Consider the following 115,343-nt stretch of genomic DNA (forward strand, 5'->3'; position numbering starts at 1 on the left):
TTCCCTTTTGGCGTTTGAACTCATAATGCAGTCCCTTTCTATGCATGTTTTTTCGGTAACATGCATTATGAGTCAACGATGTCTCCCTAGTCTTTACTTCGGTAACATTTTTTGTGATGCAATTCGCAGCTTCGAATTACCTTGACTAACCTGCAAGCACATGCTACTGTATAGACAAGATTTTAGAAGTTTTTGCGTTCAAAAAAGGCCTCAAAGACTTTTAGCTTTGTGGCCTTTTTTATTGAGTTCTTCTGAGATTTTAGTTCATGGATAAGGAGGTAACCACAATGACACAAGGAACTGTGAAATGGTTCAATGACAGTAAGGGGTTTGGCTTCATCACTGCGGAAGACAATACTGAATTTTTTGTCCACCATACATCTATCCAAGGCAGCGGCTTCAAAAGCCTTGCTGAGGGTGACTTGGTCAGTTTTGATACTGAAAAGGGCCCCAAAGGTCCCAAGGCAATTAATGTAGTGAAACGCTAAAAAAGGGGGAGAGGCTCCCTCATGAAAAGGGAGCCCTTTCCTTTGAAATGAATAAGGAACATGAATAATAACAGGCATGCAACGATGATGGAGAAAAAGCAGGAGTTGATGCAGCAAAAACGTGAAGCAGGCTCCATAGCGGTAAACTTCCCTGAGGTTTCGCGCATCGACATGAATATGACCTACAATCAGAAGGGGACGAAGTCGATTCACCGGACCTTTCATTTCTCTCCCAGCAGTTATGCTTTTTTCGTGATAAACTGCTTAAGAAAAGACTGTGTTGACGGCGGGTTTGATCTTACTCAGGTAATAACCGCGATGATCAGAAACCGGAGAGAAGATGCGAAAGGGGTTCTTAGCTGCAGAGGCACTGATTCCTCCTCCAACCACTCGGATATTGCGTATGAAGTTGCCATACAATACACATAAGCACTGTCCTTCAGTCATACGGTATTTTGAGATAACGGCATCTCACATGCCGTATCACCTCCCTGATGGGTTTTGAACGCATTTATTTCAATGTAGCCAGCGACGCCCTCCAAATGGGCACACTTTGCCAAGGCATCCAGGAAGTCTGACAGGATCACAGGTTTTTTACACGAAAAAGGAGATTAAAAATGAGAAAAATGTATGTGGGAAATATTCCCTACAACGCAACTGAAGACGATTTAAGGGAACTGTTTTCAGAATATGGTGAGATTGAATCATTAAAAATAATGAAGGACCAATTCACAGACCGCTCCAAAGGATTTGGTTTCATTGAGATGGTCAATGAAGAAGATGCAAAGAAGGCGATGGCAACCCTTAACGGAAAAAATTTCAAGGGGAAATCACTTACTGTTGCTGAAGCGAGACCTCAACAGAAACGGCAGGATTTCAATAAGAGAAGTAGTGGCTATGGTGGTGGTGCAGGGAGAGGCTGGAGATAGTTTGGAGATAAAGGTCAGTGAGAATAATGTCGAAGGCGCGCTGAAAGTCCTTAAGCGTAAATTGCAAAAAGAAGGGCTTTTTCGGGAAATAAAACGAAGAAAAGCACATGAGAAACCCTCTGAAAAGGCAAAACGCAAACAGCGAGATGCAAAAAAGCGGAGGATGAAGGCTCTGAGATATAAGAAACATGTGTAACAAGAACTCTTTACAACAATCAGGCTTGATAAAGCATCCCCAATGTTTATGGAGGTTGAGATGAAAACACTGGTTGAACTCATTGCGAGGTCTCTGGTAGACAGACCGGAAGATGTTGTGGTAACCGAGATAGTCGGAGAAAAAACCGCTCTCTTTGAATTGCGTGTGGCTTCAAGTGACATAGGTAAGATTGTCGGAAAGCAGGGCAATACAGCGCGAGCAATCAGAACAATACTGAGCGCTGCAGGTGCCAAACTTAAAAAGCGTTGTGTACTGGAAATACTGGATTAAAACAGCATACTACTTAAAAAAGGATTTAGAGAATTTATGAAATTTCACACTTTTAATTTTTACCCGGAAGTGGCAGCCGGTATAATGTCGGCGGGTTTTATGTCCCCCACACCGATTCAGCTGCAGGCAATCCCTCCGGTCATGGAGGGTCGTGACGTCATCGGCCTGGCACAGACCGGCACCGGCAAGACCGCCGCATTCGTACTGCCAATGCTACATCGCCTGATGCATGGAAGTCGCAGAGGCATTCAAGCCCTCATCCTCGCGCCTACCCGTGAGCTTGCCGAACAGATTCACGAAGCAATCGGCATTCTGGGAAAACAGACCCATCTCCGGAGCGTAAGCATTTACGGTGGCGTGGACATGAACCAGCAGATAAGGAAGCTGCGAAGTAGCGTTGAGATTATTGTTGCCTGCCCCGGGCGTCTGCTCGATCATATGGATCGCGGAGTGATAAGCCTGTCACATCTGAAAGTACTCGTTTTGGATGAAGCTGACCGCATGTTTGATATGGGATTTCTGCCCGATATCAGGAAAATTATCAAGCAAGTGCCGGCGAAACGCCAGACTCTACTGTTTTCTGCGACCATGCCGGATGATATCAGACATTTGGTCAGGGAAGTCCTGAGTCATCCGATAACGGTGCAGATAAATCCCTCCGCACCGGTAAATACAGTAACACATGCGCTCTACCCCGTTGATCAGCACCTCAAGACCACACTCCTCCTTGAACTCTTGTACCGCACAGATACCGAGTCAGTTTTGGTGTTTACACGTACCAAGCATCGGGCCAAGCGTGTGGGACAACTTCTTGCAAAGAAAGGTTACCGGGCCGCATCGCTGCAGGGGAACCTGTCTCAGAACAGGCGTCAGGCGGCGCTCGACGGGTTTCGTAACGGATCATATAAGGTTCTTGTTGCGACAGATATTGCTGCACGCGGTATCGATGTTACACGCATATCCCACGTCATTAATTACGACATGCCAGATACCGTTGATGCATACACTCACCGCATAGGCCGTACTGGCCGAGCTGAAAAGACCGGGGATGCCTTTACCTTCATTACCCATGAGGATGAGTATATCGTGCGCAGCATCGAGCGCGTTCTCGGTGAAAAGGTTGAGCGTCGCATAATAAAAGGATTCGATTATAAGAAGAAAACAGCATTGCCTGAAATGCAATATAAAGGCAAACAAAATAATACGAAACCATTCAGTTCCAATAATCCCTATGCTTCACTGCCAAAGGGTTTGCCGGCAAAGAAGGGCGGAAGAGCAGAAACTGACGAGTAGAAATTGCCATCACACGTTGGAACAGGTTATCGTTCCCAGGACTGCCTCTATCTTATCTGCATGCAGATATCGACTGAATACCCGCATATCCGGTCGCTGAACATACTGCTTTTCCGTTCATGGCAAGCCCGCGGGGTACGGTTATTTCAATTGTATCCTGATATTCCAGTACAGCCAGAGGAGGTGCGATTTGAGGAAATAATATGCCTCGCGTGGAATGCTGTCGCTCCTGATGCTTCTGATCGCTGCCGGGATATCGATCGAAAGCGGGCAGTGCTTTTTGCATTTTCCGCAGGTCAGGCAGAATTCGAGCTTTCTGTTCACCTCGTCTTCCGAGATGCTTTTATATGCCAGCCCTTTTCCGCCGAGGTATTTGTCTTCGGCGAACTCGTTGCCGATGGTGTTGTACATGGGACAGTGCAGCAGGCAGTTCCCGCAGTCGATGCAGTAGAGCAATTCCCTGAACCCCTGTCCGATCATGTCGGTTCTCCTGTTGTCGAGAAGGACAAGCGTTATTTCCTTCGGCGAATGGACACCCCTGAAGAATTTTTTCTCAACATCAGCCGTCTTGCTGACTCCGCTGATAATCTCGACAAACGACGGGATCAGCACACCGGTGGCATTAAAGCAGATCACCTTCAGCATGTTCAGTGCGTCTTCCACGGTCGGGTAAATTTTGTCGATTGCCGTCACCACGATATGCCGCTTCCTGCGCATCACCTCGAATATGTTTCCCTCATTGTGGGCTATCACGATCGATCCTTCCTCGGCAGTAATGGCATTGGCCCCGGTGATGCCGATACGGGATTTTTCGATATATCCCGAGATCTCATCCCGCATAAAACTCACGATTTCTTCGGGGTCCCCGCATATCTCCCTTCCGTAGAACTTTGAAAGCCCCTCGGCGATCTTCTTTGCGGAAAGATGCGCTACCGGACCAGTGGGGTGAGAAGGCTTGCCCTGCAGCACCTGCAATATCCGGTCGCCGATATCCGTCTCTATCGCTTCAACCCCGTGCGACCGCAATACAGACGTGAGGCCGATCTCCTTAGTCACGTTTGATTTCGATTTCACGACAAGCTTTTCGGTGCCGATTTTTTCGAGTATGAACCTCAGTGCTTCGTCTTTTTCCTTCGCGGTATATACTTCGATATTATTCTTTTCTATCTTCTGTATTGCTCGCCTGAGAAGGTCGCTGTCTCCAACGGAGGCATGCCGGACAGTACGGAGCTTTTGTATTTTTTCATCAAAATCAGGAGGGACATTCCGTTTCTGCCTGTCCTTAACAGACACGAACGCCTTTCGCAGCGCTGCGATTTCATCGAAATGCATATGGTATTGTGACTCTTTTCGGCCGAAAATTCAAACTCTTCCCGGGTCCTGCTTCCGGGTTTGCCCCAAATCATATACAATTAAGGAAAGACATGGAAATACGGCAATTCCTGACAAATACATTTCTCTTTAATTCCTTTACCGAAGAAGAGCTCAGCCTGCTCCTTGCCTCAGCCTCCCTGAAAAAAGTCGGCAAAGGCACCCAGATATTCAGCGAAGGCATCGAGGCAACCGCTTTCTTTATCATCGCCTCGGGAAAGGTGAAGATTTACAAGCTTTCCCCCGACGGAAAGGAATATACCCTGCATATTCACGGGCCGGGGGATCTCGTTGCAGAGGCCGCCATATTTGATGCGATGGTGTATCCCGCTTCCTGCATAACCATGGAAGAAAGCGTGTTGGTGCGCATTTCACGGGAAGGATTTCTGGATCTGATAAGAAATCACCCGGAACTTGCACTGAAGATGATGAGCGGGTATTCTCGGAGACTGCGGCAGTTTGTGGCAAAGATCGAAGAGCTTTCCCTGAAGGATATCAAGTCGAGACTTGCAGGATATCTGCTCGAAAACAGCACCCTTGAAGAAGGCATTCCTGTCTGTCGTCTCAGGAATTCCAAAAAGGAAATCTCCTCGCTTCTCGGCACAATCCCGGAAACGCTTTCCCGGACACTGGCATTTCTGAAGCAGAAAAAGCTGATCGTCGAGAAGGGCAATACGATAATTCTATCCGATCCCGAACAACTGAGGATGCTGTCGGAATATTCATAGAGAATGGGCGCCGCTCCGTTGAACACATTTTTTGCGGACCAGGCAGGGCAGTATGTACCAGAGGCAGCATAACATGCATAAAAGGAGAGTATGATGATATCAAGAATTGCAGCTCTTGTCGTTCTGATGCTCATGGTTGGAGGATGCGCTTCAGAGGATATCCTGTCGCGTCTGCAGATCGAAAACAAAAAAATAGACGGGTTTACGAAACATTTTGCAGAGAGTCGCTTCCTTATCACAGAGAATAAGCACTTTGGGGTCGAACTGCTCATGCCGGATGATAAACTCACTGCGCCGGAAGACTGGATGTATCTCGTGATACACGACAGCGCAGACCGTGACGTTGCAGGCGCCGACCTTTCAGTCGTCGCGCGGAATCCGGAAACAGGGACCACCCGGCAAGCCGGAATCCGTGATGAAGGAGGTGGCCTTTACCGCATAACGGGGCTCAGGCTGGGCAGGGGAGCGGGATGGGAGGTAACGGTGAAGATCATGCATCAGGATAAAAGCGATTCCGTGATTTTTCCGGCTTCCCGCAACTGATGCCATAAAAATGGACAATGTATTCGCCTGACTGTTTTTATTCCGTCCGCATTTTTGCAGCGTCCTCCAGCCGGGATCCCTTGACTTAAGTCAAGGACATACAGGCACGCCTGCGATACTCTAAGAGCAAGAACTACGAGGGAGGACGAACGACCATGAAAAGAAAGATAATCACCATCAACGAGGAACTCTGTGACGGCTGCGGGAACTGTGTAAGCGCATGCTCTGAGGGCGCGCTGCAGATCGTGGGCGGCAAGGCGAAGCTGGTAAATGAGGACTACTGCGACGGGTTCGGCGACTGTATCGGAGAATGTCCGACTGGCGCACTGGTCATAGAGGAAAAGGAATCCAAACCTTTCGATATTGCGGCAACAAAGGAGCATTTACTGAAAACAAAAGGGGAAGAAGCGGTCTGGAGGATGGAGGAAGCACAGAAGAAGCATGAGGGGAAAGCGCATGATCCTCTTCCCTGCGGCTGCCCGGGGAGCATGTCCAGGACATTACAGATAGGCAAAACTTCTTCCGGATCCCCCGGTCAGGCATCGCCACCACCTCAACTCAGGAACTGGCCGGTACAGATCAGCCTTTTGCCCCTGAAGGCGTCATATTTCCGGGGATCGGACCTGCTCGTTGCGGCCGACTGCTGCGCGTATGCATATGCCGGGTTCCACAATGACTTCATTAAGGGACACTCCCTGGCAGTTGGCTGCCCGAAACTGGATAATGCGGAAGCATACAGGGAAAAACTGGCTGCGATTCTGAAAGAAAACGACATCAGGTCAGTAACAGTTGTCTACATGGAAGTTCCATGCTGCAAAGGTCTTGTGAGGCTGGTTGAAGATGCGGCGCGGGATTCCGGGAAAGACATTCCGGTCAGGAAAACAAAGATCGGGATCCAGGGGCAGATCGCAGCGTAGCCCGGGAAAATCCGGCACCTCCTCATGAGTCGCAGACTGTCAGGAGGGACGGATCCCGCCCTCTCCCTCAAGGGGGAGAGGGAAAGGCAAGGGATACAGGTATTCTTCTGTGCTTCTCTGCATTTGTGGGAAATTCCCTCAGGCACGCCATCGCATAATAATTCCTTATTAGCTACAAAATTGTTTTTTACTTGACAATATTGTCGCAATACTTTACCGTATAAACATACGGTAACCGTTTGCCGTTCATTTCATTCTTGAGGTTAAAACCATGTGCAGACTGGCAGCAATAACATCCAGCAGTTATTTCTCACCGATGGAAAACATCATTGCCCTTGAGACCATGAAGGAAGGCCATGACGGCTCCGGTCTCGGCCTGACCCTGAAAGATCTCGGGGGCGAGTTCGAAAAACTGAAAGGATATCCGATTCTTTCGGGAATCTGCTCGAAAAAAGGGGCAAAGACACTGGACGATTACATGGACAAGGCCGGATTCAAGCTGAAGGAGATATGGGCGCCGAAAATCAAGCCGTTAAAGGGGATAACTCCGAGGGATCACTACTTCGCACGGGTATACGATTACCCTGCCTCCTTTAAACACAAACCCCTGAAAGACCGTGAAGACCTTCTCATGAATATGCGTCTTGCTCTCAGGAAGATCGGTGAGCCCGATGAGTCGATATTCGTCTTTTCATTCTATCCTGACGTCCTCACCCTGAAGGAAGTCGGCGACCCGCTTCAGGTGGGAGAGTTTTTCGGCCTCGATAAGGACGACCTGAAAGCGAAAGTCATTTTTGCCCAGGGGAGGCAGAATACCAACTACGCAATATATCTTTACGCCTGCCATCCCTTTTTTATCCAGGGCTACTGCTCAATGACCAATGGGGAAAATACCGCCTTTGTGCCGATCAGGGAATTCCTGATGAGCAGAGGTATCAACGGATATATGGGATACAACAGCGACAGCGAGGTTTTCACGCATATCCTTCATTTCACCGTCAGGCAGCTGGGCTTTCCCCTTTCCTACTATAAAGATGTAATCACCCCCCTGAAGGATGCCGACATCGATGCCAGGCGTGACAGGGACGCATTACGACTTATCAAACAGTCGCTGAGACCCCTGTGCATCGACGGACCGAATGTCGTAATCGGATTTACTCCTGACGGAACGTGTTTCATGGTACATGATGCAAAGAAGCTCAGGCCAGGTATCGTCGGCGGGGTGAAGGGCAAATATGCATTGATGTCCGAAGAATGCGGGATAGACAGCGCCATTCCGAAAAGAAACAAGGCAAAGGACATCTTCCCCATGAAACATGACATGGTGATCGTGAAGCCTCAGGCAGAGGAGGTAATGGTATGGAACCAGCTGGCAAACTAGACCATAATTATCAGCTCTCGCTGAGAGAGATGCCGTATATCATCCGATGGAGAGACGACAGGTGTAAAAGATGCGGGAAGTGCACCGCGGCTTGTCCGGTGAAGGCGATTGAACCCGCTGTGAAGGTGCAGAGAACCGTCAGGTCTGAAGGACCTGTTCCGGCTCCCGTTGCAGAGAGAAAAATACTCCAGGTAGTCGAACAGGTGACAGACATGGAAAGGCATTGCACCGGGTGCGGCACCTGCACACTTGTCTGTCCAAACGATGCGATAGAAGCCGAACTGAACCCGCAGAACAAGTTTCTGCATTTCAAGAACAGGGGCGGTGAGGGATACAAGAGGGGGGGAAGAAGAAACGACCCGTCCGTCTCAACCCTTGACAGGCTCAAGTTCACGAGGATATCGATGCTGACGGACCCGGCGCTCGATGCAGGAAGGCATGAGTTCCGGGTCAGGACTTTGCTCGGAAGGATATTGCCGGCAGAGGAACTGCCGCTTAAGAGGAGCAACGGAAGGCTTGTGGTAGACAGTTCCAGCGGCAAATTCGTCCCTCCTGTGAGGGAAATATTCCCCATAATGATTGGCAGCATGTCAGTCGGCGCGTTGTCCCCGCCGATGTGGGAAGGTCTGGCAATGGGGATTACCTACCTGAATGAAGTCGAGGGGCTCCCGGTAGTAATGGCCACAGGAGAAGGAGGCGTGCCACCACGACTGCTGAAATCAAAATATCTGAAATATTTCATTATCCAGATCGCATCGGGATACTTCGGCTGGGATGAGATCATCCACGCCATTCCTCATATGGTCGAAGACCCTGCTGCGATAGAAATCAAATATGGCCAGGGTGCAAAGCCCGGTGACGGCGGACTGCTCATGGCGCAGAAGGTGCTGAAGCTTATCGCCAGCATCCGCGGCGTCCCCCAGTTCGTGGATCTCGCATCGCCTCCGACGCACCAGACGAAATACTCGATCGAAGAGGCGGTCGCGAAAATGATTCAGTCGATGTCAATGGCATGGGGGTTCAGGGTGCCGGTATACCCGAAGATTTCAGGGACAAAAACCGCACGGGCTGTTCTGAACAACCTTGCACGGAACCCATATGCTGCCGCTCTTTCGATCGACGGCGAGGACGGCGGGACTGGCGCTGCGTACAATGTGTCTATCGACAAGATGGGACACCCCATCGCTTCGAATATCAGGGAATGCTATCTCGACCTCGTGAAGCAGGGCAAACAGAACGAGCTCCCCCTTATCGCAGCCGGTGGCGTCGCAAAAAAGGGAAATCTCGCAGCTAATGCGGCCGCGCTCATCATGCTCGGCGCTTCGGTCGTCTCTATCGGCAAATACATCATGCAGGCGGCAGCCAACTGTTTTGGTGATGAATTCAACCGGTGCAATCTGTGCAATACGGGCAAATGCCCGAGGGGCATCACCACACAGGACCCGAAACTCTACCGAAGGCTTGATTCGGACAAAGTCGCCGAGCGGGTCGTCGAAGTGTTCAAGGCAGCCGATGTGGAACTGAAGAAAATATTTGCGCCGATGGGAAGGAGCACAGAATTGCCCATCGGCATGTCTGACGGCCTCAGCATAGATGACAGGGCGATGGCAGACAGATTGGAAATAACCTATGCGTGCTAAGAAAAACAGCAAGACAAAAAACAGCCACCCTGCCCCACCCTTTTCCGGGAAGGGGATGAAAGGGGAGGTTTCTTCCGTGCCCGCCACCCACACCACTATTTTCACAATTCAAGGGATGGCAAGGGGGAAACGCGTCCCGTCAAGAATACTCGAAGAACAGATTCAGCAGGCGGTTCAGGACGGTGCACGTGAACTCCATATCGTAGCTGACGGTCAGCACGGCATCGGGGGGAGGATCTGGCCACGCGGGGAAACAGTAAGGATAACGATTGACGGCCCTGTCGGGCAGAGGCTCGGAAGCATGGGAATGCCCGGCACGGAAATCATTGTCAGAGGCAGCATATCTGACGATGCAGGCTGGATCAACTGCGGGGCAAAAATCACTGTCCTTGGAGATGTCACCAACGGGGCCTTCAATGCCGCGGCGCAGGGAATCCTCTATGTCCAGGGGAGCGGCGGCGCACGGTGCGACACCATGACCAAGCATAATCCGAGATTCGATCCCCCCCAGTCGTGGTATTTCAGGAATGTCGGGGACTCGTTTGCCGAATTCAAGGCAGGAGGCATCGCGGTCGTCTGCGGTGTTGAGCCCAGGAACCCCGGCAATATCCTCGGCTACCGCCCCTGCGTCGGTATGGTGGGAGGAACAATATACTTCAGGGGACCGATACGGGAATACAGTGAAAGAGATGTGAAACTCGTCGAACTCACCCCCCAGGACTGGGAATGGCTGAAGGAACACATGAAGCCGTATCTCGAAGCGATCGACAGGATGTCGTATTACGATCAGCTTACACGGTCATCTGACGACTGGAAAAAACTGATCGCATACACGCCCCAGGAAAAAAGGGCACGGCGCTGGTTCAAAATTTCGACATCGGATTTCAGAACAAATCAATGGGAAAAAGAAGTTGGTCAGGGCGGCATATTCGGGCCGTACATGAACCACGAGATGACCTTGCTGCCGTACATCACCACCGGCAAGGACAGAAGAAACAGGCCGGTGTGGGCGAACGAAAAGTATTCACCGCCCTGTGCCTACAATTGCCCGACGCACATACCATCGCATAAACGGGCGACACTCATGAGACAGGGCAAGTTCCACGAGGCGCTGGCCCTCGTTCTGCAGTACAGTCCGCTTCCGGCGACTGTCTGCGGACAGATATGCCCGAATCTCTGCATGCAGAGCTGCACCAGGGGGCAGATCGACACGCCTCTCGGCATAGACAGGCTCGGCAGGCTGGCCCTTGATCTCCCTGCTCCGGCAAAGGCCGAATCTACCGGACACACAATCGCGGTAATCGGGGGAGGCCCTGCAGGATTGAGCGTTGCGTGGCAACTCGGGTTGCGCGGTCATGCGGTCGATCTGTATGAAGCAACGGATAAACTGGGCGGCAAGCTCGAACTCTGCATCCCGAGAGAGCGCCTGCCCCATGAAGTGCTCGAAAAGGAATTGTCAAGATTTCGGGAGATCGGGGTGTCTGTCCATCTCAATGCCATGATCAGCCAGAAAAGATTCGAGGAGATTTACAACACACATGAAATCGTGGTGGTAGCATGCGGCGCCCATAAACCGAGAATTTTTCCCTTCCCGGGCTCCGAGCATATCGTTGCCGCCTATGACTTTCTCAGGGGGATCAATATCGGGGACCTGCCGGCACTGACCGGGAAAAAGGTCGTGATTATCGGTGCGGGAAATGTCGGAATGGATGTTGCCTCCCAGGCATATAACTGCGGGGCAGAATCCGTCATCGCAGCCGATATCCAGAAACCTGCGGCATTCGGGCAGGAAATGGAAACCGCGGTTGCCAAGGGCACCCGGATCATCTGGCCGAAATTCACGGACAGATATGACCATGAAGCAAAGAAACTGTTTTTCAAAGACGGCAGCGCACTCGATGCAGATCTTGTCATCATGTCGGTAGGCGATGTGCCGATACTGGATTTCCTGCCCCCTTCCATTCATACGGAACGCGGATGGATCACGGTAAACGACATCGGACAGACATCCGACGTAAAGGTATTCGCTGTCGGTGACGCCACGAGACTGGGACTGGTAACGCATGCAATCGGCCAGGGAAGAATTGCCGCTGACACTATTCATTACCAGCTCATGCATGCGGCCCGCTGGCCTGAAACCAAACAGGTAATCCCTTACGAGCGTATCCGCACGGAATACTATGACGTCTGCAGGGGCGACTTCACACCGGAACAGGAGGCCAACAAGTGCATGTCATGCGCCACATGCCGCGACTGCCACATGTGTGAGTCTACATGCTACTGGGGCGCAATCAGCAGGGTCGCACATGATGACGGCTCATATGAATATGTCGTGGATGATGATCTCTGCATCGGCTGCGGTTTCTGCGCCGGCATATGCCCGTGCGGCGTATGGGAAATGACGGAGAATATATAGATGGCACAGTCACTCGCGAGAGAGAACCGGATACTGTCAGCTCTCCTTGAAGTCAGCAAGGTATTGAGTTCTTCTTTTGAACTCGAGAAGAACCTTTTGAAGACAATGCGTGTGCTTGGCGATTTCCTCGAGATGGAGAGAGGCTCTGTCTTCCTCCTCGACCAGCACACAAGGGAACTGAAAATCGTTGCAGCTCAGGGTTTGACAAAAGAGCAGATAGAAAAAGGGAAATACAAGATTGGAGAAGGCATTGTGGGAAGGGTCATGGAAAAAGGCGCTCCTGTTGTCATTCCGAATGTCGGGGAAGAACCCCTCTTCCTCAACAAGACCGGATCGAGAATCAAGAAAAGCGGGATTTCATTCCTTTGTGTGCCGATTTCCTTTAAAGGGGAGTCGATCGGGGTGATGAGCGCTGACAGGATTTTCAGGGATAAGGCTATCACGATCGACGAAGATATCAGGGTACTCGAAATCATCGCATCGATTATTGCGCAGTATGTGATTCTCTGGAAACACTACAGGGAATCGGAACAGGAAAGAGAAAATCTCAAACTGCAGCTCAGGGGGAAATACAGCCTTCCGAACATCATCGGCACTTCGGACAGGATGCAGGAGGTGTTTGAGGCGGTACACCGCGTGTCAGATTCCAGGGCAACGGTCATTCTGTACGGAGAAAGCGGAACGGGAAAAGAACTGATTGCGAAGGCAATCCATTATATGAGCCCGAGGGCAAAAAGCTCTTTTGTGAAATTCAACTGCGCTTCCATCCCCGAGGGGCTTCTTGAGTCGGAGCTTTTCGGACATGAAAAAGGCGCCTTCACCGGCGCAATAACCTCAAGGAAAGGGAGATTTGAACTCGCCCACGGAGGCACTCTGCTCCTGGATGAGGTTGGCGACCTTCCGCTTAACCTTCAGCCCAAGATACTGCGTGTTCTCCAGGAAAGGGAGTTCGAACATGTGGGCGGAGAAAAAACCATTAAAGTCGATGTCAGGCTGATTGCGGCAACAAGCAGGAATATCGAGGAGCTCGTACTGAAGGGGAAATTCAGGGAGGACCTTTTCTACCGGCTGAATGTGGTGCCGATATTCATGCCGGCGCTCAGGGACCGAAAAGAAGACATCCCGCTGCTGGTCGAATTTTTCCTCAGACGGTTCAATGAGGAAAATAACCGGGAAATCTCGCTGTCCCCGGAGGCGCTCAGAATCCTTGCGGACTACAGCTGGCCCGGCAATGTCAGAGAACTCGAAAATACGATGGAAAGGCTCGTTGTCATGGCAGGAAGGAACCTGATTAAACCCGCAGACCTTCCCATCAACCTCAAGCTTCCTGCACCTGAAGGGTTCCTGCAGAATGAATCCCTCCAGGCAGGGATTGCAGACATCGAGAAAACCAGCATCATCGATGCGCTTGAGAAGACCGGCTGGGTACAGGCCAAGGCAGCAAGGCTAATAGGCCTAACACCGAGGCAGATAGGCTACAAGATGAAGAAGTACGGTTTGTCGTCCTATTCGAAAGAAGCATAGGTCATGCAGCCGCTGTGTTGCCCGGTCATTAGTCCGTAGTTGTCAGGTCCGTCCGGTCATCTGCCGCTGATATCTTTTTTTGTTCACTTTGCATTGCCGGGAGAGTAATAATGAATGTGGTTCCTGTCTGCTCGGACTCATCCTTCGTCTTCGTTTCAAATGTTATCCACCCTCCCTGTTTCTTTATCATCGCATAGGAAACTGTGAGGCCAAGCCCGGTGCCCTCACCCACTTTTTTCGTGCTAAACAGCGGGTCGAATATCTTTTTCCTGTGTTCTCTTTCAATGCCGCTTCCTGTATCCGATATCCTTATCTCAACGTTCTGCCCATTATCAGATACTTTTGTACTTATGGTAAGCACGCCGCTCCCCTGCATGGCAGCAACTGCATTGTTGATAATATTTACGAAAACCTGCTGCAATTCGCCGGGATCTCCCCTGACCTGCGGCAAATGCTCGGAGAGGTCTGTCTGCACAGAAATATTATTCAATAAAAAAGTGTTGCCCTCGAGGGCAAGCACAAGTCCCAGATTTTTGTTGATATCAACTGCCTCTTCCCTATGTTCCTTGAACCGTACAAAGCTCAGCAGGTTCTCCACGATTCTCTTGGCATTATTCCCCTGCTTCTGTATTGTTTCCAGCATATCCTGGAATTCGGAACCGGGGGGAACCTTTTCCAATAACAAATCCGAGAAGCCGAGTATTATCGCAAGAGGATTATTGATCTCATGTGCCACCCCTGCGGCGAGTGTCCCAATCGATGACAATTTGTCAGCCTGGGATATCCTTTCTTCAAGCTTCTTTTTCTCGGTCACGTCGAGAATGGACACCACACTCTTGCGCGACCCGGGAATCATGGAAATGCTCAGGAGAACGTCCCGGACATTTCCCCGTTTATCCATAAAGTGGGCTTCATAATGGGAGGGCGCGGCATTCGGATCGATTCGTCTCGCAGAGTGATACTCTTTCAGCTTATCCAGATCATCGCCCCTGAAGAAATCAGTCCATTGTTTCTTGCCCTCTATCTCTTCTCTGGAATACCCTGAGTGCTGCTCGAATTCCGTGTTTATCATGGAGATGGTATTATCAACCTCGATCAGCAATGTCGGATTCCCCGTATTTTCGAAAACAGTCCGGTACTTCTGCTCCGATTTTCTCAGCGCTTCTTCTATCCTGTTCCGCTCGGCGATTTCCTGCTGAAGCCTTTCGTTTGCTATTGTCAATTCCGCAGTCCGTTTGTTGACCCGGGCCTCGAGTTCGTCCCGTGCCTTTTGGAGATCTGCTTCCGCGCGCCGGCGCTCATGAATCTCGCGCGCTGTGCTTTCGATCATCTCGTTCGTCACGTTCTTGAGAGACTCCAGCAGTTCTATGTTTGATTCCCCGTATACCCTGGCGCTGAGAATCCCCTGTGAAACCCTGTGCAGGACATCAAAATGCTCGGCAAGGACTATGGCGATGTCATGGAACTGATTCACGATCTCCCCGATTTCCTTTGCCGTCAGATTCACCTCGTGCTTGAGTTTGCTGATCAGTTCAATGGTCGAATCTTCGGGTATCCTGACATCCGGGTCTCCCGAAGATATCTTTCTCAGCGCTTCAAAAACCTCGGACATCCCGATTGCGAGTTCTATGCTCATGCGTTCGAGTTCCGTATCTCTTGCCTCGATTGCGTTCCTGAATTCACTGAACTGCTCGGCAACGACCTTCATTGTTCTCTCCATCGAGGCAGTATCCATATTATCCCTGAAAATACTGCAGCACAGGCACATCTCCATCTTCTCAAGGAATTTTCCCTGAATCTCGTCACGGCAGTGAGTTCCCGCAACAAGCCAGCATCTGAGTCCTTCCTTAGACATAAACGCAGGACAGGTAGTCTGATTGCAGTGAAAAACTTCCCAGCATTTCTGTTTTTTGCTTCTGCTTTTCAAAGTCTTTATTCTCCCCCGCGGCATACGTGCCCTTCCCTCTTTAGCTGCACCGGATAACCTGCAATCAGGATACATGAAAAGGTCGAAAAGCAAAGAAAGATTACTATTTCCATACTTCAGTCTATATTATATTACATATTCTGATATCTGGCGATAAGTATCTCAATCGCTGAATACGCGGCTATCGCGCGCACCTGCAAGATGCCCGCAAGCTCTTATAAGCAGGCAAGATCGCCTTTTCTCTGCGCTCCACGCAATGCCTGCTCTTTCCGGGGGATATCCGGTGAATCTCTGTCCGGATACGTGAATAAAAATTTTCAGGATTATGGTTGCACGTGGAGACCACCTCTTAACTTTTCGAAAATAATCTGATATTGTACAAATGGAACGGCAAATATCAGAAAAGGGGAAGGATGCCAGTCGCAAACCTGAAAAATATTTTCATCTCTCTTATTGAGAAATACCACCCTTTCAATATCCGTTATTTCAAATTCGTCGTGGTTCTGGCGATACTCCTGCTTTCGAGCATTGTCCTTATTCTCGGATGGATGTCCGCAAAAAAAGTGAGAGAGGTAGTCACGGAAGACTTCAATCAGCAGCAGCATGTCCTCGCCCAGCATGCCGCATCCCAGATCCGGAGCAGCATAGACGCACTGAAAAGGGAACTGCGGCTGCTCAGCCTCTCTCCCACCGTGCAATATGCGGAAAAGCCGTGGTACAGGCTGGACATCGCCTTTTCAAGTGTCAGAGAAAACGGGGTGCTTGAGATAAGACTCCTCGACATAAAAACACATTCGGTGTTTGTTGTGTCGGACGGGAACCGACGCCAGACGCACTCATTGAGCAATGAGGATATGCGATATCTGGACTGGGGTCAGCAGAAAGAGAACAGGGGCAAAATTTTCCTCACCGATGTTGTCCGTTCGCCTGACGGGAAAGAGAATAAGCTCATCATGAAAATGGTCGTGCCGGTCTGGCAGATTTCCGCAGGCCAAAATCAGCCGGAACAGACAAATAATTTTTCCGGCGTCCTGATGTTTGTAGTCGATGCGAACCGCCTGATAAGAGATATCATTAAGGAAATACGCTCAGGGAAAACCGGATATGCGTGGGTTCTTGATGAAAACGGCGTTTTTCTCTATCACATAGAGCAGGAGTTCATCGGGGAGAATGCCTTTGAGGTGAGGAAAGGCAAAAAACCGACAATCTCGTTCGATAAGATAAACGAGATACAGAAGAAGAACATGCTGAGGGGCGAGGAGGGAACGAGCTGGTATATCTCTGGCTGGCACCGTGGCATCGAAGGCGAGATAAAGAAGATGATCGCCTTTTCCCCCATCACGCTCGCCGATGAATATCAGAAACGTCTGTGGTCTGTTGCGGTGGTCGCGCCGGTCAGCGAGATCGAGGGCGCGATACAGTCCATCCATGTGCAGCAGTTCGTCATCCAGGCGCTCGTCATTGCAATTATCGTGATTGGCGGTCTGATAATCAACTTCATGATCCTGAGCTGGTCGAACATGCTGGAGCTGGAGGTCACCAGGAAAACCATAGAATTGAAGAGATCGGAGCAACGTTACAAGTCTCTCGTCGAAAATGCAGAGGACATTATTTTTACCGCCGATTATGACGGAAAGGTCCTGTCGATGAATAATTACGGCGTCAGGTTCTTCAACAGAACCGAGGACGAGATCATCGGGCACAACATTTCCGAAATATTCCTGTGGCCCAGCTCGGAAGTGCTGTTGTTGATGATCCAGAAGGTTTTCGAGACAAAGGAAAGCCGGCAGGTGACACAACTGGCGATCATCGGAGAAAACCAGTACTGGTTCAACACAAAGCTGAGAAGACTCTGGGACGAGACAGGGAACATCTATGCGGTGCTTGGCATCTCGAGGGATATTACCGCCATTAAGGAGAAAGAGAAAGAGGAGCAGAGGTACAGCGTGGAAAAGCTGGCATCCATGGGTACTCTGGCCGCGGGCGTAGCACACGAAATCAATAATCCCCTCGGAATCATCCTCGGATTCACCGATCTCCTCCTTGAGAAAAACAGTCCTGGTTCCCAGGCATACGAGTATCTGAAAACAGTCGAAAAACAGGCATTGAACGCAAAGAAGGTTGTCGAGAACCTGCTGAGGTTTGCGCGCTATACGGAACACAAGGAAGAGCTCATTGATGTGAACAGCAGCATCGAGACTATCCTTGCGGTGGTGAAAAACACCCTGTTCATGAACAAGATATCCCTGAAACAGAAACTGCAGAAAGATCTGTCCAAGGTAAAAGCGGATGCCGGGGAACTGGAGCAGGTGTTTCTGAATCTCATCAACAACGCCATACAGGCCATGAAGGACGGGGGAACATTGACCGTTCAGACTTCCTCACACGACGATTATGTGGAAATGCAGTTTTCCGATACCGGGCACGGCATTGAAAAAGAGCACAGATCAAGAATATTCGACCCGCTGTTCACCACGAAAAAGGTCGGGGAAGGCACAGGGCTCGGTCTTTCGGTCTCATACGGAATTATCACAAAATACGGCGGGGCAATCACATTCAAGACAAAAACCCTGCATGAGGCTGAGACACCCGGAACGACCTTTATTATCACCTTGCCGGTCGGCAAGCCGTAGCAGTGTAGACAGTTTCTTTCATTTGCTCTAAACTATATAAGTAACGTCTCATAAAAGTGGAGGAAAAATGCCGGAAAAGATACTCATAGTCGATGATGAACCCGATATGCTGAAGCTTCTGAAAATCATCATTACCGAAAAGACCCCGCATGAGGTGGTGACAACGAACAATCCTCTGGAAGCCCTTGAGTTGTCAAAGCGTGGCACGTTTGACATAGTGATCGCAGACCTGAAGATGCCCGGTCTCGACGGTCTCGGACTCCTCAAGGCAATCAAGGATGCGAATGAGGACATCCCGGTCATCATTATCACGGCGTTCGGCACTATTGAGTCTGCAGAGGAAGCGATGCATAAGGGTGCATTTGATTTTATCACCAAACCGTTCCGCAAAGAGCAGATTCTCTTCACTCTTGAAAAGGCCCTGAAATGGTGCAAACTTCAGAGAGAGAATAAAGAACTGAAGGCGAGGTTGCAGGGCTAATCCTTTAAGACATACTGCTTTATGAAGTCTTCTATATAGAAGTCGGTTATGCTGTCGTTGAACATGACCATATCGAGCTGTTTTGTATACACTGTCAGTCTTCCCATCACTTCCAGCTTTTTTTCGATCATATCCTGCCTGTAACGGGCGACAGAGGCGTCCACAACATCTTCTTTCACCTTAATGTTGAAATCCATGCTTTTCAGTATCTCGGTAATCAGCCTTACCCTGCGCAGTCTCCTCTCAAGAGCGGCCCCGCCTCCCTTGAAAAAGAAACGGATATAGTTGTTGTTTGCGTCTTTGCCGGAATAGGCCTCAACTGTCGACAGATGATATCCGAGCCTCAGGGTGAAATTCATGTACTCCTGAGAAATAAAGGAATAGCTTTTTTGCCCGGTCTTTCGCAATTCCTCCTCGGGAATGGTTGCCGTATGCGCCATCATGCCCAGGAAACCCTTTGCATCCACTGACGGACTCCCCTGAGGCCATTTCATGGCTGCAAGTCCCTTAAAGAATGCGTTCAATGGGACTGACACCACATGTGACGGATTCAGAATCTTGGGAGAGCCTGGCGTCAATCCGCCGCCTATATCAATTACATAAATGACAAGGGGGATCCCGGATCTCAGCTTTTTGGTTTCTCCTATTTCATCCGTAGCTGACTCGGATATCATGAACATCTCATACATGGACATCTCGTGGCAGAATCGGGTAATGTCATGGAATGTGGAACAATATTCAGGCCTGAAGGTGTCTGCGGCAGGGTCGTACAGATTCAGGGGGACAACCCATTTCAAAGCATTCTTCAGTGTCTTGAAGATCATGGTATCCTTAAAAGGCTCCTCTCTCTTTCCGGACAGTTCTATCAGTTCGTCCACCTTTCCCTCGTACACAGAGCAGTTGAAGGCATCCACCGTTATTTCCTGACCTTGCTGCAGTGTTTTCATGCCGACTTCGGTATCAAAAATCGCGGGAACCTGGAACTCCCTTGCCAGTGACGCCATATGGCCGGTTGTCCCGCCAAAATCGGTGATGATGGCACTTGCCTTATTCATTACCGTGACATACTTCGGAGAAGTGTGCCTCGCGACAAGCACCGCGTTATCAGGAAAATCATTCAGGTCATCATCCGTTCTGACTAAATGCACCCTGCCGTACCCGATCCCCTTGCACGCGATGATGCCCCTGTCGATCAGGATGCTGTATCCCGGCACATGGGTGGGAATCGGTTTCGCTGTTTCTTTTTTCATTACTCTCAGGGGCCTTGTCTGAAGAATAAAGAGCTTATCGTTTTCACTTAATGCCCACTCGATATCCTGGGGGCACTGATAATGATTTTCGATCGCGAGGGCATATTCCGCGAGGGTCAGCACCTGCGCATCGGTAAGGCAGGGCTGTACTGTTGCAGCATCATGCGTGACAGGGATTTCTTCAAGCCCCCCGTCGAGTCTGCAATAGAACATCTTCTCCTGCCGCGGTACATGTCTGGAGGATATCTCGAGGACCGGCTGCCTCGATACAAGATATGTTTCGGGTGTTATCGTGCCATCCACCACGCATACGCCGAGCCCGTGCACCGCATTGACAAGAATATCATCAGCATCCTTGTTGGGGTCCCGCGTGTACAGCACGCCTCCCGCCTTTGCATTGACCATTTCCATTATCCCGACACACATCACCATGTCATAGTCCTGAAACCCTTTTGTCTTGAAGTAAAAGATTGCCCGTTCAGTGAACAGGCTCGCAATAACCTCTCTGTATTTCTGGAGAATTTCCTCATGATGCACGTTCAGAAACGTCGAATACTGTCCCGCAAAACTGAATTCCCCGTCTTCCTGAAGCGCACTGCTCCGGACAGAGACTCTCAGTTCCCGTGTCGTTGCTCCCGACCTTAGATTCCCGACCGCTTTCTGTATATCATCTTTCAGGTCGTCGGGAATTTCTCCGCCTGCAACCATATCCTGGATTTCCCTGCTGCCCCTGTTCAATTCCTCAACAGAATTCACTGATATCCCGGACAGCATATCGTTTATCTTCTGCATGAAGCCATTATGTTCCATAAACCGCTTGAACGCAAAGGCACTCACCGCAAAGCCATCCGGCGTCATGAGCCCGACATGGTTTTTCACTTCTCCGAGATTGGCATTTTTCCCCCCGAGCCTGTCTACCATTTCTTTTCCGATCTCTTGAAAGGGAATGATATAGCTGCTTTCGGGAATCTCTCTCTTCCGGGTCAGAAGATTTTCCAGTTCGGCATTGATACTCTCGAACCTCTCATTCAGCGCATGATACCTGTTGTGCGAAATCTCATTCATCCGGTCAATAATCTCCTTCACCTCAGCAGACAGCGCGCGCACATTCTTCTCAATGAAACTTCTGTCGAACAGGAATTCACCGGACATTTTCTCTTCCATATCAGCCATAAGTTCAAGGACCCTGTTGTTTGCCCAGAGGAGCTTCTGAAAGCCGGCATATTTGTCCTGAAATAACTGCTTGTGGGTTTCCTCTTCCTGGTTCATTTCCATTTTCCTGCGAAATTTTTTGGCTATGTCAGAAAAAATTTTCATGATTTTACCATTATCCCTAACTTTGTTGAATTATTTTACCATGAACCAGGCAATTACATCTGAAACAGGTTCCGCACTCTTCATTGCCTGAGAGTGCGCTTTTTCGTTGCTCCTTCCGCAAGGGGAAAAACGCATCCATGCAAATCAAAGCAGCGGATGCTGCTATGCTGTTTTTTCTTCTGATATCCATATAAATTGTAATAATAAATTATTTTAAAATCAATAATGTAACAATGAATAATTATTTTTTATTATGATATCATTATTTATTATTTGACAAACTTTTTTAAATGATATAACTTATTTCCTAACTTCATACTTTGTTATGATGAATACATTATGACATTGTGAGGACATGTCAAGTGGATGAGTTAGTGCAAAGGGAACACCCGCAGAAGCTTTACATACAACTTGTGGAGATTATGAGAAACAAGATTCAATCGGGGGACTGGCCTGTTGGCGCACAAATCCCCACAGAGGAAGAGCTCTGCAAGACCTATCACGTCAGCAGGTCAACCGTCAGGACTGCGGTGCTGGAACTCGTGAAGAAAGGCCTGCTCACCCGCCAGCAGGGAAAAGGAACGTTTGTCTGCAAAAAGGTCATATCAACCGGGCTGACCATCCTGACAACCTTCAAAGAGCTCATGCTTGAGGAAGGGCTGAATTTTTCCACCCGTCTGCTCGTCCGCACCATGATAATGCCGACCGATGACCTGGACATCAATCTGGACATTCCAGAGGACAAGCACGTCATCTATATAAAAAGGCTGCGGTCGGTTGACACTGACCCTGTGCTTTTAAAAGAGACATATATTCCCTACCATTTATGCCCGGCGCTCCTTGATGCGGATGTCGAAAAAAATTCTGTCTTCGAACTCCTTGAATCCAGATGCGGCATTAAGATCACGAAGGCAAAAAGTTACATAGAAACTACCAATGTGACAAAGGACGAAGGGGTACTCCTGAATTTGCCTGAAGGATCGGCAGCACTGCTGTTTACCCAGCAGTTATATTCGAACGAAATTCTGGTGAAGTATACGCGGACTGTCAAGCGTTCCGACAGATTCCGTTTCTATATAGAAGTCGAAAGGAACCCTGTATGACTGCAGGTTATCAGGATATATGAAAAAAGAGATGAAAAAGGAGGAGTCATGCACCATACCAAGACAGTAAAAGACATTATGATAGACGTCTTTGATTATCCCCATATCCCTTACTGGTTTACCGTACGCCAGGCAATGGGAATAATCAAGAAGGCCTTTATTGAGTCCGACAAATGCTACCATCCGCTTGCGGTGCTGGTATTCGATGAAAAATATAATCTCATGGGCACCGTTACATTAAAGGATATCCTGAAAGGCCTCGAGCCGAAGCTGATCAAACCGGGATTGCTGACCGAGTATGCGGGGGCAGATATAGAGCAGTCCCTCGCGGCCTATGAAGCGAGCATGTTCGACGAAGAGGCAAAAAAGCAGGCTGAGCGTCAGACAAACGAGATCATGACGCCAGCCAAGACCTTTGTTGCGCCTGATGACTCGGTCGCGAAGGCAGCGTTCCTGATGATCAATCACAATACCTCGATCCTCCCTGTCCTGGAAGACAGGAAGAAACTGGTTGGCATCGCGAGGATGTTCGATGTGTACAAGGAAATCTCACACGCAATTCTGTAGGGGGGGCACACCTTAAGCATATTAAGGAATTATACACATTTAAAAAAGGAGAACGACCATGAAAGACAACCCAAAGGAAAGAGATGTGAAGGAAAGACAACATGCCGGGGGGCTGCCTCCTCCGCCGGAGGATATCGGGGTCGTTTCCCAGATCGACGAACATGGGCCGGAGGAAGAACCAAAAAAATCTACAAAATCGATAATTATCGGCATGTCCCTCGCCTTTGGAATCGGCCTGCTTATTGCATTACTGCCCACGCCCGAGGGACTGTCCCCGGCGGGGCACAAATTTCTGGCGCTGCTGGTAGCAGTTGTCATCCTGTGGGTCTCTGAAGCAGTCTCCATAGGAGTAACCGCACTCATTGCCGGCGGCAGCCTCATCCTTTTTAACATCCAGAAACCCGCTGCCGCATGGAACCCGTTTGCGAGCCCTGCGGTCATGTTCGTCCTGATGATCATGATGTTCGGGGTCATCCTGAATGAGGCAGGCGTTGCGAAAAGACTGCTCAGTCTGATTATCAGGGCCGCAGGAACCAATGTGAAAAAACTGAGCCTTGTTATCGCTATTGCAGGGGCCTTCCTTTCTTCCATATTCCACGACGCTACGATAACCATTATCCTAATGTTCGCCATATTACCGGTTTTTGCGGCCATGGGAATAACCCCGCAGAAGAGCAACAACCTGAGCAAATTCTTCATGATCCTTATCCCGCTTGCCGCATCCGCAGGAGGGTTCGGCACACTCCTCGGAGGAGGAAGGAACCCGGTCATGGTCGAGGCGCTCAAAAAAACAACCGGTTATGAGATGGGCTTCATGGAGTTTGCCCTGAGAAACTTCCCCCTTGTTCTGATCTCTGCTATCGTAACGTGGTTAGTCTGCTATCTCGTTTTCCGTCCAAAGGAAAAGGAGCTTCCCGCAAGCATCGCTACTGAAAAACTTCCTCCCATGAGTTTACAGGAAAAGGGGGTCATCGGCTTTTTTTCTCTGGCATTCGTCCTCTGGAGTCTGACGGACATAACAAAAGTTCACTACAGTGTTGTAGCAGCGGGCGTTCTCTTCCTGATATTCAGCTTCAGGCTGGTCAGCTTCAAGGCAGTCGTATCGAAGTTCCCCTGGGAATCGTGGATCGTCTTCGGAGCAGGCGTATCAATGGGTATGGCAATGCTCGACACAGGCGCAGGCAAGTGGCTGGCCGTTCAGGTCCTTCCAATGCTTGAAGGACAGAGCTGGGTCGTCGTCTTCTTCGGTTCAGGGCTTTTAGGTTCAGTGATGTCGAGTTTCATGAGCAACTCGGCGGCAACAGCCCTCATCCTGCCGATAACCATACCTATGGCGTCCAGTCTGGGTATTCCCGAGGCTGCGGTCGCCCTTTCAGCGCCTATTTCAACATCCTTCATCATGCTCGTCATCGGGTGCCCCCCTACAATTATTGCATACAGCACAGGGTACTTCAGCCAGGTTGACTTTATCAAGGTTGCAGTCCCCTGGGCAATCCTCTGTCTTCTCGCCGTCACGATCGGCGCGGGTATCTACTGGCCATTGACCGGATTCCCCACGTTGCCGTTCCTTGGAATCAGATAATGAGAAAGGAAAAGACCATAAAAAAATTGTCATCACTATACAGTACAGTCCCTGCGATATGCAGGGACTGTTCAAAAAGGAGGGATTATGCCTGCTAAGAAAACAGCGAAGGAAGTGATGATTGATGTTTTCGAGTTCCCGCATGTCCCCTACTGGTTCACTATCAAACAGGCTATCGGGATACTGAAAAAGTCAAAGGCTGAGGCCGAGAAAAAGTGCCTTTATCCACAGGCAATCTTGGTCTTCGAAGAGAAATATAACCTTATAGGAACCCTGTCCCCGCGGGACATCCTGAGGGGGCTGGAGCCCACATTTGTACGGCCTGACGTACGGGACCGGCTGTCTGACATCGACGAGGAGTCTCTCTCAGCCATGCTCGCTGACCTCTTCAACGCTGAATCAAAGGAACTCGTGGAAAAGCCGGTCAATGAAGTGATGGTTCCGGTCAAAGCCTTTGTATTGCCGGATGATCCGGTCACAAAGGCGGCGTTTCTGATGCTCCATCACAACCTCATCATTCTTCCCGTTCTGGAGAACAAAAAGAAGCTTGTCGGTGTGCTCAGAATGCAGGAGGTCTTTGAAGAGGTTTCGAATATTGTTATCGGCACCTGATCAAATCCGCGCATTTTGATGCGTGAGCAAAATTATTGAATTCCGTGAAAGGAGGATAACGCCATGGCAGAGAAGCCAAAAGAAACCAGACCCGGAGAGGGGCTGCCGCCACCGCCGGAGGAGATCAAGGTTGCTCCCGCTCCCGAGATCGACGAACACGGGCCGGCGGAAGAGCCGAAAAAATCCGTCAGATCCATTGCCATCGGCATCCTCCTCGCCCTGGGAGCCGGGCTCATCTTCTACTTTGTGGTCCCGGCGCCAGAGGGACTTTCTCCGGAAGGCCACAAATTTTTGGCGCTCCTAACAACAATTATAATACTATGGGTTTCTGAAGCGCTCCCTATCGGAACAACAGCGCTTCTGGCAGGCGGCGGGCTTATCCTCTTCAATATCCAGAAACCGGCAAACGCCTGGCAGCCTTTTGCGAGCCCCGCGGTCATGTTTGTTCTCATGATCATGATGTTCGGGGTTGTCCTCAACGAGGCCGGCGTTGCGAAGAGGCTGCTCAATATAATTGTAAGAGCTGCAGGAACGAATGTGAAAAAACTCAGCTTCATCCTGGCGATTTCTGCGGCATTCCTCTCATCAATATTCCATGACGCTACCATAACAATCATTCTTTTGTTCAGTTTCCTGCCCGTGTTCGCCACCATGGGAATCACCCCGCAAAAGAGCACGAACCTGTCCAAATTCTTTATTATCATGATCCCCCTTGCAGCATCTGCGGGAGGGTTCGGCACCCTCCTTGGAGGGGGCAGAAACCCGATCATGGTCGAGGTGCTGAAGTCGATCACCGGCACCGAAGTTGGGTTTGTGGATTATGCCCTCAGATGTTTGCCGCTCGTTATTATCCCTGCAATCATTTCCTGGCTTGTCTGCTTTCTCGTCTTCCGCCCGAAAGAAAAAGAACTGCCTGCATCCCTCGTGGAGAAACTTCCTCCCATGAGCTCACAGGAAAAAGGCGTCATCGGATTTTTCTCTCTCGCTTTTGTCCTCTGGAGTCTCACAGACATCACAAAGGTCCATTACAGTGTTGTGGCGGCAGGTGTCCTCGGGCTGATCTTTGGCTTTCGGCTGGTCAGTTTCAAGAAAGTTATCTCAACGTTCCCATGGGAGTCATGGATAGTATTCGGCGCGGGGGTGTCCATGGGAGTTGCGATGCTCGACACCGGCGCAGGCAAATGGCTTGCGCTGCAAGTCCTCCCTCTGCTTGAGGGCAAGAGCTGGGTCGTAGTCTTTGCCGGCGCAGGATTGCTCGGTTCAGTCATGTCCAGCGTCATGAGCAATTCAGCGGCAACTGCTCTCATCCTTCCGATAACCATTCCGATGGCGGCATCACTGGGGATTCCTGAACCGGCGATCGCATTTTCCGCGCCGATCACCACATCCTTTATCATGCTCATAATCGGCTGTCCTCCGACAATCATTGCATACAGCACAGGCTATTTCAGCCAGATCGACTTTATCAAGGTTGCGATCCCCTGGGCGATTCTTTGTATCATTGGAATAACGCTCGGCGCCTCAATCTACTGGCCATTAACAGCGTATCCTGGTTTGCCATTGTTGGGGGGGTTTTAATATAATAGCAAATTCATTTACAGTAGAGGGGCAAAAAATGCGATACATAGTTATTTTTTTGATTCTCTTCGTACACTGGGTCATTTGGTCCGGCATGCTGGACGCCTTTCATCTTGCGCTTGGCGTCATCTCATGCGGCATTGTCACGTTCATGTCGCACGACCTGCTCTTCAAGCGCGAGAAGTTCACCTTCAAACAGTTCACCGAGGTCTTCAGGTTCGCGCTCTATATTCCATGGCTTATGTACCAGATCATCCTGTCCAACATCCACGTCGCCAAGCTGGTACTGAATCCCGAGCTGCCCATAGACCCGAAATTTGTCTGGTACAAGAGCAGCCTGAAAACAGAACTTTCGCTGACCACGTTCTCAAACTCCATTACGCTCACGCCCGGAACGATTACTGCGGATATTGTGGACGGCCAGTATTATGTCCATTGCCTGGACCAGAAGGTCGCAGACGACCTCATGAGCGGAGACATGGAAAAAAAGGTAGCTCACGTATTTATGGAGGATTAGTATGGAGAACTTCTTTATAGGAACCGGTTTAGCTCTGGGCTTTCTGACACTGCTCTGTCTCTACCGGGGGATATACGGCCCGACGGTGCTTGACAGGATTATCAGCATCAGTGTCATCGGGACAAAGACCACGGTAATTCTCCTTCTGATGGGGTTTATTTACCGGAGGGCGGATATGTTTGTGGACATCGCTCTCGCGTATGCGCTCCTGAACTTTGTTGCCACCCTGTCTGCGGCGAAGTTCTTCCGCACCCGGAAGAGTATAGTCCCGGGCCACAAATACTTTAAAGAGCGGGAGGTCAAGGAATGATAACAGCAATCTCCATAATACTTGTCCTGACCGGCGTCTTTTTCTTCTTCACGGCAACCGTCGGGCTTCTCCGCCTGCCTGACTTCTACTGCAGGATGCAGGCGACCGGAAAGGGCGATACCCTCGGCGCATTTCTTACCGTAACGGGCCTGGCTCTCTATAATCTGAGTGACGGGCTGACCCTGGCAGCGGTGCTGGTGAGCCTGAAAATCATGTTCATTGCCGTCTTCATCTTTGTAGCAAACCCCACTGCCACCCATGCCATAACCAAGGCCGGCCTCGACTGCGGTTTTGAGCCGTGGACAAAAGATGGGGGGGCAAAATGATCTGGCAATTAGACATCCTCTTTCTCAGCCTTGTCGTCATCTGTGCTATAGCCGCCATTTCTGTTAAGGACCTCCTTAGTTCAGCCATCCTTCTCGGGGCTTACAGTTTCCTTATGTGCCTGCTCTGGACAGAGATGGGCGCGGTCGACGTTGCCTTCACCGAGGCTGCTGTTGGCGCAGGAATCAGCACCGCATTCTTTATCGGCGCCATATTCCAGACGACAAGGAGGACAAAAGATTGAAATTTTTTGCGTTTATCACTGTTCTCTTCACGGGTGCGCTCCTGATTTACGGCACGGTGGATATGCCCGACTGGGGTGATCCAAATTCGCCTCCGAACAGTCACGTCTCCCCGAGGTATCTTGAAGAATCGATCGAGAAGACCGCGACACCGAATGTGGTGACTGCGGTACTTGCGGATTACAGAGGATATGACACTCTCGGTGAAACCGCCGTAATCTTTACCGCAGGGGTCGTCTGTATCATCCTACTGAGGAGGGTCAAGTGAAAGAGAGATATGAAGACGTAACCATAGAAACAATCTGCAGGCTCCTCATCCCTCCCATACAGCTGTTCGCCCTGTATGTCATCGCCCACGGCCATTACAGTCCGGGAGGCGGCTTTCAGGGAGGGTGCATCCTTGCTGCGAGTTTTATCATGATGTTTATTGCCTATGACATAGGAGAGGTAAAAAGGCGGATGCATGAAAAGCGCAATACAGTATTATGCTGTGTCGGGGTGCTGATATACGCGGGAATCGGTCTGCTCTGTCTCATACTCGGTGCGAATTACCTTGACTACGGGATCCTCCATACAATTCTCCCTGCGTATCCCGCAAAGGCGCGTGCGCTCGGGACACTGGGCATTGAGATTGGGGTGGGAATTGCTGTCATGTCTGTCATGATCTCGATATTTCTGAACATCGCCACAGCAGGCGAACATGAAGGAGAGCCGGAATAATGGATACCATTCAATTTATCATCAGCAAATTCAATTACTGGGTGTATATCGTGCTCATGATGATAGGGTTCTACGCCATGATTGCAAAGAAAAACCTGGTAAAGAAAATTGTCGGCATGAACATCTTTCAGACCGCAATTATCCTCTTCTTCATCTCCACATCATCAAAAATGGGCGCAACCATTCCTATTATTCAAAGCCCTCATGGAGACGCCGCAGGTCAGGTAGTCAATGTTGCCCAGTATGCCAACCCGCTGCCCCATGTGCTGATGCTTACCGCTATCGTAGTCATGGTGAGCACCTTCGGTGTTGCCCTGGCACTGCTTGTATTGATATACCGGGAATATAAGACGTTCGAGGAGGACGAAATCTATGAGACGCTGGAAGTGCTGAGGTTGCGGAAATGATTACACAATCACCTGCGCTTTTAATCATAGTTCCCCTAATCGCATCGCTCGTTTGCCTCCTTCTCGGAATGTTCAGAAGAAACCTCTGCCAGCCCTTTGTTGTCGTTGTGCTCGGCGCCTGTGTGATTCTTGCGTTCGATATCATGGGAACCGTTCTCAGTGACGGCGTAATCCGCTACCGTCTCGGCGGATGGGAACCGCCCTGGGGCATTGAATACCTCATAGACCACCTGAACGCGTTCATCGCCATTATTATCACTTCCATCAGTTTTATCGTGGCCATATTCTCACGAAAGAGCATTGAACAGGAACTGCCTGAAGGCAAGATCATTTATTTCTATACCATCTACCTCCTGCTCATCACCGGGCTTCTGGGCATTGTGGTGACAGGCGATGTTTTCAACATTTATGTGTTCCTCGAGATCGCTTCACTTGCAGGGTACGCGCTTATCGCGTTGGGAAAAGACAGGGCCATCCTTGCCAGTTTTGAATACGTCGTCATGGGAACGATCGGCGCATGCTTCTATCTTCTTGGTGTCGGATACCTCTACATCGTCACAGGATCCCTGAACATTATGGACCTTACCCTTCTGCTCCCGAACCTCTACCACTCCAAGGTAGTATTAATCGCCTTTGCCTTCTTCATGGTCGGCATCGCAATCAAGATTGCGCTCTTTCCGCTCCATGTATGGCTCCCTGATGCGTACACCTATGCCCCTTCAACAGTGAGTGCGCTGGTTGCGGCAACAATGACGAAAGTCGGAGCTTATGTAATGATGCGCATCATGTTTACAGTCTTCCAGCCGTACTTCTCTGTAGAGCTCCTTCCGGTTACGACCATTCTCGGCTGGGTTGCAGCTGCTGCCATGATGTTCGGCTGCATACAGGCCCTCGCCCAAACCGATCTCAAAAGGATATTGTGCTATATCCTGATCGCCGAAGTCGGGTATATCGTCCTCGGGGTCAGCGTAGCGAACAGAACAGGATTCACGGGTGCACTCCTCCATATCCTGAATGATGCGGTCATGATGGCAAGTCTCTTCCTGATCGCAGGAGCCATCTACTACAAGACCGGGACAAGGAACGTCACTGAATTCAGGCAACTGAACCAGAAGATGCCCGTCACCATGGCATGCTTTGTGATAGCCGCCCTCTCTGTGGTGGGAGTACCGCCTACCTGCGGGTTTTTCAGCAAGTGGTACCTCGTGCTTGGCGCCATCGATGCCAGGCAATGGTTGTTTGCGCTCCTCCTCCTCGTGAGCAGCCTCCTCGTTGCTATCGTATTTTTCAAGATTATCCAGACAGTATATTTTGCCCCAACCGTGGAGGCTGCTCATGTTCGCCATAAAGGTTCCGGGGAAGAGCATGCCGGGCACCACCAGGCACATGTTAAGGATGAAGCCCCAGCAAGCATGATGGTTCCCATATTCATCACTGTCGCAGGAATATTGTTGCTGGGTATTTTCAGCGGCAAGATTATTTCAACCGTAATCCAATTTGCGGTACCTAAAGGGTTTTAACAGGAGAACGTATGGAAGTTGTGAACTCAATTAGACCGGTTTTAGCGATTACAGTATCTCTGGTTGCAGCCTGTCTCATCCTGCTTACGGGAGAACGTTCAAGGAATCTCAGGGAGTTCTGGACGATTCTTGCAGCCTTTGTAAAATTCTCGATCGTCATGTCCATGGTCCCCTTCATTCTTGAGGGGAAAGCCCTTGAATATACGGTCTTCACTATTGCCCCCGGTCTCTCCATCGGGTTCAGGGTGGATGCGCTCGGGATTTTCTTCGGGATCACCGCATCGTTCCTTTGGATCATCACATCGTTCTACTCTATAGGATACATGCGTTCACTGAATGAACATGCACAGACACGCTATTTCGCATGTTTCGCCATTGCGCTCTCTGCAACGATGGGTGTTGCATTCTCCGCCAATGTCTTTACGATGTTCCTCTTTTATGAGATTATCACTGTCTGCACATATCCCCTTGTTGCCCACAAGGAAACCCCTGAGGCGATCAGAGGCGCGAGGAAATACCTCACGTATCTGCTGGGAACATCAATTGGGTTCCAGCTGTTTGCCATATTTATGACGTATAGCATAACCGGAACACTTGCGTTCTCCTATCAGGGCATATTCGGCGAGGCGCGAGGGGTTGCAGGCGATACCCTCATCATTATCACGTTCATCCTGTTCATGGCAGGGATTACAAAAGCCGCGATGATGCCGCTCCATGGTTGGCTTCCTGCGGCAATGGTTGCCCCCACGCCTGTCAGCGCACTGCTCCATGCAGTTGCTGTCGTAAAGACCGGCGTGTTCGTCGTGGTTAAAGTCGTAGTCCATGTATTCGGTATCAATCTTCTCTGGGAACTCGGCCTCGGCACAGCCCTTGCCTACTTTGCCTCGTTTACTATTGTCACCGCTTCAATCATCGCCCTGACCCAGGACAACCTCAAGGCGCGTCTCGCCTACTCTACGATCAGCCAGCTTTCCTATGTGATACTCGGTGTTGCGCTTCTTACACCATCTGGCATCACAGGGAGCATTATGCATATCGTGCTGCATGCCTTCGGCAAGATCACCCTCTTCTTCACTGCAGGGGCAATCTATGTCGCAGCCCACAAGACAAAGGTCAGCGAACTCAACGGAATTGGCAGGGAGATGCCTTTTACGATGGCAGCCTTTACCATCGGTGCGCTCTCCATGATCGGCATCCCTCCTATCGGAGGATTTATCAGCAAATGGTATATAGCGCTGGGAGCTATAGAAGCACACCAGCTTCCGATAATCCTCGTGCTTGTATCGAGCACGATCCTTAACGCATGTTACTTCCTGCCCATTGTGTATGCCGCATTCTTCAAGGAACCAGACACAGCTCACCACCACGAGCACGCTGATGCACCGGCGCATGGCGTGGCATATGCGGGGAGTCACAATCCTCACTCAGAGCGCAAACTCCATGAGGCGCCGGCTATCATGGTAATTCCCTTAATGCTTACGGCGCTCGGCACCATCATTCTGTTTTTTGCACCAGATTTCTTCCTGAATATCACGAGACTCGCGCTTGAATCTTTAATAGGAGGCGTGTGAGATGCAAAAAGAGGGAGCAGAACACCAGGAACTGAAACATGACGCTATACCGGGAGGCAAGGCAGCTTTCTATATAATTGCATCAATAGCGTTCCTTTACCTTGCCATAATATTCCTGAATACCCTATGAATGCACATGCAATACATATGATGAGAGGATATGAAAATGGGAAAAAAAGAACATAGAGAGAAAAAAGAAGATTTTTTTGACAAGCCGAAAAATATTAAAGGCCTTTTCCTGTTATTCTGCGCTATGCTTGTGCTTTCTCTGGCAGGTGAATTCTTTATCCACAAACACGTCTTTTTCAAGTGGGAAGAGTGGCCGGGGTTTTACGCAGCGTTCGGGTTTGTAGCGTTTGTCTGCCTCATACTGGTGGCAAAACACCTCCTGCGTCCCATTGCCGAGAGGAAGGAGGACTACTATGATTAATCCTGTTCCTCCGGCGGCGGTATTCATACTCGGAGCTTTTCTTGTACCCTTCCTGAGGGGGAAGCTGAAAAGTTACTATCTTCTTCTGCTGCCAATTATCGGTTTCATAAACCTGCTTTCGATCCCGGAAGGCACGCACTGGGTAGTCAATTTCCTCGGATATGACCTCATCTTCGGAAAAGTCGACAGGTTGAGCCTGTTTTTCGGTTATATCTATCACCTCATATCATTCATCGCGTTCCTGTATGCCTTTCATCTCAAGGATGATTTTCAGCACGTTGCATCCCTCTTCTATTCCGCAGCTGCGCTCGGAGTGGTCTTTGCAGGCGACCTCTTTTCCCTCTTCATCTTCTGGGAGATCATGGCAGTATCAGCAACATGCCTTGTGTGGGCCAGAAAATCGAAAAATTCCTACGGGGCAGGACTGCGTTACCTCCTGGTGCATTTATTCGGCGGACTCTGTCTCCTGATCGGAATCATCTTAAACGTATTCGAGACAGGTTCGATAGAATTCGGCTATATCGGATTGAAGGGACTCTCTTCTCTCCTTATTCTCATCGGCTTTGGAATCAACTGTGCCTGGCCCGGTCTTCATGCGTGGCTTCCCGATGCGTACCCTGAGACAACCGAAACCGGCGGGGTGTTCATGTGGACATTTACTACAAAGACTGCCATTTATGTCCTCGCGAGGGCATTCCCCGGCACCGAAGCCCTCATTTGGATAGGCGCAATCATGACCTGTTTCCCGATTTTCTTCGCGGTAATCGAGAACAATCTGCGAAGGGTTCTCTCATACAGCCTGATCAACCAGCTCGGGTACATGGTCTGCGGCATCGGCATCGGGACGCAGTTATCGATCAACGGCACCATATCTCATGTGTTCTGCCATATTCTCTACAAGGCGCTCCTGGTCATGTCCATGGGCGCTGTCATGTACCGTACCGGGAAGATCAACTGTACCGACCTCGGGGGGCTGTACAAGAGCATGCCCTATACCACGGTTTTTTGCATCATCGGCGCCGCATCCATTTCTGCCTTCCCCCTGTTCAGCGGCTTTGTCAGCAAGTCGATGGTTGTTGAGGCTGCGGCATATGGCGGAATGTCAATCATCTGGCTGCTTCTCATGTTTGCATCCGTCGGTGTGCTTGAGCATGCAGGCATTAAGGTGCCTTACTACGCCTTCTTCTCCCACGACTCAGGGATACGGACAAAGGAGGCTCCCCTGCACATGCTTCTCGCCATGGGGATTACCGCGTTTCTCTGTATTTTTATCGGGGTGATACCCGGACCGCTCTACAGTCTCCTTCCCTATCCTGTAGACTTCGATGCATACACAGCGTCCCACGTCGTGACATCAATGCAACTGCTCATGTTCGGCGCATTTGCATATATTCTCCTTGTACTCTCCGGCGTCTTCCCGGGAGAAAGGAGAACAACAATCCTTGATCTTGACTGGTTCTACAGGAAATTCGGTAAAGGGTTTATGTGGTTCTGCAATGTGCCGCTGACAGGGTTCAGGAATGCCGTGCAAAATTTCTCAGCAGGAACCATAAAGTCCCTTGTGAAATTCAGTTCTGATCCGCTCCTTATCCCCGAGGTCGTAATACGATACACCCATCTGAATATGTATCAGATCCTGGCGGCAATTTCTCAGTCTGAGAAAATGAAAGAAAAACGGGATGAACTGGAGTTCAGGGTGAGCCGGCTTGTCAAAATAGCCGAAAGCGGAAGGATCTACGGAGCTGACCTTCCAAAGAGACCCATTGGACTGGGAGTGCTCCTTTCGTTTGTATTCATATTCTTCTACATCCTGCTCTATCTGTTATTCATAAGATAGCGATTCTACAGTTATGGTATCGCCTGAAAGAGTGAGGCTCCGCGGCCTCACTCTTTCAGTATGTCGTTTGATATCTCATCGAAGAGCTCTATGATTCTGACTATTCCGACCAGTTTTTTCTTGTTTTCCAATACAGGGAGCACATATGCATCATGTGAGAGCATGATATGCGCAGCTTTTTTCACCGGGTCCTCAGGCTGGACAAATTTCTCTATCGGGACCATTATCTCGCTTACCTGCCTCAATGCGAGTTCTTTTGCCTCCTTATCAAAAAGGGCATCCCATTCAATCCGTGATGGGGCACCTGTATTTTTTTCCTCAACCTGCACCTTTGCTTCCTTGCCGTATATTTTCGGCTCAAGACCTTTCAGAATGTTTTTGAGGCTGATGGTTCCCAAAAGATTATACTTTTCATTGAACACCAGGATTACCATGGGACTGGGATATTTTTTTGGTTTAATGAAAGATGCCTTCACTATTCTTATGGCCTGGCCTATGGAAAACCAGTATGGAATATGAGGATAATCAAATATTCCGGTCATTATATCTTTTACTTTTTTATCATTCTGCATAAACGCTCCTTTTTACTCTATCCTTTATAACAATATATTCTATCCATTTTCAACAGGTTTGACATCAGGATTCATTTTATCATAATTCCATCAAGTTATTTCGGGTGTTTTTTGCCGGAATACCGGAGATTACTTTTTGTTCAACGGCATTGCCTCATGTGCGCGGCCAGGGATACTTTGGGATAACTATTCAGATTATATATATTATTTCCGGGCGCGGGAATAATATGAAGCCCGGATCCAGCAATACATGCCTTAAACGTTTGGGAACCCGGTCATTGCGGGCACCTGAAAGCTGTGCGTATCGGCTGGATTTAGGTTATGGTATTCTATTTCCGGAGTGAAAACAGCATTAAGGAATTGGGGATGCTATGAAATACAAGGCAGAAAGCATAAGCCGCGAGAACGGCTCATTCCACGATACCGTTCCCGCAGTGCATGTGAAACAGCGTTTCTTTGACCTAAAAAGGCCTTATCCGCGGTCATCTGACACAGTGAGTGTTCAGAGCAGATCATTTCAACTCTCTCAGATCTATCTGCTGGTAGTTTTGCAGCTTCTCTTCAGATCGCCTGCTTTTTCTTTCCTGAATCATCGCTTTGTATAATAGCCATTTTTTCAAAGGAATCTGCCACAATTGAAAAGAAATATGAGGGAATATAAGGAAAACCGTCAGGATCACCCAAATTGAGCATAAAGAGATTACGTTTGTCGTGATTTCATGTGTCATATCTGCACCTCCGCGTCTTTTCTATTAAATGTGCCCGACAGTGTGAAGAATTATCGGGTCTGTGTTCTTGAGAACCATAATTTCGTCACTGCTGCACAATGTCTGCTTCGCAGCATCGTATTCATCCGTCTCTGCAAATGTAATCGTTACAGTTATGCCTTCTATTTGTTTCACCAATCTTTTCATGATATCTTTCTTCTCTACCTCTGCACTTATATATAGAAAAAGCAATAGCCATGCCATCGCATAAGATATTGATATTTATAATTAATTTTTATTTCATCCACATGTGGTGCATTTTATGATTGCACTTTCACTATACCATATCGACAGAAACTCTGCAATTTATCTGGGGAAGGGCAAAATTAATATGTCATCAATGGTGCATTTTTTAAATGCACTTCAAATCTCTATCTCTTCAATGAAGAGCGCTTTTCAATAAAACAGGGGCTTCTAAACGTTGAGAACGTGTTGCGAGAGGAGAAAAAACAGGTGCATTTCCTGAATGCACGTTCGATAGCGCAGGTAATGACTTACACGCACGGACCTGTGCTGAAGGACGGTTTGCCGACACTTCTTTTTAACCCATATTATTCACAAAAATGGGAAGAGCGGCCGGGGACAGCGTATTTGCGCGGAATAATTTACAACTGTGGGCTAATGAGAAAGTTTCAGGTACTTGATCTTTTTCTGAAGCTGCTGGCGGTAAATGCCGAGCTTTAGCGCAGCATGGGATATATTCCATCCAGACTCATTCAGGGCTGAAACAATCGTCTCTTTTTCAACGGACGAAATCGCATCTTTCAATTTAGGCACTATTTTTCTTTTATGGGAATTTGCCCCCATTATGAATGGCGGCAAATCAGAAGGCAGTATTTCAGGGGTATTTGCCAGAGATACAGCCCTTTCAATGAAATTTTCAAGTTCCCGGACATTGCCCTGATATGAATAGTTCATCAGGATATTAAGGGCGTCACCGGTAATTCCCTTAATCAGCAGGTCTTTCCTTTTTGGAGCATGCTTTTTTATAAAATGCTTGATCAGAAGCGGTATGTCCTGCACTCTCTTCCTCAGAGGAGGGATATGGATATTGATGACATTCAGCCGGTAGAAAAGGTCTTCCCTGAATGTCTCTTTTGTCACAGCCATTTCCAGGTCTTTATTGGTAGCCGCAATGATCCTCACATTCACCCTTATATGGCTGTTTCCCCCGATTCTCATGATCTCGCCTTCCTGAATTACTCTGAGGATTTTTGTCTGGAACAAAAGGGAAACATCCCCTATTTCGTCGAAAAATACGGTCCCTCCTTCAGCCAGCTCAAGGATACCCTTCTTCCTCTGCATCGCACCGGTAAATGCCCCCTTTTCAAACCCGAACAGCTCCGATTCAAGAAGGGTGTCAGGGATGGCGCTGCAGTTGATAGTCATGAATTCATTTTTGCTTCTCGGACTCCACCTGTGAATCGCCCTTGCAACAAGCTCCTTGCCTGTTCCACTCTCTCCCGTAATCAATACATTGCTTTCACCGGCTGCCGCCTTCTTTATCAGCCCAAACACTTCCTGCATCAAAGGGCTCGTGCCTATGATTTCATCAAAACCGCTTTTGTGTTCGAGAATTCTTTTCTTATATCTGCTGATAATCTCGTTGAAGGCTTCACTCGTCAGCGGTTTTTCCAAATAGTCAATTGCTCCGAGCTTCATTGCCTCAACAGCCAGTTTTGTATTTGGGCCTGAAAAGGTTACTACAGGCATCTGCTGGCGCAGATCCAGGAGTTTTTTCTGCCATCCCTCAACATCGAGATCAAGAAAGGCAATATCATATCCGTTGAAACCGGGTTCCTTATCCAATAAATTGCCTTTCTGCCCCGCGTCTTCCGCATGCAGATCAATACTGCCTGATTTGAATAACGAGTATATCTCTTTTTTCTCATTGGAAATGATTAACGCATTAAGCATATGCTGTCACCCATGTATTGAATACTTTTGGGGATGCCTGACGGATACCACTCTGCACAGGTCCTCCCTTCATTGCAAGGTTATCTCCTGTTTCATGCCGCCTATGACCGCATAACACGAGGCAGGCCAGATATAGTTTCCCTCCGGTCCGTGTATCTGTATGCCCGTAATAACAGCGTAATCACATTGTGCTGTATTGATAATGGGCTTCAATGTATTTTCGAGGTCCCTCTGGATGACCTTCTGGGCTGTTCTTGTAAGCTCAAGAAGGTCCGGGACATGCCCATAGGGAATCTCCTGCAATAACCGCATCCTGAGAAGGCTTTGCTCAACGTCTTCATTGTCCATTGCGAGTGTTACCCTTTTTTCAGCCATTTCTTTCTGAAAAGCGTTCAGGGCACCACATGCAGAAGACTCTCCTCCCCTTCCTTTCCGCATGCAGACCCCGACCTGCCCCTCGGCGCCAAGCGCTATGTGAGGAAAGGCATAAAAAACATAACGTTCCTTGCCGTCTGCATCAGGGGCATGATGCATAGCGGCTATGAGGGCTGTTCTTCCTGCGAAGAACATTCCTGCAAGGCTTGAAAGATTGAACGCTTCTCCCCATGCGTCTCTGACATGGCTGAAGAACGACTGTGAAATCTCGTCCCTGCATACGTCAACACAGCCGATCGCATTGTCGGCAGTGAAACCAAACTTGTTCAACGCACTATGTGTCCTTTTGACAAAATCGGCTTCCTGATAGGTTACGGAGAATATTCCTCTGAGTATCGTTTCAAATTTCATATGGCTCCCTTATTGTAAATGAGGTTAAGGCAAAGAATATACAGCTATATATTTGCCCTAACCTCTGTAGTCAATAATGCTATTTCAGCGTAACCGGCATGCCCATCAGCGGCCATATTACCGCTACCGCAAGCGCAACCACTGCCATCAATACTATGCTTGCCGGTATTCCGGCAAGGAAAAACATTCCGGTTGAAAACTGTTTAGACTCATACGCAATGGCATTTGGAGCCGCACCCACCAGAAGCAGAAACGGCATGCCCGCAACCACGAGTGAGGAAAACAGCACGACTTCAGGCGCCACACCCAGGTACGGGGCGATGACCAGTGCGACAGGAAGAGAAATCGCAATTGCCGCAACATTCATGATAAAGTTGGTCATTATCATAACAAAAAAGGCTATGCTCAGCACGAAAATAAACCAGTTTGCCTCCTTGAACATAACAAGCCAGTTGATCGCCAGCCATTTCGCAGCGCCTGTCTCCCACAGACAGAACCCTATGCTCATGGCGCCGCCGAACAGGAGTATAATATTCCACGGGATATCTTCAAGATCCTTTATCGAGAGGATCTTGAATACAAAGAATATCAGCGTGGCAAGCAGAATAATCGCTGATTTGTTATACGGCTTCAATGCGGGAATAAAAGACTGCAGAGACAGGAAAATGATTATGCCGAGAACCGCGGCCCCCACAAAGATCTCCTTCCCGGTAATCGCGCCCATTTCCTTGTAAAGCTTTTTTGCCTTTTCCCGCAGCCCGGGAATAACCTTCTTTTCCGGTTTGAACATGATAAGCATCATTACCCAGCAGAGGAAAACCATGACCCATCCGACCGGGAACATGTATTTTGAAAGCTCGAAAAAGGTTACATTTTTCCCGACAACATCATTAAAAAATCCCAGCGCAACGGCACCGCGGGCTGCTCCGAGAAGGGTGATTATGCTTCCTGCTCCCGCAACAAACGCCATGCCGATAAACAGTCCTTTCCCGAAGTTTGTCGGCTTGTCCCCTTCGCCATACAGCGAATATATCGCCATGAGAAGAGGGAACATCGTGGCTGCAACCGCCGTATGCGCCATGATGTGGGCAAGAGCGGCAGTTACAATAAAACACCCCAAATATATCATGCTTGTTTTTTCACCCACAATTGTCAGCATTTTGTAGGCAAGGCGCCGTGTAAGTCCTGTCTTGGTAAACACCATGCCGATAACAATCGAGCCGAAGATGAACCAGACTGACGGGTCCATGAAGCTTCTGAAGGCTTCTTTCGCAGGCCTGATCATAAAAAGCGCCTGGAAAACACCGATTGCAATGCTTGTAATGCCGATAGGGACAACCTCAAAAACCCACCAGGTGCCTGCAAGAAGGAAAAGGGCTATTGCGGCTTTGCCCTCCCTGCTGAGCGGAAAATGCTCTCCCAAAGGGTCAATGGCATCAGGCAAAGGGGGCATGTAGTTGAAAACGAAGAAGAAACTCAAGCCGAGCAGAATAAAAAAAATTCTCTTCCAGTCAAACTCAATTAGAGTCGGGGCAACGACTATCTCTGCCGGACGCTCTGATATCACTTTTGCACCACCGGGAAAATAAACCTTGGTAACATGTTGCATGTGCCTCGTCCTCCTTATTCTTTTACCACAGCATTCGAAATTGTACTGGATAATTCATCAAAGACATCGGTCAATCTCACAACCCCCACGAATTTCTTCCCGTTTTCAAGAACAGGCATGAAGGTCAAATTCTGATTGACCATGAGATATGCTGCTTTTGTGATCGGATCATCCGGTTTGACAAAATATTTCACCGGCACGACTGAATCACGAACGGATTTCTCCACCAAACCTTTTGATTCTTTATCGAAAAGGGAATCCCAAATTAGGGATAGCTCTTTTTCTTCTTCCTGAAATCCCTCGGCCTTTGTTGTCGCCCTCATGAAACGCGGTTCAAGCGCCTTCAAGATATCCTTGAGAGCCAGGGTCCCGACGAGATTATACTGTTCATCGAAAACGAGTGTTCCCATTGGATGCAGGTTCTTCTCACCCCTGGGCAATGATGTTTTTATCACTTCTATTGCCTGCTTAATCGTGAACCAGTAACGAATATGTGGAAAATCAGAAATATCGACCATAATATCTTGTACTTTTTTGTGGTTTAGCATTCAGCCCCCTCAATATCTGTTATCATTATCGAATCCCCGGAAAACTCACATTATGGATAAGATAAGGTCCATGAGCCCTCACCTGCTTTTGTGCACAGTCACCACTGCCTTCCTGGGCAGGGGAAAAAGACGTCTACACAGGGAGGGTCTCACTGTGTAGACGTCATTTTTCTGTCGGAACTGTCGCATACGGGCTGCTCCCATATGCAAAGATGCTTGTCTCGAGTCCTCTCACTTTGAGCATCTTCCTGAAAGTGCTCGCAACGACCTTATACCGTGTCGGGCAGAGTAGCAGGTCGACATTTTCCTCTTTTGCACATTCGATGATCTCCTGTTCGGGATTGCCCTCTCCGGTAACGAGAAATGCCTTAATGCCCTTGCCTTCCTCTTTGAGAATCTTCTCTGCTTCCTTCGCATACCGGGATGACTCCCTCCGCGCAATCTCCTCTGCCTGGGGAATCGCATCATAATCAAGAAACATGTTTCTGTTGAATACATGAAGAACCACAAGCTCTCCGTTGGTTTCTCTTGTTTTCTCCATTCCATACTGCAGTGCGGTCCTTGCGTGCAAGGTCCCATCATATGCCACTAATACTTTCATGTCCGTTCCTCCTTCTTGTTGGAATTCAATTTTCGGATAATGAAATAGCACGTAGCATGCCAAACTATTTATTGTTTATTATCAACAAGTTGTACAATAAATGCAGTATTCATACTGCATGCCGGCATGCAAATTATTACTGCACTTTTGTCTTGAAATGACTAATGCGAGTTCGTGAGAGAGGAAATGTCTATTCCGAGGAGTTTGATCTTCTGCTGCAGGTTCTGCCTGTGGATGTTGAGGGATCGTGCAGCTTCCGATATGTTCCCTTCCGCTTCAATGAGGGCTGCGGTGATAAGCGACTTTTCAAACCGGGACTTTGCTTCTCTGAGGGGCATGATCGGGATAGTTTGCGCCTCCCCGCTGATTCTCTTGCCCTCCGATATATATTTTGGAAGGTCATCAACCTGCAATATCTGGCTTGATGTGAACGCCATTGCATATTCTATGGCATTTTCAAGTTCCCTTACATTACCCGGAAAGTGATAGTTCAGCAATGCATGTACCGCTTCTTTGGCAATCCCGGTAACATTTTTGTCGACTGCCTTTCCCTTATGTTTCTCGATGAAATGATTGATGAGAAGAGGGATATCCTCAGTTCGGTTTCTCAACGGGGGGAGTTCTATCGGGATCACATTCAGCCGGTAGTAGAGATCTTCTCTGAAATTTTTCTCGGCGATTGCCTTTCCGAGGTCCATATTTGTTGCGGCAATTAAACGCACATCAACTGTTCGCGGCATCGTATCCCCCACCTTGAGGAATTCCCCATCCTGCAATACCCTCAGAAGCTTTACCTGAAGGGTGGGAGCAAGTTCTCCTATTTCATCAAGGAAAAGTGTGCCCCTGTCTGCCTCCTCCACAAGCCCCTTCTTGTCGGAAACTGCGCCGGTGAACGCACCCTTGATATGTCCGAAAAGCTCTGACTCCAGAAGTCCCTCAGGGATTGCGCCGCAGTTGACCGTCACAAACTTTCTCCTTGCCCTAACGCTGTTGCTGTGAATGGCTCTTGCAACAAGCTCCTTGCCCGTACCGCTCTCACCCGTAATCAGCACATTGCTTTCACTCGACGACGCATGCCTCATTACCCTGAATACCTCGTGCATTTCCGGGCTGTTGCCGATGATATTCTGAAATGAGTATCGCGCCTCTATCTGGGTTCTCAGGGCAATGTTTTCTTTTTCGAGATTCCTTCTCTCCAGCGCCCTCCTGATGGGAAGCCGGACCTCGTCAGGGGTAAAGGGCTTTGGAATATAATCGTATATCCCCCTTTTTACGGCGTCCACTGCTGACTGCACTGACGCATACGCAGTAATAATAATGAATATGATGTCGGGGGCGATCTCCTTTACATGCTCATAGAGTTCAAGCCCGTCCATCTCGGGCATCTTCATGTCTGATATCATGAGATCAAAATTATTTTTCCTGACCTGTTCAATGGCATCCATGCTGCTTGTGGTCGTGTACGCCTCTATCCCTTCGGTTTCGAGAATGTCCTGGACCGCAATTAAAATACTTGCCTCATCATCGACGACAATCGCTTTCAGCTTATCCATTGATTGGCAGCCTCACAGTAAACGTTGAACCTTTTTCTATCTCACTACTGACATCGATATCTCCGCCATGTTTTTTTATAATACCATAACTTACCGCAAGACCGAGTCCGCTTCCTTTCTCTTTGTCCTTCGTGGTAAAGAACGGGTCGAAAATCTTTCCGAGATTTTCTGCAGGGATGCCGTGGCCCGTATCCGAGAAAATGATCTCGACGAATTTGCCGTTCACGCGTGTGGAAACAGCTATATTTCCCGGTGGGGTAATTGAATGGATCGCATTCAGCAGGATATTTGACACCACCTGCCCGATGCGTGCAGGGTCTGCATAGATCTCGGGAAGATTCTCGGAAAGGTGCAAGGCGAACCCTATATCCTTGAAGGCCTCCTGCGAGACAAGGGACTCGCATATCTCAGTGACAGGGCAGTTGACATTCATTCTCATGGGTTTTATGGCTTCATCCTTTGCAAAACTCAGAAGCTGTCTCACGATATCTCTTGCCCTTCCTGTTTCCTTCACCATCATCCTCAGCCTCTCGCGATTTGGGTGCCCCTCCGGAGTCTTCTCGAGCATCAAATTCGAAAAGGTAAGGACAGAAGTGAGTGGATTGCTTATCTCATGTGCAATCCCGGACGCCAGTATCCCAATTGAGGCAAGCTTGTCCGCCTCAACAAGCTGCGACTGTTTTTCCTGCAACTGTTTAATGGTATCCTCAAGCGAGCCCAGCGCCTGTTTGAGTTTTGTTTCCATTTTATTGAATGACATCTCGAGGGAGGCAATTTCATCATCTTTTCCCTTCACATCGAGTGTCTCTGAGAAATCACCCATTGCTATCTTCTTTGTTACCTCTTCGAGCTTTTTTATCGGCTCAGCGATGCTCATGGCAAGCTTTGCATTGACGGCTGCACCTACTACAATAATTGTCAGCAAAGCGAATATCAGCAGTATCATGGATTTCTTCATCGTCGAATCAATGGCTACCTTTTCCTCCTTAAGGAGGTTCTCAAGGAGCAACTCTATCTCCCGTGCTTTCAACCTCATATTCCCGACAGAATCATTTTCCTTTTTGTAAAGCTCATAAAGCCTGTCGGTAAGGGCACGATACTCCTTCAGTGCAGAGCTGTGCGTATGCAGGGAAGCGAAGGTCTTTGCAAAGTTTTCATAGGACTTCTCATCTCTGTATATCATAAGATCTTTCTCATATCTTCTTAGCGAGGAAAATATCTGGAATTCGTTTCCGCTCAGGGCGTTCTCAATGCTGCCTCCCGCAACCTTCAGCTTGAGTATGTTCTCTTCCTGCAATTTTATGCCGGCTACAACTTTATTAAAGAAATCCTCATAGTTGCTTATTATCTCTTTGATCATTTCATAGTTCCCGGGGCCCATTGCTTTTACTATTTCAGTTTTGAGCTTGATGCTGTCGATATTCGCCTTTAATTGACCCAAGTTGCGCGTGAATGCCTGGAGAGTTTCTTCCTGTCTGTAAAGCAGGTAGTTTTTTTCGTGTCGTCTCAGCTCACTCAGGATGTGGGTAATGTTATGTGCAGTTTCAACAAGACTAAGTCGTGTTGAAATCGTAAGGAGTTCAGTAAATGCAAAAAACCCGATTATCGTGGCAAGTAATACGTATATGCCAAACCCGATAAAAATCTTTTCCCGTATCTTCATTCCTATTTCATTGTAACCGAAAACGACCAAGGAAAACAGAACAGCGCTGAAACGGGAGGGGAATTTCTGCGGGTATTATATTACCGGATACTGTAGCTTAGCCCGCACATGATGCGCTATTAACCCTGCAACTGGCATAAATAAAAAAGGCTTCCTGATCTCTCCGATTCATCGAGGATAATATCAGCCGCCTTGTTTAATTCAGAGGGCTGCTGATTCCCTGCAAGAAACATGATCATGGATACTGTATATTCCTCTGCAGCCTTTATTATTTCAATATCCGGATAGCCCGACCGGATTATCTCCTTGGTACGGATCGCTCGATCCGTCAATATTTTTCCAAGCCTTTTCACTGCTGCGGATGTTTCTCTGGTTACCTGATCAAGTTCCTCTTTTTCCCATTTGCTGTAAATATGTATGGGGACGATGCCCATAAGTACAACCCGGGATTGCATTGCCGCAGCCTCTGTGATAATCTGCTCAATTTCCAAACTCGCATTATCCCTGTTGTCAACAGGGATCAGGATGTCACCGGGGATGACAGAAACCGGGCATGGTGATTTCCTGACAATTGACTTGTAGCGGGGTGGAGAAAAAATGATATCGATGTTTTCAGTCTTCGCATATGAGACAATCTCCTTCTCCGGATTCCCGTCCTCCACAATAATACTCGCCTTTATGCCGCCGCCTTGTTCCTTTATTATGCGTTCAGCATCCGCCACATATCTGGCCGATTCTCTCCTTGCTATCTCCTCTGCCTGAGGAATCGCATCATAATTAACAAACAGGTGATTGTTGAAAACATGGAGGACTACAAGTTCTCCGCTGTTTTTCCTGACTTTCTCTATCCCATATCCGAGAGCGGTCTTTGCCTGCACTGTCCCGTCATACGCCACTAACGCTTTCATTTTTTCTTTCTCCTTTTCGTCTATGATCTGTTGAGTGAAAAAGCATGGAGCATGCCAGATATATTAAGCTTTACTTTCAATCGTTTATAAACGAAATGCAGCATTTTAACTGCATGAGGATATGCAAAATATTACTGCGATGCCGTAATTATGGGAGACTGAAAAATAATTCTCTTTTCTCACCTAATATACTTTCATATATGTTTCTCATCATACTGAGGATAGTATATTTTCACGCATTCTCTATCGTTTCTTCTCCTCATTTCAGTGGATATTGGTATTATGCGGCGCGCGTCGCATGTATTGCATTTTTCCTTCAATTTTGTCGCGATCTACAATATTGTAGCCTCTCAAATTTACAGAATATCTTGTATTTCAAGCAGTTTTAACTTGGCACGGTTTTCGATATAGAGAAAGCAGTCATGAAGACAGGGTACTTGCCAGAAAAGGTGCAAGAGATAGAACGGGAAGAGATCGTGAATGCGATGAAGGAATGCGGTTGGGTCATGTCACGGGCAGCAAGGAGACTTGGCATCACCGAGAGGATGATCGGGTACAGGATCAGGAAATACAATATCAGGAAGGAGGAGATAGAGAAAGAGCAAACGACAGGCAGCAAGCAGCAGCAAGAAAAAACACAATATAAGGAGAGAAAAAATGAAGAAGTTGAAAATGGCAGTTCTGGCAATAGCTTGTATGCTTCTGGTGTCCGCAGGCAGTCTGTATGCCGGGGAGATTAAAACTTCGGGGTATGCCTCCGCTGACATCATGAGCAATTATGTCTGGAGGGGGCAGAAACTGAGCAACAGCTGGGTCATCCAGCCGTCGGCCGGAATAAACTACGGGGTTTTTGGCATGAATATCTGGGCCAATTATGACCCCGATTCAAAGATCGATGAAGGTGACGGTCACGGAGAATTCAATGAGACTGACATCACGCTGAACTACACCCGTTCAATCGATAAACTGACCCTTACTGCGGGGTACATTTATTATGCCCTGAACAGTGCGAATGATACCCAGGAAGTATACCTGTCAGCAGGCTATGACACGATGCTGTCACCGGCGCTCACACTGTATTATGACTTTGATGAGGGGAATGGCGCGTTTCTTGTGGCTTCAGTCGCTCATGCGTTTGAAGTGATGAAAGACATTTCCCTCAATCTCGGCGCATCTGCAAGCTTCAATATCAATAACAAGGTCATGGGCTTCGATAAGGACGGTGATGACTTCAGCAATTTCTATAATGCTGAGATTTCTTCATCTGCTGAAATACCGGTCTGGAAAGCAGTCACCGTAACCCCGAAAATCGCCTATTCGTTTCCTTTGAGCAACGACGCAAAGGAGGCATTGAGAAATATCAGCGATGACGGCGACAGAGAAATCTTGTACGGCGGGGTCAACATAACACTAAGCTTTTAAAGGAGGCAATCTATGAAAAGGCTGATTGTATTGTCAATATTGATTCTCACGTTATCCAGCGGTTTTGCATTTGCAGAGGAACAGATGCAAAATAACCTTCCTACTCCTCAGGCAGCTGAGCAGGCGATGCCTGCTCAGCCCGCCCCAATACCGGCTGCTCCTGAAACGCCGAAGATGGACACAGGGGATACCGCGTGGATGATTGTGGCCACTGCGCTGGTAATGCTCATGACGCTCCCCGGCCTGGCGCTTTTTTACGGCGGGCTGGCAAAACGCAAGGATACCCTCAATACCATGGCGATGTCCTTTGTGACGTACTGTATAGTAAGTCTGCTGTGGGTTGTGTACGGGTATTCATTGACCTTCGGTACTGACATTAAGGGTATCATCGGGGGTACGGACAAGTTGCTGCTCGCGGGTGTTAACGTGGAAAGCCTCTCGATGACGATTCCCGAGTACATATTCATTGTATTTCAGCTTACCTTTGCAGCGATCACCGTTGCACTCGCAAGCGGAGCGTACATCGAGCGGATGAAGTTCTCTGCATGGGTACTGTTTTCTGTGCTCTGGATGACATTTGTATATCTGCCGGTAGCCCACTGGGTATGGGGTGGCGGATTCCTTGCAAAGATGGGCGCGCTCGACTTTGCCGGCGGTACAGTTGTGCATATCAATGCAGGTATCGCTGCACTGGTCGGGGCACTCGTGCTCGGGAAGAGGCGGGAGGCCTCCCTTAAGCCAAGCAACCTCACGCTTGTCGTTACCGGTGCAGGCTTGCTGTGGTTCGGGTGGTTCGGTTTTAATGCAGGTTCTGCAGTAGCAGCAAACGGACTGGCAGGCGCTGCGTTCATCAACACCAATACTGCGACCGCCATGGCAGCGATAACATGGATGTTGACCGAATGGATGCACGCAAAGAAACCGACGGTTCTTGGCCTGGCGTCAGGTGCGGTTGCGGGACTGGTGGCGATAACCCCGGCTGCCGGCTTTGTGAACATTAAGGGTGCGATAATTATCGGACTGTTGGCCGGGATCATACCCTATTTCTCCGTTGCATGGATTAAGCCGAAACTCGGCTATGACGATTCACTCGACGCATTCGGAATCCACGGAGTGGCAGGAACGATGGGCGCCATTCTCACCGGTGTGTTTGCTGATCCTGCAATCAATGAAGCCGGGACAGGTCTGCTGTTCGGTAATCCGGGGCAGCTCTTGACCCAGATTCTTGCAGCAGGAATAACAATTGTCTACTGCGCTGTCGTAACCTTTATTATCTTCATGATAGTAAAAGGTCTTGTGGGAATCAGAGTTGAGTCGGAGCACGAAATAACCGGGCTTGATGAAAGCCAGCATGGTGAAAAAGCCTACAGCATTTAGGGTGTGAACATGCATTTACTTGAAACCGTGCATCCCTCCCTTCACGGAGGGATGCAGTGATAAAATCACAGAGGAGGCACGATGAAAAAAGTAGAGGCGATAATCAAGCCCTTCAAGCTCGATGAAGTGAAGGACGCGCTCTCAAAACTCGGGATCAATGGAATGACCATCACCGAGGTGAAAGGATTTGGCAGACAGAAAGGCCATGTCGAGGTATACAGAGGCACAGAATATGAAGTGACCTTTATACCGAAAATAAAACTGGAGGTAGTAATCCCGGACGCCATAATCGACAAGGTGATTGCCACGATTCTCGAAAAGGCAAATACCGGGTCGATAGGAGACGGAAAGATTTTCCTTTACTCCCTTGAGGATGTCATTCGGATCAGAACCGGCGAGCGGGGAGAAGCGGCGATATAGCATTACCTCTTGAAATCCTCCTTTTTCACGCAACGGAGGATTTCAAGAGGCTTCTTTCACGGATTCCCTGACAGAACACCATGAGATTCCTACAAAATTGTAGAAACTACGAAATTGTAGTTTTTCCCCTGAAAAGACCGGCAGGCTATCGATCCCTGATTTTCCTTATGAAAACGCAGACCATGAGATGTCTGAATAATTATCTGCGACAAAATTGTCGGACATAATGCATCCCCTGAAATGGCTGCCTGTAAAAATGCTTATAAATCAGAAAGTTATGAATTGGCATGATTTTGGATATATTAAAAAAGAATGACTATCACAATGCATCAACAATATCTTTAGGAAAAACCAAGGAGGAACACAATATGACGACAAAGGAAGTATTTGATCTGGCGAAAAAGAACAAGGTTGTAATGGTCGACCTGAAGTTCATGGATTTTCCTGGACTCTGGCAGCATTTCTCCATACCGATGAAGGAATTCTCTGAGGACATCTTTGAGAACGGTCTGGGGTTTGACGGTTCATCCATCAGGGGATGGCAGGCTATCCACATGAGTGACATGCTTGTAATTCCCGACCCAAGCACAGCAGTGCTGGATCCGTTTACACAGCATCCGACACTCAGCCTCATCTGTAACGTGGTAGACCCGATTACCAAGGAGCCATATTCACGAGATCCCCGCTATGTTGCGCAAAAGGCTGAAGCCTACATGAAATCGCTGAAGATTGCCGACACCGCATATTTCGGTCCGGAAGCGGAGTTCTTCATCTTCGACGATGTACGCTTTCACTATACAGCCAACAGCGGCTTTCACTCTGTTGATTCGGTCGAGGGAATATGGAATTCCGGGAGAGATGAGAATCCGAACCTCGGGTATAAACCGAGACACAAGGAAGGGTATTTCCCGGTTCCGCCCATGGACAAGCAGCAGGACATCAGGACGGAGATGGTTCTTGAACTTGAAAAGGCGGGGATAGTTGTCGAGGCACAGCACCATGAGGTGGCAACCGGAGGTCAGGCAGAGATAGACATGAAGTTTTCCCCTCTGGTAAATATGGCTGATAAGCTGATGATGTACAAATATATCATCAAGAACGTCGCTGCCAGGAATGGAAAAACCGTGACCATGATGCCGAAGCCGCTCTTCGGAGACAACGGGTCAGGAATGCATACACACCAGAGCCTGTGGAAAGGCAACAAGCCGCTCTTCGCAGGAAATGCATACGCAGGTCTGTCCGAAATGGCGCTTCACTATATCGGCGGCATACTCAAACATGCCGCAGCCTTAGCAGCCATTGTTGCACCGACAACAAACTCCTACAAGAGGCTTGTTCCGGGCTATGAGGCTCCCATCAATCTCGCATACTCCAGCAGGAACAGATCCGCTGCAATCCGGATTCCGATGTACTCTCCGAGCCCGAAGGCAAAGCGGGTCGAAGTCAGGTTCCCGGACCCTTCATGCAATCCGTATCTTGCGTTTTCTGCAATGCTGATGGCAGGACTTGATGGCATCGAGAACAAGATTGATCCCGGGGATCCTCTTGATAAGGATATTTACGAACTTGGGCCGGAAGAGCTTGCAAAGGTTCCGAGTCTTCCGGGTTCCCTTGAAGATGCCCTGGATTGCCTCGAGAAAGACCACGATTTTCTGAAAAAGGGAGACGTCTTCACCGAGGACGTCATACAGATGTGGCTGAGCTACAAGAGGTCCCGGGAAGTCGACGCACTGAGGCTGAGACCCCATCCGTACGAATTCTTCCTCTATTTCGATATCTAAAAGCTGTTCAGGAAGCCGGGAACCTCAACAGAGTTCCCGGCATTCTTTTTTTTCGGCAGTATTCCGCGTACCCCATTTGCTTTTTTTGTGGAATATTCCTATTATTCTAAAAGTACCAAAGGCTCCATTCTTCTGGGAGGCATTGTGTGGACAATCTAACAGACAAATTCGTTGTTGTCGAAACCACGGACACCACCTATACAGGCAGGCTCGTGGAAATAGGAGAGGAAGAGGTACACCTGGAATCAGAGCTTGGCTGGATAGTTATTCCCGTTGAAAAAATCTTCTCTATCAGGGAGAAGGACGAGGCATAAGGTACTCCTGACTTGAAGCCTTTGTCTTTTTGACGCGGTACGGGGCCTCACCCGTAAAAATGAAAGCAGTTTCCACCCTTCTCCTTGGCCCTGTACAATGCATTGTCAGCCATCCTTAATAAAATCTCAGGGTCACTGCCACACTGCGGATACAGGCAAATCCCGATACTCACGCCAACGGAACATTTCTGCCCCCTGAGATTGAACGGCTCTCCGAAGCAGGAGAGTATCCTCTCTGCGATAATCTCAGCGTCCTCAGCTCCACTCACGTGGGAAAGGATAACCGTGAATTCATCTCCACCCATGCGGGCAACGGTATCCGAATTGCGCACACAATGCAGAAGTCTGACCGCAGCCACTTTCAGCAATTCGTCGCCGGCCTCGTGTCCGAGGGTATCGTTTATTTCCTTAAACCTGTCAAGGTCAAGAAACATGAGTGATATGGAATGGCCATAACGCTTTGCCTGCGCAAGCGCATGGGAAAGACGGTCAAAAAAAAGCGTTCTGTTCGGAATCCCTGTGAGGGGGTCATAATGCGCCAGAAACCGCAGACGCTCCTCGGCGAGTTTTCGCTCGGTAATATCCCGGATGATGACCTGAATGGCCTGCTTCCCTCTAAAATGAGAAAAGGCAACCGCCATAATTTCAACATAGACGTCGTTCCCTTCAAAACTTCTTATTTTGCTTTCGAACCAGGGGACCCTCCCGTCTTCATTGTCCGCCTCTGCCACTCTGTCCCTGAATATCCCCCAGTAGTCAGGGTGGATTACCTCAAAGAGTGTTTTTTCCTTCAGATCCAGGACACTTGATGCAGCAAGAAGTCTCAGGCCTGAAGGATTGACAAATTCCATTTTCCAGTCATGACAGATAAATATCCCGTCTGTCGTGAGTTCGTAAAGCTTCCTGTAGCGTTCTTCACTTTCCTGAATTTTTGCGAGCATCTGTTCCTTTTCCCTGATGAGTTTCTGCTTGGAGATTACCTGTTCAATCACGATAGGAAGCAGTTCGAGATATCCGAGTTCTGTATCCTTCACAATATAATCTGCCGCACCGAGTTTCATCGCCTCAACAGCAACCCTTTCATTCCCGTACCCCGTCACCATGATCGCCGGCAGAATACTTCCCCTTAGCGAAAGTTCGCGGATCACCTCGAGCCCTCCGAGAACCGGCATATGGTAATCGACAACAACCATGTCGTATGTCGCGGCATCCAGCATTTTCAGCCCCTCTTCACCATTGGAGGCAACGTCCACCGCATATCCTTTCCTCTGGAGATCCTTCTGCAGAATGCGGGAAAGTCCCTCGTCATCTTCCATGTAGAGGATACGGAATGTGCGGATATCACGCATGATGATCAAAGTCCCCCTGGAATGGTAACAACTGACAGAAAAAGGCCGAGCGTACGGATCGCCTCGGAAAACTGTTCGTAGTCCACAGGTTTTGTGATATATACATTGCATCCGAGCTCGTAACATTTCGAAACCTCATGCGGAGCGTCAGTCGTGGTAAGAACGACAATCGGGATATGCTTCGTCTTCTCGCTGTGTTTGATGCGCTTCAGGACCTGATAACCGTCAATCCCCGGGATGTTCAGGTCAAGAAGCACCAGCAAAGATAAAGGCTGCCCGCTGTCTCCGTCCTTCTGTTCCCCGAACAGAAAATCAAGGACTTTTTGCCCGTCCTCGAAACTGATGATGGGATTCGAAATCCCTGCGCGACGAAGGTTTTTCTCGATCAGACGGGCGTGCCCTGCGTCGTCCTCTACCAGAAGTATTGTTACAGGCTCATGGTTTGTCATAGTCACCCTCATAAATAAAGATTTTTTTCTTTTTTCTTTGCCACATTGGAATCTTTCTACCTTTTTTTTCGCTCCGCACGCATGATTTTGAATCTCGTCATTACACTGATCTTTTATCCCCGCTAACGGTATCGTCCTGAACTGCAATATCCTTCACTGCAGATTGGCTTGGCGCAGAGGGGATGAGAAAACTGAATGTCGTTCCAACCCCTAATTCCGAGGTGCACCATATGCGTCCCCCGTGGCGACGCACCAGTGTTTTGACATATGCAAGACCCATTCCTTCTCCGGGTACATCCTGCCTGCCTACCCTCTGGAAAACCTCAAAAACCCTTCCGATATCGTCCTGTGCAATACCCCGGCCGTTGTCCCGTATATGGAATACTGCATCCTGCCGGACCCTTTCTGCAAAAATTTCCACTGCACCCGGCCGCCCGGGTTCTAGGTACTTCAGGGCATTATCGAGAATATTTCCGACAATCTGTTCCATTGCGATCCTGTCAGCCACAATTTCCGGCAGATCCCCGACGGTAATCGCGACATTCTTCTGTTCTGTCTGATGGGCAAGGGTCTTCAGAATCGATCGCACAAGGGAACGCATATCACATATCTCCGGCTTCAGATCACGCCGGCCGACACGGGAAAGATTCAGTATCGCCTTAATGAGGTTGTCCATCCTGTATACCGAAGAATCGATAAAACCAAGCGCCTCGGGAGCATCCTTCTGAAAAATGATCTCGAGCTTCTCCTGCTGGTCATTTTCCATATGGGGACCGCAATGCCGAAGCGAAGAACGTATTTCACGGAGTGCATATCTGAGTTCCCCTGCAAACCCTTTAATATTCACCAGCGGTGCGCGCAGATCGTGAGAAATGATATAGGCAAATGACTTCAGCTCTTCATTGGCCTCCCGCACCTCTTCTGCGTACCGCAGCACCTTCTCCTCTGCAAGTTTCCTCTCGGTAATATCCAGGGCTATGCAGACAAGTCCTTCAGGCCTGCCTTTTCTGTTTCTCATCACAGAGGCTGAGAAGAGCACCGGAATCTTTCTTCCGTCTTTTGACACCAGTGTCTTTTCTTCATTGACCAGACAGTCCTCCTGCGCCATGTGCCCTGAGTCCGTTCCTCTCAGGAGCAGTCCGGAGAACGTCTTTTCATTATCCGCATCAGAAAAAATGATTTTGAGCTGCCGATTGACCAGTTCATCCTCCTCATACCCCAGAAGCCTCTTTGCCGCTGCGTTGATCGTCTTGATTCTGCCTTCCATATCTGTTACAAGAAGGGTATCGACCATTGTCGTGATAATGTTGTCGAGATATGCTTTCGAGACAGTCGTCTTTTTCAGGTCCTCCGTCATCTTTCTGAAGGATACCGCAAGATCACCAACTTCATCCGTCGCACGCATGGCGATCTCGGTATTAAGGTCCCCTTCCCCGATTCTGGCTGCGGCGTCCCTGAGTTGGGTGAGAGGTCCGGCAATAGACGTGGAAAGCGCTACGCCAAGAATAACAGCCAGAACAGTAATACCAACTGATATAAGAAACAATTCTTTCTTCAGGCTGAAGACCGGAGCAAAAATATTTTTCACCGCGTGTTCGACGACAAAAACCATACCCAGCGCCTCATAATTGGAATGGACACAGACAGACAGGACCTCTCCATATTTCTCATCTTTTCTGAGGACTATGTGTGATTTCTTTTTTTCTGTCTCATTGTGCACGAGAGACTCACTCACAGGCGTTGCAAGAAAAGTAAACGCGTCTGTCGAATAGAGCAGTTGACCTTTTCTGTTAAGGAGCTTGTAGACAGTCTTCTTCCCCGTATGGGTCTCAGGCGTCTCGAACTCCTTCACCGCCTGAATAATGTCCTCGATATTCAGGAGACATTTCATCACACCGATAAAATTCCCTTTGTCATCCTCTATCCTGATCGCAAAGGCGAGGGAATAGGTACCGGCATCTTCCTCAAAAGCAGCATCCCTGATATAGAACCTGTGTTCTTTCGCTTCCTTCCACCACTGCTTCTCGCCCTGGCTGAAGTCCGCCGCTCTTCCTGTCATGCAGACAACAGCGCCGTATTTATTGGTGACAATAATACTCTTGAAGACCTCATAGCCATACTTCTCATGATAAAATTCGGTTTTTTCCAGTAATTCCACGGCGCTTTTCTTGTCCATCAGCTGCTGCATGAAAGGGGTTATCACATCTGTGGAAACGGTGAGCCACTCGCGGTTTTTCATGGCAATATACCCCTGCGCATCTGCCATTCTTTCGTATTCCCTGTTTGACCGTATGACATCTTCCTTGAGAAGGAGGTCCTGACTGTATGACTGCAGCCCCTCCACCCTTCTGAAGATATTCCGGTCCACTTCATCCATCACCTTTGAAGCAAGAATCATCGAACTTTCCTCAATGGATTTTTGCAGCGCATCCTGACTTCTCTTTATTGTCAGATATCCCACACACGAGATAAGAAGCGCGATTACCAGAAAACCAAGGATGAGTTTATGCCGTATCTTCATTTTCATCATAATTTTCCACAAATATATGCAAAATCTATACCAAAGAATGCGGAATTATGGGAAAAAGAGAATACCGCAAAGAAGGGAGCTACTCTAAACCGCCAAATAGAAACTGGACAAGCGAAACAGCAGAGATTGCCGCAGTCTCTGCCCTCAGGATTCGGCGTCCGAGTGTGGTAGCGATGGCGCCCTTTTCTCCTGCAAGAGTGATTTCATCCTGTGTAAATCCGCCTTCAGGGCCGATCATGATAAACACCGACAAAGTTTTTGGCACAAGGGATGCAACCGCATCCGGCAATGAAATCCCTCCTTTTTCGCAGAACATCAACCCACGACCCCTGATTTCCGTCCCTTCGCGTATCATGAAGCGGATAAATGCATCTGCTTCGCGCACTTCAGGAACAATGCTCCTCCCTGACTGTCTTGACGCCTCTTCTGCGATTTTTCTCCATCTCAGGATCTTTCTCGTCTCTTTCACCTGGCTTCTCTCCGTAACAACCGGGATGATCGCTTGCACCCCCAGCTCTGTCGCTTTCTGGATCACCATATCCATTTTTTCACCCTTAAGGAGAGCCTGCACAAGGACAACATGCACGCGGGACTCAGTATCGCAGTCAAGTGTTTCAATAATCTCAGCCAGAATTTCTTTCCTGTCAGCCTTCGCTATCATTGTCCTGAAGCACGTGCCCTGACCATTGAATATGAGCAATTCGTCCCCCTTTTTGCACCTCAGGACAGACATGATATAATGCGCCTTTTCTGAGTCGACTGATATAAGGTTATCTGAGACATAAGAGACCGGCAGGTATATTCTTGGCATGCTTTTCTGCTCCGCTTGAGTCGGCAAACGCCCCTCAATCCGGCTGCTTTTTGTTCACCGGGAGTGAAGGCGTCTTATTTTTCTGAACTGGTAAAAAGGTCCTTCAGCTTCTCTTTGAAGGACTTGTTCACCTCATCTCCTGATATTCTTGCATACTCCTCGAGCAGTTCCCTTTGCTTCTGGGTCAGACTTCCCGGCACATCCACATATATCCTCACAATCTGGTCCCCTTTTGAACTCCCGCCGAGTTTCTGCATGCCCTTTCCCTTAATATGGAACATCCTGCCGGAAGGCGATCCCGGAGGGATTTTGAGCTTTGATGTCCCGTCGATGGTCGGCACCTCGATCTCTGCGCCAAGCGCGGCCTGGGGAAACGATATCGGGACCTCACAATACAGATTATGACCGTCTCTCTTGAAGAAGGAGTGCTCCTCGACATTCAGGTAGATATAGAGATCTCCCCGCGGGCCTCCGTGGAACCCCATTTCTCCTTCGCCGGACATCCTGAGCCTCGAGCCGGTATCGACACCTGCGGGAATCCTGACGCTGATATTCCTGAACTGCCGGATCTTCCCCTGTCCCTTGCAGGTTTTGCAGGGGTCGGTAATCACCTTTCCCGTTCCGCCGCATTTCTGGCAGGTCTTTGAGATGCTGAAGAAACCCTGTTGTATCCTGATCTGCCCTGCCCCCCTGCAGTTCTGGCAGGTAACCGGACCTTTTCCGGGCGCTGCGCCCGTGCCGTTGCAGTCAGCGCAATTGTCCCATCTCGGGATTTCGAGATTCCTTTCTGCGCCGAATGCCGCTTCCATAAGCGTAATATCAAGATCATAGCGCAAATCCTGCCCTTTTGATGGTCTCGCTCTGCGCTGGCCGGTAAATGTACCGAAAAAATCGCCAAAGATGTCTTCAAAGATGTCACCGAACCCTGTGCCAAACGGACTGTACCCCGCGCCTACTCCTTCGGCCGTACCGAACCTGTCGTAGTGGGCCCTTTTCTCAGGATCGATCAGACAGGAATATGCTTCGTTGATCTCCTTGAACTTGTCTTCAGATTCCTTATTGTCCGGGTTGCGGTCTGGATGGTATTTCAGGGCAAGCTGCCTGAAGGCTTTCTTGATATCAACCTCAGATGCTTCCCTTGAAACGCCAAGAATCTCATAATAATCTTTCATTTCTTTTTCAACCTGCAGCTCAATGCTGCTGCCTTGCCATTTTAAATGTGGAAAGGGCGGATACGCCGGTAAGGCCATGCCGGTTCCTGCAGAAGAATCCGTTTGAATAATTAAGACACCTTGAAGTCCCGGCAAGCCACATATTCTGCTTCACAGAGGAGCCCCCTTGCATTACAACCCTTTCAGGTCAATGCGTAAAATGGCATCGCTCCGCAAAGCCCGCGCGGCATATCTGCCCTGCTGTACAGTCTATGCAAAAACAGGAATATTGCTCCTGATTTTTTCAGTTGCTTTTCTTGTCCTTATCAACGTCTTCGAATTCCGCTTCGACAACCTCTTCCTCGGGCCCTTTTGCCTGGGGTTCTTCTGTCCCTGTTCCGGAAGGTCCTTCACCTGTACCTGCCTGAGCGCCGGCCCCCTTATAGAGATGCTCTGCCAGCTTATGGGACTTGCTCATGAGATTTTCTGTCGCAGACTTTATTTCAGAAGCTTCCGTGCCTGTATCTTTTGCTTTTCTGCATCTTTCCAGAGCTTCCTCGATCTCTTTCTTCTCCGCTTCATCCAGTTTGTCGCCATAATCCTTCAGGGATTTCTCAACAGTATAGATAAGGGTATCAGCTTCGTTACGGGCTTCAGCAAGCTGTTTTTTCTTTTTGTCTTCATCTGAATGCGTTTCTGCATCGCGTGTCATCTTCTTTATCTCTTCTTCTGTAAGACCACTCGATGCGGTTATCCTGATGGACTGTTCCTTTCCTGTCCCAAGGTCCTTCGCAGAGACATGGAGGATACCGTTTGCATCTATGTCGAACGTGACCTCAATCTGCGGAATCCCCCTCGGAGCAGGCGGGATGCCGATCAGTTCAAAATTCCCCAGAAGCTTGTTGTCAGAAGCCATTTCCCGTTCACCCTGGAAGACACGGATCGAGACAGCGGGCTGATTGTCTGTTGCGGTCGAGAATATCTGGCTCTTCTTGGTCGGGATCGTGGTATTTCTCTCTATGATCTTGGTAAAAATCCCTCCAAGTGTCTCGATGCCGAGCGAGAGCGGAGTCACATCGAGCAGCAACACTTCCTTCACGTCTCCCTTGAGCACAGCAGCCTGGATAGCTGCGCCGACAGCAACCACTTCATCAGGGTTCACCGTCTTGTTCGGTTCCTTCCCGAAGAAATTCTGCACGGTCTGCTGCACTTTCGGCGTTCTTGTCTGTCCTCCCACAAGAAGTATTTCGTCGATGCTCGAAGACGAGAGCCCCGCGTCAGCCAGAGCGTTTTTGCATGGACCGATTGTCTGCTCAATAAGATCACCCACAAGCTGTTCTAATTTTGCCTTTGACAGCTTCATCAGAAGATGCTTGGGACCTGTTGCATCTGCGGTGATGAATGGCAGGTTCACCTCGGTGTCGGTAGCCGTGGAAAGCTCGATCTTTGCCTTTTCCGCTGCCTCTTTCAGCCTCTGTAACGCCATCCGGTCGTTCTTGAGGTCTATCCCCTGGTCTTTCTTGAACTCTTCGACCATCCAGTCCATGACCCTGATATCAAAATCATCGCCTCCCAGATACGTATTCCCGTTGGTTGACTTGACCTCGATGACACCTTCTCCGATCTCGAGTATGGATATGTCAAACGTTCCTCCGCCCAGATCGTACACCCCGATCTTTTCTTCTTTCTTTTTGTCCATCCCGTAGGCAAGCGATGCTGCCGTCGGTTCATTGATTATCCTGAGGACGTTAAGTCCCGCAATCCTTCCCGCATCTTTCGTTGCCTGTCTCTGACTGTCGTCAAAGTATGCAGGCACAGTGATAACTGCTTCGGTCACCGGCTCGCCGAGATAATCCTCGGCAGCCTGCTTGAGTTTCTGAAGGATCATGGCAGATATCTCGGGAGGAGAATAGCTCTTTCCCCTGATTTCCACATGAGCATCAGAATTCTGTGCTTCCACAATCTTGTAAGGAAGCCTCTTTTTTGCGTGCTCAACCTCCGGGGAATTGTATTTCCTCCCCATCAGCCTTTTTATAGAAAAAATTGTGTTCTCGGGATTGGTAATAGACTGTCTCTTTGCAATCTGCCCGACGAGTCTTTCTCCCTTTTCGGTAATCGCCACAACTGAAGGCGTTGTCCTTGACCCTTCCTGGTTCGGGATTACCACAGGATCTCCTGCCTGCACCACAGCTACTACTGAATTTGTCGTTCCGAGATCTATTCCAACTGCTTTCCCCATAACTAAGATCCCTCCTCTATAGATATATTTTTCTGTATTATGATTCTTTCTTTCTCTGTATCTTCTTCCAGTTCTTCAGTCCCTGTTTCAGAGTTTTTTTTTGATACTGAGACGAGAGACGGACGCAGCACCTTATCCTTCAGCATATATCCCTTCCGGAACTCTTCAACGACCGTCTTTTCTTCAACGTCGTTTTTTTCAACCTGTGACATCGCATGATGCACTGCCGGGTCAAACGGCTTTCCTTCGGCTTCAATCGGACGCAGTCCGAACTTCTCGAGGGTTTTGAGGAGTTCCCTATGGGTAATTTCCACCCCCTGAACAAGGCCGGAAGCGACATCGTTGGAGGCATGCTTGAGCGCCATCTCAAGGTTATCAATGGCGGGCAGAAGTTCAAAAAGCAGGCTTTCATTGCCGTACTTGACCAGTTCCTCTTTATCTCTGGCTACCCGCTTCTTGTAATTATCAAACTCCGCATACAGCCTGAGATACTTCTGGTTCGCCTCCTGCTCTTCATCTCCGGACGTCTGCCCGGAGACTTCATCCTCGCTTTTTTCTGCATCTTCGCTGAATATCTGACCGTCTCCCATCTGTTGCTCCTGCATGATCCGCACCTACCTTCCCGCAAGCATCCTTGTGATGAATTTAGCCGTATTTTCAACGATATAAATCGCCTTCGCATAGTCCATCCGTGTCGGGCCGATGATTCCGACAACTCCGATCGGCTTGTCTCCTTCCCTGCACGGAGAAGCAACCACGCTCAGTTTCTTCAGATCATCCATCGAATTCTCGGAGCCGATGATAACCTGCACACCTTCGGACTCAGAGAGCTTGTCAAGCAGGTTCATGATTGTATGTTTGTCCTCAATCGCCCTTGACAGTTCGCGTATCTTATCAAGATCGGCGAAATCAGGCAATTCAAGCACTTCAGAGAGCCCTGAGATAAAAAGCTCGTTCAGGGGAAAATACACGGCGTCCTGGCATATCTTCATTGCCCTTGAGATGAGCCTGTCACACCTGATCTTCTCTTTTGACATTTCCCTGACGATTTTAATCCTGATTTCGTCAAATGTCATACCGGAAAACTCTGTATTCAGATACCCTGAAATTCTGTTCAGGTCTTTCTGGGAAATCTCAGGGTCAATCGATACGATCTTGTTCTTCACAAGACCTTCATCCGTAAAAAGGACCGCTGCAACCTTATCGGCCTGGTATTTGAGAAGGTTTATCTTCCGCAGTGTCGACATGTCAGGTGTCGGAGACATCGCAATCCCGAGATAATGAGACAACTGCGACAGGTTCTTCGTAGTCGCGTTCAGAAATATGTCGATATCATTTTTTAATGTCTCAAGTTTTCTGTAAAGTCCCTGAAGCATCTCGATATCCACATGAATGCGCCCTTCTTCTGCCAGAGAATCTACGTAGAGCCGGTAGCCAAGATCGGTCGGAACCCTTCCGGCAGAAGTATGTGGCTGCCTGAGGAACCCCATCTCTTCAAGGTCAGACATGATATTCCTGATCGTTGCAGGAGAAAGGCCAAAGGCATACCTCTTCGTCACAACCCTCGAGCCCACCGGGTCAGGAAAATTGATGTAACTCTGGACAACTGCGTAAAGGACTTTTTTGCTTCTTTCGCTGAGCATTTGACTTTTTAGCACTCTCGATGGTTAAGTGCTAATAATTTAACAATTAACCGACCAGCGTGTCAAGTACGGCTGATCATGTGCTGAACTTCTGCAGTTCGTGAAGAAGAACCCGGGCATCATTGCTGAGCGCACTGATACTCCGGTCCATTTCTGAGGCTGAATTGATGAGGTCAGCGGTAGTCATTCGTATCTTTTCCATATTCTTGACAATCTCGGTGCTCTTTTGGTTCTGGTTGTGTATGGAAGAAGTAATCTGTCCGGCCTGCTCGGAGACATTTTCATATACCGTCAACATCTGTTTATTGCTCTGAAACTGTTCCTGCGTAGATTTCTTGATCTGCTCGGACCCTTCTGCAACACTTTCGGCTGCCTCTATGATGAGGCTGTTTCCCCTGTTCTGATCCTTTATTGACCGGGATATATGTTCAATTTGCTCGGTGATCTGCCTGATGGAATCCGTGATATGCCCGATAACTTTCACTTCCTCTGTGGTAGCCAACTGTATGGATTTGGACATCTCGGTCGATACGTTTGAACTTGCCAGTATGCTGGAGAAGGCATCTTTTACCCTGCTGACAAGCTGTACACCGGTATCGACCGTTGCTATGCCTTTTCCTGTCATCTCAACGCTCGCCCTTGTTTCAGCCTGCACCCCGGCAATAAGGGCTGCAATCTCCCTGGTTGCCAAGGATGTCCTGTCGGCCAGCCTCTTGTTTTCCTCTGCTATTACCGCAAATGCCTTCCCTTGTTCCCCGGCCTGTGCCGCGAGTATTGAAGCATTCAGGGAGAGCAGGTTCGTCTGTTGTGCCAGTTCGTCAATGACATGCACTATACTCCCGATCTCCTCAGATCTCTGTTCGAGCAGATGTATCTTCTCTGAGAGTGCATTGACACTGTCCCGGATATCTTCCATCCCCCTTATCGCCTCGGCAACTGAGGTCAACCCTTTCTCTGACGCTTCACGGGAAACATTTTCTGCGAGCCGGACAGATTTTTCCGCACTTGTCTGTATTTCCCTGACTGTAGCATTGACCTGGTCGAGAGCAGAAACGCTTGACTCAGATGATACAGACAGGATCTCAACGCTTTTGACGGTGTTTTTTACAGCAGCCATCATTTCTTCAATAGATGATGCAGCTTTATGCGATATCTCATTAAAGACCTCCGCGTTATCAGAGACCGCCGAAATGGATGCCGTCATTTCCTCTACTGCGCTTGAAGCCTTTTCCACAGAGTCATAAAGACTTTCAGAGCTCTTGGCTATCGCGGTAACCGACACATTCAGTTCTTCAATATGCATGGCATTCTCCTCTATCGCTGTCTTCTGGAGCTCCGCAACCCGCAAAACGCTTGCCGGGGATTCCGTAATGGTTGCCGTAACCGAAGACACATTTTCTGAGAGATTTTTTATTTTCACAAGCACGTCTCTTAAATTCATTGCCATGCCGTTAATCGCTTCAGAGAGGGATGCGATCTCATCTTTTCCGACTCTTTTCACTGTCTGTGTCAAATCCCCGGACGATATCCTGGCAGCCACCTTTTCCATTTCCATAATCGGACCTGTGATAAACTTCGATACAGAGAAATAGATGACTGCTGAAAATGCCATAAAACTCAATGCAGAAAGACTGACAGCCCAGAGGATAAGGGTATAGAGTTCTTTCTGAATCACCCCTGACTGAATTCCGATTCTGAGTGTTCCTGCCTTTACGGCCTCTGCATCTCTCAGCGGAATGGAAACATCATAGTAATCCCCCCATTTCTGCAGGAGATTACTGTTTGCACTCAGTGCATTCCGCGTCTCGGTGTCCTTAAAGAGTTTCCCGATACTGCCCTCATCATTATGGTACAGTATCCTGCCTTTCTCATCGAGAATCATTGCATATCCGACAGCTCTGTCCTGCACCGCGCGTTTCATTTTTTCGTTGAGCCCCTCGATAGTATCAAGGGAAAGGCCAAGGGAAAGTACTTTCCCGATATCTTCCTTCAGCGCTTCACCGGCAGATGCAACCTTTGAAAGGATTTCCTGTTTGTACCGTGTATGGGCAATGTAAGTCAGGATTGCGGTATTAATAGTAATGGCAAGGAAAAGTATCATGGCAATAAGGAAAAGCGACCTGGTCTGGAGGTTTATTTTCATTTGATGACTCTCGTTGCAGAACTCAGGATATCAAAGGGCATCTTGAGTCCGAGAGAATTTGCTGTTTTGAGATTGACGGTCATCTGTATTTTCTTTGGCCCTGCAACCGGAATTGCAGATGGATTCTCCCCTTTCAGCAGCCTGGAAACCATATCAGCAGCCTCCCTGCCCTGTTCTGCGCTGTCTGCAGTCAGGGTAAGAATAATCCCTTTCTCCTCTCCCCCACCCATCATTGCAGCAGTAGGGACATTCAGTTTTCTCGCCACACTGACAATCTCGTCAACATACATCATGGCCAAACAGCTTGTCGTGACAAATATCGCATCCACATCCTTAATGTGTCCGATGCTTTCAGGGTTCCTGATATTGAACTTAACCGTCTTGAATGAAAATTGTCCGCTTAACCGTTCAATCTCATTCGCCTCGTGGACTGTCTCTTTCTCGGCACTGTTGTATATAACGCCCAGTCTCGTGAAATTATTGATTGTTTTCAGGTTTTTCAAAAGGCCTGCGATCGATATCCTTGCATTGATCCCGGTAACTTTCCTGCCTTTCATGCTCAGGCCATCATGGTCATACACACCTGCAAAAACGACCGGGATTCCGGAAGCCTCTTCAAGCGCCGCCTGAGTTGCAGGAAACCCGTACGCAACAATGATCTTTGTGCCTATCGCAGCAAATTTTCTGGCTGCATTTGCCCATGCCATGGTTTCAGGGGCAGGGGTCTGGACGATGATATCGGCCTTAAGCCCGTTCGCTGAGATCTCGGATGCAAACGTTTTGTGAACAGCCCTGTAATAGGGGCTGTCGCTGCACATAATGACCCCAATCTGAACAGCAAAGCATTCCGTACCTAATCCGGCGAGGAGCATCACAATGACGAATATTCTCACGCCTTTTCGCCAGTTCATTTATTGCCACCTTTTTGTCATATTGAGAAAAACGATATGTGCATCCCCGTCAACGGATGGATTCAGCGCATTGCCTGACCGCTCGTCGTATTTACTGAAAAAATATCTCATGCCGGCTTCCCATCCGTTTTTCAGGTCATAAGTACCTGAGAGAGTATATTCAGTATGCCTGATCTCTGATTCAGAAAAACCGCCAATAGATACGGGATTCACTGCTTCATACACACCGGGAGAGAAGTTCGCCCTGCTTTCCGTGTAGGCAATACCGGCACCGAGTTTTACATAATCCTTCGGGCGGTAGTTAAGATTCGCCGCAACTGTGTGAGCCCTTTCCTCATACCGGGCATGTTCGTCGACTAGCCTCTGCGGTTCACTGTCGATCCCATACACCAGGGCATGCCTGGTCTTATCCTTGAAATATGCATAACTTGTGCTGAGGGAAATATTCTCCGCCAGACTGAAGCCTATCATTCCAAACAGTTTGCCCGCACGCACCTCACGTCCGTTAACGCTGATCTGTCGGTTATCGACCATATAGTAAAGGCGGTCGCGTTTCCCTGCGTATACGTCATATCCAAAATACGTAAAAAGGAAAGGAAGGGGCGTCCAGGATACGGAGACCGTGCCTTTGTCTTTGGAATCAAGGTCGCTGTTATACGCGGGCTCGTCCGTTTGCTCATGCACATATTTTGTCCGGAAAAGAAGGTTCTTCGTAAGTCTTGCCGTAACAGAAACAGATGCGGTATCCTTGACCGTGGTCTCAGGAAGTCCCCATGCTTCCAGATGCTGTCTTTCCGTAATTTTGCGGTCAACCTCTGCATTCAGCGTTACCCCCTTTGCTACCCTGTAACGCACGATTCCGGAAAACCTGTCGGTCCTCGATGAAATCGCATCCTTCACCCTGTACGTATGGGTATTTGCGGGATTGAGAAGATCCGAAACAGTAGTAACCTCCGGATTATCCGCATCGATGTCTTTGTGCCGGTACTTGAAGAAAAACGTCAGCTGTGGCATCGGCATCCAGGTAACATCAGTGCTTCCGAAGAGATAGTCAACGCGGGATTCTGAATATTCATTCTCCCTGCGGTGTTTCGCGAGTGTCAGTGAAGCGACGAGTTTTCCGGTATATGCTGTATGCAATTTCAGCGTATCAGAAGACCCTTTGAGGTCTGGAATCATATTGTGTGCATACACACCTTCTGTCCGTCCCCCTCCCGCACCATACCGCCCATAAAAAACATTGTCTCCTCCGGAACTGAACCGTTTTTCACCATGTGAAACGTCAACCTCCACAGGACCCAAATGGGCATTGAACCCTACGTTGATATCCTTTGTTTCGAGGTCTGCATCTCTTCTTCTGGACACTCTCCGCAAATCATTAAAATAGCCGGACCCCCCGAGAAATCTCTGCTGTCTTTTTCCTTCTTTATCAATAAACTGGCCGTTAATATAGACATGAAAAGGAAAATCCGGGGTCTTAATCCTCAGAAACATCACATTCATTCCCGAGGTAATCCCGAATCTTTCATCGGGACCGTTCTCTGCGGAAAATCTTTCATCAGGTCCGAAATCAGAAAGCCTTATTGCATCGAGGTTATGAAACATCGTCTTATTGATCCACCTCGACAGCACAATGTTTTTATATGAATAACTGATGTCCCAGAAATAATCCTTTCTGTCGAAAAGATCTATTTCAAGATGGAATCTGTGCGGGAAGGGCAATGCCCTGAACTCCCCAAACAGCATCAGCGAGTCAGAGGGATATTCATACTCTGCAGCCCTCCCGGATCCGCTCAGATCGATTATTCTGTACCCGCCTGTTAGAAACAGAAAAGGTCTTATTTCAGGGAATTCGTATACATGGTAAACTTCTTCCTCAGGAAAGACCTCAATCTCATCATCGATGAATACAATCCGGTCACTCTCAGCCGGTTCTTGTTCTTCAGCCATAGTACCTGAGGCAACATCACATATAACCACAAGTGAGAACAGGCAGCATATCAGCAAAATCCGTTTCATTATCCCTCCTATTGAGTAAACCGTCCCCTGCCTGATACAGAGGGGATATTCGTGCCATGCACATTGGCGTGGCAGTCAGTGCACCGTGTGTAGAATGCGCCCTTGGATTCAGTAGTCGAAGGGATACCCGCGGTTCTGACCCTGTGGCCCTCATGGCATTGAAGGCAGAGAAAAGGTTCACTTCTTTTGAGGAGGTTATTGCTGATGCTGCCGTGGCTGGCATGGCAGGAAGTGCAGTCTTCTGTTATGTCGGCGTGCTCATAAAGATACGGTCCTTCTTTTTCTGCATGACATTGCGTACAGGTTTCTTTCACGGTATTCTTCCTCAGGAGATTCTCTGACGTAATACCGTGTGTATCGTGGCAATCTGTGCAGAAGACTTTTCTTTCAGGAACGGGGTGATGGCTCGGAAGTGCAAATTCCGCCTTTTTGTCTTCATGGCACTTGTAACATATATCAAACGTTTCCCTCAGCCGGACTATCAGATCCGGACCGGCATGGATCTTATGACATTCCGAACATGAGACATCATTTACTGCGTGAATGCTTGCGTTCCAGTTATGCAGGTTGAAAGTTGCATTTGCGGTATGGCATTTGAGACACATGAGCGATAGTGCCGGTGGAGGCAGTTCCTTGAGGTTTATAAGTGTTTCATATCTGCATTTCGTCTCTTTCCCCTCTTTCCTGTCCTGTTCAACCCTCTCGGGAGTGATACCTTCAATTGCAAGACTGCCGGGGCCATGACAGGATTCGCAATCCACAATTGGCATACCCGATTTCTTTGACATCTGCGCACCCATGGTGCTCGCCGCAAGGTCCCGCTGTATCTTGTCATGGGTATGACATGCCTTTAGGCAGTTTTCTGTGCCGACATAGTTTGCGTCAAAACGTCCAACGAGCATCTTCTCATACTCTTCCAGTGGCATGATTGGTTTCGAGGTCCTGAGTGTCTCGCATCCCCACAATGCCAGCATGCACCCGAAAAGGAGTAACAGTGTTTCTTTCAGTCGCATTATATTCTCCTCCCCCTTTGATGTATAGTTATAGTTATGGCGACGAATAGACTGCTGCAGGCCTGTCATCACTTGATGAGGGCCTTATGCCGGCCAACGCCCTGCCGGTCAGTGCCTCATATGAATCCCGGAGGAGCTGCACAGCATACCTGAAATTATGGATATACGCCCCCGGTTCTTTTGCGACAAAATCCAGATTGAAGGCTGCTTCGAGCTGGCTCTCTTTCCATATAGTCACCCTGTTGGGATATATCTGCGGAGCAGGCACTTTAAAGAAATAGGGATAGACATGGGGATTATAGTAAATACCTGCGTTTTCCAGTTCCCCGATTAACAGTTCCTTCAAGCCTTCTATCTCATCCTTAATGCTTTCTTTCATGCCGTCTCCGTCCATATCTCTCTCATAGATAAAAAAGGTCCCGAAATCGGTCAGTCCGGGATGACAGCTCTGACAGGCAGCAACATTCATATAGCCGTTGCGGCGCATGTTGAACGAGTGTCCACCCAGGTCCTGGCTTTCCGCAGGCGCCATATGGCACCCGGTACAGAGGGGAAGCTGATGGAGAAGAAGTCCTTTTGAATATGTTCTGGAACTGAATTCATATCCCTTCCGACTGAAGAGCATGGAGGCAGCTGCAGCATAATGGGCATTCACAAATGATATCCCTGTCATCACCTCATCTTTTCCGTCATATGGATCCACCCCTTTCGATTGCATTGTCCTGAAAAGGCTCCAGCCGCTTTCCATTCCCTGGTGACAGACCACACATGAGGCTGAATCCCCGACATCGAGTAGTGCGTCCTGTACGAATGTCGCAGCGTTTCCGCTTGTCAGCACCACGCTGCCCGTTTTCCTCAGACGCTTGTCCTTTGCGGTAGGATACCCTTCCCCATCATGACATGCATTGCAGGTAATAAAATGGGGATATATCTCTTTTGAAGGAGGTATCCATGCCGGGTATTCCGGGTTTGTTGCATCCACATAACTCGCAAATCCTACACCGGAATGGCAGCGAAGACAGGACCCATCGGAAAAATCATAGGCAAAGGAATCGGAGCGCAGATCAGCATGCCCTGATGTACGCCACTTGTTATTTATCGATATATCGCCGTCATGATAGGAATGACATGATGCTGCACATGCGTTTTCTCCTGTCCTGAGAACATACCCCATCCCCTCCGGAGCCCATGCGACCGCAGTATCAAACACATACCCTTCAAGAGGTTTCGTGGATTTCGCATCATAATGGGAATCTGCAGTGTCTTTCCCATGACAGTGAGAGCACTCTGGAACAATTACGACAGGGACAGGTGTGCCGGGACTCCTTCCCTCGCCTCCTCCACAGGCGAAAAAGCACGAAGCAATCAACAACATGCCAAGAATGACGGGCAGGGGACTTTTATACACTCTCATTGCAGCCTCCTTCACGGTTGATAAACTCTTACTTTTCTGCAATTTTTGTGCTAACCCGCATAATTCACAGATACAACTGGCCCATTCTTTCATCATATGGCTGCATGAAATCTGGCGGCAACGGTCATGCTGCGTGAAGACGGGATTATTTGTTACACGTGCAACAACTTTTTTTGCTGATTCGCAGAAAAATCGGACACGAAAAATAATTCTCATTTTTGAGACTGTAATTCTCAAAAATGAGAATTATGAGAATGCTGCATACGAAGGTGTTGCGAGAATAAACTGTTTCTCGGAATTGTCTGCGCAAAAAAACTCTGTCCACACGTGAAACATCCTTGACACAGAAGAACTTTCATTTCAGAGTACATTTCCTTAAATGCATCCTTTCATTCTGCTTTCTTTCATTTGCCGCAAAAACTCAGAACTTTCGCCGTCTTCCCCCTCAGTGGCTGAAGATGAGTATTCTCAAAACATCTTTTTCAGGTATAAAGTTATACAGGCTCCCGTCTCTTCCGAGCTCGAATTCCTTCTTGACCCTGAAGTAGTAGTCACCTTTCGGAATCCGTATTGTACTGACATATTTGCCATCCGGTGTGAACCTGTGCACTTCTGTCTCGGTATCTCCACGAAAATCCATTCGTTCGGTTCTTACAAATTATGTCTCCGTCAGTATCTTCGCCGCAGACCTTAATTGACCGGATGCCTCTCTGTGCAAATGAGAATATGCCCGATATTGATTCGTCCTGCTCCCTTATTCTTAATCGTCCCTCCCGGAACATTCCAATATCACCCGCAGCATCAAGGCTGTACTGCGGCAAATGATCAAGCTTACAAAATATTAGCATTTGCTTCATGAGGTGTCAATAGAGGATATGTACCGTGATTATTCATATCGTAAAACCAGTGATAAGAATAATCATCACAGGTATAATAGAGCGATTTTCGTCTTTTCTTGCGCATGTGACACGCGACTCAAGGTGTTCGCAATGACCTGGTTATCACACGTTTGGGATACTTGTCGCCGGATCAGGGCATATTTTTTCAGAAGGAGCGGAGGATCACGGTGTGTTGCGGCCTTGCGCGCATGGGCAGTTATGAATGGACACTGACATCGCTCCAGATGATGCTCTGGTTTCGTCCATTTTTCTTTGCCTGATATAATGCCTTGTCAGCCCTTTCAATGAATTCCTCCTTTCTTCCGATACCGTCCGGATAGGTTGCTATGCCGATGCTCACGGTCACCGCAAATGATTCTTTCTCTGCGGTGAATTTCGTATTCATAACCGTCTTCCGCAGCCTTTCCGCCATGTTCATCGCTCCCCGTCTGTCAGTACCCAGAAGGATCACCGCAAACTCCTCTCCTCCGTATCGGGCAGGGATATCGATATTTCGTATCGTCTTCCTGATTTTTGCGCCGACTCCCCTCAGCACCGCATCTCCTACAGGATGCCCATAGGCATCGTTGATCTTCTTGAAATAGTCTATATCAATAAGGAGAAGAGAAAGCGGCTCAGAAAATCTCTGGAGGCGACTGAATTCCAGTGACAATCTCTCCTGAAAATGCCTGTGGTTGAAGAGTCCTGTCAGGCCGTCCGTTAACGCCAGTTTCTCGATTTTTGCATGGAATCGTGCATTTGCAATCGAGGTCGATGCCTGATTTCCAAGCACACCGAGCAGCTCGATTTGGTAAGGGGTGAATGCATTGGTTTTCTCTGCAACAAGCACCAGGATTCCCTGAAGTTCTTTTTCGTAAAGCAGCGGCATCGCAAGCACAGATCCCGCCTCACCAGTTTTCAGCGGCATTATCGGAGACCGGCACTCTCTGACATCGGAGAGATGCACGCACTGCCTGTTTTTCACTGCCATGTCAAGCAAGGTCCCTTTCAGACTGAATGTTTTCTTCTCGCCGGGATGAAGTCCCCGCTGGGAAAGCAACTCGAATTCCCCGCCTTTTGCCGCAAAAAAAGCTGCTGCGGAGGGAGCAATCCTGGCTGCACCGTCAATCAGATTCTGTGCAATCACCCCTATATCAAGTGACGACAGCAGCCTGGAACTCTCTTCATTCAGCACCTTCAGTTTTTCGTGGGAACGGTGTATCTGAGGATACACGCGCTCACGCTGAAGCACCCTCATAATCTGTCTTGCAAACATCTGCAGGATATCACTGTCAGCGCTGCTGAATGCATGAAACCGGACACTGTCAGCGGCAATGACGCCGAGGGGAAAATCGCTGTCAATTACGGGGACTGCAACCAGAGAGGAGACCGGCTCCTTCTTGAGATACCCGATATCGAGTTTCTTTTCGAGGATGTCCGCAAATACCAGCGCTTTCTTTTCGGCAAGGCACACATGGATGAGGCCTCTGTCCGACGGGATGATTCCGCCTGAATCATCTGTTGAACATCTCAGCCGCAGCCTTTCTCCGGAACGCAGGAAAAGACTGACAGAATCTGCCACAACAGTGTTTTTTGCCGCTGCAAGCATTTCTCTGATTTCTTCATCAGGCCTGAACATCGTCTCAAGGTAATCAGTAACGATTTTTTCGTCATCGAACGTCTTCGTTGCTGTGCCGTGGACATCATTGCCGGACGCCTTTCTCTCATCAAAGACAGATTCGTCCGTGTCATCCTGGATCATTCTCTTTCTGATCAAAAGGGATACGCTGACCGTCACGGTAAGAAACAGGAAAAATACTATTTGTTCATAAAGGGACGATCCTTTTGCAAGATTCCGTATTTCGAGAAAAGGGAGAAGCGCCAGCAATGAAAGGACGGTTCTCTGCCTGTAGAATGCTGTCAGCGCTGTCATGAAGGGGAAATAGGTCATTTTCAGCCAGAACATAGAAAACAGCTGCTCCATGCCCGCGACAGGCAACGCAAGCGCGAAAAGAAATTCCACGGCCTGCTTTCTCTCCTTTCCGAAAATATGAAGGAGTGCATAGAACGCAATTGTTGCAAGACTGAGGAGAAACCACGGAATTGTTTTTTTGAGAGGAAATTCCAGAAGCAGTCCGAGATAGGTCAGGAAAAGAAGGACAAGAGGGAAAAAAATCCTTATCCGGAAGTTCTGCCTCTTTTTATCTCCTCTTCCCGGTAGAATTTTTTGTACAGTATTTCCCACTCGGGACTTCCCTCAACAATTTTTTTTGAAAACGACTGAAGTTTCATTCTGCTGGCAGCATCAATTTCCTCACCGATTTTCAGTTCAGCGGTAATAACCCTCTTGATCTCGGTGCGGACTTTTCCCTCATCTTCAACAGGCCCGATAAGTGTGCGTTCGAGAAGGCCTTTGAGAAGGATATGACTGATATGCGATATCTTGTCGGCAGAAAGCATCATAATACCAGGTTCCTCTCCCTAATCAGCTTCTGTTTGGTAAGTTCGAAGAGTTTCCGGTAATCAAGGCGGCCTTTCTCGATCTCCTGCGCGTGGCTCTTGAGTATCTCCCGCACTTCATCATTGAGCCTGTCCTCGACGGCAAGTTCCTCAAGGAGGATCTGTTCGGACTCCGAGAGCAGCTTTTCTGCAGGCACAGCAGGACTGATGAGGCCCTTGGCAATGATCGTATCAACTATTTTTTTTGTAAGGAGAGGAACCCAGGTCTTTGGGATCCTCATCCTACTTTTCCGCAAAGGCAAGAAGCGCGATACTCCTTGCCCGCTTGATAGATTCTGAGAGCTCTCTCTGGTGTTTGGCGCAGTTGCCCGTCATCCTTCTGGGGAGGATTTTTCCCCTCTCGGTGAGATAATTCTTGAGGGTCTTGATGTTCTTATAATCGATAAACTCAATCTTTTCTGAACAAAATCTGCAAAACTTTCTTCTCTGGAATCGTTTCTGTTGCAACTTAACTCCTTTCTCTCAACCTTCTCCGGTCGCAGACAAAAAATTTCAATATGTTATTCATAACTATTTAAAATCAAAAAGGCTCCAGATCAGTAACCTCTTCAGGAGGAATCATATCGCTGTCTCCTCCCATAGAGGCATCCTGCCCGCCTCTTCTGGAAAGAAACCTTACGGACGAGGCTATCACTTCGAACTTGCTCTTCTGCTGTCCGTTCGCTTCCCATCTTCTTTCCTGAAGCCTGCCTTCCACGAGCACGGAACTTCCCTTATTGAGATATTTGCTGCATGACTCGGCCTGTTTACCGAAAACGATATTGTCAATGAACATCGTTTCCTGTTTCATGTCATCAGACTGCTTGTATTTGTAGTTTACTGCGAGCCTGAATGAGGCCACAGGCGTTCCCTGCGGTGTATACCGCAATTCCGGGTCTTTTGTCAGGTTCCCTATAAGGATTACCTTGTTGTACACTATGCTTCCCCTTTTTGTTCCTGTGCCGGTTCTGATGCCGGTTCAATTCTTTCGAGACTCTGAACCTGCTTGGTGCCAAGTTTCAGGATCATATATTTGACAACAGTATCAAAGACTTTGTAAAAATCCTCAAGTTTTTTGATGGTTGCAGGCGGCGTCTTGAAAAACAGGAGCGCATATAATCCCTTTTTCTGCTTGTTTATTTCATATGCCAGTTTCCTTCTCCCCCAAACATCGACTTTCAGAACCTCTCCGCCCTGGCTGGCAATGAGATCCTTGATCTTTGTAATGGCAGCATCCGCCTCTTCGTCAGAAATAGCTGCATTCAGGATTACCATATTTTCATATATATTCATCCAATGTGTCTCCTTAAATTTTTTTTGAGAGAAATAATCTCATTTTTATACCATAGCAAATAGAATAAAATCAACCAGATCTCCATGTCAGGACCATCTTTTCTCCGGAAATTGATTTATAATAGCAGATGCTCCTGTTTGCGTCCATCGATGTGGGGTCCAACACTATCCGTCTGCTGATCGGCAGAATTGAAGGCAACAGGGTCATTGATGTTTACGCGGACAGAAAAACGACACGATTGGGCAACAAAGTCGAGCAGACGGGGAAACTGCAGCAGAAGAATATGGACGCCTCCCTGCAGGTGCTCAGGGACTTCGCGTCTGCCATACGGCGTCACGGAGTTATACATACCCGGGCAGTCGCAACAAGCGCGCTCCGTGAGGCTTCGAACTCGGCGCATTTTATCGAATGGGTTCTGGATGCTACAGGGATACCCATCGAGGTGATCCCCGGGGAAAAGGAGGCACAGTTTACCCTCAAGGGTATCCTTTCATCCATCCCGGGTTTTGAAATCTCTCCGCATGAGCCGGAACACAACCCGACACTGATCATCGACATCGGAGGCGGCAGCTCGGAATGGATTCTGTATATCAATAAAAATCATGTGCAGATGGGAAGCCTTCCGGTCGGGGTCATTAAGCTCGCGCAGAAATTCCTTCAGACAGACCCGGTCTCTGATTCCGACATGAAGGCACTTGCCAGCGGAATCACACCGTCCTTAGCCGGTCTCAGGGAAAGGGTCGGGCATCATATCAGCCCGCGCACCCGGTTGATCGGCACTGCCGGAACTTTTACGACTATTGCCTCCATTGACCTCGGCCTCGAAAGCTATGCAAGGCAGAAGGTACATCTGCATACCATGCCTCTGGCAAGGTTAAAGGATATGCAGAAGAGTCTCATCGTGCTTCCGCTGGAAAAAAGAAAAAAGGTAAGAGGCCTTGAGCCCGACCGCGCGGACTTGATTATACCGGGTATACAATTTACAATTAGTATCATGGAATCTTTCGGTTTTCAGCACATCACCATAAGTGATCACGGCCTTCTCGAAGGCGTGATTCTGGATACAAGGGACGGCATTGGAAAAAGTATTTCAGAGACCGGCAAGCCTTAAGAACAAGCCTTTCAGGCACTGCCCCGGATGCGGGCATAGTCTTATCCACAGGCTGATTGCAGAAGCCATAGATGCATTGGGCATAAGGGAAAAAGTAATCGGCATCGCCCCGGTAGGATGCGCCGTTTTTGCCTACGATTATTTCGACTTTGACATGCTGGAAGTCGCTCACGGAAGACCGCCTGCGGCAGCAACAGGCCTCAAGCGAATCCTTCCCGACAGGGTAATCTTTTCTTATCAGGGTGATGGTGATCTTGCCGCGATCGGAACTGCCGAGACAATCCATGCCGCCAACAGGGGAGAAAACATTTCCGTGTTCTTTGTGAATAATGCGACATATGGCATGACCGGAGGTCAGATGGCACCGACCACGCTCCTCGGCCAGAAGACAACCACAACACCATCTGGAAAGAGACGGGAGGACGGATATCCTCTGAAGGTAGCAGAAATCCTTGCGGCAGTTGAGGGGACCTCACTGATTATCAGAACATCTGTTGATTCCCACAAAAATTTGCTTGCCACCAAAAATGCTATCGAAAAGGCATTTATTTACCAGATCGAAGAAAAGGGTTTCAGCCTGATCGAGATTCTCTCGCCATGTCCGGTAGACTGGGAGCTTTCTCCCCCGAACTCACTTAAATGGATACGCGAGGAGATGATTCCGGTCTATCCCCTTGGCACGTTCAAAGACAGATTCAGGGAGGCAGGGTAACTGGAACACAGGATTGTCATCGCAGGATTCGGCGGACAGGGCATACTCTTTTTCGGAAAAATTCTGGCATATGCCGGCATGCTGGAAGGCAGGGAGGTGACCTGGTTCCCTTCATACGGGGCAGAGGTCAGGGGCGGCACCGCAAACTGTACCATTATCATTTCGGATGAGCTTATAGGCTCTCCTGTCATTGCTACCCCTGACATCCTGATTGTAATGAGTGACGCGTCACTGCTCAAATTCATGCCGAAACTCCGGAAAGGCGGTCTTTTTCTGTATGATTCGTCGATGATCAGGGAAACGGATCTAAGGACTGACATCGATATCATGGCGGTTCCGGCTGCCGAAATAGCAAGCAAGGCAGGCAACACGAAATCAACCAACATGGTACTTCTCGGCACATTGATTGCAAAAACCGGCCTGTTCAGCTCAGCATCTATTATGAAGGCCCTCAATAAATCAATGCAGAACAACACCAGACAAAGCATAAAAATCAATAAGGAAGCGATCGGGGAAGGAATAAGGTTTTTTGAAGATAAGAAAAGCAAAGATAGCTGACCTCAACCAGGTACACAGGCTGATCAACGATTTTGCCCGGCGCGAGCAGATGATCCCCAGGTCCCTCAATGAGCTGTATGAAACGGTGAGGGATTTCGTTATCTGCGAGGTTGACGGAAAAGTATGCGGGGTCTGTTCACTTCACATTATGTGGGAAGACCTTGCAGAGATCCGCTCACTTGCTGTCGACAACAAACATCAGAAAAAAGGCATCGGCAGAAATCTCGTGAAACAATGCATTAAGGAAGCAAAGTCACTGGGGATAAAGAAGATCTTCGCGCTGACCTATCACCCGGACTTTTTCAGAAAGCTGGGCTTTGACGATATTGATAAGGCACGCCTCCCGCAGAAAATATGGGGAGACTGCCTGCGCTGTCATAAGTTCCCGGAATGTGACGAAAACGCCGTCATCCTTTACCTGTAATTCCTGTACAATTACTCAACCTTTTCGAACGCATCCTTGGCAGCTCCGCATACAGGACACTTCCAGTCGTCAGGGAGTTGCTCGAAGGGTGTTCCCGGCTTTATCCCGCCATCAGGATCTCCATTCTCGGGATCATAGATATATCCGCATACCGTACACTTGTATTTACTCATTTCTTTCCCCTCTCGTGATATTTCTGAAAAAACACGTCCTGTTGCCCGTATGGCAGGCGCCGGGACCGTGCTGGACTACTTTGACCAGGAGCGTATCGGCGTCGCAATCGTAGAGGATTTCCTTGACCTCCTGAACATGGCCCGATGTCTCCCCCTTTTTCCAATATTTTTGCCTGGAACGGGACCAGAAATGCGTATACCCGGTTTCGAAGGTCATCTCAAGGGATTTGCTGTTCATATACGCCAGCATCAGAACTTCTCCATTGTTCACATCCTGGACAATAGCGGGGATTAATCCCTTTTCATCATATTTCAGGTCGGCTATCATTCTCACCTCGCTGTTTTGGTTTACTTGTCAGCGACTACAGCTGACGGACAATGCAGGAAAACAACCAGTACATTTAATCCTAAATCCAGCGATATGCATAGTCATTGTGAGAGCAGTTGCGAGGTAGAGCCGAAGCAAACCAGGAGCAAGATTCCTCACTCCGTTCGGAACAAGCTCCGCAACTTGTCGTATCATCTGAGATTGCCACGTCCCGAATGCTTTCGGGACTCGCAATGACCTGCTTACCAGACTTTTGAGTTATTTATCGCTGAATCTGGGTTAATTATAACTTATATCCTATCTTTCTCAGGAATTCTTTTCTGTGTGCCTTGTCTTCAGGTCTCTCCACTCCTTTCGGAGAAAAACCGTCCACCACTCCGAGCACGCCTTTGCCCTGTGATGTCTCTGCGATAATGACTTCGACCGGGTTTGCAGTTGCACAGAAAATCCGGCACACTTCAGGGCAGTTTTTTATCTGGTTCAGCACATTAATAGGAAATGCATTCCTCATGAGAATGCAAAAGACATGTCCTGCGCCTGTTTCCTGGAGATTTCTGACCGAAACGGTGACAAGATCCTCATCATTGCCTTCGGTTCTGATCAGACAGGGACCGGAAGCTTCGGCAAACGCAATACCGTATCGTGCCTGGGGGACGGAAGTCGCCATGATTTCATAAAGATCTTCGATTGTCTTAATAAAATGTGTCTGACCAAAAACAATATTACACCCCTCGGGGATATCCAGCCTGACTGTCTTTATATCCATGAATTCGCCTCCCTTTTGCCTGCGTTCCTCTTTGCTATGATATAATGAAAATAAATTTTTCGGAAGATGTCAAGCCGTGAATACCTATAAGACAACGGCACAGTGAACGCAAAAGGTCATAATTCACCAGAAAACAACAAGCGCCCCGCAATGGCCGGGCTGCTGCTTTTTTCTGTAGTGTGTTTCGTTGTGCTCTGGAGTTCGGTCTGCACCGGCGCAGATATTGTCGGACCGGAGGTGAGACTGGAAAACAACGAGCTTTATGTGACAGCGAGGCTCGCCCTGAATGAAAAAACCGTGCAGGAATTGCGTAACGGGATAACAAAGGAGTTCATATTCTATATAGACCTTTTCAAGGTCTGGAAGATGTGGCCCGATGAATTCGTCCTTAACAAAACATTTACAAAGACCCTGAAATCCGATCCGGTAAAAACGGAATATGTTGCAATCTCACGCGATGAAAGCACCCAGATCAGGAAAAGATTCAAAACCCTTCAATCAATGATCGAATGGGGGCTTACCATTGACAACCTGAAGCTTGCCAGTATGCGTGATATTGAACCGGCAACATATTTTGTGAGAGTGACGGTTGAATCCAAAATAAGGACGCTTCCGCCTGTAATAGGATATTTCATGATCTTCCTGCCGGAAAATGAATTCAGGATTAAGAAAGACTCTCCGTTCTTCACTTCAGGACAGGCAAGGTGAAAAAACTCCGCTTTCAGGTCGCGCTGGCCGTCGCGGCTTTTCTGGTCGTTGTTGCATTCGTGATTCAGCTGTATTATATGCAATTCGGTATCGTTCCTTTTATGACAAGACTCACCCTTCTCCTGCTCCTGAATCTGACGGTTATCGCATTGCTTGTTCTCATGTTCTTTGTTGCAAAAAGCTTCATTAAATTGTATATCGAGAGGCGACACAGGGTCCTCGGCTATAAATTCAAGACAAAGCTCGTCGTAATCCTCGTCATCCTTACGCTCATTCCCGCCACCATTTTATTCCTCGTGGCCGGTGGCCTCATTACCAACTACATGGACAGATGGTTCGTGCCGCAGATAAAACAACCGCTGGAAAGCTCGATAGAAATTGCAAAATCCGTGTATGAGATTGAACGAAATCGTCTTCTGTTATATGGAAAAGGGCTCCGCGCAGGCAAAGCCGTCAAGGGAGAATATACCGTCACACATCTCTCCAGAATGCCCAGGCATCCGACAGAAACTGTAAAGGCAGCCTTTGAAGGAAAGGAAGGGACTGAGGTCGTATCCGGAAGACAGGGCGATATCATCCGGGCGGTCATCCCTGAATATACGCATGACAAACAGACCGGGGTAATGGTGATTGAATACCTGATCCCCGCAGCAATTACCGAAAATGTCGAGGAAGTAAAAGATGCGTATGAGTATTTCCTTGCCCTGGAAGCGTGGAAATTGCCGATCAAGGTTAATTACCTCCTGATTCTCGGTTTTTTTACCCTGCTGGTCGTCTTCATGGCGCTCTGGGTGGCACTCAGGATATCCAGAGGGATAACAGAACCCATACAGCAGCTTGCGCAGGCAACTGAGCTCGTTGCTGCCGGCAATCTTGATACGGAAATAGACATCAAGCGGGAAGATGAGATCGGGCTGCTGATAAATTCCTTCAATCATATGGTGAGAGAACTGAAAGAAGGCAAGGAAACGCTCCAGTCGGCATACCTTGAATCAGACAGGCGAAGGCTGTTCATGGAAAACATCCTCGATAATATAAACTCCGGGGTCATTCTGCTCGATACAAACGGAGAAGTCCTGATGATAAGCAAGCGTGCATGTGAAATCATCAACATCACGCCGGAACAGGCAATCAACAGGCATTACCGGCACCTCATGTCTCAGATCAATTCGAAGGAACTGCAGAACCTTGTCAGCGGGATAGAAGGCCGGGAATTCAAACCCGTGCAGAAGGAAATAAAAGCGGTCATCGGCGACAAAAAGGCCATACTCCTTGTCTTTATCACAAGCCTGAAGGATGCACAGAACTATATCGGCCTTCTCGTGGTATTCGAGGATCTCACAGAGGTCATAGAGGCACAAAAGGCGCTTACGTGGCAGGATGTCGCAAGGAAAATAGCTCATGAGATAAAAAATCCCCTGACCCCGATAAAACTTTCCACAGAACGCATGATAAAGAAATGGGAGCGGAAAGATACTGACTTTGACGAGGTGTTTCACCGGTCGGCAAAAACAATCGTGAAAGAGGTCGACAGCCTGAAACGGCTTGTTGACGAATTTTCGAGATTCGGCAAGATGCCCGCAATGCATAAGACTCCGATATCATTGGCAGCTATCGTGAACGAAGTGGTCAACCTCTACAGGGACTATAAGGGCATCCTGATGACAGTATCTATTCCTGATGATATGCCGCCGGTCGAACTGGATGGCGAGCAGTTCAGGAGGGTACTGATAAATGTATTTGACAATGCAATTCAGGCCCTCACAAACAGCGGCAGAATCGATGTATCGGTCGGATTCGAAGAATCCCTGAACAGGTCGTATATTGAAATAGCGGACAATGGTCCCGGCATCAGGGACGAGGACAAGGAAAAACTGTTTCTTCCCTATTTCTCGACAAAAAAAACCGGCACCGGCCTCGGCCTTGCAATAGCAAACAGGATAATAAAGGAACACGGAGGGTTCATTCGGGTGAGAGACAATGAACCAGAAGGGACTGTTTTTACCATAGAGATACCCATAAAGGAGAATGTATGAGAGATCTCACAATTTTGGTAATAGATGATGAAGAAGGCATCAGGGAAAGTCTTTCGGACATATTTGCAGATGAAGGATATACTGTATTTTCCGCAAGTACCGGCGAAGAGGGGTTGAAGATACTCAGGGAACAAAGCTCCGATCTTGTGCTGCTCGATGTGTGGCTTCCGGGCATTGACGGCATCCAGACGCTCAAGGAAGTCAAACAGATGCAGCCGTATCTGCCGGTAATCATGATCTCCGGACACGCAAACGTCGAGATTGCTGTCAATGCAACGAGAATGGGCGCATACGATTTTCTTGAAAAGCCCCTTTCCCTTGAACGGGTACTCCTGGTCGCACGGAGGGCACTCGAAAAAAGAGCGCTCGAAATAGAGAACAGGTCACTCAGGCAGGATATCGAGAAAAAATGGCGTCTTATCGGCGATTCCCCGAAGATGAAACATCTCAGGGAGCAGATAGAGATGGCCGCAAGAAGCCACAGCAGGGTTCTGATACTCGGAGAGAGTGGATCGGGCAAGGAAGTGATTGCACACATTCTGCATGAGCACAGTAACAGAGCTGAAAAGCCTTTTGTAGAAATGAACTGTGCTGCCATACCACAGGAGCTCATAGAGAGCGAGCTTTTCGGTCACGAAAAAGGCTCCTTTACGGGGGCATTCGAACGAAAAAAAGGCAAGTTCGAACTTGCCGATGAAGGAACGCTTTTTCTCGATGAGATTGGCGACATGTCCCTTTCGACACAGTCAAAGGTTCTCAGGGTGATCGAGACCCAGGAATTTCAGCGGGTGGGCGGGAGCAGGAATATAAAAGTGGATGTGAGAATCATATCAGCAACAAACAAGAACCTCGTTGAAGAGGTAGGTAAAGGCAATTTCAGGGAGGATCTGCTGTTCAGGCTGAACGTTATCCCTATCAATATTCCTCCTCTCAGGGAGAGAAAGGAAGACATCCCTGCGCTTGTTGATCATTTTATTGAATTTTTCGCATCAGAATACGGCCAGAAACCCAAGAAGATATCTCCCGACGGGCTGAAGATACTCGAATCCTATGCCTGGCCCGGCAATATCAGGGAATTGAGGAATGTGATAGAGAGACTTGTCATCATGACCCCTTCAGCGTCTATTGCAGCAAAAAACATCGCGTTTGGCGGGGGAGTGCGTTCAGACTATTTTTCACTGAACACCCTGAAGGAAGCAAGGGAGTCGTTTGAAAAGGATTTTATCACCAAAAAACTGGAAGAGAACAACTGGAACATTTCAAAAACCGCTGAACTTCTTGAGATCGAACGGAGCAATCTGCACAGGAAAATCAAGGCTTACGACATAAAATCACCCTAAGGGCTCCCTGGTCTCCACGGGATGTTCCTTAAACTGTGAATAGCTTCGAGCAGATTCCATCCCGCATACATATATGCAGCCGGAGGTGACAACATACGGTCGGGAGGTTGCTCACCCGGCCCGGAACCAACAGGATCTTTTGCCTCCTTCAGAAATACAGATCCAGTTCTTATTGTTTCCCCCGCATGAAGACCTGAAGGGGCGGAGCTTTTCCTTCCTTGTCCTGTCCCATATACAAAGTCATATGGGGGAATGGGATCTCGATATTTCGCTCGTCAAACTTCATTTTCAGCCGCCGGTTGAATTCACGGCCGATGCGCCACTGCTTGATCGGCAGCGTGGTTGTGCGTGCCTTAATTACGACAGCAGAGTCTGCAAACTGATCCAGTCCGAGTATCTCTATCGGCTCAAGAATATCGTCTTTATACTCAGGATCGTTTCTGAGTTCCTCATCCACTTCTTTGATGACCCCGATCACTTCGTCCACGTCTTCCCTGTAGGCCACACCGATATCAAAGACATACCGGGAGAAGTCCTTGGTCATGTTCGTCACCACATCGATCTGCCCGTTCGGGACATAGTGGACATTGCCTGCCAGATCACGGAGAATCGTGGTTTTCAGGTTCATCTTTTCTACGAGTCCGCTCTTCCCGGCAATCTGTATAACATCCCCCACACGTATCTGATCCTCAAGAAGAATAAAAAAACCGCTGATTACGTCTTTCACCAAGTTCTGTGCGCCAAAACCGATGGCAAGACCTGCAATACCGGCAGCAGCAAGGAGGGGCCCGATCTCTATCCCGACTTCTTTCATAATCATCATCGTTGCAATGACAAGGATTAGAATGTTCAGAGTGTACCTGACAATGGAGCCGAGTGTCTGTGTCCTTTTCTGCACTTCCAGGTCATCTGTCTGCCTTGTGAGAACCTTAAGAAGACGCGTTGAGATCATCTTCTTCGTTTTCAGTGCAAGAGCAGCCAAAAAAAGTATGAAGACAATTTTCAGCCCGCTTGTCATGAACCATTCACTCAATTTCTGAATATACCCGTCCACATTCATAAGACCTCCCTTATATATTTCCCCTCCGTATACATATTTTATGGCCTTGCCCGATTCTTCACATGCTTTTCTGTTATGACTGAATGAGAAATGCCTTTTTCATCAGGCCAGCGTTCGCGGAAGCAATAATTCTGCTTAAATTATCAGGCAGACGCACAACAAAGCAGCTATATTTTTGCAAGTAACGAGTTCCCTGTCAAGAAGAATTGGGATTCATTGAATTAGATTTTTATATTTTTATATGATATTATTTAAATATTAAGCAGCATAATTCATCCTCACGAATATGATGACAAGGGAATACAATGAGCGTATCGGCTGAAGAGAAAAATAACCGGATTACGGAGAAGGGACTGGCAAGCCTCGAATTCACCATGCAGTGGGAGAGCGTGCATGCTGCCCACACAGACACCTATTTTGCGAGGAAGGTTACCTTCTGGAGGGATATCCTGCCCAAGCAGATCTATCAGATTCTTCTTGGCGCAAGAGATGGCGATATTTTTGAATTCTCTGCAAGAAGCGGGCAGATTGTACAGGAATTTGATCCCGGATATGAATTTCCCATCACCCTAACCCAGTTTGACCGGCAGTATTTTCCTTTGGCTACTATTGAACCCCGGATCGGAAGATTCTATCCGAAAGGGATGCTTAAGGCATTGCCAGGCATTTTCAGGGGAAACGTCTCTCCTTTCAGGTGTGTTGGCATGAAGGATCAGGAAATATTCGTAAACTTCAACCATCCCCTGGCTGCTAAGGACATAAGGCTTACTGTGCTCGTCCGCGACGTAAGGGGCAAGGCAGGTGAACTGGGCGGGTCATGCACCGACTGGATGGATACAATAACAGATGGTCCGGGCATGCAGGCAAGATGGAAGAAGTCTCCTTCCGACTTCTTTTCTGACGACCCTTTCAGGCGGAACAATGAAGACAGTGACAGCGCCTTTTATGAGACCCCCCGTCTTGTTGCACACCTTGATCAACAGGCCGTTTCGGTCATCAGCAGTCTTTACGGATTTTTCCTCAGGAACGGCATGAACGTGCTGGATCTGATGAGCAGCTACATGTCTCATATCCCGGACTATCTCGAACTTGATTTCCTGACCGGCCTTGGTCTCAATGATGAAGAGATGTCACTCAACCCCCGGCTGACCGGCCACGTCGTGCACGATCTGAATATCGTTCAGGATCTTCCGTTTTCCGATAATCTTTTTGACGCCGTTATCTGCACCGTATCCGTTGAGTATCTGACCTCTCCGTTCAGGGTCTTTGAGAGCGTTGCGAGGGTTCTCAAACCAGGAGGCTATTTCATTATTACTTTCTCAAACCGCTGGTTCCCTCCGAAGGTCGTCAGGATATGGACCGAAATCCATGAATTTGAGCGCGTGGGTCTTGTCACTGAATACTTTCTGCGATCAGGAAAATTCAGGAAAATCGGGACATACTCCATGAGAGGACTTCCCCGTCCCGAAGATGACAGGCATTACCCCGGTGTCATGGTTTCAGATCCGGTATTTGCGGTGTGGGGCCAAAAATCCTGAGATATACCCACTGCAATACACGCTCATGCTGAGGGCCACGGACACCGTGCGGGAAGAGCAAGAGATGCGTTGCATTCCTCATTTCCATAAAATATGCGCATAATCCTTCAGAGTGATGAAATTGAGGATTTCCGGAAAAAGATCTGGGAATACTACCGTATCAACGGACGTGATATGCCGTGGAGGCATACCTGCAACCCGTATCATATCCTTGTATCCGAAATCATGCTTCAGCAGACCCAGGTTGAGCGGGTGGCCGGCAAATACCTGCTTTTTCTCTCTGCTTTCCCGGATTTCCCATCTCTTTCCCGCGCACCACTCCGGGCCGTCCTTTCATTGTGGCAGGGACTGGGGTACAACCGCCGTGCGATCGCCTTGCATCACACAGCCAAGGAAGTCACGGACCAATTCAACGGCGTCCTTCCCTCCTCTGCTGATGCGCTCGAAAAACTCCCGGGAATCGGAAAAGCAACAGCCTCAGCGATAGCCGCATTTGCGTTCAATGCTCCTGTGGCATTCATCGAGACAAATATACGACGGGTATTCATTCACTGCTTTCTTTCAGACAGGGATAAAGTGCCGGACAAGGACATACTTCCGCTCGTCGTACAGACTCTCGACCATGCAGATCCCCGCCGGTGGTATTATGCGCTCATGGATTACGGTGCCATGCTGAAAGGCTCGATGCGTAATCCGAATAAAAAAAGTGCGCATTACCGGAAACAGGCAGCTTATCAGGGCTCCATCAGGCAATTAAGAGGTCTGGTGTTGAAGGAATTTCTTGAGGGCACCATTGTGACAGAAACAGCTCTCTCCAGAAAACTCTCGATCCCTTCCGAAACGATACGGAAGATATGCCTGCAGCTTCGCAAAGAGGGATTTCTGAAACTCCACGGGAAACGGTTCTCGATCGTTTGAAATCCGTTATTACGGAACAACCCTGATGATCTTCTCTCTGGAAATTCCGCTGAGCAGTTCCTTAAGGGCTTCTTCGAGACTGGACTGATCCAGAGACTCAAGAGTCACCATGACGGAATATTCGTCACTATCGATAATGGGATACGATCCTATCTTGACATTCCCGTAAATCTTCACGATCCGGTTCAGCACCGGGGCAACCCTGGATTCACTCTCGTTCAGATACACTTTCTTAAGGGATATGAGAGGCTCGTTGAATAACGTCTCGATCGCGAGGAACTTCTTCCGCAGCAATTGCGGTATGCCGGGAAAAATGAATACATTTCTGAATTTGATAAGAGGAAAAGTAAGCGTTCCGTCGCTTATCAGTTCCGCCCCTTCAGGAACCTCTGCCATTTTTACCTGCTCCGGGGTAAGATTCCCCTGCTTTTTGGTGAGAATTTCCTTCAGGTCGTCACTGATCACCGGTTTTACCTTGAATGCCTTTGATATTCCCTCTATTGTCACATCGTCATGTGTCGGACCGATTCCCCCTGAGGTAAAGACAAAATCAAATTTCCTGGAAAAAGCCTTGACCTCTTCAGCTATTTCATCAACCGAGTCAGGGATGATGGTGATACGGTGTAGTTGAATTCCATGAGACCATAACTCCTGCGCCATGAAAAAGGAATTATAGTCCTGCACCTTCCCTGAGAGAATCTCATCGCCTATGATTATTATTCCCGCTGTCTTTCCCATACTATATCCTTCACATTTCTTCCTGTGCAAAAACGCCGGGATGATTCATATGAGGTGAACACTTTCCGTTTCCGGTCAGAATAACCCCTCTGCCACTGGTACATTCTGCCGGTTCTCTGCTATACATACCCTTTATATCCTTCACCAAATGACCTCATTGGGGCGCATCCGTCGTGTTCTTCTGTAGGCTCAGCCGCAGGCTGTACAATGCGGATAGCTGCATCATGGGGGAAATCTGCAAAGAGGTCGCTTTTCTCGCCTGTTTCATTCCCGCTCTTTTCTCATTACGCGTTATAATAACAGAAAAAATACCACACTTCAACGTTCACCACTGTTATTGTCAGGGGGGATTTCTCAAACGCGCCGCAGGAAATAATCGTTCTCCATCCTTGCATCTTCTCCTGTTTTTTAATAAATCCAAAAAAGGTATATACTATGTAAATAAGGCTGAAAATACAGCCTGTAAAGAAAATCCCCTCAATGCCGCTTTGCCTTCGCCTCAGCGGAACGCCGGAATGCGAAGGGGAAAAGGGAAGGCCAAGGTTGCAGGGCATGCAATCTTTTGCAGGACTGTTTTTTTAGCGACACATATACAAACCCGATTTTGACGAAAGGAGGGAGCAAGGATATGGACAGGAGAGAATTCCTGCGGCTTTCAGCACTTTCAGGCTGCGGCCTGATTCTTGGAGAACGTCTGGATTTTATGATTCGCCCTGCCGAAGCATCCGAAAAATATGATCTCGTAGTCGCTCAGGGCACCGGCAAATCGCCGTCTGCTATAACAAAAGCTGCCATCGACGCATTCGGAGGCATCAGGAAATTCATCTCAAAAGGAGATGTCGTTGTGGTAAAACCGAACATGGCCTGGGACCGTCTGCCGGAGCAGGCGGCAAATACCAATCCTGAAGTGGTTGCAACTGTTGTAAAGCTCTGCTTTGAGGCAGGCGCCAAAAAAGTGAAGGTCTTTGACCGGAGCGTCAACGACCCGCGCAGATGCTACAGGCAAAGCGGCATTTCTGATGCCGTCAGCGCACTGGGCGCTGAAGTGAGCCACATTGACGAGAGAAGGTTCAGGGATGTCTCCATTCACGGGCAGGTCCTGAAATCTTGGCCTCTCTACAAGGACATATTTGATGCCGATAAGATCATCAACGTGCCGGTTGCAAAACATCACGGGCTTGCGAAACTGACCATGTCGATGAAGAACTGGATGGGTGTCATGGGGGGACAGCGCGGGAGAATCCACCAGAGAATCGGCGAGAGCCTCGCGGATATCTGTCTTGTTATCAAGCCGACTCTCACCGTCCTTGATGCTGTTCGCATCCTTGTTGCGAACGGACCTCAGGGAGGAGATATCAGGGATGTGAAAAGGCTTGATACCGTCATAGTCGGCGCAGATCAGGTCGCAATCGACTCATACGGAGCAACCCTTTTCGGCATGAAAGGAGGCGACCTCTCATATGTACGGGCCGGAGCTGTTGCAGGCATCGGTACCATGGACCTTGCGAAGCTTAAGATCAAGAACCTGAATGTCTAAAAAGAAGCTGAGGATAATTTCGCAGGGGTTGTTCCTGTTCGTTTTCCTGTTCCTTTTTGTCAGGACCGAATCCAGAGGTGATGATACACTCGGCTATCCTGTCAGGCTCTTTCTCGACTTTGATCCGCTTATCTTCCTGACCACATTCTTTGCTACACATGGCGGGGACATACCTGTGGCATTTTTTCTGTCATTAATCACGGTAATCGTTACCATGCTGCTCGGCAGGATATTCTGCGGCTGGATATGTCCCCTCGGAACTCTTCATAACCTTGCGGGATTGCTGAACAGGAGACATGCGGAAAGGATGCCCGCACACTGGCACAGGATAAAATATTACCTTCTTATCACGCTCCTCGTTTCGTCGGTGCTTACCCTCCAGCTTTCCGGCATCCTGGACCCGATATCGCTTCTCATAAGGTCATTTTCACTGAGCATCTATCCGCTCATCAATTACGCCGTCAGAGGTTTTTTCGATACGGTGTACAGTACCGGGCTGCCCGTGCTGGTTCCCGTATCTGAATCGGTATACGATATCCTGAAGAAAAGCATTCTGTCGTTTTATCAGCCGCATTTTCTACAGGCCTTTTTTCTCAGCGCGATATTCTTCATCATTCTTGGTCTCAACCTGCTCGAGCGGAGGTTCTGGTGCAAGTACCTTTGTCCGCTCGGCGCCCTTCTCGGTCTTCTGTCAAGATACTCTCTCCTGAAACGGGAAGTAAGCGAAGGATGCACCTCATGCGGGCTCTGCGGCACTGCCTGTCAGGGAGGCGCCCTTACCGAACATCCTGCTGACTGGAAAAGCACGGAATGTGTTGCCTGCTTTAACTGTGATGATGTCTGTCCGCAAAATGCGGTACATTTCGGGATCGGGAAAAAGGAAATTGCTCCAATGTCTCTCGGCAGGAGGCAGGTAATGATGTCCGTGTTGTCTGGCATGGTAATTGTGCCGATGGTCAGGTCCTCGCCTTTCGCGAGAAAAGACTATTCCGATCCGGGATTGCTGAGGCCGCCGGGTGCCCTTGCAGAAGAGGATTTCCTGAAGAAATGCGTGAAATGCGGTGAGTGCATGAAGGTGTGTATCACTAACGGTCTTCAGCCGACGCTTCTTGAGGCAGGATTTGAGGGCATATGGTCCCCGAGGCTTATTCCGCGGATGGGATACTGCGAATTCCGCTGTACCTTGTGCGGACAGGTTTGCCCGTCAGGGGCAATTCAGCGGCTTCCTCTCGAAGAAAAGACTCGGATACGGATAGGACTCGCAATGATCGATAAGGGGAGGTGCCTGCCATATGCACACGGAATTCCCTGCATTGTGTGCGAAGAGGTCTGTCCGACCCCGGAAAAGGCGATCTGGTTTGAAGAAGCGCCAGTAAAGACAAGGGATGGGAAAGCACTCATCCTCAAGCAGCCCCGCGTTGATCTCGAACTCTGTATCGGCTGCGGAATATGCGAGACAAAATGTCCTGTCGGCGGCCACGCGGCAATCTATGTGACGAATATCGGCGAGTCAAGGTCAGAGACTAATCAGCTTCTTCTTTCTTAGACGATTTCTGCGTGAACCTCTCCCTGAGCCATCTCATGATGTCATCATATGAAGGAGGAGTTATCAGGAACACTTCGATATCTCTCGGAAACTGCAGCCTGGTCCTGTCCTCATCTTTCAGGATAAGGATCCCGGCCTCTGCCTCCGAAAGGCTGCTCTCCACCTGCTTCATGATGTGATGAAGCCGTTTCTCCGCACACTCCGTGTAGAATTCCAGCACCTTATTGAACACGTCTCGGGTAAAGACGACCCTGAGACAGTTCCCCCAGTCAGTATACGGGCCCAGGATATCCCTGTCTTCAAGTGGGATGAGCGTGCCCCCTTCATCAAGCTTTTTCCTGATGATCGGGGGAATCCTTTCGTTCATCTCGGCAAGGATTTTGAGCGCTTCATCACCGGCTTCGTAGATGAGCTCGCAGAATATCTTCGTCGCCTTTCCTGCTGTTTCGAGCTTCTCGAGCTGTCGGATGACCTCATCCCAGTATCTGTTCACAAGTGCCTTGAAATCATCCGGCGCATCTTCGATCGCATAGATATTCGCAATACAGTAAATCTTCTTTTTGCGGGCAAAATCCTCGACATTCGGCCTGTCAATCTGTCCGAGTTCAACCATATGCAGTCACTCCTTCTGTTTCCTGGTTTTCCCGGAAATTGCCTTTCCTGTCTCTATGACGAAAGAGCAACCCCGGGACGCGTGGTCATTTATTTATTTTTTACCCTCGCGCAACAGTGCGTCAAGCCTCTTCAGGGCATTCTGATTTTCAGGCTCAATAACCAGTGCATTTCTGTATTCCTGTTCAGCCTGATACATCAGTCCCAGCCTTCTGTATAAATCCCCGGATGTTATCCGTATCCCGGCATTCTCAGGAAAAACCTGACCAGCCTGCCGCATGATTTTCAATGCGTCTTCATGGCGGTTCTTCTTCATATAGAAGTTGTACACATTGTAAAAAAACGAAGCTTTTTTCTGCTCTTCATTATTCAGAAACTGCAGGGCGTTCAGATACTCCTCCTCAGCCATGGTATCGTTCCCGGTTTTATGCAGGTAGTCCGCAAAGAGGAGGTGCGGCACCACCCTTTCCGGAAGCGCATTGCGGATATCATTGTCGCTGAGACCGTTCAGCACCATGATGGTAATGTATTCCCTTGTTTTGTGAGGCTCAAGGGATATGGATTTGCGTACCGTCTTTATGCCCTCATCGTTCCTTCCCGCTGCAAAAAGCCATAACGCATACCGCTTATATCTGGCAGGGTTGCTGATGTCATAGTGTATTCCTGCCCGAAGCAATCTTTCCGCCGCATCATTCTCCTTCAGTTCGGACATCACAAGCCCGGTACGCTGCAGATATTCGCTGTTCACAGGATTCAGCCGGAGCGCATTTTTATAATACTGCAACGCAGACTCGCTGTTATGAAGCAGTTTTTCTGCATTTGCTGCGGCATACGGATACCTTGCCTCCAGCGGGTCAGCAAGAGAGGCCCGGTACGCGGTGTCCCTTATCGCAATCAGCTCGCCGGGAGTTTTCACCTCATGCAGTTTTTGATTCCTTATCGAAGAATAATAGGCTTCGCCTGTAATGATGCCAGCGTGAAAGACCAGGCAGACAGTCAATACAAGGAAAACAAGAGCCGTGAGGGTTTTCAGGGGCAATTTTTTCTTTTTCAGATAAGAATCATTCAGCCCGGACCGCATCCGCGTGCTGGCTGCGGAAACAGCCACCCCGGAAAGGAAGAAAAAATAGAGCCCGTTTGCACCGATATGCAGGTTGAAGTCGGTTATGCTGTGCATGAGGATAGAAAGCAATCCAGATACGGCTGCGATGAAAAGATAAATGGAATAGATCTCGCGCCGTCTGAGAAAATTCCTGAATGCTTTATATGTCAGGACAAGAACAAACCAGAGGCAGAGTGCAAAAGCAACAAATCCTCCGTCCGAGAGAATCTCGAGATAATCGTTATGGGCATGATCAGCAACCCTGTCCCCCGTGATTGTCCGGTATTTCGGATAAATATTCACAAAACTTCCGAACCCTGTCCCGAACAGGGGAAAATCTCTGATGATATTCATGCTGTCCTTCCAGATTTCGACTCTCAGTTCCCGAATATCGCCTTCAGGACTTCTCACTTTTTCGAACCGTTCGAATATCGGCTCCCAGCCAAACCATCCGACCGAAAAAGCTATCAGAACAAATATGACAACGATTATGATCCCGCGTTTTCTGTTTGCGCCCTTCGAAATGAACAGTATCCCGAAAAATATCATCGAAATACAGAGACTCACGATACCGCTTCGCGAAAGCGTGAGAAATATTGAGGTGGCTATCAGGACGGACGCAAATCCGAGAAGAAGATAAATATTGGTTCGTTGCAGGTTAAAAAGCTCAGCGATCTTTTCCCGGAGTGACCTGTTTTTGACATGCGGCTTGTAATAAAGGAAAAGGCTGAGTACCAGGGGGAAAATCATCTCCATGAGTCCTGCATAATGGTTCCGGTTGACATAAGGGCCGAATATGCTTCCTCCCTGTCCCAATGATCTGATCCAGTAGATCTTGTTGTTCGAAAGGATATGCTGGAGTATCCCGAAAAGGGCAAGCAAAGCCCCAAAAATGACTATTACGTCTACCACCCGTATAAAATCATCTTTTCTCGCAAGGAGTTGTATGGTCAGCGCATAAAAAGCAATATACGCAGAGAGTCGGAAAAAACTCATCAGGGCTGCCTTTTTGTGTATTGAGAGAGAGAGCCAGGGACTGCCGGCCTGTTCCGCTAGGACCGTTTCGCGGTAAAGGTGGTATGTCTCAGGCGAGATGATTCTGACAAATTCCGGCGGGAGGGGAATGATCTGCAACCCTGCATATGCCAGGAGGCACAGCAGGGGGATAATGCCGGGCATCTCGTAAAGAAAAGGGTCTTTTTTCCTGACATTCCTGAGCAGAAGCAGCAACAGGGCAGCGATGGAAGTGGTCTCCATGATGACCAGTGACCAGAGTTCGACAGCGCCAAAGGCAAGAGGGGAAAAGATCAGAATACACAAAAAAAGTATAGAAATAGTTCTGGTCATTCTCAATTTTTCCAGTAATTATAGCAGGCACGGGGAAAAAAGCAATCAGGGAGAAACTTTATGACTGTTTTGTGTTTTCTGCTTCACTTGCGGGATAGTAATTGTAATACTGGTAATAGTACTGATCGCTCTTTTTTACGTCAAATCCGTTGATTACTATTCCGAGGACGCGGGTTTCGATATCGGTCTCACGTCTTCCTTTCAGGAATTTCAGGCCCCTGTCAACGATATCGTATGTTGTTTTGCCCGCCTTTGTCACAATGATTGTCCCGTCAAGTATCTTGCTCAGAATCAGGCTGTCGGTTACTGTCATGAGGGGTGGGGAATCCCAGACTATCACGTCGAACCTTTCGTTCAGCAGACTTATCAGTTCACTCATCCTGCCCGACCCGAGGAGTTCCGAGGGATTGGGAGGAACCGGACCGGACGGGATAACCGTAAGGTTTGTGAGCGGCCTTTTATATACTGTCTCGATATCAGTGGTAGCCCCCGCCAGATAGGTGCTCAAGCCGCTCAGGTTATTGAGCCTGAATACCGTATGGATCCGCGGCTTCCTGAGGTCACCATCTATGAGCATCACCGAATATCCTGATCTTGCGATGGTAATCGCCAGGTTCACTGAAGTTACTGTTTTGCCCTCATTCGGCCCCATGCTGGTGATCTGGATATTCTGCGGCGGTCTTGTTGCGGAGGACAGCATGATAGCCGTCCTGATCGTCTTGTAGCTTTCAGCATGCACAGACTGCGGTTCCTTGAGAATAATATCCTCGATATTCTCGTCCTTAGTGTCAAGCAGTGGCACAACGCCAAGGACCGGTACTCCCAGTCGTGCTTCAGCATCTTCAGGCGCTTTGACGGTGTTGTCAAGATATTCGATGAAGAAGGCAAGACCGATACCGCCAAAAAGACCGACAATTATCCCGAGCAGGATATTCAGGGATTTTCTCGGCTTCACCGGAGAAGAAGGCTTTTCAGCTTTTTCGACCACCCAAACATTCACGCTCTGGATCTCTTCCGTAACGCTCTGTTCTTTCATCCTTTTGATGAGCGCGTCATAGAGCTGCCTGTTCGTATCAACCTCCCTTGACAACACGCCGTACTGGATGAATTTCTCATTGAGATCCATCGCTTCTGCCTTGGTACCGGAAAACATTCTCCGGAGACTTGATTCATTTGACCTTGCAAGATCGTATTCTGTTTTAATCGACCCGATTACCCTTCTGGTCTCCTGATCCCTTTTTTGCTGGAGAACCCTCAGTTCTTCCTCTGCCTTTATCATCGAAGGATGCTTCTTCCCGAACTTCTTTGACAGTTCCTCGATATTCTGTTCCGCCTTCAGGATCTGACTTCTCAGGGACTGAATGGTCGGCTCCGATGAGACAGCAGGAATAGTCTCGGCATCACGCAAGTTGCCGGACAGTCCGGTAACCTTGTTATAGAGCGCTTCCAGCTCCTTCCGTTTTGTCTCCGCCCTGACCAGCTGGGTATTCAGCTCGCTGAGTTTCTCAGGCGTCAGGGCAACCTTGTCCTGCAGGGTGACGATATTATTGGCCCTCATATATTCCTGGAGCGCCTTTTCCGACTTTTCGAGCTTTGCCTTTTCCTCTTCCGCCTTCTTCGTCATCCACTCTATGGAATACCGGGAAGAAGTCATCCTCATTTCCAGTATTTCCTCTATGTAAGCCCTCGCAACAGAATTGGCGATCAGGGCGGCGAAATCAGGATTCGTCGACATGAAGCTGAGATTGACAATCTTGCTGTTCTTAATGGGGCTCACAATGATGCTGCCGCTTACTATGTCAGCAAGAATATCCGCTTTCGATCTCCCCCCGTCCGGGGTAATTTTCTCCCCTTTGAAATACGATTCATAGGTGCTCTCAAGCGAAAGCATCCTGACAACCTTTTGTGCAACAGAAGTACTTTTTATGAGCTGATACTGGGTCTCATAGAATTCCGGGTCATAGGGGGAATAATACGGATACATCATGGTCAGGTTGTAGGGTTCCACCCTCTCAATAAGCACTTTTGTGGATGCCTGATAAACCGGTGTTGTAGAGAACGTGCCTATCAGGACAATGATAAATACGATCGTAAAGAAGGTATAGACAGTATACCTCCTTTTATAGATAATCTTCAGGTAGTCCCGTAAATGTATCTCTCTCTCGTCCATATGCTAAAAGAAACTTTCCGGCACGACAATTACGTCATCGGGCAAGACGGGTTCATCCATATGCGCTTTCTCGATAACTTTCTCCTTCCCGTACACCTTTCTGATAATCTTTACCCTGCCTTTCGACGCCTTGTCGGAAAAGCCGCCTCCCATGGTAATGGCTTTTATGACGGTCGTGCCCTCTTCATATTTGTATGCATCAGGTTTTTTCACTTCGCCGGTGACATAGAACACCCCCGCCTTTGATATGTAAACACTGTCTCCATCGACAATCAGGATGTCAAGCGAGGTGTCTCCTTTTTCGATGATGCCATTCAGGTCAATATTGATAATGGTTTCCTGCTTGTCTGAGGCATCTGCTTTCCTTTTGATGATTGCCTTGTCCCCTGCATCCTTTGTCAGGCCCCCTGCCTCAGAGAGAAGTGCGAGGAATGTCGTCTGCCCGGGAAGGACATAAAGGCCCGGCTTCTTTACTTCTCCCATGATGAATGCTTTTTTGCTTCTGAATTCCTGGATGAAAATATTTACCTGCGGGTTAACCACATACCCGTCGGCAAGGCAGGCCGCAATTTTCCGGGTAATCTCCTGCAGCGTCTGTCCCTTGACTTCAATCTGGCCGATAAGGGGAAACACAATTACTCCGTCTCCGCTCACCCTTGAGGTAGTAGTCAGGTCTTCATGGTCATAGACAGTTATTTTCAGCACATCTCCTTCACCGACAACATAATCCTGGGCATACAATAATGGGACTGCACAGAAGAGAAGTGCAACTGTGAACAATGAAACAATCACTCTCATACCTTAATTATATTATAAATGCGGGGGAATGTTAAATGTGTCAAGCGGAGTTTGTTATGCAATAGCGGCAATTACAGAGATCCTATTATTCTCATGAATATGGTGTTGCTGACATAGTCGAAATCAGAGAAGCTGGAATCCCTCTGGCTGTATATATAACCAAGATCTAATTCCAGCCATTCCCTGAACTTATACTGAAGCGCAAAGGCTCCAAAATAGTAATCATCATCCAGTGTCCCTGTGATGCCGTCATGCCTAATGTCTCCCTTATATTTATCGTTCCGGTAGGAGAATTTGGCATCAGCGGTAATCTTTCCGGTTATCCTCTGCAGGTACTCGACCTCGACCGCATTGGAAAACACAAAATCGGTCCCGGAGATATTTGTTTCATTTGTTCTCCGGGATGCCTTCAGGATCAGGGATGTCTTCGGGGTAAATTTATGGTCAATCTGTGCCTCAAGGATAAAATCTTTGCTCGTCGGTATGTCTGAACCGGTAAAGTCCTTCACCCCATAGCCTGCCTTCATGTTCCCCTTCGACTTTGCGGTAATATCCCATTCAATACCACCGAAGTAATGGTGTTCCCGGCTGTCGTATGCAGAGTCTGAGCGGTATCTGACATCAAGGAATTCATATTCAACAAACAGCGCTGTTTTGGGACGGAACTTGTAGAAGATATATCCTGAGAATGCATTGTCATCACGGTCCCTGAAGTCGTTTCTTGAAGCGGCATAGTTCACCAGAAAATTGGTATAATCCACCCTGAACTTCAGCCGCTCAGTAGCTTCATAGGTGACTATTGCATTGGCAAGGTTCGAATGATATTTATCCAGTTTTGAAGAGATGCCTGTTCCCCTGATATCGTGCGAAGCGATAAACTGGTCGACCAGCTCTATCGAAAGCCCTCCCCTCAGATTATACTGGAGAAGTCCCTCTGCCTTATGGTTGACGGTATTCTCAGAGGAATATTTCGAAAACAGCTCGATATCCGCATTGTAATATAAGTACGTCTGATAGCGCCTGAAGGTTTCCGGGCTGAACCTGCTCAGGCTGAATCCGCCCGGTGACAAATTGGACGTATCTATATGCAATAATTTTTCGTATACATGGGGTACCGTCAGCCATATGCCGGGCGAGATAACAGTAATGAAATCGCTCTTTTTGTCCCTATTGCCGAAAAACACATTGTCAGTATAATATTCGGTTACAGAAAGAAACGGATGGATGTAACCTCCCCGTCTGCCGAGCACCTCTTCGGTAGGTCTGCCCTTTACCGTACCGATAGGCTCAGCTTCAACTGCAAGTCTTCCTGCCGGAATCTCATGGCTTGTCCCGGCAGGAGGCGAACCTTCTTCTGCTGGACCTGCGAGTTCTTTCACGAGCATTGTTTCGGCGGAAGGCTGCTTGCCGATGGATAGTTGTTGATGAGGAATATCGGACTGTGTTTCCGAAGCAGATCCAGAATCTCCTGACCGGCCTTCTTCAGTTGAAAAGTTTTCATCTGTTACTGCTGGTTCAACCGGAGGCGGGGTTTGGGACGGGATTACGGTACGGTCAGCACCAGCGGAAACGACCGATTTCTCTGTCACTGCACGGTATTCCGCGTAAACTGAAAAAACCATAAGATTATTGCTGCCCATCTTGCTTTGAACCGTTGTCGCATATCCCTGCGCTTCTAATTCTTCTGAATATTTTTTCGCTTCGCCTTCATCCTGAAAAAACTTCAGTAATGCAACCGGTTTCTGTGATGTATCGTCCGGAACATCTCCAGAGAATTGTTCGGCACCTGGCTGTTCTCCTCTGGCCTGATCCGCTTCATTAATACGCGCTGTTTCCTGATACGATTCCTGCGTTACCTGGTCCCGCATTCCCGCGTCTTCCGGCAATTTATCGTCTTTCCTGACAAAAACCCGGTAGAGTATCTTCTTGTTTTTTGCGGTGTCTTTCCTGAGAAATGCCTCTTTCCCCTGTTGCGTGAGTGCCTTGACGACTTTTTGCGCATTCTTCTGGATACTGAAGGCACCTATCTGCTCGAGAGAGGCAGAGGTACCTTTTCCGTCATTCTCCTGCAATGAGAAAGGGGCTGTTTTTTCTTCAGAATAGAGTGTTCCGGGATCGAGAAATGCACATAGTATGAGGAGGACAATCCATGTTTGCATCATTTTTAGGTTATTTCGTTTTCTGTACACAGCAAACTTTTTATACAAAAGAATATAAAAAGTTTGCTTTAAAGTCAAGAAAAATGTTTTATTGCATAGATATTACAGCTTTTTCTGAAACTAATGCTTCGACTTTTTGCTCCCTCCCTGCTATACTTTTTTCAGGAGGTGCGCCATGCGGTACATTTACTACATCATTATAATATTCCTTGGATTATCAGCAGTGATCGGATACGAACTGAGGAGCAGGGATAAAGTATCAAAAGATGCCGCCATCATTATCAACGACAGAACCATACCCGTTGAAGAATTCAACCGTCTTTACTCCACAAAACCGCCTGACATGAGGGAGAAAAGTGATTTCATCAACTCCCTGATCACAAAAGAACTCCTTTTGCAGGAATCGAGGAAAACAGGGATAGACAGGGAAGAATCCTTCAGGAGGTCAATACAGAACTACTACGAGCAGTCCCTGATAAAACTGCTCATCGACAGGAAATTCGCCACTATGCACATTGAACTCGATGAGAATGAATTCAACAGATATATGTCCCATATCAACAGGAGACTGCATGTAACGATCTTCACGTTCAAAACTCTGGAAGAGGCCAGACGGGGGGGTTACAGAGAAGAGGAACGAAAAACCATCTCCTTTGGTGACCTTGCCAAAGACATGCGGGAACATCTTACCGAACTCAGGGAGGGAGAAACCTCCGAACCGGTAAAGATGGGAGATTCATACGTTGCAGTAAGGCTTGACAGGGCAGAAATCATCCCCGGAGAAATGCCGTCGGACACCGAGCGGGAGATGATCAGGAAGATGTTGCTTAATGAGAAGAAAGAGAAGGCGATAAACGACTGGATCGCTGACCTCAGAAACAGGGCGTCGGTAAAAATACTGATAAACGAGGGGGAACAGGGGGAGAAATGAAAAGAACATGGAGGAGGAGAAACTACTTTATAAAAAAAGAACTTCAGGGGAAATACATCTTCAGTTTTTTCATCTTCGTAGTTCTCGGCGGCATTATCTTTACGCTGATCTTCAGCATGCTTTCTGCCAACACGCTGACGATTGTGTATGATAATTACAGCCTCCAGATAGGCAAAACACCCTTAATCCTCCTGAAAGAGATTCTCAGCGCGCACTGGATATTCATCATTACAGCCGGCCTGGGTGTTGTTATTGTCTCGATGTTCCTTACCCACCGTTTTGCCGGCCCGATGTACCGGTTCGAAAAATCCCTGGAGGAAATGAACGCCGGAAATCTGAATTTTCACATCAGGTTGAGGAAAAAGGATGAGGGAAAGGAACTGGCCGCAATGATAAACCGGCTGATCGACACGCTTTCTGCAAATATCAATGAAATACGCCATTTGACGGGCGAGATTGAACGTTCCGCTTCAGAAGCATCACAAGCTCTCAGCAGGAGTGAACAGTGCAGGGAAGCAACAGCCGAAATAGACAAGGTGCGGGATTCGGCAAAAAGGATCAGGGACATACTATCCCATTTCACAACAAAGAATAATGCATAGGTATGCAGGCAATCCTTTTAAAGGTATTTCTTGTCTGCGTTATTGTCCTGCTGACATCCTCAGGAGCATCGGGCACTGAACTGAAGTCGCGGTTCACGACCGTTGTCTACGAGAATGAAGAACAGTTAAGAAGATTCAATAAGGAAATCTATCTCGGAAGCCTCTCCTATCTTCTCAGAAATAAAAAAAGCATTACCGTTGGTGAAGAAGTCAAAAATAAGCTGGATATCCTTGTCGAGAGGGTGGAATCAATCCTCGAGATGTTTCCGCAGGAAGTCAGATTCACAGTGATGCTTCTTTCCTCGGATAAGGACGTGCAGAAGATATACAGGGCAAAATTCGGAAAAGACGTTGAATATATCGCGTTCTATTCCCCAAAGGACAGAACGATATTCGTTTCAGTAAGAGATGTGGATACCGGCATCCTCGCGCATGAAATTGCACATGTTATCATAGATTTGTACTATGGAATATCGACTCCCACAAAGATCCATGAAGTGCTTGCGCAGTATGTCGAAAAACACCTCATGGATTAGGGAATGAAGAACCCTTTCCAACGGCCAGATACCTTCTCAGTATTACTTACGGAGCTGACGGGCTTGCAGGACTCAGAGTTCCGCCTCCTGGTGCACCGCCGGGCAGACCGATCTCAACAGGAGTAAGACCTCCAGCCAACGCAGGACTGTATCCAAGCCCTGTTTCGAGAATCTCTGCCACAGCCCCCGGATCTATTCCGGCCTCTATGGCACAGCGCGAGCAGACATCAGAAGTTGTGCCCGCCTCCAGTGCACCGGTAATGATCTGTTCAAGGCTGCCTTCTGCCTCAATCCCGCATTTGACCACCAAACATGCATCATGGCCCATCAGAATGCAGGTCTTCACCACTTCCTTCGTATTCAGACCTTCGGAGATCGCATTCTTTACCACCTTGCAGATGTCCTTGTTTTCATTAAATTTCCTGGCAAGGACATCCCTCAGCGTTTCTTCGGCACCGAGAGATCCTGCGTAAAAGGTGGAAAGCGCCAGCATGACAGCCGCAAGAAATGTTATTGTTGTTCTTATCTTCATTTTGCCTCCTGCTTTTGTTATATCAGAATAAAAAAGACTATGTCAAAAAAATATTTGCAAAAAGCATACCCGAAACCGGACACCTCCATTTGCCAGATAATTTCCATGAGTATTGAATTAATATTATTTTTAAATAACTTATATTATTGCTGCAACTAAGTTCTCCATAACCGTCTGACTGCAGACAATACAGGACAAAAAATCGTCAGCATGCCGCCGTAAAATGTCATTACGGAGTCCCCGGGGTCAGGACACAGACAACTCCACATCTTTCTGCGTTTTTGATGTATGATAGAAAGCAGACAATGCTCAAAAAATTGACGACATTGACACTGGTTTTTTGCGTTCTGGCAGTTGCTGACTTCTCTTATGCAGGGAAAGTTAAGGTGATCACAAGCATCGCACCCCTTGCTGACTTTGCGAGGCAGGTCGGACAAGAACGGGCAGAGGTAATACTGCTGCTTCCCCCGGGTGCAAGTCCCCATGTATATGAACCCACTCCAAAGACACTGCGCTATGCTGCCGAGGCCCGTATTTTCATCAAGATCGGGGCCGGCCTGGAGTTCTGGGCTGAAAAAATAATAAAGTCGGTGGAGAACAAAAAAATCATCATCGTTGATTCCTCTTCCGGTGTTCAGCTGATAGGATCATATGATACCGCACATCGTCACGGTTCCTCAGGCAATGATCCCCATATCTGGCTTGACCCGCAGATCGCGATGGATATTATCAGAAAAATCGAGGAGGCATTCATCCGCGCAGACCCCACCGGTGCTGAGTACTACAGAAAGAATGCGGCGATATATCGGGAGGCTCTTTCCAGACTCGATAGAGAGATATCTGCACGGGTCGGAGCTTTCAGGACAAAAGAATATGTCACATTCCATCCGGCCTGGAACTATTTCTCGCGGAGATACGGCCTCAGGGTAGCAGGAGTTATCGAGGAGGCTCCGGGAAAGGAGCCGGGTCCGAAACATATCGCCCATATTATCAAAGAAATCAGACGCATAGGGAGCAAAGTGGTATTTGTCGAACCTCAGTTTAATCCCAAGATCGCAAAGGTAATCGCAAAAGACAGCGGAGCAAAAACTCTGTATCTCGATCCAATCGGAGGCCAGTTGGGCAGGGAGACGTACATTGATATGATGAGATATAATATTGCGGTCATGGAAAGTGTCATGAAATAATTGAAAAGGATGTGCATATTCCTTCCTTTTTCCCCATGCGAAAAGAAAGGTTTGCACAGGTCCTCTGTAGATAATTACCAGACAGTAACAAAGGCATCTCCTGAATTCCCGGATTCAGGCCCCTGAAGAGTGTTGATGAAATCTGTCGATATACAGAATCTTACGGTAAAAATGAATGGCCGTGAAGTCCTTTCCGGGATCAACCTCTCCCTGAATGAAGGCATTTTTCTCGGGATTGTCGGTCCGAACGGCGGTGGCAAGACCACGCTTCTCAGAGCAATCCTTGGCTTGATAAAGCCGATATCCGGGATGATTCTTATCTTCGGCAGAAGTCCGGAAGACGTACTGAAAAACAACGGCAGCATGTTCGGGTATCTTCCCCAGATTTCCAAGACATCTCCTGACTTTCCCATCAGAACTGTCGATCTGGTCATGATGGGGAGATACAGCAGGGTCGGCATGCTGCGGTGGCCCCGGGAAGCGGACAGGAGGAAAGCGCTGGAATACATGTCGATGATGGGGATTGAGGACCTGCAGCATGTGCCGTTCGGCGAACTCTCCGGCGGACAGCAGCAACGGGCTTCAATCGCACGCGCACTTGCGGGCGAACCGAGGATTCTGGTCATGGATGAACCGAATACCGGTATCGATGTCATCGGTCAGGGAGACTTTTACCATCTCCTGAAAGGTCTCCAGAAAAAATTCAACCTCACCATCCTCATGGCATCACATGACATAGGTACCATCCCGGCATATATTGACGAAATCGCATGCCTCAATTACACGTTCCACTATCAGGGGAACCCCATCGGAGCCCTCAATGAGACAGTCCTTACCTCCCTGTACGGCAAGAACGTTGACCTCCTCCAGCATACGGACATCTGCGAGAAGTGCGAACGGCTGCGGAGGGCGTAAGAAGGCGATGGTCGAATTTCTCAGTTCATCCTTCATGCAGAAAGCCCTCTTCACAGGGGTCATCGTCAGTCTGCTGTCAGGCATTGTGTCAGTCTTCGTCGTCCTCCGCAAGATGTCGTTCATCGGCGCGGGCATCTCCCATGCCGCGTTCGGCGGAGTGGCGGTTGGGTTCTTTACAGGCATCAATCCCCTCATTACCGCAATCGGGTATGCTATTGCAGTCGCCCTCGGCATCGAATTTGTCAGCAGACGGGGGAAGGTATCGGAGGACGCCTCAATCGGGATATTCTTTGCGAGCTCGATGGCTCTCGGAATCGTGCTGATCAGTCTCTCAAAAGAGTATACCGTCGACCTCTTTGGCTATCTTTTCGGAAGCATACTCGCAATTACCGCAGACGAGGTAATCCTCTCCTCGGTGATTGCCGTGCTTGTTGTCGGTGTTATCCTGCTGTTTCTTAAAGAATTGTATATGACAACATATAATGAGGAGATTGCCCGCGTGAGCGGCATCCCGGTAAGGGCTGTCAATACTCTTTTTCTGGTGTTTCTTTCGGTCTCGATCGTCGTGACCATGAAAATCGTGGGCATTATTCTCGTCTCAGCGCTGCTTGTCATCCCGGGAGCGACGGCTCAGCTGTTTGCAAAGAACCTGTATTTCATGATGATGCTGTCGTGCGGAGTAGCAGTCTTTTCAACAGTGCTGGGCCTTTTTCTTTCCTATCAGTTCGATATGGCCCCCGGCGGCAGTATTGTGCTGACAGCTACGGCAGTCTTCATGTGCGCGCTGCTCATCAAGAGAAAGCGGTAAGATTTTCTGATATATGGGGGAGCCCCTCTATCGCGCGAACCTATCACCCCGTGACATGTTGCCATACAAGAACTGCGGCGTTTTCCACATTGCAATTTTTACGGCAGGCAATCACGCCCGATGATGAAAAAGGTCACTCTCCGGATTTCCTTAGGGGATGACCTTATTCAGCGGATATTCGACAATGCCTGACGCACCTGCCATCTTCAGCTTCGGGATGAGTTCACGGACAAGTTTCTCGTTGATCATTACCTCGAGTGCATACCATCCCTCATCAGACAATGCTGATATGGTAGGAGAATGCATAGCGGAAAGAAGGCTCATCACTCTTTTCAGGGATTTTGCGGGCACATTCATTTTGAGCCCGACTTTTTCCTCGGCAGCGAGTGCGCCTTTCAGCAGCAGAACGATATTCTCCATCTTCTGCTGTTTCCACTTGTCCTGCCAGGCCTTTCTGTTGGAGATAAACCGCGTGCTTGACTGAAGGATGGTATCGATGATTCTGAGGTTGTTGGCTCTCAGTGACGTCCCCGTTTCAGTAAGTTCCACGATCGCATCGGCAAGATGCGGCGGTTTCACCTCTGTTGCTCCCCAGGAAAAATCCACGTCCGCCTTTACCCCTTTAGCCCTGAGATATCTTTTCGTGAACCCGACAAGTTCGGTTGCAATGCGCTTCCCCCTGAGGTCCTTAACAGTCCTGATTTTGGAATCATTCGGGACTGCAATGACCCACTTTACCGGCCGCAGCCCCTCTTTTGCATAAATCAGTTCGGCAACCTCTTGAACGGACACATTCTGCTCCATTATCCAGTCCTTGCCGGTGAGCCCGCAGTCGAGAATCCCGGCCTCGACATAGCCTGCCATCTCCTGTGCCCTGATCAGCATCGCCTCGATTTCCATGTCATCGAATGACGGATAATAAGACCTGGTTGAAATGGTGATATGGTAACCAGCCTTTCTGAAGAGCTTCAATGTTGATTCCTGAAGGCTTCCCTTCGGGAGCCCGAGTTTTAAGATCTTGCCCATGCTTCCACCTTTCAAAATAAGTGATTCTATCCCTGTGATATAATGAAATTATACTTTAGCATATTGCTCTTGCCGATACAACCGGATTGAGAAATAGTACATACACCAAGATACATGAACTGCCCCGAAGCGTATCTGCGAGGAAATTTTTCTGCTGACATGGATATAACACCTTTATCGCACATTATCAGGGAGGGCCTGTATTCCCCGCGCATCTGCAATCTGCCCGGTTCCTCTGCCGCTCTTTTTCTCGCGCTTTGCAGGGAGCCCTTTGTTGCGCTCGAACCTACCGAAGAACGTGCGGAAGATCTCTGCAGAGACATCAATTTCTTCAGGGACATGCTGCAACGCGCGCATGTCATTCTCCTTCCGGAGCCGGACGGGCCGTCCCTCGCAGGAGAGAGGGCAAAGGCCGTGTTTTCCCTCGGGGAAAATGACTCTCTTGTCAGCTCGGCCAGGAACTTTTCATCACCAATCTGGTCGAAGCAGGGGATACAGGAAAATGCGATTCCGCTGAGAAAGGGTCAAGAGATACACAGAGAGGATATTGAATACAGGCTCCGCGAGATAGGGTATGCGAGTGTTCCTCTTGTTTCTGAAAAAGGGGAATACAGCCGGCGCGGATGGCTCCTGGATATCTTCTCCTCCACCGGAAAATCTCCTGTGAGAATCGAATTCTTCGGCGACTGTATCGAAAGTATCAGGTCCTTTGACATTGCTACCCAGAGATCAACCGATGATATTTCCGAGGTACTGATCTTTCCGGCAAAGGAACCGGCTTCAGGAATCCCCCTGTCCGGACTGATGAAGGGAGCAAAGCATTTTATCTCTGATACTGTGCAGGAACAGGACAGGTTTCCTGCAGATGCGGTGTTTTTTTCACGATTCTCCGTCAAAGGGTCAGGGTATGATTCCGGCGCGATTCCGATAAGAGGACATGGCATCATGCATGAAGAGAGAAAGTCTCTTGAGGATTTCCCTTCGGGTATCGCAAAACTTCAGAGGGAAAACAGGATAGCGATCATCGCCTCATCGACAGGTCAGGCAGACCGGCTTAGGGATACTCTGAGCGCGGGCGGCATAACTGCTCCGCTCATAGACAGGGAAGACATCATCTCATACCGGGGCAAAGTTTCAGTAACACTCGGCAGCCTTTCGGAAGGGCTCTTTTTCCCCGGATTCATGATGCTTACCGAGAAAGAGATCTTCGGCGGGAGACCCCGGCACAGATCGCTCAGGAAATCAAAGGTTTCAAAGCTTCTGACCTCGCTTGACGACCTCAGGCCGGGCGACTTCGTCGTGCATAAGGACCACGGCATAGGGAGGTTTCACGGACTGCTGCAGCAGGCCACTGAAGGCGTTGCCGAAGAGCTCATGCTCATAGAGTATGAAGGAGGACGGTTATATCTGCCTCTCCAGGGAATCAACAGGATAGCGAAGTACCACACCGAGGAAGGCATCGTGCCGAAGGTTGACAGGCTCGGCGGAAAAACCTGGCACAAGACGAAAGAGCGGGCAAGGAAAAAGATTCATGACATGGCTGAGAAGCTCATCTCTCTCTACGCCGAAAGAGAACTGCACAAGGGATTTTGTTTCAGCCGGGATACGGAACTTCACCGTGAGTTCGACAGTTTCTTCCCCTATGAGGCGACGCCGGATCAGCTCAGCGCGATTGAAGACATTAAAAAGGATATGGAATCAAAAAGGCCGATGGACAGACTCGTATGCGGAGATGTCGGGTACGGCAAGACAGAAGTCGCCATGCGGGCAGCGTTCAAGGCGGTATATGACGGGAGGCAGGTTGCGGTACTCGTTCCGACCACCATTCTCTGCGAACAGCATTACCGGACATTCATAACCAGGTTCTCTGCATTTCCTGTCAGCATCGACTACCTCAGCAGGTTCAAGTCCGCGCGCGAACAGAAGAAGACGCTCAGTGCCGTATCACAGGGCAATATAGATATCATAATCGGCACTCATGCACTTCTCGGCAGCAGGGTACGCTTTCATAATCTCGGCCTGCTTGTGATCGATGAGGAGCACAGGTTCGGGGTGAGGCAGAAAGAAAAGATCAAGGAACTCAGGAAAGGCATTGACATCATCACCCTGACCGCAACACCCATCCCGAGAACGCTGCACATGGCGCTTTCCAGCATACGGGACATGAGCGTGATTGAAACACCCCCGGAGGAGAGACTTGCCGTGAAAAGCACCGTTTCGGTATTCGACGAGGCCCTGATCAGGGACTGCATTGCAAAGGAAATGGAACGGCACGGGCAGGTCTTCTTCGTGCATAACAGGATAAAGGATATCTATAAGCTCGCCGGTTATGTCGCGAAACTGCTGCCGCCTGTCAGGATGGCGGTTGCGCACGGACAGATGAGCGAACGGGAGCTCGAGAAGGTAATGCACGCCTTCTATGCACAGGAAACGGATGTGCTTGTATCAACAGCGATTATAGGGTCCGGACTCGATATCCCTTCAGCAAACACCATACTTGTCAACAGGGCTGATATGATGGGGCTCGCAGATCTGTACCAGCTTCGGGGACGTGTCGGGAGAGGGAATACAAGGGCATTTGCCTATTTCCTTATTCCGGGCGAGGATATTGTCACTGAAGAGGCAAAGAAAAGGCTGCAGGCGATTCAGGAGATGAGTTACCTTGGCGCGGGATTCAGGCTGGCCCTGAAGGATCTCGAAATCAGGGGAGCCGGGAATCTTCTCGGCGCTGAACAGTCAGGACACATCCATGCACTGGGGTTTGACCTGTACATGGAGATGCTCGAAAACGCAGTGGCTGAACTGAAAGGCCTCCCGGTCGAGGAAGAGTTTGAGACGTCAATCAAATTAGCAGTTGAAGCTTATATCCCTGAGAGTTACACGGAGGACATCACGCTGCGGCTGAGCCTCTACAGAAGAATCGGTTCCGCAAGATCAGAAGAGGAGATCATCTCTATCGGGGAAGAAATGAAGGACAGGTTCGGACCTGTGCCTGAAGAGGTCAGGAACCTTCTCTTCGTGATGAAACTGAAAATCCTCGCACGGGAGCTGCGCGTGACCAGAATACAGGACAATCGTGGAAGGATACGCATTCTCTTCTCACCTGACACAGGAATCGAACCCAAAGACATCTTCATGCTCAGGGAGAAAACGCAGGCCCGGATGAGGTTCCTTCCGGACGGGTTCGAGATCGATGCGCAGAACCTTTCATGGACAGAAACATATGACACCATTTCCGGTCTGCTGAAAGAACTGCTGACGGCTCCCTCTTTACTTGTCTGACCTTTTCTGATACTTTTAATAAGATCCCATGCTGTATCCAAGGAGACAAAAATGAAAAAAGCGTGTGCTGGTATGCTTTTTTTTCTGCTCATGCTCTGTGCATGTGCAAGCGTATCGGAAGAGGACAAGAAAAATGCGGCCTATCACTATCAGTTAGGGGTTTCGTATCTGAACGACAACAACATCCAGCCTGCGTTTGTCGAGTTTCAGAAGGCATTGAAGCTCAACCACAAGGACAAGGAAATTTACCACGCCCTGGGTGTCATATATCTCACAAAGCTGGAAGATTACCCGAAGGCAATCGAACACTTTGAAGAAGCCCTCGATCTCGATGAAAGCTATTCAGAGGCCTCAAACAACCTCGGCAATGCATACGCCAAAATGGGCAGATACCATGAGGCTATTAAGGCATACAAGACTGCGCTTTTGAACCCTCAGTATCAGAACGCTTCCATGGCGTTAAACAACCTTGGCATGGTATACTACAGACTTTCCCAATTTGATGAGGCGCTCGATGCATTCAAAGAGGCGCTGAAGCGGTATTCGAACTTTTATGTCCCGTATTACGGGTTAGCCCTCTGTTACAATGCCAAGGGGCAGTACGGCGATGCTTCCTACGCGCTGACGCGTGCATTATCGCTTGACCCTCTGTACAGGGGGAATAAGGAAAAAGCGATAGAAGACCTCAAGGAAAGAAAACTGAGGGCACGGGGCATCGAGGAAAAAGACATCGCTGATTATCTGGACATCATCAAATATTAGGAGTCAATATCGGGGCGTAGCGCAGCCTGGTGTAGCGCACCTGCCTTGGGAGCAGGGGGTCGGAGGTTCAAATCCTCTCGCCCCGACCAAATAAATCTCAATAAATCAATGGGTTGTATTACAGAAGTTTACATAATCAGTGTCCCTGGACTGTCCCCAGAAATTAGTCGGAAAGTTACTTTTGAATTTTGCTTATGTTTTAATCTCAAGAAATCGGAAAGGCTTAAACACAGATTCTGGCGAACACTATGACTCAGAGATACTTCGATGAGTTTTTTTCACATTCACTTCACAAAACGCTCCGAAATTTCAATCTTCTTCATAAGGTAGTCGAGCATGTAGTTGTAGTCATTTCTAATATATTTATCTATGATAGAGATAATGGAATTAGCCCTTTCCCTTGACCTTTCCTCTTCCTTTGTTACAGTTTGTGCTATCTTTCGGTATTCTTCTATAACTATTGAGACATCTTCCGTGCTTTTACAGTGCCCAGCCATTATATATGCCTCAAGTGCTTTCCCATAATTATCATCCATAAAACCAATACCTGCACACGCAGCTCTGATATAATCAACCACTTCTTGTGATGAAACTTTACGATTTATATATCTTTTATACAAATCAGGATTTGCCGCTTTCAATGCAATAAGTGTTGCCAGGAATAGCGGAAATAAATGATTGTTTGCCGGTGTTGTTTTCAGAACCAAACAGAACTGAGAAAAGCATTGCTCTTGTATCCTAAGGCTTAGGTTGAAGCCTTGTGACAGAGCAATAAAAGTATTTAATAATTGCTCGCTTTCATATGATGCGTCTCTTGTTGCTCTTTTACGAAAATACTCCCCGAATTGGAATCTCTGATAGAGAAAAGTGCAGAAGTCATGCGTAGAAGCCACGGGAAGAAGGTATTCCAAATCAATGAACCTTCTAAGATAACCATCAACGTTCATGCCTGGACCATATAAAGCTCTAATAGAGTGGCCAAGTTGATCCTTGTCAAGCGTTAAAACAAAGACAATGCCTGTAATATTGAAAAGATGTTTTATTCTTTCCAGCAGTTCAACTGCATATGGTGGACGGCAGCGATCGAGTTCATCGATAAAGAAAACCAATGGTTTCTGTTCGGCAGACTCATTGACAGAAATTTCCCTTACGAACATCTCAAGAGTTGTTCGGAATTCCTGTATCGATAATTTATCAGTTTCATATTGATCGATTTTCTCTTGAGCAACCTTTTCAGTGAATTCAGAAAGGCTTTTTTCTGTGAATTCCTCCAGATCAAGTACCCCTGCCGTACCGATCTTTAGCGTTACAGGTATTAGCTTTCTTGCAATATAACTTCCAATCTTCTTTGTTTTTTCAAAGTATTCTTTAGCTGTTGAAGCGCGCTCAGGAGTGAGCTTGAAATGATCAATTCCGGCGTTGATCTCGCCCATAAAGGCAATCAACGGATCAGGAGAGAAATCGCTCTCCCATGCATTAAAGTAAAGACAGGGGTATCCCGAATTCTGGAGATGCTGCTTCCACATTTGAATAAACGTCGTTTTGCCTGTACCCCATCCTGAATCTATTGTGTTTCTGTTGCTGAGACGAGCTCAGTCAGTATCTCTGCGCTTTCAGAGCGCTTCAGAGGATCTTCTTTAAAAGGATCATCTTCATGGATAACAATCGGCGGATTCTTAACAACCATGAGGCCTTTGTATTCCGGCAGGTGTATTCATTATGCCTTAGCGGCCTTCTCCTTCTTGATAGCATCCTCTGTCTGAGCCTTCTTATGTTGTTCATAGATATTGATAAAGTTCACAGGGTCGATATGGAAAGGCGGAAAACCGGCCCGCCGGGTCAGGTCGGCAAGCGACTCCCTGATGTAAGGGAAGACTATCGAGGCGCAATTGATGTGCGCCACTTTCTCAAGCTCCTGCTTCTGAGGCAGCTTATTGAAACTAAACAACCCGGCAGTGGCGATATTGAACGTAAACGGCTGAGTCTTTTTGTCCGAGACAACAGAGACGATGACATTGACCATCTTGTCCCTCTTATCGAAGGAGACATTTATGCCGTAGCCAATCTCAATAGGCTTGTCCTTTTCCGACTTGAAATCAGGATTGAGCGCAAAATGGCTTTCGAGCTGTTTGATTTCGGAAATCTTGAACTTAAGTTCCATATGCTACTCCCTCCACTTTGATTGAATACTCCTTAGTCTTGGTCTTATATCTTTTCAAGGCCTTAAAATCTTCGAAGGTAATCACCTTTTTCTGCATATGCAGAGCTAGCTTTTTTACTTGGTTCTTCTGGATCACATTCAATGTAAACGGGTAAGCATCAAGGATTCTCAGAAGGTTATCCATTCCCTTGCTCTGGCAGACCTGCCTGGATTCATAACGGGCAATCCCTTTGAGGCCGCCGCCAACGATCTCAGCCATTTCTTCCTGTGTTAGGTTAAGCTTGGTCCGGATTCTCTTTATCTCCTCGCCGGTCAACATACCGTCAACCTGGCGCTGAAAGTCTTTCAGGATACGACCGGACTCCTTCAGGGTTGCCTTATCCACTATAGCCTCGCCGCACTCACCACACTTAAAGGTGATATAATTGGGAACGGTCGTGGTCATGTCTTTATATTCAAAGGTTTCGGTTCCTACTTCTTTCCTTAATGTGCCGATGCCACAAACAGGGCATTTCTTGGCTTTCATTTTATTAATCTCCTCCTTCATCTCTTTTCATTTGAATCAATACCGTCTGTGTCTTATTGACGGACAATTGCAGCTTAATGTAGATGTTCTTTTCTTCGTCCTTGAACTTGTAAACATCTTGCCATATCTGGCTGTTATGGTACGATGTCATCGATTTATCAAAATGTTGTGCGCACAGTTTATTGATTACTTCTACAATAGCGTCTTCATCCATATATCCCAGGTCTGCAGCGCCTTTCTGGGCTGTTGCCGTTATAACTCGCGTTGCTTCGCTGCTAAAGAGCTTCTTAAGTTTCTTGAGGTCGCAGTGGGGCTTTCGCTTTTCCATTTGCAAAATTTTAGCATAAATAACGGCATCTTAGTTTTAACCTTTTCCCTGAAGATAAGCCTTCCCATGGATATACTATAGCACATTTAGTATCATTATGATACGAAAATAGCAATTTGTCAAGTGGAGGCTTGAAAAACCTGAATAAGAATGTTACTGCTGGCTATGTGAAGAACATTCAGGGAATTGTTACCCCGGCTCCTCTGCCTTTGCCAACAGTTTACCCAGGTCATAGTGTAGTATTGTCAACGAAGTGAGACACTTCGTCTTTATTCCAGCATGCTCCTGAGGACTTCGTAAGGGGTCTTGCCATTGTGCGCACCATGAGCCCTATGGAGATTGCAGAACGCCTCCCAATATACCAGGAGTTCCCCCAAGAATAGATACCCCAAATCTGTAACAGCAACAAATAAAAGCAAAAAAACAGGTTTCATAAGTGGTCGCAGTTTGTTTTGAGAAAATGGGGGAACTTTATCAATACACCCCTTGACTTTTTTGGCAGGACACATAATAATAAAGTCACTTGGTATTACCATACAGCCTGACTGAGAAATCAGTCAGCAACCGAACAAATTAGGGCGACCACAAATAGTGGTCGCTTTTTATTTTTCTATACGCCAAATCAGTTATATTCTTTTTCAGTGTCAATTTCTTCTTCTTTGCCTGACCTTCTATATCTTCAGATTTTTTCTCTTTAACCTTGCATATTCCTGTCAATATTCACTACATTCAAATATGCCTTCATCGAGAAAAAAGAAACCAAAAACTCATCCCCTTCTTTGGGTTATCGAACCCCTGATGGAAGAGCCGAGTTACTTGGAAAAACCTATGTTTGGATGCCTTGCTGTTTATCTTCACGGGAGGCTTATGCTTGCTCTTGCATCAGGAGAAGAACCCTGGAATGGTTTGTTAATCCCAACGGAACACAAGTTTCATGATGCTATTCGAGAAGAGTTCAAAGATGTAGTTCAGCACTCTGTTCTAAAGAAATGGCTATACTTACCCGAAGCAACAGAAGACTTTGAAGCTGTTGCTTCCGATATTGTTGATGCAATCCGTATGAATGATGAGAGGTTTGGGGCAGAACCGAAAGAAAGGGTTTCTAAGAGAAAAAGAAAACATAACTCATGAAAGATTTGGGGCGGCAAGCTTTTTCAGTGTGCTTCCGTGAAGCCTGTTTACCTTGTCGAGTGCAGACCTGAATGACTTTTCCCTTTTTGAAGTTTCCACAGGAGAGATAATCAGATTCCTGCCGTCAGTAGCAAGTTCAAGAGGAGTATCCAGAGTGACCTTCAGAAGTTCCAGAATCGGCTTGTCGATAATCAGCGCTGCGCTGTTCCCATGCGAAACGAGTTTCTTTATCATACCCACCTCCGTATATACATTGTATTACCATGAGGCAATCTTGTCAAATAACCGAATTGCCTTACACAAAAAAAACGATACGAAAGCGAATCGTTTTCTCAAACAAGCAATCGGTACAAAAAAACTTAGAGAGTGTCTTCTGCAGGGACAGCTACGCGAGGCAGGAATAATGAAGAACCGGAATACCAAGCATCTCCACGGTGCAGTTCTCAAAAAAGTCCTTCTGAAAGAAGCACAAAGGCCTACCATGACCGGCAGGCCTTTTCTATGTCATCGACAGCATGTTACAGAGAAAATGCCTACTTCGCCCCAAGAGCCTTCGCCGCCTTGTTCACATCCTTGGGCTTGACCCAGAGAATGGCGGCATAACGGCGTGAGCCGGCTGTCACGGCATCAATCGCCGTCACATTGATCTTCTTATCGGCCAGTGTCTGGAGAAGGTGAGCAACCGCTCCCTTGCGGTCATTCCCCTGGACAAGAAATCCGACCTTCTGAGGGCGGGTTTTGATCTTTGCAATCCTTGCCGCTTTCTTGAAGAGTGCGACATCTTCCGGAATAAAATCGAGCTGGGCCTTTCTCCCGCTCGGGAACCCGGAGAATGCCAGCAGGTTTACTCCTGCATCTGCCAGCGCTTTCAATATACGCGCTCCTTCACCTGTCCTGTCAGGAACATCCATTGCGAAATACGCAACCTTCCTTATAATGTCCGCCATATCTGCACCTCCTTCTTTTTTTGTACTCTCTCATCTAAAGTCTATTAAATCCGGGGAGATGTTACAACTCTCCGCAATTGCATGCAACTCTCATACGCAATTCTGTTTCAGTTTTTCTGCCTTTCGGTCAGTTCTGCCTCAGTTGTCATCTCCTGCCCTTCCCGCAGGAAGATTATTGAGATCTTATCCCCGGCATGCAGCGATTTCAGAATATCTGAAAGATCCTTCAGTCTGTTGACCTTCATCGTGTTGATGCCAACAATAATATCACCCTCTCTGAGCCCCGCTCTTTCTGCAGGCGAGTCCTGACCAACTCCGGAGACCCTGCTTCCCTGTCCGCTGAATGCAAAATCCGGCATAATCCCAAGGCTCACTTTTCTTTCTTTTTTGATTGCTGTTACCGGGTCTTCAGATTTCTGCACGTTGCTTGTCACCGGCTGGTCGCGGCGGGAAAGATACTCGAGGACCTCCTGAGCAACAGACGCAACTTTCGTCAGCCCCTCAGGATCAATCTTCTCGGCAGTATCCGCAGGCTTGTGGTAATCAGCATGAGGGCCGGTAAAGAACTGTACCGCAGGAACCCCTGCATCCTGAAAACTTTTCTGGTCACTCGAGTCGAGATCTTCTGAAACAGTCTGGACCTCAACACCGGCAACACGCCCGGCTCCCCTGAAGATATGCGCCCATTCACCGGCAGAATCCGACCCGATTACCAGGAGCTTGTTTTTCCCCAGTCTGCCCACTGTATCAAGGTTCAGCATCCCGATGCATTTTTCAGCCGGGTATCTCTTCTGGCTGGCAACATAGTGGCGTGAGCCTTTCTTCCCCTGCTCTTCGCCGGTAAACGCCGCAAAGATTATGTTTCTTTCCGGTGTCAGGCTTTCTCCCAGTATCTGCGCAAGTTCAATCAGCACCGCAACCCCGCTTGCATTGTCATCAGCCCCGTGATATATCCTTGTGCCGTCGGTTATGCCGGAATCGCCTGAGGTTACCCCAAGGTGATCATAATGCGCACCAATAACGACGCTTTGATCTGACCATTCCTGTTTTCTGCCCGGGAGTATTCCGATTATATTTTTCATCTTTACAGGGTGCGACCGGTCGTCAATATCTTCCCATTCCTGGAAATAGCTCCCATTGTCGCCTGCCGGTTCGAGTCCCGCCTCCCTGAACTTTTCCGCGATATATTCAGCTGCGCGGTCGAGTTCCCTTGTCCCTGTTCCGCGTCCTCTGAGCACATCGCCTGCGAGAAATCTGACCGTCTGCATCATCCTTTCAGAAGAGGATGCAGATTCATGGCCTACAAGAGCCTCCCTCCTTCTCAATTCCGCCATCCCGGCCTTTTCGATCCTTCCGTCCTCTCCGGGGATGAATACCGTCATGGGAGAATCCTGCACAGGCCATCTTCCTTTTGCGATGTTTGCGGGTTCGGTACCTGAGAAGCCGAGATAGCTGTATTTGTGGTAATGCGGCAGCTTGCGGATCAGTCCGGGGAGCGCCCCGTGAACATCCGAAGCAATAAACATGAGCGCCATGTCTTTGCGGTGAGGATTTCTTGCAGTCAATACCAGCGAATGGTTTTTGATCGGGAACTCTGCCTGCCCGATGCGCACATGTTCAGGAGTAATATCCATCTCATACCCCAACAGCGCCTCCCTCACCTTATCTATGAAAAGGTTTTCATATCCGATGATCGCAACGGCCCTGTCGTCGGGCAACGCGATAATCTCCGTGTCGAGTTTTGTCTCTACCTCATCCGGTCCCGTATTGCGCAGGCCGTAGGCCAGCTCTCTGTATGCCTGCAGAAGTGCGGCATCAGCGCGTGAAGGGAGAATCGCCAGCATTTTTGCGGCCCCAAGGGCCTGGGTGATTGCCGGAGGAATTTCATCTCGGCCCAGTCTCCTGAACAGGTCGAATTCAGGATCGATGTCAATCCTGAGAGGAAGTGACGGAAGCTTAATGCGGATATCGAGCCGTTTGGCGTCCATGCGCAGAACAGTCTGATATGCCTTATCCTGCCCTTGCAGGGTAACCGCAACAGGAACCTTCAACTGATACACCCTGCCCGGCTGTCTCTGTGTTATCGTGCCGGTGAGCAGATACGCATCATTCTCCCGTTTCACCTTCATATCGCCCGCTGTCAGTTCCGGTGCCCCTGTACCGGTTACCCACTGGTCGAATGCATTGCGCAGATCCCTGCCGGAGACCTGCGCAAAACTCCTCTCCAGCCCGTCAAACGCGGCGAATCCAAACCTGTTTTTTGCGTAGAAATCCCTTATGCCTTCAATAAATACTTTGTCGCCCAACTCCATTCTGAGCATATGGAAAAACATGAGTGACTTGCCGTACCCTATCGCCTCAGAAGATGAACTGTGGCGGGAGCGGAACCCGGTAAGCGGGAAATCCCTGCCTCCTGACACGTAATCGGCATATTTCTGGAGCGTAGTCTGACGGTATTCAGCCCCCTCTCCCTGCTGCTCCTTAAAGAGGTGGTCCGACAGATAGGCGGTCAGTCCTTCCGACCAGTTCCCCTTGCGGTAATCAGGGAAAACGCTGTTCCCCCACCAGTTATGGAGGATTTCATGTGGATATGACGAATTGATGATAAAGGGGAACCGGACGACTTTCGTCCCGAGCAGCGTAAATGAAGGCATTCCGAACCCTGTCTCCCAGAAGTTTTCGACAAGCGCAAATTTCGGGTAAAGATAGGGGCCGATGAGTTTTTCATACATGCGGATATACCTGACCGTCGCATCAAGATA

The 115,343-nt window shown here is 48.4% G+C and carries 110 protein-coding genes and 1 tRNA gene (1 of these 111 running past the window's edge); 59 read left to right on the forward strand and 52 right to left on the reverse strand.

The annotated features are described in order from the left end of the window. The first annotated feature begins 287 nt into the window (after positions 1 to 287). From AB1552_02160 to AB1552_02185, 6 genes are all read left to right on the forward strand, one after another. Complete coding sequence (locus tag AB1552_02160) at positions 288 to 488, forward strand: cold shock domain-containing protein (protein MEW6052578.1); 201 nt, start codon at positions 288 to 290, stop codon at positions 486 to 488. Positions 489 to 548: 60 nt separating this feature from the next. Next, complete coding sequence (locus tag AB1552_02165) at positions 549 to 917, forward strand: hypothetical protein (protein ID MEW6052579.1); 369 nt, start codon at positions 549 to 551, stop codon at positions 915 to 917. 188 nt (positions 918 to 1,105) lie between these two features. After that, a complete protein-coding gene (locus AB1552_02170; GenBank protein MEW6052580.1) occupies positions 1,106 to 1,417 on the forward strand; it encodes an RNA-binding protein in 312 nt (103 codons plus the stop codon). Position 1,418: 1 nt separating this feature from the next. After that, the gene (gene rpsU, locus AB1552_02175) at positions 1,419 to 1,613 is read left to right on the forward strand and encodes a 30S ribosomal protein S21 (protein ID MEW6052581.1); all 195 of its coding nucleotides are present in this window, start codon (positions 1,419 to 1,421) and stop codon (positions 1,611 to 1,613) included. Between the two features lie 60 nt (positions 1,614 to 1,673). Further along, positions 1,674 to 1,904 carry a KH domain-containing protein gene (locus AB1552_02180; GenBank protein ID MEW6052582.1) on the forward strand — a complete coding sequence of 77 codons (231 nt, stop codon included), beginning with the start codon at positions 1,674 to 1,676 and terminating at the stop codon, positions 1,902 to 1,904. Positions 1,905 to 1,940: 36 nt separating this feature from the next. Then, positions 1,941 to 3,197 (forward strand): DEAD/DEAH box helicase, encoded by a 1,257-nt coding sequence (locus AB1552_02185; protein MEW6052583.1) that lies wholly within the window; start codon positions 1,941 to 1,943, stop codon positions 3,195 to 3,197. 141 nt (positions 3,198 to 3,338) lie between these two features. Here AB1552_02185 and AB1552_02190 read toward each other — a convergent pair whose 3' ends face one another. Next, on the reverse strand, positions 3,339 to 4,529 hold the full coding sequence (locus AB1552_02190; GenBank protein ID MEW6052584.1) for an LUD domain-containing protein: 1,191 nt from the start codon (positions 4,527 to 4,529) through the stop codon (positions 3,339 to 3,341). 92 nt (positions 4,530 to 4,621) lie between these two features. Here AB1552_02190 and AB1552_02195 point away from each other — a divergent pair, with 92 nt between their 5' ends. The 7 genes from AB1552_02195 (at position 4,622) to AB1552_02225 (ending at position 13,717) form a co-directional block, all read left to right on the forward strand. Next, entirely contained in the window at positions 4,622 to 5,296 is a 675-nt protein-coding gene (locus AB1552_02195) for a Crp/Fnr family transcriptional regulator (protein MEW6052585.1), read from the forward strand. 90 nt (positions 5,297 to 5,386) lie between these two features. Then, entirely contained in the window at positions 5,387 to 5,839 is a 453-nt protein-coding gene (locus AB1552_02200; GenBank protein ID MEW6052586.1) for a hypothetical protein, read from the forward strand. A 155-nt stretch (positions 5,840 to 5,994) separates the two neighbouring features. After that, on the forward strand, positions 5,995 to 6,756 hold the full coding sequence (locus tag AB1552_02205) for a 4Fe-4S binding protein (GenBank protein ID MEW6052587.1): 762 nt from the start codon (positions 5,995 to 5,997) through the stop codon (positions 6,754 to 6,756). A 271-nt stretch (positions 6,757 to 7,027) separates the two neighbouring features. Continuing rightward, positions 7,028 to 8,137 carry a glutamate synthase gene (locus AB1552_02210; protein ID MEW6052588.1) on the forward strand — a complete coding sequence of 370 codons (1,110 nt, stop codon included), beginning with the start codon at positions 7,028 to 7,030 and terminating at the stop codon, positions 8,135 to 8,137. Then, positions 8,116 to 9,777, forward strand: a complete 1,662-nt coding sequence (locus AB1552_02215; GenBank protein ID MEW6052589.1) for a glutamate synthase-related protein — start codon at positions 8,116 to 8,118, stop codon at positions 9,775 to 9,777. Before AB1552_02210 ends, AB1552_02215 begins: the two co-directional genes overlap by 22 nt. Beyond that, entirely contained in the window at positions 9,767 to 12,193 is a 2,427-nt protein-coding gene (locus tag AB1552_02220; protein MEW6052590.1) for an FAD-dependent oxidoreductase, read from the forward strand. The genes AB1552_02215 and AB1552_02220 overlap by 11 nt, the downstream gene beginning before the upstream one ends. Then, positions 12,194 to 13,717: a sigma 54-interacting transcriptional regulator gene (locus AB1552_02225; GenBank protein MEW6052591.1), complete on the forward strand. Its 1,524-nt coding sequence runs from the start codon at positions 12,194 to 12,196 to the stop codon at positions 13,715 to 13,717. Positions 13,718 to 13,745: 28 nt separating this feature from the next. Here the strand turns inward: AB1552_02225 and AB1552_02230 are convergent, their stop codons facing one another. Then, complete coding sequence (locus tag AB1552_02230) at positions 13,746 to 15,644, reverse strand: PAS domain S-box protein (protein MEW6052592.1); 1,899 nt, start codon at positions 15,642 to 15,644, stop codon at positions 13,746 to 13,748. A gap of 413 nt (positions 15,645 to 16,057) precedes the next feature. Between AB1552_02230 and AB1552_02235 the strand changes: the two genes are divergently transcribed. Together AB1552_02235 and AB1552_02240 are read left to right on the forward strand one after the other, a co-directional pair. Continuing rightward, positions 16,058 to 18,277, forward strand: a complete 2,220-nt coding sequence (locus AB1552_02235) for an ATP-binding protein (GenBank protein ID MEW6052593.1) — start codon at positions 16,058 to 16,060, stop codon at positions 18,275 to 18,277. Between the two features lie 67 nt (positions 18,278 to 18,344). Next, entirely contained in the window at positions 18,345 to 18,758 is a 414-nt protein-coding gene (locus AB1552_02240; protein MEW6052594.1) for a response regulator, read from the forward strand. On the opposite strand, the gene AB1552_02245 is transcribed toward AB1552_02240, so the two are convergent. Further along, positions 18,755 to 21,277: a PEP/pyruvate-binding domain-containing protein gene (locus tag AB1552_02245; protein ID MEW6052595.1), complete on the reverse strand. Its 2,523-nt coding sequence runs from the start codon at positions 21,275 to 21,277 to the stop codon at positions 18,755 to 18,757. The genes AB1552_02240 and AB1552_02245 overlap by 4 nt on opposite strands. A gap of 410 nt (positions 21,278 to 21,687) precedes the next feature. On the opposite strand from AB1552_02245, the gene AB1552_02250 reads away from it, so the two are divergent. The 17 genes from AB1552_02250 (at position 21,688) to AB1552_02330 (ending at position 34,645) form a co-directional block, all read left to right on the forward strand. Continuing rightward, positions 21,688 to 22,428 (forward strand): GntR family transcriptional regulator, encoded by a 741-nt coding sequence (locus tag AB1552_02250; protein MEW6052596.1) that lies wholly within the window; start codon positions 21,688 to 21,690, stop codon positions 22,426 to 22,428. Positions 22,429 to 22,476: 48 nt separating this feature from the next. Continuing rightward, positions 22,477 to 22,995 carry a CBS domain-containing protein gene (locus AB1552_02255; GenBank protein ID MEW6052597.1) on the forward strand — a complete coding sequence of 173 codons (519 nt, stop codon included), beginning with the start codon at positions 22,477 to 22,479 and terminating at the stop codon, positions 22,993 to 22,995. Positions 22,996 to 23,053: 58 nt separating this feature from the next. Continuing rightward, positions 23,054 to 24,577 carry a DASS family sodium-coupled anion symporter gene (locus AB1552_02260; GenBank protein ID MEW6052598.1) on the forward strand — a complete coding sequence of 508 codons (1,524 nt, stop codon included), beginning with the start codon at positions 23,054 to 23,056 and terminating at the stop codon, positions 24,575 to 24,577. Between the two features lie 87 nt (positions 24,578 to 24,664). Continuing rightward, complete coding sequence (locus AB1552_02265; GenBank protein MEW6052599.1) at positions 24,665 to 25,189, forward strand: CBS domain-containing protein; 525 nt, start codon at positions 24,665 to 24,667, stop codon at positions 25,187 to 25,189. Positions 25,190 to 25,252: 63 nt separating this feature from the next. Continuing rightward, positions 25,253 to 26,767: an SLC13 family permease gene (locus AB1552_02270; protein MEW6052600.1), complete on the forward strand. Its 1,515-nt coding sequence runs from the start codon at positions 25,253 to 25,255 to the stop codon at positions 26,765 to 26,767. 37 nt (positions 26,768 to 26,804) lie between these two features. Next, positions 26,805 to 27,284, forward strand: a complete 480-nt coding sequence (locus AB1552_02275) for a Na+/H+ antiporter subunit E (GenBank protein ID MEW6052601.1) — start codon at positions 26,805 to 26,807, stop codon at positions 27,282 to 27,284. A 1-nt stretch (position 27,285) separates the two neighbouring features. Then, positions 27,286 to 27,594, forward strand: coding sequence for a monovalent cation/H+ antiporter complex subunit F (locus tag AB1552_02280; protein MEW6052602.1), 309 nt, complete (start codon positions 27,286 to 27,288; stop codon positions 27,592 to 27,594). Beyond that, a complete protein-coding gene (gene mnhG / locus AB1552_02285; GenBank protein ID MEW6052603.1) occupies positions 27,591 to 27,920 on the forward strand; it encodes a monovalent cation/H(+) antiporter subunit G in 330 nt (109 codons plus the stop codon). The genes AB1552_02280 and mnhG overlap by 4 nt, the downstream gene beginning before the upstream one ends. Continuing rightward, the gene (locus AB1552_02290; GenBank protein MEW6052604.1) at positions 27,917 to 28,162 is read left to right on the forward strand and encodes a hydrogenase subunit MbhD domain-containing protein; all 246 of its coding nucleotides are present in this window, start codon (positions 27,917 to 27,919) and stop codon (positions 28,160 to 28,162) included. The genes mnhG and AB1552_02290 overlap by 4 nt, the downstream gene beginning before the upstream one ends. After that, a complete protein-coding gene (mbhE, locus tag AB1552_02295) occupies positions 28,159 to 28,428 on the forward strand; it encodes a hydrogen gas-evolving membrane-bound hydrogenase subunit E (GenBank protein MEW6052605.1) in 270 nt (89 codons plus the stop codon). Before AB1552_02290 ends, mbhE begins: the two co-directional genes overlap by 4 nt. After that, positions 28,425 to 28,880: a Na(+)/H(+) antiporter subunit B gene (locus AB1552_02300; GenBank protein ID MEW6052606.1), complete on the forward strand. Its 456-nt coding sequence runs from the start codon at positions 28,425 to 28,427 to the stop codon at positions 28,878 to 28,880. The genes mbhE and AB1552_02300 overlap by 4 nt, the downstream gene beginning before the upstream one ends. Further along, positions 28,880 to 29,287 carry a cation:proton antiporter subunit C gene (locus AB1552_02305; protein ID MEW6052607.1) on the forward strand — a complete coding sequence of 136 codons (408 nt, stop codon included), beginning with the start codon at positions 28,880 to 28,882 and terminating at the stop codon, positions 29,285 to 29,287. Before AB1552_02300 ends, AB1552_02305 begins: the two co-directional genes overlap by 1 nt. After that, positions 29,284 to 30,807 carry a monovalent cation/H+ antiporter subunit D family protein gene (locus AB1552_02310; protein ID MEW6052608.1) on the forward strand — a complete coding sequence of 508 codons (1,524 nt, stop codon included), beginning with the start codon at positions 29,284 to 29,286 and terminating at the stop codon, positions 30,805 to 30,807. Before AB1552_02305 ends, AB1552_02310 begins: the two co-directional genes overlap by 4 nt. A gap of 11 nt (positions 30,808 to 30,818) precedes the next feature. Continuing rightward, positions 30,819 to 32,378 (forward strand): monovalent cation/H+ antiporter subunit D family protein, encoded by a 1,560-nt coding sequence (locus AB1552_02315; GenBank protein ID MEW6052609.1) that lies wholly within the window; start codon positions 30,819 to 30,821, stop codon positions 32,376 to 32,378. 1 nt (position 32,379) lies between these two features. Beyond that, a complete protein-coding gene (locus tag AB1552_02320) occupies positions 32,380 to 32,508 on the forward strand; it encodes a hypothetical protein (GenBank protein ID MEW6052610.1) in 129 nt (42 codons plus the stop codon). Between the two features lie 36 nt (positions 32,509 to 32,544). Continuing rightward, positions 32,545 to 32,808, forward strand: coding sequence for a hypothetical protein (locus tag AB1552_02325; GenBank protein MEW6052611.1), 264 nt, complete (start codon positions 32,545 to 32,547; stop codon positions 32,806 to 32,808). After that, positions 32,801 to 34,645 (forward strand): Na(+)/H(+) antiporter subunit D, encoded by a 1,845-nt coding sequence (locus AB1552_02330; GenBank protein ID MEW6052612.1) that lies wholly within the window; start codon positions 32,801 to 32,803, stop codon positions 34,643 to 34,645. Before AB1552_02325 ends, AB1552_02330 begins: the two co-directional genes overlap by 8 nt. A 47-nt stretch (positions 34,646 to 34,692) precedes the next feature. Here the strand turns inward: AB1552_02330 and AB1552_02335 are convergent, their stop codons facing one another. The 10 genes from AB1552_02335 to AB1552_02380 form a co-directional block, all read right to left on the reverse strand. After that, entirely contained in the window at positions 34,693 to 35,217 is a 525-nt protein-coding gene (locus tag AB1552_02335; protein MEW6052613.1) for a CBS domain-containing protein, read from the reverse strand. 752 nt (positions 35,218 to 35,969) lie between these two features. Continuing rightward, positions 35,970 to 36,131 carry a hypothetical protein gene (locus tag AB1552_02340; GenBank protein MEW6052614.1) on the reverse strand — a complete coding sequence of 54 codons (162 nt, stop codon included), beginning with the start codon at positions 36,129 to 36,131 and terminating at the stop codon, positions 35,970 to 35,972. A 471-nt stretch (positions 36,132 to 36,602) separates the two neighbouring features. Beyond that, positions 36,603 to 37,901, reverse strand: a complete 1,299-nt coding sequence (locus tag AB1552_02345) for a sigma-54 dependent transcriptional regulator (protein ID MEW6052615.1) — start codon at positions 37,899 to 37,901, stop codon at positions 36,603 to 36,605. A 69-nt stretch (positions 37,902 to 37,970) separates the two neighbouring features. Next, positions 37,971 to 38,687, reverse strand: coding sequence for a hypothetical protein (locus AB1552_02350; protein MEW6052616.1), 717 nt, complete (start codon positions 38,685 to 38,687; stop codon positions 37,971 to 37,973). A 79-nt stretch (positions 38,688 to 38,766) separates the two neighbouring features. Continuing rightward, positions 38,767 to 40,296: an SLC13 family permease gene (locus tag AB1552_02355; GenBank protein ID MEW6052617.1), complete on the reverse strand. Its 1,530-nt coding sequence runs from the start codon at positions 40,294 to 40,296 to the stop codon at positions 38,767 to 38,769. A gap of 14 nt (positions 40,297 to 40,310) precedes the next feature. Then, complete coding sequence (locus AB1552_02360) at positions 40,311 to 40,844, reverse strand: CBS domain-containing protein (protein ID MEW6052618.1); 534 nt, start codon at positions 40,842 to 40,844, stop codon at positions 40,311 to 40,313. A gap of 163 nt (positions 40,845 to 41,007) precedes the next feature. Further along, positions 41,008 to 41,445 carry a universal stress protein gene (locus AB1552_02365; GenBank protein ID MEW6052619.1) on the reverse strand — a complete coding sequence of 146 codons (438 nt, stop codon included), beginning with the start codon at positions 41,443 to 41,445 and terminating at the stop codon, positions 41,008 to 41,010. A gap of 161 nt (positions 41,446 to 41,606) precedes the next feature. Further along, the gene (locus AB1552_02370; protein MEW6052620.1) at positions 41,607 to 42,998 is read right to left on the reverse strand and encodes a sigma-54 dependent transcriptional regulator; all 1,392 of its coding nucleotides are present in this window, start codon (positions 42,996 to 42,998) and stop codon (positions 41,607 to 41,609) included. Further along, positions 42,991 to 44,661 (reverse strand): ATP-binding protein, encoded by a 1,671-nt coding sequence (locus tag AB1552_02375; protein MEW6052621.1) that lies wholly within the window; start codon positions 44,659 to 44,661, stop codon positions 42,991 to 42,993. Before AB1552_02375 ends, AB1552_02370 begins: the two co-directional genes overlap by 8 nt. Before the next feature lie 119 nt (positions 44,662 to 44,780). Then, on the reverse strand, positions 44,781 to 45,569 hold the full coding sequence (locus tag AB1552_02380) for a universal stress protein (protein ID MEW6052622.1): 789 nt from the start codon (positions 45,567 to 45,569) through the stop codon (positions 44,781 to 44,783). A 422-nt stretch (positions 45,570 to 45,991) separates the two neighbouring features. Between AB1552_02380 and AB1552_02385 the strand changes: the two genes are divergently transcribed. The 6 genes from AB1552_02385 to AB1552_02410 all read left to right on the forward strand — a co-directional run bounded on the left by AB1552_02385 (position 45,992) and on the right by AB1552_02410 (position 50,883). Further along, positions 45,992 to 46,309 carry a helix-turn-helix domain-containing protein gene (locus tag AB1552_02385; GenBank protein ID MEW6052623.1) on the forward strand — a complete coding sequence of 106 codons (318 nt, stop codon included), beginning with the start codon at positions 45,992 to 45,994 and terminating at the stop codon, positions 46,307 to 46,309. Then, on the forward strand, positions 46,227 to 46,991 hold the full coding sequence (locus AB1552_02390) for a hypothetical protein (protein ID MEW6052624.1): 765 nt from the start codon (positions 46,227 to 46,229) through the stop codon (positions 46,989 to 46,991). Before AB1552_02385 ends, AB1552_02390 begins: the two co-directional genes overlap by 83 nt. 126 nt (positions 46,992 to 47,117) lie before the next feature. Then, on the forward strand, positions 47,118 to 48,368 hold the full coding sequence (locus AB1552_02395; GenBank protein ID MEW6052625.1) for an ammonium transporter: 1,251 nt from the start codon (positions 47,118 to 47,120) through the stop codon (positions 48,366 to 48,368). A gap of 81 nt (positions 48,369 to 48,449) precedes the next feature. Then, positions 48,450 to 48,788 carry a P-II family nitrogen regulator gene (locus AB1552_02400; protein MEW6052626.1) on the forward strand — a complete coding sequence of 113 codons (339 nt, stop codon included), beginning with the start codon at positions 48,450 to 48,452 and terminating at the stop codon, positions 48,786 to 48,788. Between the two features lie 368 nt (positions 48,789 to 49,156). Continuing rightward, positions 49,157 to 50,569: a type I glutamate--ammonia ligase gene (gene glnA / locus AB1552_02405; GenBank protein MEW6052627.1), complete on the forward strand. Its 1,413-nt coding sequence runs from the start codon at positions 49,157 to 49,159 to the stop codon at positions 50,567 to 50,569. 146 nt (positions 50,570 to 50,715) lie between these two features. Continuing rightward, entirely contained in the window at positions 50,716 to 50,883 is a 168-nt protein-coding gene (locus tag AB1552_02410; protein ID MEW6052628.1) for a hypothetical protein, read from the forward strand. Positions 50,884 to 50,930: 47 nt separating this feature from the next. On the opposite strand, the gene AB1552_02415 is transcribed toward AB1552_02410, so the two are convergent. The 20 genes from AB1552_02415 to rpsF all read right to left on the reverse strand — a co-directional run bounded on the left by AB1552_02415 (position 50,931) and on the right by rpsF (position 73,225). After that, positions 50,931 to 52,232 carry a diguanylate cyclase gene (locus AB1552_02415; GenBank protein ID MEW6052629.1) on the reverse strand — a complete coding sequence of 434 codons (1,302 nt, stop codon included), beginning with the start codon at positions 52,230 to 52,232 and terminating at the stop codon, positions 50,931 to 50,933. A gap of 5 nt (positions 52,233 to 52,237) precedes the next feature. After that, positions 52,238 to 52,681 (reverse strand): response regulator, encoded by a 444-nt coding sequence (locus AB1552_02420; protein ID MEW6052630.1) that lies wholly within the window; start codon positions 52,679 to 52,681, stop codon positions 52,238 to 52,240. A gap of 100 nt (positions 52,682 to 52,781) precedes the next feature. After that, a complete protein-coding gene (locus AB1552_02425; protein ID MEW6052631.1) occupies positions 52,782 to 55,202 on the reverse strand; it encodes an ATP-binding protein in 2,421 nt (806 codons plus the stop codon). An 88-nt stretch (positions 55,203 to 55,290) separates the two neighbouring features. Further along, positions 55,291 to 56,022: a 16S rRNA (uracil(1498)-N(3))-methyltransferase gene (locus AB1552_02430; protein ID MEW6052632.1), complete on the reverse strand. Its 732-nt coding sequence runs from the start codon at positions 56,020 to 56,022 to the stop codon at positions 55,291 to 55,293. Between the two features lie 74 nt (positions 56,023 to 56,096). Continuing rightward, the gene (gene dnaJ / locus AB1552_02435) at positions 56,097 to 57,194 is read right to left on the reverse strand and encodes a molecular chaperone DnaJ (GenBank protein ID MEW6052633.1); all 1,098 of its coding nucleotides are present in this window, start codon (positions 57,192 to 57,194) and stop codon (positions 56,097 to 56,099) included. Positions 57,195 to 57,477: 283 nt separating this feature from the next. Continuing rightward, positions 57,478 to 59,412 carry a molecular chaperone DnaK gene (dnaK, locus tag AB1552_02440; GenBank protein ID MEW6052634.1) on the reverse strand — a complete coding sequence of 645 codons (1,935 nt, stop codon included), beginning with the start codon at positions 59,410 to 59,412 and terminating at the stop codon, positions 57,478 to 57,480. Between the two features lie 2 nt (positions 59,413 to 59,414). Next, positions 59,415 to 60,017, reverse strand: coding sequence for a nucleotide exchange factor GrpE (gene grpE, locus AB1552_02445; protein ID MEW6052635.1), 603 nt, complete (start codon positions 60,015 to 60,017; stop codon positions 59,415 to 59,417). Between the two features lie 9 nt (positions 60,018 to 60,026). Beyond that, the gene (gene hrcA, locus AB1552_02450; GenBank protein ID MEW6052636.1) at positions 60,027 to 61,055 is read right to left on the reverse strand and encodes a heat-inducible transcriptional repressor HrcA; all 1,029 of its coding nucleotides are present in this window, start codon (positions 61,053 to 61,055) and stop codon (positions 60,027 to 60,029) included. Positions 61,056 to 61,131: 76 nt separating this feature from the next. Then, positions 61,132 to 63,198 carry a methyl-accepting chemotaxis protein gene (locus tag AB1552_02455; protein MEW6052637.1) on the reverse strand — a complete coding sequence of 689 codons (2,067 nt, stop codon included), beginning with the start codon at positions 63,196 to 63,198 and terminating at the stop codon, positions 61,132 to 61,134. Then, positions 63,195 to 64,109: an ABC transporter substrate-binding protein gene (locus AB1552_02460; protein ID MEW6052638.1), complete on the reverse strand. Its 915-nt coding sequence runs from the start codon at positions 64,107 to 64,109 to the stop codon at positions 63,195 to 63,197. The genes AB1552_02455 and AB1552_02460 overlap by 4 nt, the downstream gene beginning before the upstream one ends. Next, entirely contained in the window at positions 64,110 to 66,128 is a 2,019-nt protein-coding gene (locus AB1552_02465; protein ID MEW6052639.1) for an MtrB/PioB family outer membrane beta-barrel protein, read from the reverse strand. 8 nt (positions 66,129 to 66,136) lie between these two features. Continuing rightward, the gene (locus tag AB1552_02470; GenBank protein MEW6052640.1) at positions 66,137 to 67,141 is read right to left on the reverse strand and encodes a DmsE family decaheme c-type cytochrome; all 1,005 of its coding nucleotides are present in this window, start codon (positions 67,139 to 67,141) and stop codon (positions 66,137 to 66,139) included. A 34-nt stretch (positions 67,142 to 67,175) separates the two neighbouring features. Then, a complete protein-coding gene (locus AB1552_02475; GenBank protein ID MEW6052641.1) occupies positions 67,176 to 68,555 on the reverse strand; it encodes a hypothetical protein in 1,380 nt (459 codons plus the stop codon). A gap of 445 nt (positions 68,556 to 69,000) precedes the next feature. After that, positions 69,001 to 69,195 carry a hypothetical protein gene (locus AB1552_02480; protein MEW6052642.1) on the reverse strand — a complete coding sequence of 65 codons (195 nt, stop codon included), beginning with the start codon at positions 69,193 to 69,195 and terminating at the stop codon, positions 69,001 to 69,003. Positions 69,196 to 69,650: 455 nt separating this feature from the next. Then, positions 69,651 to 71,678: a diguanylate cyclase gene (locus AB1552_02485; GenBank protein ID MEW6052643.1), complete on the reverse strand. Its 2,028-nt coding sequence runs from the start codon at positions 71,676 to 71,678 to the stop codon at positions 69,651 to 69,653. Continuing rightward, positions 71,612 to 71,896: a DUF507 family protein gene (locus AB1552_02490; protein ID MEW6052644.1), complete on the reverse strand. Its 285-nt coding sequence runs from the start codon at positions 71,894 to 71,896 to the stop codon at positions 71,612 to 71,614. Before AB1552_02490 ends, AB1552_02485 begins: the two co-directional genes overlap by 67 nt. Next, the gene (locus AB1552_02495; GenBank protein MEW6052645.1) at positions 71,893 to 72,174 is read right to left on the reverse strand and encodes a DUF507 family protein; all 282 of its coding nucleotides are present in this window, start codon (positions 72,172 to 72,174) and stop codon (positions 71,893 to 71,895) included. Before AB1552_02495 ends, AB1552_02490 begins: the two co-directional genes overlap by 4 nt. A 1-nt stretch (position 72,175) precedes the next feature. Then, on the reverse strand, positions 72,176 to 72,400 hold the full coding sequence (rpsR, locus tag AB1552_02500; protein ID MEW6052646.1) for a 30S ribosomal protein S18: 225 nt from the start codon (positions 72,398 to 72,400) through the stop codon (positions 72,176 to 72,178). A 73-nt stretch (positions 72,401 to 72,473) separates the two neighbouring features. Further along, positions 72,474 to 72,869 (reverse strand): single-stranded DNA-binding protein, encoded by a 396-nt coding sequence (gene ssb, locus AB1552_02505; GenBank protein ID MEW6052647.1) that lies wholly within the window; start codon positions 72,867 to 72,869, stop codon positions 72,474 to 72,476. Next, positions 72,869 to 73,225: a 30S ribosomal protein S6 gene (rpsF, locus tag AB1552_02510; protein ID MEW6052648.1), complete on the reverse strand. Its 357-nt coding sequence runs from the start codon at positions 73,223 to 73,225 to the stop codon at positions 72,869 to 72,871. Before rpsF ends, ssb begins: the two co-directional genes overlap by 1 nt. Positions 73,226 to 73,353: 128 nt before the next feature. Here rpsF and AB1552_02515 point away from each other — a divergent pair, with 128 nt between their 5' ends. From AB1552_02515 to AB1552_02530, 4 genes are read left to right on the forward strand one after another with little or no spacing between them, the layout of a single operon-like run. Then, entirely contained in the window at positions 73,354 to 74,337 is a 984-nt protein-coding gene (locus tag AB1552_02515; GenBank protein MEW6052649.1) for a Ppx/GppA phosphatase family protein, read from the forward strand. Then, on the forward strand, positions 74,303 to 75,049 hold the full coding sequence (locus AB1552_02520; GenBank protein ID MEW6052650.1) for a thiamine pyrophosphate-dependent enzyme: 747 nt from the start codon (positions 74,303 to 74,305) through the stop codon (positions 75,047 to 75,049). Before AB1552_02515 ends, AB1552_02520 begins: the two co-directional genes overlap by 35 nt. Positions 75,050 to 75,091: 42 nt before the next feature. Beyond that, positions 75,092 to 75,607 carry a 2-oxoacid:acceptor oxidoreductase family protein gene (locus AB1552_02525; GenBank protein ID MEW6052651.1) on the forward strand — a complete coding sequence of 172 codons (516 nt, stop codon included), beginning with the start codon at positions 75,092 to 75,094 and terminating at the stop codon, positions 75,605 to 75,607. After that, positions 75,579 to 76,031 carry an N-acetyltransferase gene (locus tag AB1552_02530; GenBank protein ID MEW6052652.1) on the forward strand — a complete coding sequence of 151 codons (453 nt, stop codon included), beginning with the start codon at positions 75,579 to 75,581 and terminating at the stop codon, positions 76,029 to 76,031. Before AB1552_02525 ends, AB1552_02530 begins: the two co-directional genes overlap by 29 nt. Before the next feature lie 11 nt (positions 76,032 to 76,042). Here AB1552_02530 and rd read toward each other — a convergent pair whose 3' ends face one another. The 3 genes from rd to AB1552_02545 all read right to left on the reverse strand — a co-directional run bounded on the left by rd (position 76,043) and on the right by AB1552_02545 (position 77,298). Further along, on the reverse strand, positions 76,043 to 76,204 hold the full coding sequence (rd, locus tag AB1552_02535) for a rubredoxin (GenBank protein ID MEW6052653.1): 162 nt from the start codon (positions 76,202 to 76,204) through the stop codon (positions 76,043 to 76,045). Then, entirely contained in the window at positions 76,197 to 76,532 is a 336-nt protein-coding gene (gene hisI / locus AB1552_02540) for a phosphoribosyl-AMP cyclohydrolase (protein MEW6052654.1), read from the reverse strand. The genes rd and hisI overlap by 8 nt, the downstream gene beginning before the upstream one ends. Positions 76,533 to 76,815: 283 nt before the next feature. Beyond that, entirely contained in the window at positions 76,816 to 77,298 is a 483-nt protein-coding gene (locus AB1552_02545) for an adenosine-specific kinase (protein ID MEW6052655.1), read from the reverse strand. Positions 77,299 to 77,448: 150 nt separating this feature from the next. Here AB1552_02545 and AB1552_02550 point away from each other — a divergent pair, with 150 nt between their 5' ends. Genes AB1552_02550 through AB1552_02560 form a run of 3 tightly spaced genes read left to right on the forward strand, consistent with a single transcriptional unit; the run spans position 77,449 to position 81,382 of the window. Then, positions 77,449 to 78,006: a DUF4390 domain-containing protein gene (locus tag AB1552_02550; GenBank protein ID MEW6052656.1), complete on the forward strand. Its 558-nt coding sequence runs from the start codon at positions 77,449 to 77,451 to the stop codon at positions 78,004 to 78,006. Further along, on the forward strand, positions 78,003 to 80,042 hold the full coding sequence (locus tag AB1552_02555; GenBank protein MEW6052657.1) for an ATP-binding protein: 2,040 nt from the start codon (positions 78,003 to 78,005) through the stop codon (positions 80,040 to 80,042). The genes AB1552_02550 and AB1552_02555 overlap by 4 nt, the downstream gene beginning before the upstream one ends. After that, entirely contained in the window at positions 80,039 to 81,382 is a 1,344-nt protein-coding gene (locus AB1552_02560; protein ID MEW6052658.1) for a sigma-54 dependent transcriptional regulator, read from the forward strand. The genes AB1552_02555 and AB1552_02560 overlap by 4 nt, the downstream gene beginning before the upstream one ends. A gap of 169 nt (positions 81,383 to 81,551) precedes the next feature. Here the strand turns inward: AB1552_02560 and AB1552_02565 are convergent, their stop codons facing one another. Next, the gene (locus AB1552_02565) at positions 81,552 to 82,436 is read right to left on the reverse strand and encodes a mechanosensitive ion channel family protein (protein ID MEW6052659.1); all 885 of its coding nucleotides are present in this window, start codon (positions 82,434 to 82,436) and stop codon (positions 81,552 to 81,554) included. Positions 82,437 to 82,747: 311 nt separating this feature from the next. Here AB1552_02565 and AB1552_02570 point away from each other — a divergent pair, with 311 nt between their 5' ends. Further along, positions 82,748 to 83,980: a methyltransferase domain-containing protein gene (locus AB1552_02570; protein MEW6052660.1), complete on the forward strand. Its 1,233-nt coding sequence runs from the start codon at positions 82,748 to 82,750 to the stop codon at positions 83,978 to 83,980. 93 nt (positions 83,981 to 84,073) lie between these two features. Next, the gene (locus tag AB1552_02575; GenBank protein ID MEW6052661.1) at positions 84,074 to 84,898 is read left to right on the forward strand and encodes an A/G-specific adenine glycosylase; all 825 of its coding nucleotides are present in this window, start codon (positions 84,074 to 84,076) and stop codon (positions 84,896 to 84,898) included. A gap of 9 nt (positions 84,899 to 84,907) precedes the next feature. Here the strand turns inward: AB1552_02575 and AB1552_02580 are convergent, their stop codons facing one another. Continuing rightward, complete coding sequence (locus AB1552_02580) at positions 84,908 to 85,636, reverse strand: molybdopterin-binding protein (protein MEW6052662.1); 729 nt, start codon at positions 85,634 to 85,636, stop codon at positions 84,908 to 84,910. A gap of 628 nt (positions 85,637 to 86,264) precedes the next feature. Here AB1552_02580 and AB1552_02585 point away from each other — a divergent pair. Together AB1552_02585 and AB1552_02590 are read left to right on the forward strand one after the other, a co-directional pair. Then, a complete protein-coding gene (locus AB1552_02585; protein ID MEW6052663.1) occupies positions 86,265 to 87,173 on the forward strand; it encodes a DUF362 domain-containing protein in 909 nt (302 codons plus the stop codon). Continuing rightward, positions 87,166 to 88,719, forward strand: coding sequence for a 4Fe-4S binding protein (locus tag AB1552_02590; protein ID MEW6052664.1), 1,554 nt, complete (start codon positions 87,166 to 87,168; stop codon positions 88,717 to 88,719). The genes AB1552_02585 and AB1552_02590 overlap by 8 nt, the downstream gene beginning before the upstream one ends. Here AB1552_02590 and AB1552_02595 read toward each other — a convergent pair. From AB1552_02595 to AB1552_02615, 5 genes are all read right to left on the reverse strand, one after another. Continuing rightward, positions 88,697 to 89,332: a hypothetical protein gene (locus tag AB1552_02595; GenBank protein ID MEW6052665.1), complete on the reverse strand. Its 636-nt coding sequence runs from the start codon at positions 89,330 to 89,332 to the stop codon at positions 88,697 to 88,699. The genes AB1552_02590 and AB1552_02595 overlap by 23 nt on opposite strands. A 93-nt stretch (positions 89,333 to 89,425) precedes the next feature. Then, a complete protein-coding gene (locus tag AB1552_02600) occupies positions 89,426 to 91,780 on the reverse strand; it encodes an O-antigen ligase family protein (protein MEW6052666.1) in 2,355 nt (784 codons plus the stop codon). A gap of 58 nt (positions 91,781 to 91,838) precedes the next feature. Further along, complete coding sequence (locus AB1552_02605) at positions 91,839 to 93,950, reverse strand: polysaccharide biosynthesis tyrosine autokinase (protein ID MEW6052667.1); 2,112 nt, start codon at positions 93,948 to 93,950, stop codon at positions 91,839 to 91,841. Positions 93,951 to 93,953: 3 nt separating this feature from the next. Beyond that, positions 93,954 to 94,730 (reverse strand): SLBB domain-containing protein, encoded by a 777-nt coding sequence (locus AB1552_02610; protein MEW6052668.1) that lies wholly within the window; start codon positions 94,728 to 94,730, stop codon positions 93,954 to 93,956. 89 nt (positions 94,731 to 94,819) lie between these two features. Then, positions 94,820 to 96,910, reverse strand: a complete 2,091-nt coding sequence (locus tag AB1552_02615) for an outer membrane beta-barrel protein (protein MEW6052669.1) — start codon at positions 96,908 to 96,910, stop codon at positions 94,820 to 94,822. A gap of 172 nt (positions 96,911 to 97,082) precedes the next feature. On the opposite strand from AB1552_02615, the gene AB1552_02620 reads away from it, so the two are divergent. Genes AB1552_02620 through AB1552_02630 form a run of 3 tightly spaced genes read left to right on the forward strand, consistent with a single transcriptional unit; the run spans position 97,083 to position 98,976 of the window. Continuing rightward, entirely contained in the window at positions 97,083 to 97,838 is a 756-nt protein-coding gene (locus tag AB1552_02620; protein ID MEW6052670.1) for a hypothetical protein, read from the forward strand. Then, positions 97,835 to 98,440, forward strand: a complete 606-nt coding sequence (locus tag AB1552_02625) for a methyl-accepting chemotaxis protein (protein ID MEW6052671.1) — start codon at positions 97,835 to 97,837, stop codon at positions 98,438 to 98,440. The genes AB1552_02620 and AB1552_02625 overlap by 4 nt, the downstream gene beginning before the upstream one ends. A gap of 2 nt (positions 98,441 to 98,442) precedes the next feature. Further along, positions 98,443 to 98,976: a hypothetical protein gene (locus AB1552_02630; protein ID MEW6052672.1), complete on the forward strand. Its 534-nt coding sequence runs from the start codon at positions 98,443 to 98,445 to the stop codon at positions 98,974 to 98,976. 46 nt (positions 98,977 to 99,022) lie between these two features. Here AB1552_02630 and AB1552_02635 read toward each other — a convergent pair whose 3' ends face one another. Further along, complete coding sequence (locus AB1552_02635) at positions 99,023 to 99,508, reverse strand: hypothetical protein (protein MEW6052673.1); 486 nt, start codon at positions 99,506 to 99,508, stop codon at positions 99,023 to 99,025. 305 nt (positions 99,509 to 99,813) lie between these two features. Between AB1552_02635 and AB1552_02640 the strand changes: the two genes are divergently transcribed. The 3 genes from AB1552_02640 (at position 99,814) to AB1552_02650 (ending at position 102,418) form a co-directional block, all read left to right on the forward strand. Continuing rightward, positions 99,814 to 100,695 (forward strand): metal ABC transporter substrate-binding protein, encoded by an 882-nt coding sequence (locus tag AB1552_02640; protein ID MEW6052674.1) that lies wholly within the window; start codon positions 99,814 to 99,816, stop codon positions 100,693 to 100,695. 135 nt (positions 100,696 to 100,830) lie between these two features. Continuing rightward, on the forward strand, positions 100,831 to 101,610 hold the full coding sequence (locus AB1552_02645) for an ABC transporter ATP-binding protein (protein MEW6052675.1): 780 nt from the start codon (positions 100,831 to 100,833) through the stop codon (positions 101,608 to 101,610). A 7-nt stretch (positions 101,611 to 101,617) separates the two neighbouring features. Beyond that, entirely contained in the window at positions 101,618 to 102,418 is an 801-nt protein-coding gene (locus tag AB1552_02650) for a metal ABC transporter permease (protein MEW6052676.1), read from the forward strand. A gap of 150 nt (positions 102,419 to 102,568) precedes the next feature. Here the strand turns inward: AB1552_02650 and hisG are convergent, their stop codons facing one another. Continuing rightward, complete coding sequence (gene hisG / locus AB1552_02655) at positions 102,569 to 103,444, reverse strand: ATP phosphoribosyltransferase (GenBank protein MEW6052677.1); 876 nt, start codon at positions 103,442 to 103,444, stop codon at positions 102,569 to 102,571. A 159-nt stretch (positions 103,445 to 103,603) separates the two neighbouring features. Here hisG and mfd point away from each other — a divergent pair, with 159 nt between their 5' ends. The 3 genes from mfd to AB1552_02670 all read left to right on the forward strand — a co-directional run bounded on the left by mfd (position 103,604) and on the right by AB1552_02670 (position 107,577). Continuing rightward, a complete protein-coding gene (gene mfd, locus AB1552_02660; protein ID MEW6052678.1) occupies positions 103,604 to 106,726 on the forward strand; it encodes a transcription-repair coupling factor in 3,123 nt (1,040 codons plus the stop codon). Between the two features lie 51 nt (positions 106,727 to 106,777). After that, positions 106,778 to 107,488, forward strand: a complete 711-nt coding sequence (locus AB1552_02665; protein MEW6052679.1) for a tetratricopeptide repeat protein — start codon at positions 106,778 to 106,780, stop codon at positions 107,486 to 107,488. A gap of 10 nt (positions 107,489 to 107,498) precedes the next feature. Further along, positions 107,499 to 107,577 (forward strand) — tRNA-Pro (locus AB1552_02670). A gap of 195 nt (positions 107,578 to 107,772) precedes the next feature. Here AB1552_02670 and AB1552_02675 read toward each other — a convergent pair. The 4 genes from AB1552_02675 to AB1552_02690 form a co-directional block, all read right to left on the reverse strand. Continuing rightward, a complete protein-coding gene (locus AB1552_02675) occupies positions 107,773 to 109,056 on the reverse strand; it encodes a P-loop NTPase fold protein (protein ID MEW6052680.1) in 1,284 nt (427 codons plus the stop codon). Between the two features lie 149 nt (positions 109,057 to 109,205). Beyond that, positions 109,206 to 109,649: a protein-export chaperone SecB gene (locus tag AB1552_02680; GenBank protein MEW6052681.1), complete on the reverse strand. Its 444-nt coding sequence runs from the start codon at positions 109,647 to 109,649 to the stop codon at positions 109,206 to 109,208. After that, positions 109,639 to 110,175 carry a type II toxin-antitoxin system MqsA family antitoxin gene (locus AB1552_02685; protein ID MEW6052682.1) on the reverse strand — a complete coding sequence of 179 codons (537 nt, stop codon included), beginning with the start codon at positions 110,173 to 110,175 and terminating at the stop codon, positions 109,639 to 109,641. The genes AB1552_02680 and AB1552_02685 overlap by 11 nt, the downstream gene beginning before the upstream one ends. Positions 110,176 to 110,179: 4 nt before the next feature. Continuing rightward, on the reverse strand, positions 110,180 to 110,503 hold the full coding sequence (locus tag AB1552_02690; protein ID MEW6052683.1) for a type II toxin-antitoxin system MqsR family toxin: 324 nt from the start codon (positions 110,501 to 110,503) through the stop codon (positions 110,180 to 110,182). Between the two features lie 798 nt (positions 110,504 to 111,301). Here AB1552_02690 and AB1552_02695 point away from each other — a divergent pair. Continuing rightward, positions 111,302 to 111,634 carry a hypothetical protein gene (locus tag AB1552_02695; protein ID MEW6052684.1) on the forward strand — a complete coding sequence of 111 codons (333 nt, stop codon included), beginning with the start codon at positions 111,302 to 111,304 and terminating at the stop codon, positions 111,632 to 111,634. Here the strand turns inward: AB1552_02695 and AB1552_02700 are convergent. From AB1552_02700 to AB1552_02710, 3 genes are all read right to left on the reverse strand, one after another. After that, positions 111,629 to 111,868 (reverse strand): AbrB/MazE/SpoVT family DNA-binding domain-containing protein, encoded by a 240-nt coding sequence (locus tag AB1552_02700; GenBank protein ID MEW6052685.1) that lies wholly within the window; start codon positions 111,866 to 111,868, stop codon positions 111,629 to 111,631. The two genes, AB1552_02695 and AB1552_02700, sit on opposite strands and share 6 nt — an antisense overlap. A gap of 299 nt (positions 111,869 to 112,167) precedes the next feature. Continuing rightward, a complete protein-coding gene (locus tag AB1552_02705; GenBank protein MEW6052686.1) occupies positions 112,168 to 112,581 on the reverse strand; it encodes a hypothetical protein in 414 nt (137 codons plus the stop codon). A gap of 107 nt (positions 112,582 to 112,688) precedes the next feature. Further along, positions 112,689 to 115,343, reverse strand: the 3' portion of a protein-coding gene (locus tag AB1552_02710) for a M20/M25/M40 family metallo-hydrolase (protein ID MEW6052687.1). Its footprint extends 732 nt past the window's final position; only the last 2,655 of its 3,387 coding nucleotides appear in the window; the start codon falls outside the window, past its right edge; the stop codon is at positions 112,689 to 112,691.

This window comes from Nitrospirota bacterium, from assembly GCA_040754395.1.
GTDB lineage: Bacteria > Nitrospirota > Thermodesulfovibrionia > Thermodesulfovibrionales > SM23-35 > JBFMCL01.

Excerpts from the sequence above, each read along its gene's own strand:
- AB1552_02160 (MEW6052578.1), top strand. The coding sequence starts at position 288 with ATGACACAAGGAACTGTGAAATGGTTCAATGACAGTAAGGGGTTTGGC.
- AB1552_02165 (MEW6052579.1), top strand. The coding sequence starts at position 549 with ATGAATAATAACAGGCATGCAACGATGATGGAGAAAAAGCAGGAGTTG.
- AB1552_02170 (MEW6052580.1), top strand. The coding sequence starts at position 1,106 with ATGAGAAAAATGTATGTGGGAAATATTCCCTACAACGCAACTGAAGAC.
- AB1552_02180 (MEW6052582.1), top strand. The coding sequence starts at position 1,674 with ATGAAAACACTGGTTGAACTCATTGCGAGGTCTCTGGTAGACAGACCG.
- AB1552_02185 (MEW6052583.1), top strand. The coding sequence starts at position 1,941 with ATGAAATTTCACACTTTTAATTTTTACCCGGAAGTGGCAGCCGGTATA.
- AB1552_02190 (MEW6052584.1), bottom strand. The coding sequence starts at position 4,529 with ATGCATTTCGATGAAATCGCAGCGCTGCGAAAGGCGTTCGTGTCTGTT.
- AB1552_02195 (MEW6052585.1), top strand. The coding sequence starts at position 4,622 with ATGGAAATACGGCAATTCCTGACAAATACATTTCTCTTTAATTCCTTT.
- AB1552_02200 (MEW6052586.1), top strand. The coding sequence starts at position 5,387 with ATGATGATATCAAGAATTGCAGCTCTTGTCGTTCTGATGCTCATGGTT.
- AB1552_02205 (MEW6052587.1), top strand. The coding sequence starts at position 5,995 with ATGAAAAGAAAGATAATCACCATCAACGAGGAACTCTGTGACGGCTGC.
- AB1552_02210 (MEW6052588.1), top strand. The coding sequence starts at position 7,028 with ATGTGCAGACTGGCAGCAATAACATCCAGCAGTTATTTCTCACCGATG.
- AB1552_02215 (MEW6052589.1), top strand. The coding sequence starts at position 8,116 with ATGGAACCAGCTGGCAAACTAGACCATAATTATCAGCTCTCGCTGAGA.
- AB1552_02220 (MEW6052590.1), top strand. The coding sequence starts at position 9,767 with ATGCGTGCTAAGAAAAACAGCAAGACAAAAAACAGCCACCCTGCCCCA.
- AB1552_02225 (MEW6052591.1), top strand. The coding sequence starts at position 12,194 with ATGGCACAGTCACTCGCGAGAGAGAACCGGATACTGTCAGCTCTCCTT.
- AB1552_02235 (MEW6052593.1), top strand. The coding sequence starts at position 16,058 with ATGCCAGTCGCAAACCTGAAAAATATTTTCATCTCTCTTATTGAGAAA.
- AB1552_02240 (MEW6052594.1), top strand. The coding sequence starts at position 18,345 with ATGCCGGAAAAGATACTCATAGTCGATGATGAACCCGATATGCTGAAG.
- AB1552_02245 (MEW6052595.1), bottom strand. The coding sequence starts at position 21,277 with ATGAACCAGGAAGAGGAAACCCACAAGCAGTTATTTCAGGACAAATAT.
- AB1552_02255 (MEW6052597.1), top strand. The coding sequence starts at position 22,477 with ATGCACCATACCAAGACAGTAAAAGACATTATGATAGACGTCTTTGAT.
- AB1552_02260 (MEW6052598.1), top strand. The coding sequence starts at position 23,054 with ATGAAAGACAACCCAAAGGAAAGAGATGTGAAGGAAAGACAACATGCC.
- AB1552_02265 (MEW6052599.1), top strand. The coding sequence starts at position 24,665 with ATGCCTGCTAAGAAAACAGCGAAGGAAGTGATGATTGATGTTTTCGAG.
- AB1552_02270 (MEW6052600.1), top strand. The coding sequence starts at position 25,253 with ATGGCAGAGAAGCCAAAAGAAACCAGACCCGGAGAGGGGCTGCCGCCA.
- AB1552_02275 (MEW6052601.1), top strand. The coding sequence starts at position 26,805 with ATGCGATACATAGTTATTTTTTTGATTCTCTTCGTACACTGGGTCATT.
- AB1552_02280 (MEW6052602.1), top strand. The coding sequence starts at position 27,286 with ATGGAGAACTTCTTTATAGGAACCGGTTTAGCTCTGGGCTTTCTGACA.
- mnhG (MEW6052603.1), top strand. The coding sequence starts at position 27,591 with ATGATAACAGCAATCTCCATAATACTTGTCCTGACCGGCGTCTTTTTC.
- AB1552_02290 (MEW6052604.1), top strand. The coding sequence starts at position 27,917 with ATGATCTGGCAATTAGACATCCTCTTTCTCAGCCTTGTCGTCATCTGT.
- AB1552_02305 (MEW6052607.1), top strand. The coding sequence starts at position 28,880 with ATGGATACCATTCAATTTATCATCAGCAAATTCAATTACTGGGTGTAT.
- AB1552_02310 (MEW6052608.1), top strand. The coding sequence starts at position 29,284 with ATGATTACACAATCACCTGCGCTTTTAATCATAGTTCCCCTAATCGCA.
- AB1552_02315 (MEW6052609.1), top strand. The coding sequence starts at position 30,819 with ATGGAAGTTGTGAACTCAATTAGACCGGTTTTAGCGATTACAGTATCT.
- AB1552_02320 (MEW6052610.1), top strand. The coding sequence starts at position 32,380 with ATGCAAAAAGAGGGAGCAGAACACCAGGAACTGAAACATGACGCTATA.
- AB1552_02325 (MEW6052611.1), top strand. The coding sequence starts at position 32,545 with ATGGGAAAAAAAGAACATAGAGAGAAAAAAGAAGATTTTTTTGACAAG.
- AB1552_02330 (MEW6052612.1), top strand. The coding sequence starts at position 32,801 with ATGATTAATCCTGTTCCTCCGGCGGCGGTATTCATACTCGGAGCTTTT.
- AB1552_02335 (MEW6052613.1), bottom strand. The coding sequence starts at position 35,217 with ATGCAGAATGATAAAAAAGTAAAAGATATAATGACCGGAATATTTGAT.
- AB1552_02340 (MEW6052614.1), bottom strand. The coding sequence starts at position 36,131 with ATGAAAAGATTGGTGAAACAAATAGAAGGCATAACTGTAACGATTACA.
- AB1552_02345 (MEW6052615.1), bottom strand. The coding sequence starts at position 37,901 with ATGCTTAATGCGTTAATCATTTCCAATGAGAAAAAAGAGATATACTCG.
- AB1552_02350 (MEW6052616.1), bottom strand. The coding sequence starts at position 38,687 with ATGAAATTTGAAACGATACTCAGAGGAATATTCTCCGTAACCTATCAG.
- AB1552_02355 (MEW6052617.1), bottom strand. The coding sequence starts at position 40,296 with ATGCAACATGTTACCAAGGTTTATTTTCCCGGTGGTGCAAAAGTGATA.
- AB1552_02360 (MEW6052618.1), bottom strand. The coding sequence starts at position 40,844 with ATGCTAAACCACAAAAAAGTACAAGATATTATGGTCGATATTTCTGAT.
- AB1552_02365 (MEW6052619.1), bottom strand. The coding sequence starts at position 41,445 with ATGAAAGTATTAGTGGCATATGATGGGACCTTGCACGCAAGGACCGCA.
- AB1552_02370 (MEW6052620.1), bottom strand. The coding sequence starts at position 42,998 with ATGGATAAGCTGAAAGCGATTGTCGTCGATGATGAGGCAAGTATTTTA.
- AB1552_02375 (MEW6052621.1), bottom strand. The coding sequence starts at position 44,661 with ATGAAGATACGGGAAAAGATTTTTATCGGGTTTGGCATATACGTATTA.
- AB1552_02380 (MEW6052622.1), bottom strand. The coding sequence starts at position 45,569 with ATGAAAGCGTTAGTGGCGTATGACGGGACAGTGCAGGCAAAGACCGCT.
- AB1552_02385 (MEW6052623.1), top strand. The coding sequence starts at position 45,992 with ATGAAGACAGGGTACTTGCCAGAAAAGGTGCAAGAGATAGAACGGGAA.
- AB1552_02390 (MEW6052624.1), top strand. The coding sequence starts at position 46,227 with ATGAAGAAGTTGAAAATGGCAGTTCTGGCAATAGCTTGTATGCTTCTG.
- AB1552_02395 (MEW6052625.1), top strand. The coding sequence starts at position 47,118 with ATGCCTGCTCAGCCCGCCCCAATACCGGCTGCTCCTGAAACGCCGAAG.
- AB1552_02400 (MEW6052626.1), top strand. The coding sequence starts at position 48,450 with ATGAAAAAAGTAGAGGCGATAATCAAGCCCTTCAAGCTCGATGAAGTG.
- glnA (MEW6052627.1), top strand. The coding sequence starts at position 49,157 with ATGACGACAAAGGAAGTATTTGATCTGGCGAAAAAGAACAAGGTTGTA.
- AB1552_02415 (MEW6052629.1), bottom strand. The coding sequence starts at position 52,232 with ATGCGTGATATCCGCACATTCCGTATCCTCTACATGGAAGATGACGAG.
- AB1552_02420 (MEW6052630.1), bottom strand. The coding sequence starts at position 52,681 with ATGACAAACCATGAGCCTGTAACAATACTTCTGGTAGAGGACGACGCA.
- AB1552_02425 (MEW6052631.1), bottom strand. The coding sequence starts at position 55,202 with ATGAAGATACGGCATAAACTCATCCTTGGTTTTCTGGTAATCGCGCTT.
- AB1552_02430 (MEW6052632.1), bottom strand. The coding sequence starts at position 56,022 with ATGCCAAGAATATACCTGCCGGTCTCTTATGTCTCAGATAACCTTATA.
- dnaJ (MEW6052633.1), bottom strand. The coding sequence starts at position 57,194 with ATGAAAGATTATTATGAGATTCTTGGCGTTTCAAGGGAAGCATCTGAG.
- dnaK (MEW6052634.1), bottom strand. The coding sequence starts at position 59,412 with ATGGGGAAAGCAGTTGGAATAGATCTCGGAACGACAAATTCAGTAGTA.
- grpE (MEW6052635.1), bottom strand. The coding sequence starts at position 60,017 with ATGCAGGAGCAACAGATGGGAGACGGTCAGATATTCAGCGAAGATGCA.
- hrcA (MEW6052636.1), bottom strand. The coding sequence starts at position 61,055 with ATGCTCAGCGAAAGAAGCAAAAAAGTCCTTTACGCAGTTGTCCAGAGT.
- AB1552_02455 (MEW6052637.1), bottom strand. The coding sequence starts at position 63,198 with ATGAAAATAAACCTCCAGACCAGGTCGCTTTTCCTTATTGCCATGATA.
- AB1552_02460 (MEW6052638.1), bottom strand. The coding sequence starts at position 64,109 with ATGAACTGGCGAAAAGGCGTGAGAATATTCGTCATTGTGATGCTCCTC.
- AB1552_02465 (MEW6052639.1), bottom strand. The coding sequence starts at position 66,128 with ATGAAACGGATTTTGCTGATATGCTGCCTGTTCTCACTTGTGGTTATA.
- AB1552_02470 (MEW6052640.1), bottom strand. The coding sequence starts at position 67,141 with ATGCGACTGAAAGAAACACTGTTACTCCTTTTCGGGTGCATGCTGGCA.
- AB1552_02475 (MEW6052641.1), bottom strand. The coding sequence starts at position 68,555 with ATGAGAGTGTATAAAAGTCCCCTGCCCGTCATTCTTGGCATGTTGTTG.
- AB1552_02480 (MEW6052642.1), bottom strand. The coding sequence starts at position 69,195 with ATGGATTTTCGTGGAGATACCGAGACAGAAGTGCACAGGTTCACACCG.
- AB1552_02490 (MEW6052644.1), bottom strand. The coding sequence starts at position 71,896 with ATGATGCTTTCTGCCGACAAGATATCGCATATCAGTCATATCCTTCTC.
- AB1552_02495 (MEW6052645.1), bottom strand. The coding sequence starts at position 72,174 with ATGAGGATCCCAAAGACCTGGGTTCCTCTCCTTACAAAAAAAATAGTT.
- rpsF (MEW6052648.1), bottom strand. The coding sequence starts at position 73,225 with ATGAATATATATGAAAATATGGTAATCCTGAATGCAGCTATTTCTGAC.
- AB1552_02515 (MEW6052649.1), top strand. The coding sequence starts at position 73,354 with ATGCTCCTGTTTGCGTCCATCGATGTGGGGTCCAACACTATCCGTCTG.
- rd (MEW6052653.1), bottom strand. The coding sequence starts at position 76,204 with ATGAGTAAATACAAGTGTACGGTATGCGGATATATCTATGATCCCGAG.
- hisI (MEW6052654.1), bottom strand. The coding sequence starts at position 76,532 with ATGATAGCCGACCTGAAATATGATGAAAAGGGATTAATCCCCGCTATT.
- AB1552_02545 (MEW6052655.1), bottom strand. The coding sequence starts at position 77,298 with ATGGATATAAAGACAGTCAGGCTGGATATCCCCGAGGGGTGTAATATT.
- AB1552_02550 (MEW6052656.1), top strand. The coding sequence starts at position 77,449 with ATGGCCGGGCTGCTGCTTTTTTCTGTAGTGTGTTTCGTTGTGCTCTGG.
- AB1552_02560 (MEW6052658.1), top strand. The coding sequence starts at position 80,039 with ATGAGAGATCTCACAATTTTGGTAATAGATGATGAAGAAGGCATCAGG.
- AB1552_02570 (MEW6052660.1), top strand. The coding sequence starts at position 82,748 with ATGAGCGTATCGGCTGAAGAGAAAAATAACCGGATTACGGAGAAGGGA.
- AB1552_02575 (MEW6052661.1), top strand. The coding sequence starts at position 84,074 with ATGCGCATAATCCTTCAGAGTGATGAAATTGAGGATTTCCGGAAAAAG.
- AB1552_02580 (MEW6052662.1), bottom strand. The coding sequence starts at position 85,636 with ATGGGAAAGACAGCGGGAATAATAATCATAGGCGATGAGATTCTCTCA.
- AB1552_02585 (MEW6052663.1), top strand. The coding sequence starts at position 86,265 with ATGGACAGGAGAGAATTCCTGCGGCTTTCAGCACTTTCAGGCTGCGGC.
- AB1552_02590 (MEW6052664.1), top strand. The coding sequence starts at position 87,166 with ATGTCTAAAAAGAAGCTGAGGATAATTTCGCAGGGGTTGTTCCTGTTC.
- AB1552_02595 (MEW6052665.1), bottom strand. The coding sequence starts at position 89,332 with ATGGTTGAACTCGGACAGATTGACAGGCCGAATGTCGAGGATTTTGCC.
- AB1552_02600 (MEW6052666.1), bottom strand. The coding sequence starts at position 91,780 with ATGACCAGAACTATTTCTATACTTTTTTTGTGTATTCTGATCTTTTCC.
- AB1552_02605 (MEW6052667.1), bottom strand. The coding sequence starts at position 93,950 with ATGGACGAGAGAGAGATACATTTACGGGACTACCTGAAGATTATCTAT.
- AB1552_02615 (MEW6052669.1), bottom strand. The coding sequence starts at position 96,910 with ATGATGCAAACATGGATTGTCCTCCTCATACTATGTGCATTTCTCGAT.
- AB1552_02620 (MEW6052670.1), top strand. The coding sequence starts at position 97,083 with ATGCGGTACATTTACTACATCATTATAATATTCCTTGGATTATCAGCA.
- AB1552_02625 (MEW6052671.1), top strand. The coding sequence starts at position 97,835 with ATGAAAAGAACATGGAGGAGGAGAAACTACTTTATAAAAAAAGAACTT.
- AB1552_02630 (MEW6052672.1), top strand. The coding sequence starts at position 98,443 with ATGCAGGCAATCCTTTTAAAGGTATTTCTTGTCTGCGTTATTGTCCTG.
- AB1552_02635 (MEW6052673.1), bottom strand. The coding sequence starts at position 99,508 with ATGAAGATAAGAACAACAATAACATTTCTTGCGGCTGTCATGCTGGCG.
- AB1552_02640 (MEW6052674.1), top strand. The coding sequence starts at position 99,814 with ATGCTCAAAAAATTGACGACATTGACACTGGTTTTTTGCGTTCTGGCA.
- AB1552_02645 (MEW6052675.1), top strand. The coding sequence starts at position 100,831 with ATGAAATCTGTCGATATACAGAATCTTACGGTAAAAATGAATGGCCGT.
- AB1552_02650 (MEW6052676.1), top strand. The coding sequence starts at position 101,618 with ATGGTCGAATTTCTCAGTTCATCCTTCATGCAGAAAGCCCTCTTCACA.
- hisG (MEW6052677.1), bottom strand. The coding sequence starts at position 103,444 with ATGGGCAAGATCTTAAAACTCGGGCTCCCGAAGGGAAGCCTTCAGGAA.
- mfd (MEW6052678.1), top strand. The coding sequence starts at position 103,604 with ATGGATATAACACCTTTATCGCACATTATCAGGGAGGGCCTGTATTCC.
- AB1552_02665 (MEW6052679.1), top strand. The coding sequence starts at position 106,778 with ATGAAAAAAGCGTGTGCTGGTATGCTTTTTTTTCTGCTCATGCTCTGT.
- AB1552_02680 (MEW6052681.1), bottom strand. The coding sequence starts at position 109,649 with ATGGAACTTAAGTTCAAGATTTCCGAAATCAAACAGCTCGAAAGCCAT.
- AB1552_02685 (MEW6052682.1), bottom strand. The coding sequence starts at position 110,175 with ATGAAAGCCAAGAAATGCCCTGTTTGTGGCATCGGCACATTAAGGAAA.
- AB1552_02690 (MEW6052683.1), bottom strand. The coding sequence starts at position 110,503 with ATGGAAAAGCGAAAGCCCCACTGCGACCTCAAGAAACTTAAGAAGCTC.
- AB1552_02695 (MEW6052684.1), top strand. The coding sequence starts at position 111,302 with ATGGAAGAGCCGAGTTACTTGGAAAAACCTATGTTTGGATGCCTTGCT.
- AB1552_02700 (MEW6052685.1), bottom strand. The coding sequence starts at position 111,868 with ATGATAAAGAAACTCGTTTCGCATGGGAACAGCGCAGCGCTGATTATC.
- AB1552_02705 (MEW6052686.1), bottom strand. The coding sequence starts at position 112,581 with ATGGCGGACATTATAAGGAAGGTTGCGTATTTCGCAATGGATGTTCCT.